At 66.1% G+C, this 113412-nt stretch carries 103 protein-coding genes (2 of these 103 only partly in view); 49 read left to right on the top strand and 54 right to left on the bottom strand.

Features of this window, described 5'->3' with window-relative positions; genetic code table 11:
• Positions 1–2400, top strand: the 3' portion of a protein-coding gene (locus IB255_RS04580) for a LuxR C-terminal-related transcriptional regulator (protein WP_081516233.1). It extends 144 nt beyond the left edge of the window; 2400 of the gene's 2544 nt are visible here — the last part of the coding sequence; its start codon lies beyond the left edge, outside the window; the stop codon is at positions 2398–2400.
• A gap of 10 nt (positions 2401–2410) precedes the next feature.
• Here the strand turns inward: IB255_RS04580 and IB255_RS04575 are convergent, their stop codons facing one another.
• Positions 2411–3220 (bottom strand): SirB1 family protein, encoded by an 810-nt coding sequence (locus IB255_RS04575; protein ID WP_081516232.1) that lies wholly within the window; start codon positions 3218–3220, stop codon positions 2411–2413.
• A gap of 155 nt (positions 3221–3375) precedes the next feature.
• Here IB255_RS04575 and IB255_RS04570 point away from each other — a divergent pair, with 155 nt between their 5' ends.
• Positions 3376–4395 (top strand): Glu/Leu/Phe/Val dehydrogenase family protein, encoded by a 1020-nt coding sequence (locus IB255_RS04570; RefSeq protein WP_192209832.1) that lies wholly within the window; start codon positions 3376–3378, stop codon positions 4393–4395.
• A gap of 17 nt (positions 4396–4412) precedes the next feature.
• Here IB255_RS04570 and IB255_RS04565 read toward each other — a convergent pair whose 3' ends face one another.
• The 9 genes from IB255_RS04565 to IB255_RS04525 form a co-directional block, all read right to left on the bottom strand.
• On the bottom strand, positions 4413–5261 hold the full coding sequence (locus IB255_RS04565; RefSeq protein ID WP_081516230.1) for a sulfotransferase family protein: 849 nt from the start codon (positions 5259–5261) through the stop codon (positions 4413–4415).
• 26 nt (positions 5262–5287) lie between these two features.
• Positions 5288–6400 carry a DegT/DnrJ/EryC1/StrS family aminotransferase gene (locus IB255_RS04560; RefSeq protein WP_081516229.1) on the bottom strand — a complete coding sequence of 371 codons (1113 nt, stop codon included), beginning with the start codon at positions 6398–6400 and terminating at the stop codon, positions 5288–5290.
• Positions 6401–6419: 19 nt separating this feature from the next.
• Entirely contained in the window at positions 6420–7328 is a 909-nt protein-coding gene (locus IB255_RS04555) for a Gfo/Idh/MocA family protein (protein ID WP_168190459.1), read from the bottom strand.
• Positions 7325–8764 carry a glycosyltransferase gene (locus tag IB255_RS04550; RefSeq protein ID WP_192209831.1) on the bottom strand — a complete coding sequence of 480 codons (1440 nt, stop codon included), beginning with the start codon at positions 8762–8764 and terminating at the stop codon, positions 7325–7327. Before IB255_RS04550 ends, IB255_RS04555 begins: the two co-directional genes overlap by 4 nt.
• The gene (locus IB255_RS04545; RefSeq protein WP_081516226.1) at positions 8757–9593 is read right to left on the bottom strand and encodes a 3-keto-5-aminohexanoate cleavage protein; all 837 of its coding nucleotides are present in this window, start codon (positions 9591–9593) and stop codon (positions 8757–8759) included. Before IB255_RS04545 ends, IB255_RS04550 begins: the two co-directional genes overlap by 8 nt.
• Before the next feature lie 7 nt (positions 9594–9600).
• On the bottom strand, positions 9601–10092 hold the full coding sequence (locus IB255_RS31040; RefSeq protein WP_081516225.1) for an acyltransferase: 492 nt from the start codon (positions 10090–10092) through the stop codon (positions 9601–9603).
• A gap of 4 nt (positions 10093–10096) precedes the next feature.
• Complete coding sequence (locus IB255_RS04535) at positions 10097–11461, bottom strand: ABC transporter ATP-binding protein (RefSeq protein ID WP_192209830.1); 1365 nt, start codon at positions 11459–11461, stop codon at positions 10097–10099.
• A 212-nt stretch (positions 11462–11673) separates the two neighbouring features.
• Positions 11674–11940 (bottom strand): YebG family protein, encoded by a 267-nt coding sequence (locus IB255_RS04530; protein WP_081516223.1) that lies wholly within the window; start codon positions 11938–11940, stop codon positions 11674–11676.
• Between the two features lie 269 nt (positions 11941–12209).
• The gene (locus tag IB255_RS04525; protein WP_151188210.1) at positions 12210–12491 is read right to left on the bottom strand and encodes a DUF3509 domain-containing protein; all 282 of its coding nucleotides are present in this window, start codon (positions 12489–12491) and stop codon (positions 12210–12212) included.
• Positions 12492–12660: 169 nt separating this feature from the next.
• Here IB255_RS04525 and IB255_RS04520 point away from each other — a divergent pair, with 169 nt between their 5' ends.
• The 7 genes from IB255_RS04520 (at position 12661) to IB255_RS04490 (ending at position 18107) form a co-directional block, all read left to right on the top strand.
• Positions 12661–13140 carry a phosphate-starvation-inducible protein PsiE gene (locus IB255_RS04520; RefSeq protein WP_081516221.1) on the top strand — a complete coding sequence of 160 codons (480 nt, stop codon included), beginning with the start codon at positions 12661–12663 and terminating at the stop codon, positions 13138–13140.
• Positions 13141–13225: 85 nt separating this feature from the next.
• Entirely contained in the window at positions 13226–14197 is a 972-nt protein-coding gene (locus IB255_RS04515) for an HlyD family secretion protein (RefSeq protein ID WP_081516220.1), read from the top strand.
• A complete protein-coding gene (locus IB255_RS04510; RefSeq protein ID WP_081516219.1) occupies positions 14179–15351 on the top strand; it encodes an ABC transporter permease in 1173 nt (390 codons plus the stop codon). The genes IB255_RS04515 and IB255_RS04510 overlap by 19 nt, the downstream gene beginning before the upstream one ends.
• 9 nt (positions 15352–15360) lie before the next feature.
• Positions 15361–16494: an ABC transporter permease gene (locus IB255_RS04505; RefSeq protein ID WP_192209829.1), complete on the top strand. Its 1134-nt coding sequence runs from the start codon at positions 15361–15363 to the stop codon at positions 16492–16494.
• 39 nt (positions 16495–16533) lie between these two features.
• Entirely contained in the window at positions 16534–16887 is a 354-nt protein-coding gene (locus tag IB255_RS04500) for a YceK/YidQ family lipoprotein (protein WP_225594704.1), read from the top strand.
• A 30-nt stretch (positions 16888–16917) separates the two neighbouring features.
• Positions 16918–17280 (top strand): YceK/YidQ family lipoprotein, encoded by a 363-nt coding sequence (locus IB255_RS04495; protein WP_081516216.1) that lies wholly within the window; start codon positions 16918–16920, stop codon positions 17278–17280.
• Between the two features lie 41 nt (positions 17281–17321).
• Entirely contained in the window at positions 17322–18107 is a 786-nt protein-coding gene (locus IB255_RS04490) for a 3-hydroxybutyrate dehydrogenase (protein WP_081516215.1), read from the top strand.
• A 334-nt stretch (positions 18108–18441) separates the two neighbouring features.
• Here IB255_RS04490 and IB255_RS04485 read toward each other — a convergent pair whose 3' ends face one another.
• Positions 18442–20472 (bottom strand): DEAD/DEAH box helicase, encoded by a 2031-nt coding sequence (locus IB255_RS04485; protein WP_139791481.1) that lies wholly within the window; start codon positions 20470–20472, stop codon positions 18442–18444.
• A 441-nt stretch (positions 20473–20913) separates the two neighbouring features.
• A complete protein-coding gene (locus IB255_RS04480; protein ID WP_081516213.1) occupies positions 20914–21801 on the bottom strand; it encodes a DMT family transporter in 888 nt (295 codons plus the stop codon).
• Between the two features lie 138 nt (positions 21802–21939).
• Between IB255_RS04480 and IB255_RS04475 the strand changes: the two genes are divergently transcribed.
• The 5 genes from IB255_RS04475 (at position 21940) to IB255_RS04455 (ending at position 26453) form a co-directional block, all read left to right on the top strand.
• Entirely contained in the window at positions 21940–23337 is a 1398-nt protein-coding gene (locus IB255_RS04475) for a PLP-dependent aminotransferase family protein (protein WP_192209827.1), read from the top strand.
• A gap of 296 nt (positions 23338–23633) precedes the next feature.
• Positions 23634–24221, top strand: a complete 588-nt coding sequence (locus IB255_RS04470; protein WP_081516211.1) for a hypothetical protein — start codon at positions 23634–23636, stop codon at positions 24219–24221.
• Positions 24222–24322: 101 nt separating this feature from the next.
• Positions 24323–24610, top strand: coding sequence for a DUF3649 domain-containing protein (locus tag IB255_RS04465; protein ID WP_081516210.1), 288 nt, complete (start codon positions 24323–24325; stop codon positions 24608–24610).
• On the top strand, positions 24607–26130 hold the full coding sequence (locus tag IB255_RS04460) for a PepSY-associated TM helix domain-containing protein (protein WP_081516209.1): 1524 nt from the start codon (positions 24607–24609) through the stop codon (positions 26128–26130). The genes IB255_RS04465 and IB255_RS04460 overlap by 4 nt, the downstream gene beginning before the upstream one ends.
• Positions 26130–26453, top strand: coding sequence for a DUF3325 domain-containing protein (locus tag IB255_RS04455; protein ID WP_192209826.1), 324 nt, complete (start codon positions 26130–26132; stop codon positions 26451–26453). Before IB255_RS04460 ends, IB255_RS04455 begins: the two co-directional genes overlap by 1 nt.
• A 103-nt stretch (positions 26454–26556) precedes the next feature.
• Here the strand turns inward: IB255_RS04455 and IB255_RS04450 are convergent, their stop codons facing one another.
• A complete protein-coding gene (locus IB255_RS04450; RefSeq protein ID WP_081516207.1) occupies positions 26557–27432 on the bottom strand; it encodes a helix-turn-helix domain-containing protein in 876 nt (291 codons plus the stop codon).
• Positions 27433–27569: 137 nt separating this feature from the next.
• Between IB255_RS04450 and IB255_RS04445 the strand changes: the two genes are divergently transcribed.
• The gene (locus tag IB255_RS04445; RefSeq protein ID WP_081516206.1) at positions 27570–28463 is read left to right on the top strand and encodes a DMT family transporter; all 894 of its coding nucleotides are present in this window, start codon (positions 27570–27572) and stop codon (positions 28461–28463) included.
• 102 nt (positions 28464–28565) lie between these two features.
• On the opposite strand, the gene IB255_RS04440 is transcribed toward IB255_RS04445, so the two are convergent.
• Together IB255_RS04440 and IB255_RS04435 are read right to left on the bottom strand one after the other, a co-directional pair.
• Positions 28566–29540, bottom strand: coding sequence for a 2-hydroxyacid dehydrogenase (locus tag IB255_RS04440; protein WP_081516205.1), 975 nt, complete (start codon positions 29538–29540; stop codon positions 28566–28568).
• 206 nt (positions 29541–29746) lie between these two features.
• A complete protein-coding gene (locus tag IB255_RS04435; RefSeq protein WP_081516204.1) occupies positions 29747–30682 on the bottom strand; it encodes a LysR family transcriptional regulator in 936 nt (311 codons plus the stop codon).
• Between the two features lie 309 nt (positions 30683–30991).
• On the opposite strand from IB255_RS04435, the gene IB255_RS04430 reads away from it, so the two are divergent.
• Genes IB255_RS04430 through IB255_RS04415 form a run of 4 tightly spaced genes read left to right on the top strand, consistent with a single transcriptional unit; the run spans position 30992 to position 35803 of the window.
• Entirely contained in the window at positions 30992–32485 is a 1494-nt protein-coding gene (locus tag IB255_RS04430) for an efflux transporter outer membrane subunit (RefSeq protein WP_081516203.1), read from the top strand.
• A gap of 1 nt (position 32486) precedes the next feature.
• A complete protein-coding gene (locus IB255_RS04425; RefSeq protein ID WP_081516202.1) occupies positions 32487–34688 on the top strand; it encodes an FUSC family protein in 2202 nt (733 codons plus the stop codon).
• Position 34689: 1 nt separating this feature from the next.
• Positions 34690–34890, top strand: a complete 201-nt coding sequence (locus tag IB255_RS04420) for a DUF1656 domain-containing protein (protein WP_081516439.1) — start codon at positions 34690–34692, stop codon at positions 34888–34890.
• A gap of 13 nt (positions 34891–34903) precedes the next feature.
• Entirely contained in the window at positions 34904–35803 is a 900-nt protein-coding gene (locus tag IB255_RS04415) for an HlyD family secretion protein (protein ID WP_081516201.1), read from the top strand.
• A 60-nt stretch (positions 35804–35863) separates the two neighbouring features.
• Here IB255_RS04415 and IB255_RS04410 read toward each other — a convergent pair whose 3' ends face one another.
• Positions 35864–37540, bottom strand: coding sequence for a SulP family inorganic anion transporter (locus IB255_RS04410; protein ID WP_318652745.1), 1677 nt, complete (start codon positions 37538–37540; stop codon positions 35864–35866).
• Between the two features lie 113 nt (positions 37541–37653).
• Positions 37654–37896, bottom strand: coding sequence for a hypothetical protein (locus tag IB255_RS04405; RefSeq protein WP_081516198.1), 243 nt, complete (start codon positions 37894–37896; stop codon positions 37654–37656).
• A 223-nt stretch (positions 37897–38119) separates the two neighbouring features.
• On the opposite strand from IB255_RS04405, the gene IB255_RS04400 reads away from it, so the two are divergent.
• Positions 38120–38653, top strand: a complete 534-nt coding sequence (locus tag IB255_RS04400; RefSeq protein ID WP_081516196.1) for a hypothetical protein — start codon at positions 38120–38122, stop codon at positions 38651–38653.
• Between the two features lie 117 nt (positions 38654–38770).
• Here IB255_RS04400 and IB255_RS04395 read toward each other — a convergent pair whose 3' ends face one another.
• From IB255_RS04395 to yaaA, 19 genes are all read right to left on the bottom strand, one after another.
• A complete protein-coding gene (locus IB255_RS04395) occupies positions 38771–39658 on the bottom strand; it encodes a TIGR01459 family HAD-type hydrolase (RefSeq protein WP_081516194.1) in 888 nt (295 codons plus the stop codon).
• A gap of 74 nt (positions 39659–39732) precedes the next feature.
• Positions 39733–40404, bottom strand: a complete 672-nt coding sequence (locus IB255_RS04390) for a tyrosine-protein phosphatase (RefSeq protein WP_081516192.1) — start codon at positions 40402–40404, stop codon at positions 39733–39735.
• Between the two features lie 85 nt (positions 40405–40489).
• Entirely contained in the window at positions 40490–40876 is a 387-nt protein-coding gene (locus IB255_RS04385) for a hypothetical protein (protein WP_081516190.1), read from the bottom strand.
• Positions 40876–41229, bottom strand: a complete 354-nt coding sequence (locus tag IB255_RS04380; RefSeq protein WP_081516188.1) for a hypothetical protein — start codon at positions 41227–41229, stop codon at positions 40876–40878. The genes IB255_RS04385 and IB255_RS04380 overlap by 1 nt, the downstream gene beginning before the upstream one ends.
• Positions 41226–42056 (bottom strand): SDR family oxidoreductase, encoded by an 831-nt coding sequence (locus tag IB255_RS04375; RefSeq protein WP_192209825.1) that lies wholly within the window; start codon positions 42054–42056, stop codon positions 41226–41228. The genes IB255_RS04380 and IB255_RS04375 overlap by 4 nt, the downstream gene beginning before the upstream one ends.
• A 60-nt stretch (positions 42057–42116) precedes the next feature.
• Positions 42117–42581 (bottom strand): multidrug transporter, encoded by a 465-nt coding sequence (locus IB255_RS04370; RefSeq protein ID WP_081516184.1) that lies wholly within the window; start codon positions 42579–42581, stop codon positions 42117–42119.
• A 251-nt stretch (positions 42582–42832) separates the two neighbouring features.
• Positions 42833–44275 (bottom strand): mannose-1-phosphate guanylyltransferase/mannose-6-phosphate isomerase, encoded by a 1443-nt coding sequence (locus tag IB255_RS04365; protein WP_081516182.1) that lies wholly within the window; start codon positions 44273–44275, stop codon positions 42833–42835.
• A 284-nt stretch (positions 44276–44559) separates the two neighbouring features.
• The gene (locus IB255_RS04360; RefSeq protein ID WP_081516438.1) at positions 44560–45210 is read right to left on the bottom strand and encodes an alginate O-acetyltransferase AlgF; all 651 of its coding nucleotides are present in this window, start codon (positions 45208–45210) and stop codon (positions 44560–44562) included.
• 95 nt (positions 45211–45305) lie between these two features.
• On the bottom strand, positions 45306–46502 hold the full coding sequence (locus IB255_RS04355) for an alginate O-acetyltransferase (RefSeq protein WP_081516180.1): 1197 nt from the start codon (positions 46500–46502) through the stop codon (positions 45306–45308).
• 11 nt (positions 46503–46513) lie between these two features.
• The gene (locus IB255_RS04350; RefSeq protein WP_081516178.1) at positions 46514–48076 is read right to left on the bottom strand and encodes an MBOAT family O-acyltransferase; all 1563 of its coding nucleotides are present in this window, start codon (positions 48074–48076) and stop codon (positions 46514–46516) included.
• 384 nt (positions 48077–48460) lie between these two features.
• Positions 48461–49576 carry a mannuronate-specific alginate lyase gene (locus IB255_RS04345; RefSeq protein ID WP_151189732.1) on the bottom strand — a complete coding sequence of 372 codons (1116 nt, stop codon included), beginning with the start codon at positions 49574–49576 and terminating at the stop codon, positions 48461–48463.
• 36 nt (positions 49577–49612) lie between these two features.
• Positions 49613–51025: an alginate O-acetyltransferase gene (locus IB255_RS04340; RefSeq protein ID WP_081516176.1), complete on the bottom strand. Its 1413-nt coding sequence runs from the start codon at positions 51023–51025 to the stop codon at positions 49613–49615.
• Between the two features lie 10 nt (positions 51026–51035).
• Entirely contained in the window at positions 51036–52703 is a 1668-nt protein-coding gene (gene algG / locus IB255_RS04335) for a mannuronan 5-epimerase AlgG (RefSeq protein WP_081516174.1), read from the bottom strand.
• A gap of 104 nt (positions 52704–52807) precedes the next feature.
• Positions 52808–54241, bottom strand: a complete 1434-nt coding sequence (locus tag IB255_RS04330) for an alginate export family protein (RefSeq protein ID WP_139791480.1) — start codon at positions 54239–54241, stop codon at positions 52808–52810.
• 101 nt (positions 54242–54342) lie between these two features.
• Positions 54343–55752 (bottom strand): alginate biosynthesis TPR repeat lipoprotein AlgK, encoded by a 1410-nt coding sequence (algK, locus tag IB255_RS04325; protein ID WP_081516170.1) that lies wholly within the window; start codon positions 55750–55752, stop codon positions 54343–54345.
• A 13-nt stretch (positions 55753–55765) separates the two neighbouring features.
• Positions 55766–56938 carry an alginate biosynthesis protein Alg44 gene (locus IB255_RS04320; protein ID WP_081516168.1) on the bottom strand — a complete coding sequence of 391 codons (1173 nt, stop codon included), beginning with the start codon at positions 56936–56938 and terminating at the stop codon, positions 55766–55768.
• A gap of 33 nt (positions 56939–56971) precedes the next feature.
• Positions 56972–58453: a mannuronan synthase gene (gene alg8 / locus IB255_RS04315; protein ID WP_081516166.1), complete on the bottom strand. Its 1482-nt coding sequence runs from the start codon at positions 58451–58453 to the stop codon at positions 56972–56974.
• A gap of 134 nt (positions 58454–58587) precedes the next feature.
• A complete protein-coding gene (gene algD, locus IB255_RS04310; RefSeq protein ID WP_081516164.1) occupies positions 58588–59898 on the bottom strand; it encodes a GDP-mannose 6-dehydrogenase in 1311 nt (436 codons plus the stop codon).
• Positions 59899–61087: 1189 nt separating this feature from the next.
• Positions 61088–61867, bottom strand: a complete 780-nt coding sequence (gene yaaA / locus IB255_RS04305; protein WP_081516162.1) for a peroxide stress protein YaaA — start codon at positions 61865–61867, stop codon at positions 61088–61090.
• A gap of 506 nt (positions 61868–62373) precedes the next feature.
• Between yaaA and IB255_RS04300 the strand changes: the two genes are divergently transcribed.
• The 10 genes from IB255_RS04300 to ubiT all read left to right on the top strand — a co-directional run bounded on the left by IB255_RS04300 (position 62374) and on the right by ubiT (position 71264).
• Positions 62374–63765 (top strand): PhoH family protein, encoded by a 1392-nt coding sequence (locus IB255_RS04300; RefSeq protein WP_017519020.1) that lies wholly within the window; start codon positions 62374–62376, stop codon positions 63763–63765.
• 275 nt (positions 63766–64040) lie between these two features.
• Positions 64041–64532 (top strand): cyclic pyranopterin monophosphate synthase MoaC, encoded by a 492-nt coding sequence (gene moaC, locus IB255_RS04295; RefSeq protein ID WP_081516160.1) that lies wholly within the window; start codon positions 64041–64043, stop codon positions 64530–64532.
• Entirely contained in the window at positions 64529–64777 is a 249-nt protein-coding gene (locus IB255_RS04290) for a MoaD/ThiS family protein (protein WP_045210719.1), read from the top strand. The genes moaC and IB255_RS04290 overlap by 4 nt, the downstream gene beginning before the upstream one ends.
• A gap of 4 nt (positions 64778–64781) precedes the next feature.
• On the top strand, positions 64782–65234 hold the full coding sequence (gene moaE / locus IB255_RS04285; protein WP_081516158.1) for a molybdopterin synthase catalytic subunit MoaE: 453 nt from the start codon (positions 64782–64784) through the stop codon (positions 65232–65234).
• 186 nt (positions 65235–65420) lie between these two features.
• Entirely contained in the window at positions 65421–66935 is a 1515-nt protein-coding gene (locus IB255_RS04280; RefSeq protein ID WP_081516157.1) for a C69 family dipeptidase, read from the top strand.
• Positions 66936–67058: 123 nt separating this feature from the next.
• Entirely contained in the window at positions 67059–67613 is a 555-nt protein-coding gene (gene moaB, locus IB255_RS04275; protein ID WP_081516155.1) for a molybdenum cofactor biosynthesis protein B, read from the top strand.
• Positions 67610–68845, top strand: a complete 1236-nt coding sequence (gene glp, locus IB255_RS04270) for a gephyrin-like molybdotransferase Glp (RefSeq protein WP_081516153.1) — start codon at positions 67610–67612, stop codon at positions 68843–68845. Before moaB ends, glp begins: the two co-directional genes overlap by 4 nt.
• A 55-nt stretch (positions 68846–68900) precedes the next feature.
• Positions 68901–69896, top strand: coding sequence for a ubiquinone anaerobic biosynthesis protein UbiU (gene ubiU / locus IB255_RS04265; protein ID WP_081516151.1), 996 nt, complete (start codon positions 68901–68903; stop codon positions 69894–69896).
• A 10-nt stretch (positions 69897–69906) separates the two neighbouring features.
• On the top strand, positions 69907–70797 hold the full coding sequence (locus IB255_RS04260; RefSeq protein ID WP_081516149.1) for a U32 family peptidase: 891 nt from the start codon (positions 69907–69909) through the stop codon (positions 70795–70797).
• Positions 70791–71264, top strand: coding sequence for a ubiquinone anaerobic biosynthesis accessory factor UbiT (ubiT, locus tag IB255_RS04255; protein ID WP_081516147.1), 474 nt, complete (start codon positions 70791–70793; stop codon positions 71262–71264). The genes IB255_RS04260 and ubiT overlap by 7 nt, the downstream gene beginning before the upstream one ends.
• Positions 71265–71391: 127 nt before the next feature.
• Here ubiT and IB255_RS04250 read toward each other — a convergent pair whose 3' ends face one another.
• The 3 genes from IB255_RS04250 to IB255_RS04240 form a co-directional block, all read right to left on the bottom strand.
• Positions 71392–71760 carry a putative zinc-binding protein gene (locus IB255_RS04250; protein ID WP_015478588.1) on the bottom strand — a complete coding sequence of 123 codons (369 nt, stop codon included), beginning with the start codon at positions 71758–71760 and terminating at the stop codon, positions 71392–71394.
• A 208-nt stretch (positions 71761–71968) separates the two neighbouring features.
• A complete protein-coding gene (gene narL / locus IB255_RS04245; RefSeq protein ID WP_081516145.1) occupies positions 71969–72622 on the bottom strand; it encodes a two-component system response regulator NarL in 654 nt (217 codons plus the stop codon).
• On the bottom strand, positions 72619–74481 hold the full coding sequence (locus tag IB255_RS04240; RefSeq protein ID WP_081516143.1) for a histidine kinase: 1863 nt from the start codon (positions 74479–74481) through the stop codon (positions 72619–72621). The genes narL and IB255_RS04240 overlap by 4 nt, the downstream gene beginning before the upstream one ends.
• A 173-nt stretch (positions 74482–74654) precedes the next feature.
• On the opposite strand from IB255_RS04240, the gene IB255_RS04235 reads away from it, so the two are divergent.
• From IB255_RS04235 to IB255_RS04195, 9 genes are all read left to right on the top strand, one after another.
• Positions 74655–75956, top strand: a complete 1302-nt coding sequence (locus IB255_RS04235; protein WP_081516141.1) for a nitrate/nitrite transporter — start codon at positions 74655–74657, stop codon at positions 75954–75956.
• Between the two features lie 12 nt (positions 75957–75968).
• Positions 75969–77372 (top strand): NarK family nitrate/nitrite MFS transporter, encoded by a 1404-nt coding sequence (locus tag IB255_RS04230; RefSeq protein WP_081516139.1) that lies wholly within the window; start codon positions 75969–75971, stop codon positions 77370–77372.
• 95 nt (positions 77373–77467) lie between these two features.
• Positions 77468–81247 (top strand): nitrate reductase subunit alpha, encoded by a 3780-nt coding sequence (locus tag IB255_RS04225; protein ID WP_081516138.1) that lies wholly within the window; start codon positions 77468–77470, stop codon positions 81245–81247.
• An 11-nt stretch (positions 81248–81258) separates the two neighbouring features.
• Positions 81259–82794: a nitrate reductase subunit beta gene (gene narH, locus IB255_RS04220; RefSeq protein WP_151188179.1), complete on the top strand. Its 1536-nt coding sequence runs from the start codon at positions 81259–81261 to the stop codon at positions 82792–82794.
• Between the two features lie 5 nt (positions 82795–82799).
• On the top strand, positions 82800–83540 hold the full coding sequence (narJ, locus tag IB255_RS04215) for a nitrate reductase molybdenum cofactor assembly chaperone (protein WP_151188178.1): 741 nt from the start codon (positions 82800–82802) through the stop codon (positions 83538–83540).
• A 2-nt stretch (positions 83541–83542) separates the two neighbouring features.
• On the top strand, positions 83543–84229 hold the full coding sequence (narI, locus tag IB255_RS04210; RefSeq protein WP_081516133.1) for a respiratory nitrate reductase subunit gamma: 687 nt from the start codon (positions 83543–83545) through the stop codon (positions 84227–84229).
• Positions 84230–84332: 103 nt separating this feature from the next.
• The gene (locus tag IB255_RS04205; RefSeq protein ID WP_192209824.1) at positions 84333–85151 is read left to right on the top strand and encodes a peptidylprolyl isomerase; all 819 of its coding nucleotides are present in this window, start codon (positions 84333–84335) and stop codon (positions 85149–85151) included.
• A gap of 116 nt (positions 85152–85267) precedes the next feature.
• Positions 85268–86254, top strand: coding sequence for a GTP 3',8-cyclase MoaA (gene moaA / locus IB255_RS04200; protein ID WP_151188176.1), 987 nt, complete (start codon positions 85268–85270; stop codon positions 86252–86254).
• 628 nt (positions 86255–86882) lie between these two features.
• Positions 86883–87659, top strand: a complete 777-nt coding sequence (locus tag IB255_RS04195; RefSeq protein ID WP_081516127.1) for an ABC transporter substrate-binding protein — start codon at positions 86883–86885, stop codon at positions 87657–87659.
• Between the two features lie 403 nt (positions 87660–88062).
• Here the strand turns inward: IB255_RS04195 and IB255_RS04190 are convergent, their stop codons facing one another.
• From IB255_RS04190 to IB255_RS04150, 9 genes are all read right to left on the bottom strand, one after another.
• Complete coding sequence (locus IB255_RS04190; protein WP_081516125.1) at positions 88063–88686, bottom strand: transcriptional regulator; 624 nt, start codon at positions 88684–88686, stop codon at positions 88063–88065.
• Positions 88687–88775: 89 nt separating this feature from the next.
• Positions 88776–89906: an NAD(P)/FAD-dependent oxidoreductase gene (locus IB255_RS04185; protein WP_081516123.1), complete on the bottom strand. Its 1131-nt coding sequence runs from the start codon at positions 89904–89906 to the stop codon at positions 88776–88778.
• 13 nt (positions 89907–89919) lie between these two features.
• Complete coding sequence (locus tag IB255_RS04180; protein WP_081516121.1) at positions 89920–90867, bottom strand: ornithine cyclodeaminase family protein; 948 nt, start codon at positions 90865–90867, stop codon at positions 89920–89922.
• A gap of 163 nt (positions 90868–91030) precedes the next feature.
• Positions 91031–92989 (bottom strand): methyl-accepting chemotaxis protein, encoded by a 1959-nt coding sequence (locus IB255_RS04175; RefSeq protein ID WP_081516119.1) that lies wholly within the window; start codon positions 92987–92989, stop codon positions 91031–91033.
• 289 nt (positions 92990–93278) lie between these two features.
• Positions 93279–94829 carry an ATP-dependent RNA helicase RhlB gene (gene rhlB / locus IB255_RS04170; RefSeq protein WP_081516436.1) on the bottom strand — a complete coding sequence of 517 codons (1551 nt, stop codon included), beginning with the start codon at positions 94827–94829 and terminating at the stop codon, positions 93279–93281.
• A 96-nt stretch (positions 94830–94925) separates the two neighbouring features.
• Positions 94926–96092: a dipeptidase gene (locus tag IB255_RS04165; RefSeq protein ID WP_192209823.1), complete on the bottom strand. Its 1167-nt coding sequence runs from the start codon at positions 96090–96092 to the stop codon at positions 94926–94928.
• Positions 96093–96168: 76 nt separating this feature from the next.
• On the bottom strand, positions 96169–97107 hold the full coding sequence (locus IB255_RS04160; RefSeq protein ID WP_081516115.1) for a GGDEF domain-containing protein: 939 nt from the start codon (positions 97105–97107) through the stop codon (positions 96169–96171).
• Between the two features lie 151 nt (positions 97108–97258).
• A complete protein-coding gene (locus IB255_RS04155) occupies positions 97259–99151 on the bottom strand; it encodes an acyl-CoA synthetase (protein ID WP_081516113.1) in 1893 nt (630 codons plus the stop codon).
• A 31-nt stretch (positions 99152–99182) separates the two neighbouring features.
• The gene (locus IB255_RS04150) at positions 99183–99836 is read right to left on the bottom strand and encodes an alpha/beta hydrolase (RefSeq protein WP_081516111.1); all 654 of its coding nucleotides are present in this window, start codon (positions 99834–99836) and stop codon (positions 99183–99185) included.
• A gap of 513 nt (positions 99837–100349) precedes the next feature.
• On the opposite strand from IB255_RS04150, the gene IB255_RS04145 reads away from it, so the two are divergent.
• The 5 genes from IB255_RS04145 to pcsA all read left to right on the top strand — a co-directional run bounded on the left by IB255_RS04145 (position 100350) and on the right by pcsA (position 105538).
• A complete protein-coding gene (locus IB255_RS04145) occupies positions 100350–101378 on the top strand; it encodes an amino acid ABC transporter substrate-binding protein (protein ID WP_081516109.1) in 1029 nt (342 codons plus the stop codon).
• Positions 101379–101494: 116 nt separating this feature from the next.
• On the top strand, positions 101495–102679 hold the full coding sequence (locus tag IB255_RS04140) for an amino acid ABC transporter permease (RefSeq protein WP_081516107.1): 1185 nt from the start codon (positions 101495–101497) through the stop codon (positions 102677–102679).
• Between the two features lie 10 nt (positions 102680–102689).
• A complete protein-coding gene (locus IB255_RS04135; protein ID WP_081516105.1) occupies positions 102690–103787 on the top strand; it encodes an amino acid ABC transporter permease in 1098 nt (365 codons plus the stop codon).
• 12 nt (positions 103788–103799) lie between these two features.
• Positions 103800–104576, top strand: a complete 777-nt coding sequence (locus IB255_RS04130) for an amino acid ABC transporter ATP-binding protein (RefSeq protein ID WP_024767156.1) — start codon at positions 103800–103802, stop codon at positions 104574–104576.
• A gap of 245 nt (positions 104577–104821) precedes the next feature.
• The gene (pcsA, locus tag IB255_RS04125; RefSeq protein ID WP_081516103.1) at positions 104822–105538 is read left to right on the top strand and encodes a phosphatidylcholine synthase; all 717 of its coding nucleotides are present in this window, start codon (positions 104822–104824) and stop codon (positions 105536–105538) included.
• Between the two features lie 132 nt (positions 105539–105670).
• Here the strand turns inward: pcsA and IB255_RS04120 are convergent, their stop codons facing one another.
• Positions 105671–106627 (bottom strand): GlxA family transcriptional regulator, encoded by a 957-nt coding sequence (locus IB255_RS04120; protein ID WP_081516435.1) that lies wholly within the window; start codon positions 106625–106627, stop codon positions 105671–105673.
• A gap of 123 nt (positions 106628–106750) precedes the next feature.
• Between IB255_RS04120 and IB255_RS04115 the strand changes: the two genes are divergently transcribed.
• The 4 genes from IB255_RS04115 (at position 106751) to IB255_RS04100 (ending at position 109309) form a co-directional block, all read left to right on the top strand.
• Positions 106751–107233: a nuclear transport factor 2 family protein gene (locus IB255_RS04115; protein ID WP_081516101.1), complete on the top strand. Its 483-nt coding sequence runs from the start codon at positions 106751–106753 to the stop codon at positions 107231–107233.
• A 73-nt stretch (positions 107234–107306) separates the two neighbouring features.
• On the top strand, positions 107307–108008 hold the full coding sequence (locus IB255_RS04110) for a glutathione S-transferase C-terminal domain-containing protein (protein ID WP_081516099.1): 702 nt from the start codon (positions 107307–107309) through the stop codon (positions 108006–108008).
• A complete protein-coding gene (locus IB255_RS04105) occupies positions 108005–108310 on the top strand; it encodes a GIY-YIG nuclease family protein (RefSeq protein ID WP_081516097.1) in 306 nt (101 codons plus the stop codon). The genes IB255_RS04110 and IB255_RS04105 overlap by 4 nt, the downstream gene beginning before the upstream one ends.
• A gap of 63 nt (positions 108311–108373) precedes the next feature.
• A complete protein-coding gene (locus tag IB255_RS04100) occupies positions 108374–109309 on the top strand; it encodes a glutathione S-transferase family protein (RefSeq protein WP_081516095.1) in 936 nt (311 codons plus the stop codon).
• Here IB255_RS04100 and IB255_RS04095 read toward each other — a convergent pair.
• A complete protein-coding gene (locus tag IB255_RS04095) occupies positions 109290–110216 on the bottom strand; it encodes a DUF4344 domain-containing metallopeptidase (RefSeq protein ID WP_225594648.1) in 927 nt (308 codons plus the stop codon). The genes IB255_RS04100 and IB255_RS04095 overlap by 20 nt on opposite strands.
• 185 nt (positions 110217–110401) lie before the next feature.
• On the opposite strand from IB255_RS04095, the gene IB255_RS04090 reads away from it, so the two are divergent.
• Positions 110402–111310 carry a hypothetical protein gene (locus tag IB255_RS04090; protein WP_081516093.1) on the top strand — a complete coding sequence of 303 codons (909 nt, stop codon included), beginning with the start codon at positions 110402–110404 and terminating at the stop codon, positions 111308–111310.
• A gap of 86 nt (positions 111311–111396) precedes the next feature.
• Here the strand turns inward: IB255_RS04090 and yejK are convergent, their stop codons facing one another.
• From yejK to IB255_RS04070, 4 genes are all read right to left on the bottom strand, one after another.
• A complete protein-coding gene (gene yejK, locus IB255_RS04085; protein ID WP_192209822.1) occupies positions 111397–112404 on the bottom strand; it encodes a nucleoid-associated protein YejK in 1008 nt (335 codons plus the stop codon).
• Positions 112405–112516: 112 nt separating this feature from the next.
• Complete coding sequence (locus tag IB255_RS04080) at positions 112517–112801, bottom strand: type II toxin-antitoxin system RelE/ParE family toxin (protein ID WP_081516089.1); 285 nt, start codon at positions 112799–112801, stop codon at positions 112517–112519.
• Positions 112791–113030, bottom strand: coding sequence for a CopG family ribbon-helix-helix protein (locus tag IB255_RS04075; protein WP_081516087.1), 240 nt, complete (start codon positions 113028–113030; stop codon positions 112791–112793). The genes IB255_RS04080 and IB255_RS04075 overlap by 11 nt, the downstream gene beginning before the upstream one ends.
• 117 nt (positions 113031–113147) lie before the next feature.
• Positions 113148–113412: the 3' portion of a TAXI family TRAP transporter solute-binding subunit gene (locus IB255_RS04070; protein WP_081516085.1), read on the bottom strand. The gene runs 1097 nt beyond the window's last position; 265 of the gene's 1362 nt are visible here — the last part of the coding sequence; its start codon lies off the right edge, out of view; the stop codon is at positions 113148–113150.

Raw genomic sequence — 113412 nt, 5'->3', positions numbered from 1 at the left:
TGCGGCAAGACGGTGCTGATGAGCGAGTGCGCGCGCCTGGCGCCAGCCGGCACCCGCGTGGTCTGGCTGGGCCTGGGCGGTCGAGCGCTCGAGCCCGAACAGTTCTGCGAACGCCTGGGCGAGGCGCTGGGCGTGCCCTGGTCGGGCGAAGCGGCCCTGGCGGCCTGGCTGGAAAACGCCAGCGAGCCGGTCTGGCTGATGCTCGACGACTATCCGCGCGCCCCCGATTCCGCCCTCGACGACTGCTTCGACCGTCTGCTCGCCGTGGCCTCGCCGCAGATCGGCTGGTGGCTGGCCAGCCGCCGTCGCCCAGCCTGCAACCTCACCCGCCTGCTGCTCGAAGGCGAGCTGCTGGAGCTGGCCGCCAGCACCCTGGCGCTGACCCAGTGCGAGCTTGATGCCTACCTGCAGACCGCCGGCCTGGAATGGCCGCAGGCCCAGCGCCAGGCCCTGCAGGACGCCACCCATGGCTGGTTCGCCGGTGTGCGCCTGCGCCTGCTCAGCCTGGGGGCCGAACCTATCGCGCCCTGCGCCACCCAGGTGGCCGAGACCGGCAACGGCCTGCTGCAGGACTACCTGCAGCGCGAAGTCCTCGCGAGCCTGCCGGCCGAGCTGGCGGAAACCCTCTGCGGCCTGGCGCAGATCGCCCGTTTCAACCGCGAACTCTGTGATTACCTGTTCGATGAGCCCGGTCTCGGCCTGGACGGCCTGCAAGCCTGGGGCGTGCTGATCGAGGCAGTGGACAATACCCAGCACTGGTTCCAGGTGGCGCCCATGGTGGCGTCGGCGCTGGCGAGCCTGTCGCGCTGGCCGGCGGCGACCCTGCACCGGCGCGCCTGCCAGTGGTTCACCCAGGGCGGGGAAATCCACTCGGCATTCGAGCATTCCCTGTACGCCGAGCAGCCGGACGTTTCCGCCAGCCTGCTGCAACGCCTCACCGAAGAGCAGCTGCTGCATGGGCGCAACGTCGAGCGTGTGCTGCAACTGCGCGAGTCGCTGCCCGAGGAACTGCTGTGCAGCACGCCACGCCTGCTCATCCTCAACGCCTGGACGCTGTTGTTCGTCGGCCGCCTGGATGATGTGGAAGCGCTGCTGACGGGCTTTGACCGCTTCCTGCCGATGCCCGGCGAACACCGTCAGCGCGCGCTGGTCGCCCAGTGGCAAGGGCTGAACGGCATGCTCACCCACGCGCGCGGCCTGCCCGGCTCCCGCGAGCAACTGCGCGAGGCCTTGCAGCACCTGCCGGAGGAAGCCTGGTCGCAGACGCTGATCTGCCTGTCCGCTCTGACCCAGCAGGCCCAGGCCGAAGGGCGCCTGGCCGAGGCCCGGCTGATCAACCGCGAAGCGCTGCGGCGCGCTCGCCTGCAAGGCAGCACCACCTTCGAAGCGCTGCTGGAGCTGGACCGCGCCCAGTGGCTGGAGCAGCGCGGCGAGCTGCAGCGCGCCGATGCGCTGCTGGCGCGGGTGCAGGAATACCTCGACGAGATGCGCATCACCTGCAATGCCATGGCCGGCCGCGTCGCGCTGCGTCGTGGCTGGCTATGCCTGCGCCAGGGGCGTGACGAAGAGGCCCGCGAGCTGTTCATCGCCGGCCTCAACGAAACTCGCCGCAGCCACGATCCGAGCTCGATCTACGGTTTTACCGGCATGGCCTGGCTCGATGCGCTGGACGGCGACACCGATGGCGCTTTCAGCCGCCTGCTGGAAGTCGAGCGGCTGATGCAACTGCAACACGTCCCCGAGCCCATCTATCGCGGCCCGCTGCTGCTCGCCAGCGGCGCGCTGAACCTGCGCCAGAACCGGGCGGGGCCGGCGCGGGAAGTCCTGCAGCGCGTGGCCTCGCGCTATCGCGCCGACCGCCTCAGCCCGCCCGCGGCGGCGCCTGACCAGATACTGCGGGTCGAACATCACCTGGCCCTGGCCGAACTCTATGACGGCGACGTTGACGCCGCCCTGCAGCGCCTGCTGGCGATGCTGCCGGACCTGCTGCGCCAGGGCCGCAACACCCTGGCCTGCGACGTCTGGCTGGCGCTGGCCGAAGCGCACTTCATCGCCGGCAGCCTGGACGAAGCGCGCAGCGCGCTGGATCAGGGGGTATCCCTGGCCCAGCGCTTCGGGCTGCTCTCGACGCTGCGCGACACCCAGCGCCGCCAGCCCGGCCTGTTCGGCCTGCGCCCGCATGCCGGCGAGATGGCACCGCACAACCTGCTGAGCCTGCGCGAACTCTCGGTGCTGGAGCTGATCGCCCGCGGCTGTTCCAACCTGGAAATCGGCGAGCGGCTGTACATCTCCCTGCACACGGTGAAGACCCACGCACGCCGGATCAACGGCAAGCTCGGCGTGGAGCGGCGCACCCAGGCGGTCGCGCGGGCAAAAGAGCTGGGCCTGCTGAAGGTCTGACCCGTGAATATCAGTGCAGCGCCTTGGGCGGCACGCTGATCTCGGCCAGGCGCTGGGCCAGGCGCATCTGCTCGGCGGCGTCGTCGCTGAGCAGCATGGCGCGCTCCAGGTCGTAGCGCTCCGCCTGCGGGCAATCCAGCACGTGGTAGAGGTCGGCGCGGGCGAGGTGATCGCTGGCGCTGGGCGGCCCCAATTCCAAAACGCGCTGGGCATCCTTGAGTGCCGCCAGCGGTTCCCCGGCGGCCAGGTGCAGCTGGCGCAGATTGCGCGACAGGCGCTGCAGCATGTCGGCGGCGCTGGCTGTGCGCAGGTGCTCGGCGGATAGCTCGGTGTTGATGCCCATCTGGCGCGCCAGCAGATCACGGCAGTCGCGGGTGTAGAGACGGCGGCCGGTGGCGGGGTCGAGCAGGTGGTCGGCACCGGGCACGCGCAGCAGGAAACGTCCGGGGAAGTTCACCCCGACCAGCGTGATGCCGTTGCGCCGAGCCATCTCCAGTGCGATCAGCGCCAGCGACAGTGGCTGGCCATGGCGGCGCTGCAGTACCTGGGGGAGCAGGGCGGCACGCGGGTGCAGCGGGTACTCGTCGTCCTCGGCGAAGCCCAGCTCGCTCAGCCGGCGCAGCAGGAACTGCGCGCGCTCGGCATCGCCGGTGCCCTGCGGCAGGGCCACCGCGACCTGGTGCGCGAGCGAGTCGAACCACCGCAGCGCCTGGTCCGGCGGCAGGTGCGGTTCGTGCTCGGCGGCGATCCACAGGGCCGCTTCGAACAGGGCGGGCGGGTCCTGGGCAAGACAGGCAAGGCAGGCTTGACGCGGGTCCATGGCGTTCTCCGGCTGACCCTGCGGTTGTAACCGGAGCGCCGGGCACTCGTCCAGTGGTGCAGTCGTCGCCCGTGAAGGTGTTGTGACAGGCGCTGCCTATACTGAAGAGGGTCCGCCTTCGGACCGCCGTCCACCCCCAGCAAGGGAGCGCCGCCATGTTCGACATGATGGAAGCCACCCGGCTCGAGTCGCTGCATCTCTTCCAGGACCCGGCCACGGGACTCAAGGCCATCATCGCCATCCACAACTCCCGCCTCGGCCCTGCGCTGGGTGGTTGCCGCTATTTGCCCTACCCCAGCGACGATGCCGCACTGCGCGATGCCGCGCGCCTGGCCCAGGGCATGAGCTACAAGGCGGCGCTGGCCGGCCTGCGCCAGGGCGGCGGCAAGGCGGTGATCCTGCGCGCCCCGCACGTCAACAACCGTGGCGAGCTGTTCGAGGCCTTCGGCCGCGCGATCGATTCCCTGGGTGGCGCGTACATCACGGCGGTGGACAGCGGTACTTCCAGTGCCGACATGGACTGCATCGCCCAGTTCACCCGCCACGTCACCAGCACCACCAGTGGCGGCGATCCGTCACCGCACACCGCCCTCGGCGTATTCGCCGGCATCCGCGCCAGTGCCCAGGCACGACTGGGTAGCGATGACCTGGACAGCCTGCGCGTGGCGATCCAGGGCCTGGGCAATGTGGGCTACGCGCTGGCCGAACACCTGTCGGCCGCGGGGGCTGAATTGCTGGTCAGCGATATCGACGCCGGCAAGGTACAGCTTGCCGTCGAGCAACTGGGCGCCCGGCCGGTGCCCAACGAAGCACTGCTCACGACGCCGTGCGACATCCTCGCTCCGTGCGGGCTGGGCGGTGTGCTGACATCGCATGTGGTCGGCCACCTGCGCTGTGCTGCCGTGGCCGGGGCGGCCAATAACCAGCTGTCGCACCCGGAGGTCGCTGACGAGCTGGAGGGAAGGGGCATCCTTTACGCGCCGGACTACGTGATCAACTCCGGCGGGCTGATCTACGTCGCGCTGCAACACCAGGGCGAGTCCCTGCCGACCATTACCGCGCACCTGTCACGCATCGCCGAACGCCTGACCGAGGTCTACGCCCACGCCCAGGCCGATCACCGTTCACCGGCGCGCATCGCCGATATGCTGGCCGAACGGATTCTCTACGGGTAGGCGGACCGAAACCGGGCTCAGTCGAACTCTGCCAGTAGCTCGCCGCCTGCTCGTTTGCAGGCGGCTTGTTGTGCAGGGCTGAGTTGGTGGCGCCAGACATCGAGGCGACTGGTGTCCGGCGGCAGGGTTGTACGCCACTGCTGGTGCAGGCGTTGCTCCTTGCTGACCAGTAGCTGGCCATCGCTTCGGATGCGAGCCTGATGTTCTTCCAGGCGCGAGGCCGAGCCAAGGTGGTAGTCGAGCATGGCCGGGTGGAAGTCCAGCTCGATGAACTCGCAGATGCGCCTGGTCTGTATTTCCGGCTCATTGAGCAACTGGTCATAGCGGACCTCGAGATAGGGCAGGCCCTGTCCCTGCTGACGGGCATCGCCAATCAGCTGAGCCCAGCGCGCTATCAGCAGTTCAGGCTCCCGGTCTGGAGCGAACCAGGTTTGTCCCCAGGATAGGGCGACGTCCCGGCCATCGCGCAGGATATGGATGAAGCGGGCTTCCGGCAGTTGCTCGGCGACAGTACGCATGCGTTGCAGATAAGACGGTGTCTTGTCTCCGAAACGTGGCTTTCCCAAGCGCGCGGCATAGAGCTTGTAGAACAGCCGCAGTACTTGCGGCAGGCCGGCCTGCGCTGGCAAGCAGGCTGCAGCATCGATGAAGTGATCCGCGTCCAGGGCGAAGTCTGCCCAGGCCGGAGCAGACTCCGGCAGCAAGGTCAACGCTCGGGCCAGTTCGGCGGCCGGAGCTGGGTTGCGCAACAGGGTTTCGTTGAGCAAAAAGCCGGTTTCCGGGGGAATCGCCAGCTGCGGGTGGGCGTCGAGAATGAAGCGCAGCAATGTCGTGCCCGAGCGTGGCACACCAACAATGATTGGCATGGGCCGGGAGTGTTGTGGTTGCCCACTCACCGCAATAACCCCTCGAGCAGTACATCGACGACGCGTTCCTGCGCCGTTTCTGTCAGGGTGGGGTAGAGCGGCAGGCACAGCACCTGACGAGAAGCCTGCTCTGCGTTGGGCAGGGCTTCATAGCGGCAACGGCGGGCGAAAGCAGGTTGCTGGTGGGCGGGCGTGGGATAGTGGACGGCCACCTGGATACCAGCCTTGAGCAGATGTTCGGCGAGGCGGTCACGCTCCTCGAGCCGCACGGCGTACTGCGCGAAGACCGAGCTGGCACCGGCCAGCATTCCCTGGCGCCGCAGGCTGTTGCCGGCTACGGCCAGCCCCAGGTCGTAGCGTCGCGCTATGGCCTGCCGGCGTGCCAGCTGTTCCGGCAGGCGTCCAAGGGCCACCAGCAGCGCACAGCACGACAAACCATCCAGCCGACCGTTGGTACCCACCGAGCTATGCAGATACTTGGCGGACTGGCCGTGATCGCGAGCCTCACGAATGCGCTGGGCGAGCTGCTCGTCCTGGGTGAACAGGGCCCCGCCCTCGCCGGCGCCGCCGAAGGGCTTGGTGGGGAAGAAACTGGTGCAGCCGATGTCGGCCAGGCCACCGCTGTGTCGGCCGTGAAGCGTCGCGCCGTAGCTCTGGGCGGCATCCTCGATGACTCGCAGGCCGTGCTGGCGGGCCAGCGCATTGAGTGAGTCGAAGTCGGCCGGCTGGCCGAACAGCGAGACGGCGATGATGGCCCGGGTGCGCGGGCCGATCAGACGAGCGCAGGACTCCACGTCGAGATTGAGCGTTTCGGCATGGATATCGGCCAGCACCGGTGTGGCGCCCTGCAGCAGGACAGCTTCGACCGGAGCGGCGAAGGTGAACGCCGGCACTATCACTTCGTCGCCGGGGCCGATGTCCAGGGCCATCAGCGCCAGTTGCAGGGCCATGGTCCCGGAGCTGCAGGTGAGGGCGTGGGCAACGCCACAGTCCGCCTGCAGGAGCCGCTGCAGCTCCTGCACTTCGGGCCCCATGATGAAATGCCCATGCTCGAACAGGCGGGCCACCCGCGCCAGAACCTCGTCCTTGAGCGGCTGCCAGTCGGCCACCAGGTCGATGAAGGGAACCGCAGTCGTCATTCGTTGCTCCGGGAATAAATCACAGTACGGCCTCGGCCATCTGGCAGCCGTTGCGGATGCGTTCGCCCAGCAGGACCGCTTCCAGGGCCTGGCTGCCCAGGGCGATGGGCGAGGGCTCGCCGCGCAGCGCCATGAGGAAGGCCTGCGCCTGGCGCGTCAGGGCGTCCGGTTCGTGGCTGGCGTAGCGTACGTCCAGGTCGATCACCCGGTTCGCCATGTCGCCCTCGTAAAGCCGCACCTGGCGCTGCCGGCGGTCGCTTTCGCGGCACGCAGTCAGGTTCACCCGGCGCCCATTGGCGTAGTTCAATTGGCAGCGGACGTGCGACAGCTGGCCGTCCTGCCGGCGCCATTCGAGCAGGCGGAGCTCTTCCTCGGGAGCCCCAAGGGTATCCAGCAGCCAGTCGAGGTCGTGGATCATCAGGTCCTGCACCACGTCGCTGTCGCTCTTGAGCGAGCGTTGAGGTGGGGGCGCGGCGCGTATCACTTCTACGCAGGGTGCGTGACCGGACAGCGCGCTGCGCGCCAGGTGCAGGGCGGGGTTGAAGCGCTCGCTGTGGCCTACGGCGAGGAGCGCACCACTGCGCCGGCTGGCGTCGACCAGTTGCCTGCAGCCGGCGAAAGTCAGCGCCAGGGGTTTTTCCACCAGGCAATGGATGCCGGCCTCGAGCAGGGGGAGGGCGCAGTCGACATGCTGGTCGCTGGGGGTGGCGATGATCGCCACGTCCACCCGGCCCACCAGTGCTTCGGCGCTGTCGAGACAGGTCATCGCCTGGGCCGTCGCCCAGGCGATCTGTTCGGGGGCGCAGTCCACCAGCGTTGTGAGCCGGACGTCAGGCAGGCGCTGCCAGGCGGCACAGTGCAGGCGGCCCATCTTGCCCAGGCCGACGATTGCGGCGCGCAGTGGCGCGTGCAGAGCAGCTGTGCTCATCCCTTGTGCAGCCAACGTCTGAGGCGCCGGTACGGGGCAAGGACGCGCCAGGTCCGCGAATCGAGGACTTCGGCGAGGTCGGCCTCGACCTTGCGCAGGTGCAGTTCTCGCTCGCATGCCAGTGTTTGCCAGCGTTGGCCATGCTGCTCCTGCACGGCCAATTGGCTCTCCAGCTGCTGGCCGTGCAGCTCTTGCTCCGTCAGCGACGCCTGCAGGTGCTCGGCGCGCCGCTCGCCCTCGTCCAGCAGCGACTGCAGATACTGGCAGTGCCGTTCCAGTGCGGCCCACTGGGTGTGGTGTCCGTCGAGTTGCTCGGTCAACTGGCGAACCTGGCCTTGTGCGTGGGCGAGGTCCCGCTCCGCCTGCGCAGCATGGTGCGCGGTCTGGTACTGCTTCTTGACGGTGGGCGCGAGCCAGCGCAGGTAGGCGGCTCCAGCCTGCAGCTGGGACTGCGGCGACGGGGCGTTGTCGCCCTCTGCAGAGTTCTCGATGAGCTGGGTATAGATCTGCAGCCAACGATCCACCACACGCTCCATGTCGGCGTCCTGGCGAATCCGGTCGCTGATCCGTCGTGCGTCCTGATTGTCGTAGCGGTTGATCTGCGCCAGCAGGGTCTCTTCGTCCAGCGGCAGGCGCTGCATGCTGCGTACGCCGAAGTTCAGGCAGCGCAGCTCGTCCAGGTTGTCGCTGTCCACCATGCCCGCCAGGCCCACCTGGTCGGCGACTATCACCGCGCAGCCGCTGGCCATGGCTTCGAGGGCTGCGCGAGCCTTGGCGAACACCAGGTCGTAGTTGCCCAGCACCTGCGCTGGTTCCTTGACCGAATTGCCCGAGCCAATGCCGACCACATCGACCTGCTCGATGCCTGCGCGATGGCAGGCGTTACGCATGGCTTCCAGGGTGGGCTGGCCTGCCGCGTAGTTGCTGAAGATCAGCGCGGAACGCGGTCGCTCGGGTAAGGCCGAACGCTGCTTGAAACGCTGCAGATCGACGAAGTTGTACAGCACTTCGCAGCGCTCCGGAGGAATCCCCGGCGTCGTCAGCAGACGCTCCAGGCACAGGTCGTCCACGGCCAGGTACCGCCCGATGGCAGGCAGCACAGGGGGAACTTCCTCCCAGGGCAACCAGCCGTGGCAGATGTACAGGGCCGGGACGCGGGGGAAGTGCAGCATCGCGGTGACCGCGTCCAGATGGTGCTGGCCGTGGATGACGTCAGGTGGAATATTCAGCGCATTCAGGTCGTCGATGACCGGAATGGTCGCCCGGCGCAGCTCTTCGGCGACTTCGCCCAGCTGCGAGCTGTAAGCCACCGGCAAGTGGCCGCGGCGCAGGAGCGCCAGCGCCAGGTCACGGACGTAGAGTTCGGATCCGGCGCGGTTGCCCAGGGTGTTGTTGGTGATGAGAACGCGCAACGGCTTGAAGGTCGCTTCAGACATGGCGCAGCCCCAGTGCCTGGCGAACTGCACGGGCTGTGGCCGGGCGCAGGTCGAAGTGAGAGGCGATGTCGACCAGGCGCTGGACCATCTGCGCGTTGCTTGCCAGCTCGCGGCGCTGCGGATCGAGCCACAGATAGTCTTCCAGGCCGGTTCGGACACCGTTGCCGTACAACAGGCCCTGGGTGTTCATCACCAGTTGGCTGGCTCCCACACCGCCTCCACACCACAGGGCGCCTTGCGGCAATTCGCTGAGCAGTAATGCCAGGGCGCCGGGTCTGGCCTGGGCGCCGGCAACGTTGCCGAGTATGAAGTTGAAGTACAGCGGAGGCTGGATCAGCCCGCGCTCGAGCAGGTAGTGGGCGTAATTGAGCATGCCGGCGTCGAACACTTCCAGCTCCGGCCGGATGCCCGCTTCGGCCATGCGTTCGGCCAGGCGCTGGATCATCTCGGGGCTGTTGACGCTGGCGCTGCGGCTGAAGTTCAGCGACGACAGGGTCAGGCTCGCCATGTCCGGTCGCAGGTCGCCGGTGAGCCCGAGCGGGTCGGCACGCTGCTCGAACTCGCCGAAATCGCGGCCACTCAGGGACACGCAGATGACGACGTCGGGATGCACCTCGCGGATGCCACCGATGATGCGGGCATAGACCTCACGGTGATAGGTCGGCCGACCCTGCTCATCGCGTGCATGCAGGTGCAGCATGTTGGCGCCCAGCGTGACGCAGCGGCACGCGTCGGCAACTATCTCTTCCACGCTCAGCGGCACATGGGGGCTCATTGCCCGTGTGGGGAGCATGCCGGTGGGGGCCAGATTGAGGATGAATCCTTCCATCGTCGTCTCAGTCGCGCTCGACGGTCACCCCGGCGCGGCTGCGCGCGGGGTTGCCGATCACCGTGGCGCCCGCCGGGACGTCCTTGGTGACGACGCTGCCGGCGCCTACGACGGCGTTCTCGCCGATGGTCACGCCCGGCAGGATGACGCTGCCGCCACCGATCCGTGCGCCCCGGCAGATGCGCGGGTAGACCATGGGGCCGCCCTTGAGCTTGTCGTTGAGGGTGACCACGTGCGGACCGATGAAGACATCGTCCTCGATCACGACGCCGCGAGTGATATGGCAGGCGGTCTGGATCGACACGCGTTCGCCGATGCGGCAGTCGCAGATGTTGCAGTGCGAACCGATGGTGACGCCGGCACCGATGCGCGCGCCGCTGTGGATCAGCGTCATCGAGCCGACCCGGCTCTGCGGGCCGATCTCGACGTTGTCCTGTACTTCGGTGAGTGGCGGGTTGTAGAAGCGGACTTCGGGGAAGCGCTGTTCGAGTTCATGCATGGCTTCAGGCGTTCTCGAGTTGGGTTTGGTCCTGCCATTGGCGGACGCTGACCTGGTTGGGCAGGTAGCTCTGGGTGTAGATCCAGCCACGATCGGCCGGCAGAACCTTGAAGGGCAGCGCCACCTCGACTATGTCGTGGAAGACTGCCTGGGCGTGCTTGTCGACGGGTTCGGTGATCGATAGGCGCAGACTGTAGTCGCCGTGCATCAGCGGCAGCCGGGTGCGGTATTCGATGCAGTGGATCTCGCCGGGCTGCATGGTCAGCAGGGGCTGCTCAGTGATGAGGAAGTCGGCGCCGATCACTGAGACCAGGTGGCGGTCGCGCACCTTGTAGTTGACCGATACCGCGGCGCTGCACAGGCACTCGACATGAATGCGGATGATCGCGGGAGCATCGAACTGGAACAGTTCGGACGGTTCGCCGGAGGCGTTGAGCAGCTCCACCAGGCGCACGCGGCTATCGCCGGTGCCCTGCCGCTTGTTGATCCAGCGCTGTTCGAAAGCCTGGCAGCGGGCGAGAAAGGCAGCGTTGGCGGCCTGGAAGGTCCGGGCCTCGGGCTCGGACAGTGCCGCCGGTTGCACCAGCACCTGGTTCTGGGTCTGGTGGATGTCGTGCAGGTAGAGATCGGTGACTTCGCCGCAGGGGCCTTCTGCCTTGATCCGTCCGGACTCCAGGTAGATGGCGCGGTTGCAGATGGCGCGGACGGTGCCGACGTCATGGCTGACCAGCAGCAGGCTGCCGCCAGCTGCCTGGAATTCGCGGAACCAGTGCATGCATTTTGCCTGGAATGCTGCATCGCCCACCGACAGCGCTTCGTCGACTATGAGCAGTTCCGGATCCGAGTGCGCGAGGACGGCGAAGGCCAGGCGAACATACATACCGCTGGAGTAGGTCTTCACCGGTTGGTCCGCGAAGTCGCCGATTTCGGCGAAGGCGATGATCGAAGGCAGTCGCTGTTCGATCTCCTGGCCACTCATGCCCAGCACGGCGGCATACAGGCGGACGTTCTCGACTCCGGTGAACTCGGGATTGAAGCCGACGCCCAGTTCGAGCATGGCGCAGACCCGCCCGCGCACCTGGACAGTGCCGCCGTCGGGGCTCAGCGTGCCGGCAATGAGTTGCAGCAAAGTCGATTTGCCCGAGCCGTTGCGTCCGATGATCGCCACGGCTTCACCTGCGTTCAACGTCAGGTCGATGCCGCGCAGGGCGTGGAATTCGTTGGCGCTGTTGCGTGGCCGGCCGCCAAGCCAGCGGGGCCAGGCATGGCTCAGGTCATCGAGGAAACGGTCGCTGGGCTTGGGATATTGCCGGAAACTCTTGCTCAGGGCTGAACAGCGGATGAGTTCGGCAGCGGGCGAATCGTGCATGGTCGGTCGTCCTGATCACGACCACGCGGCGGACATCTGCGCTCCGGCAAGGCCGGCGCGCCGATAGTTCCCGGTGCACGGTGCGTTAAGAATCTTATAGGAATTTTCTTAGCGCATTCTGGCATCAGCACAAGCACCCGGACAAGCTGCCTTCAAGTGCTGGCAGGCCCGCCAGTCGGGAGATGGGGAGGGCAGGCGGCTTGCTTGCCGGCTCATTCCTCGGCGGCAGGTTCGCTGAAGATATCGCTCAACGCATCGGGCTGGTTCTTGAAGGCGCGGGCGAAGGCGTCGCGGTTCCTGGCCATGAAGATACCGATCTCCTCGACCTGATCCTCCTTCAGCGAAGGCACCGCCTTCTGCAGCACGTCGGCCAGCGTTTCCGCCAGCTCCAGCATCTTGTCGTGCCGGTCGGCCTCTGCCTTATCCATGAACAGGCGCTCCGGATCGCGGCTGCTGCGGTACACCACTTCGACGGCCATTCATCACCTCTGTGCCTTCTCTTTGATTGGGGGGTTCGAAATAACTGTCTATTTATACAGTAAAATGATCGCGCGATGCTACTGCGGCTGTGCGAATCGTTGCCAGCAGCGTAGACGCAGGAAAGGGATGTGCTTGTAGAAGGCCGGTATTGGCGGCGGCCCAAAGCAGTGCGCGCGCCCCGTAGGCGCGCGCAACGCAGCCACGTGACTGGCGCAATGAATCGTAAGTCAGATGGCTCTGTAGGAAGGAATTCTTGCAGAGGGTGCCGTCAGGACGCGATCGGCAGGCCGTTGTCGCCGCGCGTCATGGCAGCCAGCAGCTGCGGCGCCGTGCCGCCTTGCTCGATGGCGATGCCGAAGCGGATGCTCTGGATGAAGCGCTGCAGCTGTTCCGGGTCCTGCAGCTGGGTGTTGCGGATCAGCCGGCGCGCGGCGACTCCTGCCTCGGTGGAGAGGGTCAGGACAATGCTGCCGTCGGGCCGTTCAAGGCTGAAATTGACGCGGTACTGGTCCTGGAAGGCGTCGGTCAGCGTCTGAAAGGGACTTTCCATCACTCGTTCCTGCCTGTTTTGTGGCATGCCCCTGAATGGACTCGGGGCGGGCCGAAAAAGTTCGCAGTCATATTCGCGCAGCCCATCTGTGCCATGACTGCGCAAGATCAATGGCGTAGCACTTGCAGGCTTCACGCCAACAAAGCCTTGTATTGCGGAGAACCGACGAATGAAACAGAACTGGGCCGAGCGCCTGAGCGAGCGGATGCACGGCTGTGCCGAATCCCTGGGTAACCTGCTGGTGGAAGGCTTCCACTACCTGGCGCTGTTCGCCATCGGCGGCACGGTCTTCTGGTCGGCGGCGGTGGCCTTCGGCGAGATGGTCGGCAAGGGGCACGCAAGCATCGACGACATCCTGCTGCTGTTCATCTACCTCGAGCTGGGCGCCATGGTCGGTATCTACTTCAAGACCAACCACATGCCGGTGCGCTTCCTGATCTATGTGGCGATGACCGCGCTGACCCGCCTGATGATCGCCGACATCCAGCACAACCACGTGCCCGACGACGGCATCATCCTGGTCTCGGTGGCCCTGTTGCTGCTGGCGCTGGCGATCCTGGTGGTGCGTTATGCCTCCTCGCGCTTCCCTTCGCCCAGCGGCAAGCTGCGCGGTGGCGAGCACGACCTGATCAGCGACGACGAGCGCTGATCGCCCGGCGGCTTTGATCCAGAGCCGCCGCTCGGCCGGCGGATGCACTACCATCGGTGCATCCGCTGCCTGAGAAGACCACTCCATGAAGGGATGGAAGCTGTTCGCACCCCTGCTGATCCTGGTGATCATCGCCGTTACCCTTTACCTGCGCCTGCACACCCAGCCGCTGCTGCTGCAGGGCGAGGCGGACGCCACCAACGTCATCGTCGCGTCCAAGGCCAAGGGCCGGGTCGAAGTGCTGCATGTGCGGCGCGGCGATGACGTGAAGCAGGGCCAGGTGCTTATATCCCTCAGCAGCCCGGAGCTGCAGGCCCAGCTGGACTCCTTGCGCGCCGCGCGCAACCAGGTGCAGGCGAACCTCGACGAATCCCTGCATGGCACCCGTGAGGAAACCCTGCGGGCCCTGCAGGCCAGTCTGTCCCAGGCGCAGGCCGAGCTGCGCAACGCCGACCTGGAGTACCAGCGCAACGAGGAACTGGCCGGCCGCGGTTTCGTTTCCCAGGCACAGCTGGACCTGTCCCGCCGTGGGCGCGACGTGGCGCGCAACCGCGTCGCCGAAGCCCAGGCCAATCTCGACCAGGGCAACCAGGGCGACCGCGAAGAGCGCCGCCGTGCGCTGGAGGCTGCCGTGCGCAGGGCCGACGCGCAGATACTCGAGCTGCAGGCGCAGACCGATGATCTCAACGTGGTCGCGCCGGTGGACGGCGAGGTCGGGCCGATCCCGGCGGAGCAGGGCGAACTGGTCAATGCCTACAGCCCGTTGCTGACGCTGGTGCGGCTATCTGACAGCTACTTCGTGTTCAACCTGCGCGAAGACATCCTCGCCGATGTGAAGAAGGGCGACGAAGTCTCCATCCGGGTGCCGGCGCTCAAGGGCGCTGAAGTGAAATCCCGGGTCGCGTACATTGCGCCGCTCGGCGACTTCGCCACCAAGCGCGCCACCCGCGCCACCGGTGATTTCGACCTGAAGACCTTCGAGGTACGCCTGTATCCGGACCAGCCGGTACAAGGCCTGCGCCCCGGCATGAGCGCGCTGTGGCAGTGGAAGCAGTAAGGCGCAACCTGCTGCGTTTCGCCCAGGCCTTCGGCAGCGAAACGCGGGTCGCCCTGCGCAGCTGGACCATCCACTGGCTCGGCTGGCTCTGGCCGTTGCTGCTGTTCGTGGTGATCAGCGGCGTGTACCAGGCGGGTACGCTGCTGGACATGCCGGTGGCCGTGGTCGATGCCGACCACAGCAGCCTGTCGCGGCGCATCGTCCGCGAGCTGGACGCCGGCTCCCACGCCAAAGTCGAGGTGCTCGGCGGCGGCCTGCAGGAGGGCCTGCGCCGCCTGCGCATGGCCGATGACTATGCGTTGCTCTACATCCCGCGCGACTTCGAGGCGGACGCGCTGTCCGGCCGCCAGCCGGTCGCCGAGCTGTACTACAACTCGCTGTTCTATTCCGCCGGCTTCTACTCGACCCAGGATTTCAGCGGTCTGATGAGTTCGGTCAACGCCGAGCTGCGCCCGCGCCTGGCCACCGGCATGGACCGCGCCGTACCGACGCTGGCCAGCATCAGCGTGTCCTATGAAAGCCTGTTCAATGCCAGCGGCAACTACATCTACTTCCAGCAGTTCGCCGCCATCGTGCACCTGCTGCAACTGTTCGTTATCGTCGCCACCGTGCATGTGCTGGCGCGCGAAGCGCCGGAGCTGCGCGCGTCCTCGCCGCACATATTGCGTGCCCAGGCCCTTGGCGCGCGGCTGCTGGGCAAGCTGGCGCCCTACACGTTGCTGTTCAGCACGCTGCTGATGGTCGAGCTGTTCCTGCTGGTGGAACTCAATGGCGCGCGGATCAACGGCAACCCCTGGTGGATGCTGGCGATCACCATCTGCTACGTGGCGGCAGCGCAGAGTGTCGGGCTGATGCTGTTCATCTTCACCGCCAACCGCTACAGCGCGTATTCCCTGATCGGCCTGCTGATCGGCGTGGCGCAGACCTATTCCGGCGTGCTGCTGCCGGAACTGGCGATGCCGCAGATCGCCCGTGTCATTTCCGAGGCCGAGCCGCTGACCCATACCCTGCACGGCCTGTTCGACCAGTTCCTGCGCAGGGCGCCGGCCGAGTCCGGGCTCTACACCTGCTGCAAGCTGCTGCTCTACCCGCTGATCGCCTACATGATCGCCAAGATGCGCCTGCGCCGGCGCCTCGACCTGAGCCCGGCGTAAGGAGCTGTCATGGAGAACTTCTGGAAGGTCTTCCGCGAATCCCTGAGCGGCATGCTCGGCAAGCCGCTGTGGCTGCTGATGGTGCTGTCCGTGGCGCTGACGACCTTGCCCTACGCCCACCGCACCATGGACGACCTGCCGGTGGCCGTGATCGACATGGACCACAGCGCGGTGTCTCGCGAACTGGTGCGTCAGCTGGATGCCGCGCCGAAGATCGCCACGGTCGGCTACGACCAGTTGCCCGAGGCCCAGCATGACCTGGCCTGGCGCAAGCTGTTCGCCATCGTGGTGATCCCGCTGGACTTCGAGAAGCGCGTGCTGCGCGGCGAGGCGGTGACCGTGCCGATCTTCGGCGACGCCACCAACCGCATGGCCAACGGGCAGATCCAGCAGGACATCAGCGCCACCTACACCGAGCTGTCGCTGCGCTATAACCGCGAACGGCTGATGCGCGGCGGCTTCTCCGAGGTGCAGGCGAATGTACTGCTGCAGCCGGCCATCGGCCAGCTGACCGATCTGTTCAACCCCGGCACCAGCTTCGCCGCCATCGTCCTGCCGGGGCTGGTGACGCTGATCCTGCAGCACAGCCTGCTGCTCTCCTGCACACGGGTGAACCTCAACCTGCGCGGCGGCACCCCGCGCTCGCTGCGCCAGCCGACCTCGACGCGCTTTGGCCGCTACGCCGCGCAATTGCTGATCTGGACGGTGCTGGCGATGCTCTTCTATGTGATCTGGCCGTGGATCATGGGATACCGGCAGACGGCCTCGTTCTTCATGCTGATGGGCCTGGTGCTGCCCTTCCTGCTGGCGGTGATCGCCATGAGCGAGTTCATCGCCGAACTGCTGCCCTCGGAAGAGGCGGTGTACCTGACCATGACCTTCATCACCCTGCCACTGTTCTACATGGCCGGCTTCACCTGGCCGCCCCAGGCCATGCCGCAGTGGGTACAGCTGCTGGCCGACGCGATCCCGTCTACCTGGGCGATCCGCGCCGTGGTGGAAATGAACCAGATGAACCTGCCACTTTCCGCCGTGGCCGACCGCATCCTCGTGCTCTTTGCCATGGCGGCGGCCTATGGGCTGCTGGGCACGCTGATCTACCAGTACCGCAACTGGCGCTGGGACCAGCTCAAGGGCTGGTAAGCTGTCGTTTCGCTATCGAGAAGGAGTTTCGATATGACGATGTTCCGTTCCTGGTTGCTGCTCGGCGCCGCGTTGCTCGGCGGATGCGGCTCCTACCACACTCTGCGCAGCGACGAGGTAGTGGACGCCAGCGACCTGAGACTCAAAGGGACCTATTGCGGCGCCATTCCGCGCGTGTATGGCGGCGTGGTATGGGATGCCTGCCAGCTGTACGGCGAGCCCCCGGCCGATACCGGCCATACGTCGGCCTCCACACCGGCCAACTACAGCTTCGGCCCGCCTATCCTGCCGGTGCTGGACATGGCCTTTTCCGGCGTGGTCGATACCCTGGCCTTGCCTTATACCCTGTATCGGCAGAACCGCGACGGCAGCATCGAGCTGCGCCGCGACTGAGCGGAATCCGAACTGCAAGGGAGATGAACGATGCTGAGTCGTCTGTTCGCAGTGCTGATAGTCAGCGCCGGAGTCAGCGGATGCGGGTCGGTCCGGACGCTGGACAGTGAAGCGAACGAGAGTGTGAGCGATCTGAAACTGGGCAGGACCTACTGCACCGAGATCCCCCGCATCTACAGTGGTATTGCCTACAACTTCTGCGCCCTGCACGGTGATCCGGGCGGTCGCTTTCAGCGCAGCGCGGGGCTTTCGCCGCCGCTTCCCGATGCTCCCCAGGGGCTCTACTGGCCGCTGTTCGATGGTCTGCTATCCGCTGCCACCGACACCCTGGCGCTACCTTATACGATCTACCGGCAGCATCGCGACGGCAGTATCGAGTTGACCCACGACTGACCCGTCTAGAGTGAGAGTTCCAACTTCTCGGGAGCTCTCTGATGAACGCATTGAACGGCAAGGTCGCGGTTGTCACCGGCGCGGCGAGCGGCATCGGCAAACAGATCGCCCTGACCCTGGCGCAGGCCGGTGCCGCAGTGGCGATCGCCGATCTGCAGCAGGACGCCGCCCAGCGCGTGGTCGCCGAGATCGAAGCCGCCGGTGGCAAGGCACTGGCGGTGGCCATGGACGTGACCGACGAGCTGGCTGTGGACCGCGGCATCGAGCGGGTAGTCGCCACCTTCGGCGGGCTCGACATCCTCGTCTCCAACGCTGGCATCCAGATCGTCAATCCGTTGCAGGACTACGCCTTCGCCGACTGGAAGAAGATGCTCGCCATCCACCTCGACGGCGCCTTCCTCACCACCCGCGCAGCGCTGCGCCACCTGTATCCGGCCGGTCGCGGCGGTGTGGTGATCTACATGGGCTCGGTGCACTCCCACGAAGCCTCGCCGCTCAAATCTGCCTACGTCACTGCCAAGCACGGTTTGCTCGGCTTGGCCCGTACCCTGGCCAAGGAAGGCGGGCCACACGGCGTGCGCTCCCATGTGGTATGCCCCGGTTTCGTGCGCACACCGCTGGTGGAGAAGCAGATTCCCGAACAGGCGAAGGAGCTGGGCATCAGCGAGGAAGCGGTGGTGAAACAGGTGATGCTCGGCGGGACGGTGGATGGCGAGTTCACCAGCGTGGAGGACGTGGCGCAGACGGTACTGTTCCTGGCCAGTTTCCCCTCGGCGGCGCTCACCGGACAGTCGGTTCTGGTCAGCCATGGTTGGGGAATGCGCTGAGCTGGAGGCGCAAGGACAATGACCCCGTCTCGTAAGGGGACGAGCGGGGTCATTGGGTCGACTTGCTTGCGCCGGCAAGAGCTCTGGTTCACCCGGGGCGTCTGCCTCTGCCGGGTCCGGGCTCGTTGCGTCGGAGCAGGTGTAGATTCCTACATGCCGGTGCTTGGCGATGTAGTGGATTTCCCCTTCGTGGTGTCAGGAGGTTCTTCACTGTAGGAGCTTTCCCGGAACGGTAATCGTGGGATTGGCCGGCATCTACGACCGAAGCGGGTTATGGGAGCGCGCCATGCGCGCGATCGCGGACATGGCCTGCTCCTACAGCACTCGTGCAGGATCAGACCGCCTTGGGCAGCGGCGCGAACAGCGCGTCGATGTCCGCGTCGTCCAGCTGCCAGTCGCTGCCCGAGCCGTCGAGGATGCCGGCGGCCAGTGCGGCCTTGTCGCGCTGCAGCAGCTGGATCTTCTCTTCCACCGTGCCACGGGCGATCAGCTTGTAGACGAACACCGGTTTGTCCTGGCCGATGCGGTACGCGCGGTCGCTGGCCTGGTTTTCGGCGGCCGGGTTCCACCAGGGGTCGTAGTGGATCACGGTGTCGGCGGCGGTGAGGTTCAGGCCTACGCCACCTGCCTTCAGGCTGATCAGGAACAGCGGCACGCGGCCTTCCTGGAAATCCTTCACCGGCGCGCGGCGGTCGCGGGTATCACCGGTGAGCAGGGCGTACTCCAGGTTGCGCTCGGCCAGCGCCTCGCCGATCAGTGCGAGCATCGAGGTGAACTGCGAGAACACCAGCACCCGGCGGCCTTCGGCGAGCAGTTCTTCGAGCATGTCGAGCAGGTAGACCAGCTTGCCCGAGGTCACCGCGCGCGCGGATTTGCCGGTGGGCGGCGGGGCTTCCTTGTTCACCAGGCGGATGTCGCAGCAGACCTGGCGCAGCTTGAGCAGCGCCTCGAGGATGATGATCCGGCTGCGCGCCAGGCCACGGCGGGCGATCTCATCGCGCACCTTGCGGTCCAGCGCCAGGCGCACGGTCTCGTAGAGATCGCGCTGTGCCTCGCTGAGCTCGATGTGCTGGATGAACTCGCTCTTGGGTGGCAGTTCCGAGGCCACCTGCTCCTTGGTGCGACGCAGCAGGAACGGGCGGATGCGCGCGGCCAGGTGTGCCAGACGGCCCTGGTCGCCGTGGCGCTCGATGGGGGTGCGGTAGTCCACGGCGAACTGCCGCGCATCACCCAGCCAGCCCGGCAGCAGGAAGTGGAACAGCGACCACAGCTCGCCCAGGTGATTCTCCAGCGGCGTGCCGGTCAGGCACAGCCGATGGCGCGCCCGCAGGTGGCGTGCGGCCTGGGCGGCCTTGGTGGTGGCGTTCTTGATGTTCTGTGCCTCGTCGAGGATCAGCAGGTGATACTCGTGCTGCGCCAGTTTCTCGGCATCGCGCGGTAACAGGGCGTAGGTGGTGAGGATCAGGTCGTGCTCGGCGATCTTCGCAAATGCCTTGCGCCGCCCGGCGCCATGCAGGGCGAGCACCCGCAGGTCGGGCGTGAAGCGCTCGGCCTCGTCCAGCCAGTTGGGAATGAGGCTGGTGGGCATGATCACCAGCGCCGGGCTGGTCAGGCGCCCGGCCTGCTTTTCCAGCAGCACGTGGGCGAGGGACTGCAGCGTCTTGCCCAGCCCCATGTCGTCGGCGAGGATGCCGCTGGCGTCGACTTCGCGCAGGGTCTGCATCCAGCTCAGGCCTTCGTGCTGGTAGCCGCGCAACTCGGCGTTGAGGCCGGCGGGAATCTGCGCCGGCTGGGCGCGGTAGTCGCGCAGGCGATGGGCGATCTCGCGCAGTTGCTCGCCGCCCTGCCAGGTCAGCGGCAGTTCTTCCAGCTCGGTCAGGCGCGCGGCGTCCGGCGCGCCCATGCGCAGGCGGCGTACCGGTGGCTGTTCCCCGATGTAGAACTCGGACAATGTGCCCAGCATCGGCTTGAGCTTGCCGAACGGCAGCGAGACGCGCAGCGGCCGGTCGGAGGCGGTCTGCCAGGTGTGCACAGGGTTGCGCCCGGCATCCAGGCGCAGCACCAGTTGTTCATCGTCGGAGTGGCGGGCAAGGGCGACTGGGTCGAGCAGCGCCGGCATGCGCCGGATCAGTTCGATCAGCGCCGGCAGCAGGCTGATGCGCCGGCCTTCCACCTCGATGCCCAGCTCCAGGTCGAACCACTGGCGGTCGTCGGTTTCCTCGATCTCGGCGTACCAGTTTTCCACCGGCGTGAGGTCGAAGACGAATTCGGGGCGGATATCGATTTCCCAGCCCTGTTCGCGCAGGTGCGGCAGGCCTTCGCGCATGAACTCCTGCCAGGCGCTGTCGTCGGGCAGTTCGAACATTTCCCCGGCACTGTCTTCCAGCGCATCGCTGCGGCGCATCGCCGGTTTGAAGCCCAGCTCGCGAAGGTCCAGGCGCCAGGCGTGTTCCAGTTCCAGCTCGCGGCTGACGCGGACGATCTGGTCATCGCGGAACACCCGGATTTCGCGACCGGAACGCGGCGTGACGCTGCCCGAGACCGGCATATCGCCATACAGGAACGCCAGCGCGGCGCGGTGCCGGGAGATGTTCTGCATGCGTCCGCTGCGCAGGTCGAAGCCGCTGTGCACGTGGCTGCCCAGGGTCAGCCGTGGCCGGGGCGCGAGTTCGTCGCGCTCCACGGCAGGCAGTGGAGATTCGGCGGGTGGCTTCATCCGAGTGTCCTTCCGGCAGTCCAGCCGAGTACGCAAACGCCCGATGATACCGCGATTTTTCTCGGGCGGGACGCGGAAGGAAACCGGCGGTCAGCGGGCGAAGCGTTTTGCCCCCGCAACGCACAGCACAACCGCGACGGTCGCGCCGGCCATCAGCGGGCTGATCTGCTCGTGCAGCAGCAGGCCGGCCAGCGCCAGGCCGAAGAACGGTTGCAGCAGCTGCAGCTGGCCGACCGCGGCGATGCCGCCGGTGGCCAGGCCGTGGTACCAGAAGAAGAAGCCGATGAGCATGCTGAACAGCGAGACGTAGCCGAGGCTGATCCAGGCCGGCCAGCTGGCGCCGGTGAAGGTTTCCGGCTGGGTGTACCAGGCCAGCGGCAGCATCAGCGGCAGGGACAGCACCAGCACCCAGCAGATCACCTGCCAGCTGCCCAGGTGGCGCGCGATGCGCCCGCCTTCGGCGTAGCCCAGGCCGCAGACCGCCACGGCGGCGAGCATCAGCAGGTCGCCGGTGAAGTTGCCCGCGCCGCTCTGCGACAGGGCGAAGCCGGCGACGACGGCGCTGCCCAGCAGCGAACAGATCCAGAACGCCGGCCGCGGCTGTTCACCGGCGCGCACCACGCCGAACAGCGCGGTGGCCAGCGGCAGCAGGCCGACGAAGACGATGGCGTGGGCCGAGTTGACGTGCTTGAGCGCCAGCGCGGTGAGCAGCGGAAAGCCCACCACCACGCCGCCGGCGACCACCAGCAGGGGGACCAGGTCCTTGCGCGCCGGCAGTTTCTGCCGCAGCACGATGAGGATCGCCGCCGCCAGCAGGCCAGCGATGCTGGCGCGGGCGAGGGTGAGAAAGGTCGGGTCGAAGTCGGCCACTGCTACCCGCGTCGCCGGCAGTGATCCGCTGAAGATGAGGACGCCGAGGAAGCCACTGAGCCAGCCGCCGAGGTGGCTGTTCGTGGCGAGAGTCTGGGTGTTGTTCATGGTGGGTCTTCCGGCAGGAGAGCGAGCCTGGAGGATGCGCGCGGAGCCGCCGGGCGGCCAGTGACAGAAGGGTACAATTTGCGCAAACTGTCCGTAAATTATCTCGGTACACCTTATCCGGGGGCAAGCGAGGGCGGCATGGGCAGACCAAAGAGCACGCGGGTCGATTCGGTGATGCAGCACGTGCGTGAACGCCTGGCCGCACGGGCGCTGGTGCCCGGTGAGCGGCTACCGTCGATTCGTCAGTTGGCCGAACAGCTGGAAGTGTCCAAGACCACCGTCGTGGAAGCCTATGACCGGCTGGCCGCCGACGGTGTGATCGCCGCGCGCCGGGGTTCCGGCTTCTATGTCGCCGGCCATGCGCCGCCGCTGTCCCTGGCGGATGTCGGTCCGGCGCTGGACCGCAGCATCGATCCGCTGTGGATTTCGAGACAGTCGCTGGAGGCCGCGGATACCTCGCTCAAGCCCGGCTGCGGCTGGCTGCCGCCGTCCTGGCTGCCGGAGGAGGAATTGCGCCGGGCGCTGCGGCAGATTGCCCGCGCGCCGCAATCGAGCCTGCTGGAATACGGCCGCCCCTACGGGCATTCCGGCCTGCGCGAGCAGCTCGCGCGCCGGCTGGCGGACTACGGCGTGCCGGTCGGAGCGCAACAGGTAGTGCTCACCGACAACGGCACCCAGGCCATCGACCTGGTTTGTCGCTTCCTGCTGGAACCGGGCGACTGCGTGCTGGTGGACGACCCCGGCTACTTCAACTTCCAGGCCCTGCTGCGCGCGCATCGCGTGCAGGTGGTGGGCGTGCCCTACACGCCGACCGGGCCTGACGTTGCTGCCATGGCGACCCTGCTGGAGCAGCACCGCCCGCGTCTGTACATCACCAACTCGGCCTTCCATAACCCTACCGGCGCGGTGCTTTCGCCACTGGTTGCCCATCGCCTGCTGAAGCTCGCCGAGGCCCATGACCTGCTGATCGTCGAGGACGACATCTTCGGCGACTTCGAACATGAGAGTGCGCCGCGCCTGTCGGCCTTCGACGGGCTGGAGCGGGTGATCCAGGTCGGCAGCTTCTCCAAGACACTGTCGGCTTCGGTGCGCTGCGGCTACATCGCCACCCAGCCGGAATGGTGCGAGCGGCTGGTGGACCTGAAGCTGGCGACCAGCTTCGGCAACAGCCCGTTCAGCGCGGAGATGCTCTACGAACTGCTGCGCAAGGGCAGCTATCGCCGCCACCTGGACAGCCTGCGCGGGCGCCTGGCCGATGCCATGGGCGAGACGCTGCTGCGTCTGCGCGCGCTGGATGTCCAGCCCTGGCTGGAACCGCGTGGCGGGGTGTTCGTCTGGGCCTGCCTGCCGGATGGGCTGGATGCCGCCGAAGTCTCGCGGGCGGCGCTGGCGGACAATCTGGTGCTGGCGCCCGGCAATGTCTTCAGCCTGAGCCAGAGTGCCGCCGGCTACCTGCGCTTCAACGTCGCCCAGTGCCTGTCGCCCCGTGTCTTCGAGGGGCTGGAGCGGGCCATGGGGCAAGCGCGCAGGCGCTGACAGAAATCGAGCTCAGAACTGGACGGGCATTCCTTTTCTGCCCGCGAATCCAGAGCGCTTCCCTCTCCGGAAGCCGGCAGAAAAGGCCGCGGGGCAGGGCAATAAGCCCTGGGCCGACTGAAAAGCCTGCGGAAAGCTGAACAGCTGTACAGCAGGATCTGAAAAATACCACCTCACGGTCGAAAAGGTACGGCGAACCACGAACAGGCCAAACCTCTAGGATTATCGATTCAGCACCTCAGGCTCGCGACAGGTGATTCGAGGTGAATCGTTGGATCAGAAGAAGAGGACGCTCTATGGCCGAACCGTGCCAGCTGTACCTGAATGTCGCCATCAGCCGCGCCAGGCTGGAAGATTTCCTGCGTCAGGAGGCAGGATCCGCTGCGCGTTTCGAGGACCTGGATGAATGGCTGGATCGCAATCCCCAGCACCGCGGCGGTTTGACCTGGAGGGAACTGTGCGAACTGGGGCAGGGAACGACGGCGGCGGGCTGGGTGGCTGGCTGGAGCCGGCACCTGCGCTCGCCGGCCTGGAATCATTACGATGACTGGACCCAGACCTGGAGCCTGGGCGTGCTGGAGTTCCGCGACAGCCGGGACTGGATAGTCGGCGTGCTCAACGTGCTGCGACGTGTAGCGGAGCACAAGGACCTGCCAGGCACGGACTACCTGCTGATCTATGAATATCTCTTTGGCAAGGGCTCGGTAGTGGCCGCTGTCGAACTGACCCCTGGCGCATCCCGAATCCTCCTCGAGCAACCGCCGCCTCGTGTCATGGCCGAAGCCGACATAGTGATGAGCAGGCTTATACGCGCCATGGATGTGACTGCAACCTATGCCGTTCAGCGAATTTCCGACACAGATACTCACAAAAGGCGTTGCTGAGTTCTTTTAATTGAGAATTAGTATCATATAATTCCGCTTTTCAATCGCGTGCCTGGGAACAGCCCGGGCCGCCTTGCCCGTATCCCGTCGAGACTTGCCGTATGACCGGAACCCAGGCTGGCGCCGTTGTCGCCCGCATCCTCAGCGCCGTGGTCGGCGGCTATGCCCTGGCCTATACCGCGACTGCCTTCCTCAGCGTCTACCTGCCGATGTCGAGGCCGGACCGCGTTTCGCTGTCGAGCCTCGCCTGCTTCATCGTCTGGGTCGCGGCGATCCTCTACGCCTTCGGCGCGAAGAGCCCGTGGCGTGCGGTCTGGCTCCCGGTGGCAGTGAGTGTCGTGCTTGGCGTCGCGGCCTTCCTGCCGAGTGGCTACGGAGTGCGTCCATGAGCCTGCGTCAATCGATGTCCGGCCTGCACACCTGGGCCGGGCTGCTGGTCAGCTGGATTCTCTTCGTCGTGCTGTTCTCCGGCACCGTCGCAGTGTTCGACAAGGAGCTCACCCGCTGGATGACCCCGCAGCTGCACAAGCTGGAGCAGGTCAAGGTGGGCGCCGACCAGGTGCGCGAGCTGATCGCCCTGCGCGCGCCCAAGGCCCATGGCTACTGGATGCACCCGCCCACTGAGCGCATGCCGTACTGGACGGCGGGCTGGGAGCCGGCGGACTTCAGTGAGTTCCAGTCCTTCCTGGTGGATGCCCAGAGTGGCGAGGTGCTGCCCAGGACGGTCGGTGGCAACTTCTTCCTCGAACTGCATTACGAACTGCACGGCGGAATCCTCGGCCTCTACGTGGTCGGCGTGGCCGGTGTATTCATGCTGGTGGCACTGGTCAGCGGGGTGATCGTCCACCGGCGCATCTTCAAGGACTTCTTTACCCTGCGCCCGAAAGCTGCCCGGCAGCGCGCGTGGCTGGATGCGCACAACGTGCTGGGCGTGCTCGGCCTGCCGTTCCATCTGCTGATGGCCTACACAGGCCTGGCGATCTTCATCACCTTCTATATGACCGCCGGCATCAAGGTGGCCTACAAGAACGACATGGAGCACTTCTTCCATGACGTGCAGGGCGCCTTCGATCGCGAGGCGCTGGGCAAGCCGGCCAAGGCGACCAAGTCCATCGACAACATGATCCTCAAGGCCCGCGAGGCCTGGGGCGATGACAGCCAGGTCGGCTGGATCAACATCGAGAACCCGGGCGATGCGGCGGCGATGGTGCAGATCCGCAAGGCGATCGACAAGAGCATGGTCAACGACCAGCGCACCGTGTCCTTCGACTCCGGCAGCGGCGCGCTGCTGCACGTGCAGAAGCCCTACAAGCCGGGCTACAAGACCTACGCCTGGCTGACCGGCCTGCACATGGCGCAGTTCGGCAACGAGCTGCTGCGGGTGATGTATTTCGTCCTCGGCCTGGTGGGCTGCGTAATGGTGTTCGGCGGCCTGCAGGTCTGGGTCAGCAAGCGTGAGGGGCGCGGCCACCGTGGCGTTGCGCTGGTGCGTACGCTCAACGGCGCGGTTTGCGGCGGTCTGCCGATCGCCTCCTTCGGCCTGCTGGCGGCATCGCGCCTGCTGCCGGCCGACCTGCTCCAGCGCACCCGCTGGGAAGCCACCGCCTTCGTGGTCATCTGGCTGCTGGCGCTGGCCCACGCGTTGCTGCGCCGTGGCAGTCGCTCCATGGCTCGCGAGCAGTTCGCCGCGCTGGCGGCGCTGGCGTTGCTGCTGCCGGTGCTGAGCCTGTTCGGCCCCGAACCAGGGCGGGTCACGACGCATGTCGCCAACGGCGACTGGATGATGGTCGGTATCGATCTCGGCCTGCTGCTGATCGGCGGTCTCTGCGCTTTCCTCGGCTGGCGACTGGGACAGGAGCGTGTTGAGCCGACTCGCGCACGCCGCGTCCGTAACGAGGAGTACGCCTGATGCTGCTGGTGTTCGGTCTCAACCTGCTGGCGCTGGCGGCGGCCTGCCTGTCGCTGTCCCGCCATCATCGCGATCTGTTCGGCAGTGCTCCATCGCCGTCCCGCGTGCGCCTGCTGCGGATCGTGGCGTTGGTGGATGGCGTGCTGGCGCTGGCCTATTCGATTCACCGTATGGGCATCGAACTGGGCATCGTCTACTGGGCATGCCTGCTGATGATCGCCTGTGCTGCGCTGGTCCTGCTGCTGGCCTGGCGTCCGCGCTGGGCTTTGCCGACGGCGGCGGCTATGCCGGTGATCGGTGGCGTGCTGGCGGTGCTGGGCTGACGCCGGACTTGCCGGCGTATTCGCTGATGAGCAGTGCAGGACTCAACCTGTAGGAGCGGGCCATGCCCGCGAACCCTGTACCGGCCGGTACACGACCGAATGCCTACTCCTCGAACGCCTGCCGGTATTCCCCCGGTGTCCCGCCTACCACCGATCTGAAGCGGTTGGCGAAGTGGCTGGCACTGGAGAACCCGCAGGCGAGGGCGACCTGGCTCAGCGGCTGGCGGGTGTCGCGCAGCAGGCGCTGCGCCAGGGCCACGCGGCGGGCCAGGACGTACTGGTGCGGTGGCATGCCGAAGCTTTCGCGGAACATCCGCGCAAAGTGGTATTCCGACAGTGCCGTCTGCATCGCCAGCTCGCCGAGGGACAGCGGCTGGTCCAGGCGCTGCTCGATGTAGTCGGCCACGCGCCGGCGCATGGTCGGCGCCAGACCGCCCTTGAGTTTCAAGCCTTCGCGCATGCCGACCTGGTTCAGCAGCAGGTGATCGATCAGGTCATGGGCCAGCGTACTGGTGCGAATGCGTTCGCCCGGCTCGTGCCAGTCGAGCTTCACCAGTTGGCGGAAGCGCGCGGCCTGCTGCGGGTCGTCGAGGAAGGTGCGTTCGTGCAGTTGCAGTTCACGCGGCTCGCGGTCGAGCAGGCGGATGCAGCCGAGCGAGAACTGTTCCTGGCCGATATAGAGGTGGGCCAGGCGGATGTCGCCGTTGACGATCCAGGCCGACTCGGCGCCGGCCGGCATCACGCAGAGCTTGTCGGGCGCCCCAGTGGTGCCGGGGGCACCACGACGGAAGGTGCCGGTGCCGTCGTTCAGGTAGCAGGACAGTGTGTGGTGGCTCGGCGCGTGGTAGTCGCGGGCGTCGTGGCTGTTGCTCCAGATCGCCGCGGACAGCCCGTCGCCCAGCTCCGCGCAACGCTCCAGGCGGGCGTTGGGCGAGGCGTTCATCGACTGGAAGACTTCGAGCTGCGAAATGGCTGACATGGATGTTCCTCTGTTGCCTTCACTCTACCCGCGCGGGCGCGCCTTGCCAGCCCGGTTGTCGCAATAAGCGCAAGAATCTGCAAGCCGGCGCCGGGGGCGGGCGGGAGACTGTTTCCGTAGGATTTTCGGAGACCGCCATGAACCTCTCGCTCTACCTGCTCACCGTGCTCATCTGGGGCACGACCTGGATCGCCATCAAGTTGCAGGTCGGCGTGGTCGCCATTCCTTTGTCCATCGCCTATCGCTTCAGCCTGGCGGCGCTGGTGCTGTTCGCCCTGCTGCTGGTTTCGCGCCGGTTGCAGCCGTTGGGACGGCGTGGGCAGGCAATCTGCTTCGCCCAGGGATTGTGCCTGTTCTGCGTGAATTTTCTGTGCTTCTACACCGCCAGCCAGTGGATCCCCAGCGGGCTGGTCGCCGTGGTGTTCTCCACCGCGACGCTGTGGAACGCGCTGAATGCCCGGGTTTTCTTCGGCCAGCGGATTGCGCCCAACGTCCTGGGCGGCGGCGCATTCGGTCTGGCAGGGTTGGCGCTGCTGTTCTGGCCGGAGCTGTCCGGGCATCAGGCCTCGCGGGAGACCTTCTACGGCCTGGGGTTGGCGCTGCTCGGCACGCTGTGTTTCTCGGCGGGTAACCTGCTGTCGAGCCTGCAGCAGAAAGCCGGGCTGCGGCCGCTGTCGACCAACGCCTGGGGCATGCTCTATGGCTCGCTGATCCTGCTGGTGATCTGTCTGGTGCAGGGTGTGCCACTGACTTTCGACAGCAGCCCGCAGTACGTCTGGTCGCTGCTGTACCTGGCGATCCCCGGCTCGGTGATCGGCTTCACCGCCTACCTGACGCTGGTCGGGCGCATGGGACCGGAGCGTGCGGCCTACTGCACCGTGCTGTTCCCGGTGGTGGCGCTGAACGTCTCGGCCTTCGCCGAGGGCTACCAGTGGAGCCTGCCGGCGCTGGCCGGGCTGGGGCTGGTGATGGTGGGTAACGTGCTGGTGTTCCGCAAGCCCAGGCCGGTGTTGCAGCCGGCGCGGGCGTGATGTTCCTCGTAGCTTCGTAGGGCGAACAACGCGCCAGCGTTATCCGCCGCCGAGGTGCCGGCGGATAACCTGTCCCAGGTTATGCGCCCTACGAAAAGCGCATCAGGCTTTCCAGGCCTGCGGATTGACCAGGTTCTTCGGCCGCTCACCGCGCAGGGCGGCTTCGAAGTTGTCCAGCGCGCACTCGGCCATGGCCTGGCGGGTTTCGTGGGTGGCCGAGCCGATATGCGGCAGGGTCACGGCGTTGGGCAAGGCGAACAGCGGCGACTCGGCCAGCGGTTCCTTCTCGTAGACATCCAGGCCGGCGGCGAGGATGCGCTTCTCCTGCAGCGCTTCCACCAGCGCGGCTTCGTCGATCACCTGGCCGCGGGCGATATTCACCAGGATGCCGGTGGGCTTCATCAGCTCCAGCTCACGCTTGCCGATCAGCTTGCGGGTCTTGTCCGACAGCGGTACCACCACACAGACGAAATCCGCCTCGCCCAGCAGTTCCTCGAAACCGCAGAAGCGCGCGCCGAACGCCTGTTCCAGCTCCGGCTTGCGGCTGTTGCCGTGGTAGAGGATGTCCATGTTGAAGCCGAAGTGGCCGCGACGGGCGATGGCCGCGCCGATGCGGCCCAGGCCGAGGATGCCGAGCTTCTTGCCGTGCACGTCGACGCCGAAGTGCTGGGCGTCCACGGTGCGCTTCCACTGCCCGGCCTTGGTCCAGGCGTCCAGCTCGGCGGTGCGCCGGGCGGCGGCCATGATCAGGGCGAAGCCCAGGTCGGCGGTGGTTTCGGTCAGCACGTCCGGGGTATTGGTCAGCGGGATACCGCGCTGGTTCAGGTAGTTCAGGTCGTAGTTGTCGTAGCCGACCGAAACGCTGGAGATGACCTCCAGCTGGGTGGCCTGGGCCAGTTGCTTCTCGCCCAGCGGGCGGCCGACGCCGATCATGCCGTGGGTGGTCGGCAGGGCGGCGGCCAGCTGCGCGTCGACATCGCCCTGCTTGGGGTCGAGCACGGTGACGTTGAACTGGCTGCGCAGGCGGTCGAGGTGTTCCGCGGCAAGGCGGCTGAAGACAAACACATTCTTTTTCATGGCTCTCGGACGGCAGGGAGGCGGAGGGGGCTTAACCCTACCATTGCCGAGCCAGAGCGGCGCAAGGCCTGCGTGCGCGCCGGGCGATTATCGAACGTGGGGTGGTGTGCGGCGGGGAAGAAGATGGGTTCGCGGGCAAGCTCACTGAACACCGGGGTAAGGAGTTACACAGTGAGCTTGCCCGCGAAACACGACGAAAAGGGTGGTCAGGGTCCCACATCGGCGAGCCCGGCGCCATCGGCCTGGAGCACACCGGGGAGATTTTCTCGCAGGTACGCGACCCAGGTCTTGATCTTTGCGTCCAGATACTGTCGCGACGGGTACAGCGCATAGACGTTGAGTATCTGCAGTTTGTAGTGCGGCAGCACGCGCACCAGCGAGCCGTCGCGCAGGCCGTCGATGGCCGAGTAGACGGGCAGGGCGCTGATGCCCATGCCCGAGCCGATGGCCTCGGTCATGGCATCGCCGACGTTCACCTGGAAGGGCGAGGGGCCGAGGGTGATCATTTCCTGGCCGTTGGGGCCGTCGAACAGCCACTTGTCCAGCGGCAGCACCGGGCTGATCAGGCGCAGGCAATCGTGGTCCATCAGCTCCGTCGGGGTTTTCGGCGTGCCGCGCCGGGCCAGGTAGTCGGGCGAGGCGCAGAGGATGCTGTAGGTCTCGCCGATACGCTGGGATACCAGGCCCGAGTCGGGCAGTTCGGAGGCAACCACGATGGCCACGTCAAACCCCTCGTCGAGCAGGTCCGGCACGCGGTTGGCCATGGTCAGCTCGAAGGTCACGTCCGGGTGCAACTGGCGGTAGTTGGCGATGGCGCGGATCACGTAGTGCTGGCCGATGCCGGTCATCGAGTGTACGCGCAGGCGGCCGGCGGGGCGGGCATGGGCGTCGCTGGCCTCGGCTTCGGCTTCCTCGACGTAGGCGAGAATCTGCTCGCAGCGCAGCAGGTAGCGCTGGCCAGCCTCGGTGAGGGCGATCCGCCGGGTGGTGCGGTTGAGCAGGCGGGTCCGCAGGTGGGACTCCAGATTGGCGACCGCGCGGGATACGTAGGCGGTGGTGGTGTTCAGCTGCTGTGCGGCGGCGGTGAAACTGCCGGTTTCCGCGACACAGGCGAACGCACGCATGGTCTGCAGTGTGTCCATTGGGGCCTCGTCAGTGGGGCGTCTGTCCCGGGTGGCGACGCAGTGAAGCGATACGTCGTCGCCGGCAGCATGTCCTTGATGGGTGGCAATGCGCGGAGCAGAGCGGGGGCGGCCTATTGTCACATGGATGGCGACACACATTGTTTCATTATCGGTAATAAACAATCACAAATCAGCCGGCTTATCCGTTCCCTTCCCCATCCCTAGAATTCAATCGCCGCCATTGGCTTTGCCGGCATCTCCACGCTTAAAAGCCCCACGCTGAAAAGCTAGACCACTTCCAGGACCTCCACCGTGTCGCGTCACCTCATGAAAGGACTGACGTTCGTCGGCTCCTTTGTCATTTTTTCAACAATCGCCGGATGTATCAGCACCAACGGCATCGCCCCGCAGGAACAACGCCTGGGCGACACCGAGCTGGCCACCGACGCCGCCATCGCGCACGCCAACCAGGAAGCTGGCTGGCCGGCCGAGCAGTGGTGGCGCGCCTATGGCGATCCGCAGTTGAATGCCTGGGTGCAGACCGCGCTGGAGGGCAGCCCGACCCTGGCCCAGGCCGAGGCGCGGGTGCGCATGGCCATGGCCATGGCCGGCATCGCCGAGTCCGCCGAGTCGCCGCAGATCGGTGTGGACGCTTCGCTGACCCGCCACCGCTGGCCGACCGACTATTTCTACGGCCCGGGCGATCTGGCCGACAGCACCACGTTCAACAACAACGCCGCCCTGGGCTTCAATTATTCGCTGGACCTCTGGGGCCGCGAGCGCAGCAACACCGAGCGCTACGTGAACATCGCCAAGATGACTGCCGCCGAGGCGCGCATGGCCCAGCTGGAGCTGGAGGGCAATATCGTCCGCGCCTACATCCAGCTGTCGCTGCAGTACGCCAAGCTGGACATCGGCAAGGCCATGCTGGCGCAGCAGCAGGGCATCCTGGCCCTGGCCCAGCGCCGCCTCGACGGTGGCATCGGCACGCACTTCGAAGTCAGCCAGGCGGAAGTCCCGCTGCCGGAAACCGAACGCAAGATCGAGGCGGTGGACGAGGAAATCCAGCTCACCCGCAACCAGATCGCTGCCCTGGCCGGCAAGGGCCCCGGCGCCGGTACCTCGATCCAGCGGCCGAGCCTGAAGCTCGCCGAAGGGCCGGGGCTGCCGAGCAAGCTGCCGATGGAATTGCTCGGCCACCGCCCGGACGTGGTCGCCAGCCGCTGGAAAGTCGCTGCGCAAGCCAAGGGTGTGGATGTCGCCCGCGCCGAGTTCTACCCCAACGTCGACCTGGTCGCGAGCATCGGCTACAGCGCCGTCGGTGGCGGCGTGCTGGAGTTCCTCAACGCCGAGAAATTCACCTACGGCGTCGGCCCGGCCATCTCCCTGCCGATCTTCGACGGCGGGCGTCGCCGTTCGCAGCTGAGCCAGGAATCCGCCGGCTATGATGCCGCCGTGGCGCAGTACAACCAGACCCTGGTCAACGCCCTCAAGGGCATCTCCGACCAGTTGATCCGCATGCACTCCATGGAGCTGCAGGAAGGCTTCGCCGCCAAGTCCGTGGCCTCGGCCCAGCGCACCTACGACATCGCCACCAAGGCCTATCGTGGCGGCCTGACCGACTACCTCAACGTGCTCAACGCGCAGACCCGGCTGTTCCAGCAGCAGTTGGTGGAGCAGCAGGTGCGCGCCGCGCGCCTGGCTACCCATGCCGGACTCGTCGTCGCCCTGGGCGGCGGCCTGATGGACAAGCAGGAAGGCCCGAAAGAGGCGAAGATGGTCCCCGAGACCGTCGACGTCCGCGCGGCCAGCGAGCGCTGAGATGGCCGGCGATTCCTTCAACGGCAGCACCGCCACCCGCCAGCTGGCGCCGCTGGACGCCCTGCGTCGGGCGCTGCTGGAGTGGGGCCGCAGTGACGGCGTCACCTGGGTGTACATCGCCAAGGTGCTGCTCGCCGCGCTGCTGACCCTGTGGCTGGCGATGCGCCTGGAACTGCCGCAGCCGAGCACGGCGACCATCACCGTGTTCATCGTCATGCAGCCGCAGAGCGGCCAGGTGTTCGCCAAGAGCTTCTACCGGATTCTCGGCAGCCTGGTCGGGCTGACCGTGATGGTCGCGCTGATCGCCATCTTCGCCCAGCAGCGCGAGCTGTTCCTGCTCGTCTCGGCGCTGTGGATCGGCCTGTGCACCGTCGGCGCTGCGCGCTACCGCGACTTCCGCTCCTACGCCTGCGTCCTCGCCGGCTACACCGCGACGCTGATCGGCCTGCCTGCCACCCTGCATCCGGAAGCCGCGTTCATGTCGGCCATCTGGCGTGTGCTGGAAATCAGCCTCGGCATCCTCTGTTCCATGGTGGTCAGCGCCACGCTGTTCCCGCAGACCTCCAGCACCGCCATGCGCAGTGCGCTGTACCAGCGTTTCGGCGCCTTCGCCGGCTTCGTCCTGGACAACCTCGGCGGCGGCGAGCGGCCGAAGTTCGAGGCCGCCAACGTGGCCTTCGCCTCCCAGGCCGTGGGCCTGGAAGCGCTGCGCAGCGTTACCCGTTTCGAAGACCCGCACATGCGTCTGCGTTCCGGCCGCCTGTCGCGCCTGAACAACGAGTTCATGGTCCTCACCACCCGCTATCACGCGCTGCACCAGTTGCTCTCGCGCCTGCGTGCGCAGGAAGCCGAGGCCGTGCTGCGTGCGCTGCAGCCGTGCCTGGACGAACTGGCCCAGGTGCTCGCCCCGTGGCGCGGCCAGTCGGTCACCGACCGCGACGCCGAGCGCCTCGCCGCCCAGCTGGAAAGCCACCGCACGCGGATGATGCAACGCATCCGCTCCGGTCGCGCGCAACTGCTGGATGAGCAGGACGATCCGTCCGCGCTGCTGGACTACAACACCGCCGGCGAGCTGCTCTACCGCCTGGCCGACGACCTCTACAACTACGCCCTGACCCACGCCTCCCTGGCCGCGCACAAGCACGAAAGGGAGAACTGGAAACACGGCTTCTCGCCCAAGGCCAACCTGGTTGCCTCGCTGGTGGCCGGCGGGCGCACCGCGCTGATGGTGCTGGTGTTCGGCATCTTCTGGATCGAGACCGCCTGGCCCAGCGGCAGCACCTTCGTGCTCAACGCCGCCGCCGTCGCCGCGCTGGTATCGGCCGCGCCGGACCCGGCGAAGATGGCCATGCAGATGGCCGTGGGCACCTTCTTCGCGGCCATCCTCGGCTTCTCGGAAACCTTCTTCGTGTTCCCGCACCTGGACGGCTTCCCGCTGCTGGCCTTCGCCCTGGCGCCGGTGTTCGCGGTGGGCGCGTTCTTCTCGATCAAGCCCAAGTACGCCGGCTACGGCCTGGGCCTGCTGGTGTTCTTCAGCTTCGGGGCAATTCCGGCAAACCTCACCGTCTACGATCCGGGCCGCATGCTCAACGAGTACATCGCCCTGGTGATCTCGCAGAGCCTGGCGGCCGTGGTCGCCGCGGTGATCATGCCGCCGACCAGCGCCTGGCTGTGGCGCCGCCTGGAGAAGGACCTGCGCCTGCGCGTGGTGGAAGCCATCAGCGGCAAGCTCGACGGCCTCGTCTCGTCCTTCGAGAGCGGCACCCGCGACCTGCTCAACCAGGCTTACGGCGTCGCCGCGCGCAGCCCGCTGATGCAACGCCGCCTGCTGCGCTGGACCTTCGTGGTGCTGGAGATCGGCCATTCGATCATCGAGTTGCGCGTCGAGCAGGAGAACCTGCCAGACGAGGCCTGCTACGCGCAATCGTCGCCCTGGCGGCAGTCGATTCGCGCCATGGGCCGCGCGCTGATCCGCCTGTTCGTCAAACCCGGGCAGGCCAATCGCGAGCGCGCCCTGGCCGCCGTCGAGCAGGCCATCGACTGCGTCAGGACCACCGACGAGCCTCGCGCCCCGGACTTCGAAAGCTCGCCGCTGCGCCGCGTGCTCAGCTACCTGCACTTCATCCGCAGCAGCCTGCTCGACCCGCAGTCGCCGCTGCGCGATGGCGAAACCTCTTCTGGAAGATCGACCCATGTTGCCTGACCTGCCCCGCGAGATCGCGTTCCACGGGGTCTACATGCCGACCCTGACCCTGATGTTCCTCGTTGCCGCGGTGATCTGCTGGGGCATCGACCGCATCTTCGCCTCCATCGGCCTGTACCGCTTCACCTGGCACCCGGCGCTGTTCCGCGTGTGCCTGTTCGCCTGCCTGTTCGGCGGCCTGTCTCTCACTATCTATAAGTAACGAGCGTGCACCCATGACTCTCAAATCCATCATCAGCCTGCTGGCGACCCTGATCATCCTGGCGGTCGCCGCGTTGATCGGCCGCGCCCTCTGGGTGAACTACATGGATACGCCCTGGACCCGCGACGGCCGGGTGCGCGCCGACATCATCAACGTCGCCGCCGACGTCTCCGGCGTGGTGGTCGACGTGCCGGTGCGCGACAACCAGCAGGTGAAGAAGGGCGACCTGCTGATGCAGATCGATCCGGACCACTACCAGATCGCCGTGAAGCAGGCCCAGGCCCTGGTCGACTCGCGCAAGGCCACCCTGCAGATGCGCCTGCTCAACGCCAAGCGCCGCCGCGCCATGGACGAGGAAGTCGTCTCCCGCGAGAGCCTGGACGACGCCAGCAACACCGCCGCTGCCTCCGAGGCCGACTACCAGCAGGCCCTGGCCGCGCTGGACGCCGCCAAGCTGAACCTGGAACGCACCCAGGTGCGGGCCTCGGTAGACGGCTACGTGACCAACCTCAACGTGCACCGTGGCGACTACGCCCGCGTGGGCGAGGCGAAGATGGCCGTGGTCGACGAGAACTCCTACTGGATCTACGGCTACTTCGAAGAGACCAAGCTGCCGCACATCCGCGTCGGTGACCCGGCCGAGCTGCAACTGATGAGCGGCGAGCGCCTGAAGGGCCATGTCGAGAGCATCGCCCGCGCCATCTACGACCGCGACAACCCGGAAAGCCGCGAGCTGGTGGCCGACGTCAATCCGACCTTCAACTGGGTGCGCCTGGCCCAGCGCGTGCCGGTGCGCATCCACATCGACGACGTGCCCGAAGGCGTCCTGCTGGCAGCGGGCATCACCGCCACGGTGATCGTCAACCCGCAGAGCCGCAACGCGGAACACTCCGACGGCGCGGCTGCGCAGTGATCTGAGTGGATGAATGAAAACGGGAGCCTCGGCTCCCGTTTTCGTTTCTTGGTGCCGCCTTTACACCACACCGGCCACGGCGCCCTGTTCCGAGACCCCGGCGACGGCCAGTGCCCGATGCAGGGTGGGCAGGATGTTCCGGTGGCCGATGATGCGCGCCACGTTGTGGCGCTTCATGTCGGCCCGCAGGAAGCGGTTGGCGCGGCCGAACACCAGGGTCACACCCTGTTTGCGCAGGCGCTCGCAGAGATCGGCCAGCGAACGTGCGGCGGAGTAGTCCAGCCCGGTGATGGCGCCGGCATCCACCACGAACCAGCGCAATCCGGCGGGTGCCCGCTCCACCAAGGCGATGACCTGCTGGGTGAAGAAGCTGTCATTGGCGTAGAACAGGTCGGCGCCGAAGCGATAGACGATCAGCCCAGGCGCCGTCTGCTTGCCGATCTGTACCGGCACCGGTAGCCAGCGTCCGTCGGCGTCCGGTTCCAGCATCAGGGTGTGCGGGCGGTAGCTGCGGCGTACGTGATGCGCCAGCGATAGGGTCATGGCCAGCAGGATGCCCTGCTCGACTCCTACCATCAGCACGGTGGCGGCCGTGAGCAGGGCCATGCGGAATTCCAGCGGGCTTTCCGTGCGCATGGCCAGCAGGGTCTTCAGGTCGATCAGGCCGATCGCGATGGTGAACACCACGGCGGCCAGCACGCAGTGCGGCAGGTACTGCAGCCACTGGCAGAGAAACAGCGCCACCAGGGCCACGATCAGGGCGAAGCTGAGTTGCGCCACCTGGCTGCGCGAGCCGCCCTGTTCGGCCATGGCTGTCTGGGTCGGGCTGCCGTTGACCACGAAGGTGCCGCTGAAGGCAGCTGCCGTGTTGGCGGCCGCCAGTCCGAGGATGTTGGCGTTCTCGTCGTCGCACTCGCTGTGGCGGTCGGCGTAGACGCGGGCGGCTGCTGAACTCTGGGCGACGATCATGATGAAGCAGGCGCCGGCGATCGGCAGCAGCTCCCGAACATCACGCCAGCCCAGCGCGGGCAGCGACAGGCTTGGCAGGCCTCCGGCAATCGGGCCGAGCACGCTGATACCGTGCCCGGCAAAGTCGAAGGCGGCGCTGGCGGCAATGCAGCCGACCATGGCCAGCAAGGGGAGCGGCCAGTTGGGCAGCCATTGCCTGGCCGCCAGCAGGAGCGCTACCAGTGAGACTGCGATGGCGGCGGTGGGGAGATGCGCCTGGCCGATATGGCCGGCAAGGAACACGGCTTTCTCGCCGGCCGTCGAGGCGGGCACGACGATACCCAGCATGTCACCGCCCATCGACAGCGCTACCTGTGCACCGACGCCGACCAGAAAGCCGGTCAGTGCCGTACGCGACAGGAAGTCGGCGAGAAAGCCCAGCCTGAGCAGCCGGGCGATCAGCAGCATGCCGGCGGTCAGCAGCGCGACAGTGCCGGCCAGGGCGATGTACTGCGGGCTGCCAACGGGTGCCAGGCTGGCGAGATGGCCGGAAAAGATAGTCGCGGTGGCCGAATCCGCCGCGACCACCAGATGCCGCGAGGAGCCTACGAAGGCGAAGGCCAGCAGCGGCAGCAGCGCGGTGTACAGCCCGGTGACTGCCGGCATCCCGGCGATGCGTGCGTATCCGAGTAGCTGGGGGATGTCCATCGCCGCCAGCGAGATACCGGCCAGCGCGTCGCGCAGCGCGCCTTTGCGGGTAATGGGGCGAATGCCCTGGAGGAGTTTCACGGGAGACGCCATGGTGCTCTACCTGGAGTTTGGTAGGGCATTCGAGCAATGGCGCCGGCTGGCGAACAGCGGGCGACTTCCCAAGGGCCTATCGGAGTCTTCGCGGCATTCCGTCAGGCGTCACCGCGCTGGCGGTTCTTGTAGCTGCCGCGAATGTTCATCGCCGCCAGGCACAGCTGCAGCAGCACCAGCGCATAGGCCTTGGCCGGAATTCCCCAGACGATCCACAGCGCGTTGCTGGCGAGGAACACCCAGAAACCGATCTTTCGCCGTTTGCGCTCGCGGGAGCCGACCAGCCAGGCGGCGAGGACGGTGACCAGCATGGCTGGCCATTGCAGCAGGTCGATCAGTGGCATTCGGGCACTCCCACAGGGCTGTGCTGCTTGAGACCTGTGGGACCGGACAAAGGTGCGAACAACCGGCCGGCTTTCCGGGACTGTTCGAATTGCGGTGCAGTAGTTCGTTCGAGCGATTGTCGACCCGATCTGGATCATTAGGCTGGACCGCGCGGTCTCGCTGTGCAGCTCGATACGGCAGTTGAAAATGACATAAGAACAAAGACTAAGGAGAGGCAAGGTCATGAGTGAGCAAACGCCACAAATCCGTCCCAAGGTTTTCTTCGATGCCGCCGTCCTGGTGGCCTGGGTGGTCGGTGTCGCGATCGTCGGGGTGATCCTGGGCTTCAAGGCGATCTGGGCGCCGTTCTTCTGCGCCATCCTGTTCAGCGTCTATAACAAGGACACCCAGCGCATACCCGGCATTCTCTGCGGGGCGGTGACCGGCGTCTGGCTGGCCTGGGGCATCGTCGTTGCCATCGGCCTGCTCAAGACGCTCATGGACCCGATCCTGGCGACGGGCATCGTCCTGTTCGTCGGTGTCTACATCATTTTCTGCGGCGGCCTGTTCGCGCCGTTGTTCATCAATCACAGCGCTTTTGTCTTCCTCACCGTCGCCCTGGCGACCCACCTGGCCGAGCCGCCGCTGGCAATCAGCGGGCTGATCGTGATCGGCGGCGGCATCCTGCTGGCGGGTGAGGTGGCGCTGCTCACTTTGCTTGCGCGACTCGGCGCCAAGCCCAAGGTTTCCGCGCTGCCCACCTCGGCCATCGACTGACTTCCCACCTCGGCCGGTTCCGCCTGAGTCCAACGGGCGGAATCGGTCACGAGCAATTTCGGTGGCAGGGGCGGTGGGGCCCGCAGTCGATGTTCGTGCCCCGGTCAGGGCAGGCCGTCAGACCAGCCCCGGCGCAGCAAAGTGCGGACGAACCGGGTAGCCATCGAGCAGCGCGTTGGTTTTCTCCGGGTCCAGTTCGCCGTTGAAGGGCACGCCCAGCGCCTGGCGATGGATGCCGGTGGACGCCAGCCACAGCGTATCGATGCGTGCGGCCAGCGCGCCGGGCACGTCGGTCACCAGCGAATCGCCGACGAACAGGATGTGCTTCGCGCCGCGCGCTTCCAGCTGCCGCTGGGCGATGCGGAAGGCTGACGGATCGGGTTTGCCGTACCAGTGGACGCTGCCACCTTCCTCGGCGAAGGCTTCGGCCAGGCGACCGGCGCCGAACACCGTCTGGCCGCCGGACACCACCACGCGGTCCGGGTTGGCGCAAAGGAAGGGTTTGTCGGTGGCGCCGCGCAACGGGGCGAAGCGCTCCTCCAGTTCGTGCTGCGGGAAGCTGCCGACGCCGAGGATCAGCGAGGCGGCGTGGATGTCGTCGCAGAAGCGCTCGCGGATCTCCGCCGGCCAGGTGGTCAGCGCGTCGCCGACGCCAACGGTGTAGATGCCGCCGCGCTGGAATTCCCGCTCATGGGTGAAGGCGTCGATGGCCAACTGGCCGGAGGTGGTGATGCCGGCGAACAGCTCGCGGGAGACGCCCAGGCGCACCAGGGTGTCGGCCATTTCCGGGACGCTGCGCGAAGCATTGCTGAGGAACCACACCGGTTTGCCTTCGGCGGCGCGGCGGGCGAGCCAGTCGAGGGCGCCGGGGAAAACGTCGACGCCGTCGATCAGCACGCCCCAGAGGTCGAGCAGGAAGCCGTCGTAGTCGGCGCAGAAGGCATCCAGGCCGGCGTGGTCGATGTAGCGGGTGTGGGTGACGGCACTGAAGCGGGAGGTGGTCATGGCTTGCCTGTAAAACGGTGGGAGTGCGCCCACGTTAGCGCACTCTCGCCATGACGGTGTGACAGATAAGCCGATCAGTGCGCCGGGTGCGGCGGACGGTCCTCGCCGAAGGTGTCCGCCAGCCAGCCCTTGAGCTGGCAACCGGCGAAGGCCGAGGTGCTGCACTCGCCGCTGGCCAGGGCCTGTTGCAGCTTGCCGATATCGGCCTTCTGTACGTAGGCGATGGCGTCCGTCATGTCGTCTTCGGCGCCGTAGCCGCCCTGGACCATCTCCTTGAGCGCGTCTTCCTTGCTCCAGTCCTGGATCACCGTGCGGTACATGGCGGCGAACAGGCCGGTACGGTCACGTCCGTGCTTGCAGTGCATCAGCACCGGGCCGTTCTGTTCGGCCTGTTGCAGGATACGCAGGACCTCCAGCACGTCGGCGTCGTCGACGCGGTCAGCGTGGGTCGGGAAGCTGACTGCCTGCATGTCGTGCTGGCCGATCCATTCGCGATCATCGTCCTTGATGAAGCTCACCACGGTCTTCACCTGCAGGCGCTGCAGCTCGGGCAGGTCGGCGCTGCTGGGCAGGGCGCTGCGGTAGAGGGTTGGCGACATCTGGTAGAGGTTGAACGACTTGTCCACCGGCCGGGCCCAGTCGGCCTGCGTCTCGCCAGCGGCCAGGGCAAGCGGGCTGATGCCCAGCATTGCAGTGCTCAGCAGGGCGGCGGCGATGGCGCCACGAAAAATCGAAGGCAGGGACATGGGGACTCCTCTAAGGTCCGCGTCACCTTAGGGAGGGGCCGGTTGTGCCCGGATGAAAAGCAGGTGAAGAAAGCGTGAAGCCTGCTCAGCGTCGTTCGGCGGGCAGGAAGCGCACCAGCACGCCGGGGCGGAAGAACCACCAGACGCACAGCGGATAGCACAGGTAGTTCAGCGCATAGATCAGCAGCGCCGCCGGGCTGGGTGTGTTCTTCCACGCCGCCATGCCGACGAGGATGGCGTAGAGCACTGCCAACCCACTGCCGTACAGCGCGGTCAGCCGCCAGCGCTCGCCGGTCTGCGCCAGCCGCTTGTGCCGGCGGGCGAACCAGAAGGCCATGGCGGCAGCGATCACCGCAGCCACCAGCAAGGTCGCCGGCACACCACCAACCCGCAGCAGCCCGCGCGCCACGACGTTGAGGAAGAAGGCGGCGAAGATGCCGGCAAGGGCGAGGTAGCGAATCGGGTAAGTCATCAGAACCCCTTCAGCCAGTAGGCACCGGCGAATAGAAGCGCGCTGCTGGCCATCAGCGCGATGGCGAAGGCGCGGCCATCGGCGAGATCCGCCATCAGGCCCTGCCACAGGCGACTCGAGGTGGCGGCGGCGCTCATCACCTCGCGATTGCGCAGCAGGCCGGCACTGTCGTTGGCGCCCTTGAACATCAGCGCGGCCAGCGCGCAACAGGCGAAGCCGACGTAGATCGTGGTTTCACATAGGGCCCCTGTGCTCAGTTCGCCCCGGTAGGCCGTCACGCCAATGGCCACGGCCAGTTGCAGCACAAGGAACGGCAGGAGGATGCGGGCGATGCGGAAGAGGAAGTGCTTCATAGCGAGCCGTCGAGGCCGAAGCGCTTCTTCAGCACCTTGTCCAGCAGGCCGGTGGGCAGCCAGCGCGAGAGCAGCGGCAGGGCCCGGCTGCCGTTGCCGATGCGCAGCAGGCGCGGGCGCGGGGAATTCTGCGCGGCGGCCAGCAGTTCGCGGGCGAAGTCGCTGGCCGGCGTGGGTTTGTCCTGGGAGGCCGCGGCGCGCGCCTGGATGAATTGGCGCAACGGCCACCAGGCGGAGTTTTCGCTGACCACCGCGGCCATCTCGCGGCTGGCGTTGGCGCCGAAGTTGGAGGCGATGGCGCCGGGCTGCACTTCCATCACCTCGATGCCGAAGGGCGCCAGCTCCAGGCGCAGAGCGTCGTTGAGCGCGTGCACCGCCGCCTTCGATGCGCAGTAGGCACCGGCGAAGGGCGTGACCAGCACACCGGACACACTGCCGATATTCACCACCAGCCCGCGCCGCGCCCGCAGCGCCGGGAACAGTGCGCGGGTGACGCCGACCACGGCGAACACGTTGGTTTCGAACTGCCGGCGGATCGCCTGGCTGCCGCCGTCCAGCAGCGGGCCCATGGCGCCGTAGCCGGCGTTGTTGATCAGCACATCGAGGCCGCCGGTTTCGCGCTGCAGCAGCTCGGCGAGTCGCTCGACGGCGGGCTCGTCGTTGACGTCCAGCAGCACGCCACGCAATCCCGCCTGGCCGAGTGCGGCGACGTCTTCATCGCGGCGGGCGGTAGCCCAGACCTGGTAGCCGGCGGCCTGGAAAGCATCGGCGAGGGCGCGGCCGATACCGCTGGAGCATCCGGTGATGAGGGCGACGGGTTGGGGCATGGTCTGGCAGTCCTTGTCTGTGGGCGGGACTACCGTACCGGAATGTGCGGGGCAGGTGAATCAGTTACCGAAGCGGCCGCTCACCCGCTCGGCGCGGAACTCCAGGGTGCTGGCGCGGTAGCCGGGGCGCAGGGGCGGCAGCGGCAGGCAGTCGCTCCAGCTGTCGCCGGCGAGCAGCGCGCCGGGGCCACGGTAGCGCGGGGCTTCGTAGAGGTTTTCGGCAAGGTCGGTGGTGTCGCCGGGGCGGTAGGCGGCAACTTTCCAGCGCAGCTCCAGCAGCGGGCGCGAGGCGCCGTTCTTCAGGCTGACGGCCAGCGGGCGGCCGGGCAGGCACTGCTCGGGCTGGTAGGCGATGCGCAGTTCCAGGTGCTGGAGCTGGCGGGTGTCGCTGTTGTCCTGCCAGATGGCGATGGCGATCACCGAGGCCAGCCCGACCAGCCCGGCGCCGGAGATCGGCAGGGCGCGTGAGGGGTAGCGGATCAGCAGGATGATCCAGGTGACGATCAGCAGGATGCCGTACAGCATGGAGCGCTCCGCGCGGGGTATCGAGCATTACCTTAGCAGGCGGCGGGGTGGGGCGGGTTGATGTAGTGCGGCTCTAGTAGGAGCGAGCTTGCTCGCGAACCTGCCCAGCCGTCGAGGTATCGGCGGATAACCCGTTCCGGGTTATGCGCCCTACGCAGGTACCTCGGCAGGCGCCCATAAAAAAGCCCCCGCACCGAAAGGTGCGGGGGCATTGGCGCTGATGGGGGGAAGCGCCGGATCCTCGCGTGGAATCAGCGCACGACGGCGCGCAGCTCCACGTTCTCGGTCGTACGGCCGTAGACGTCTTCCAGACGCTCGATGTCGTCTTCGCCCAGGTAGCTGCCCGATTGCACTTCGATGATCTCCAGCGGGATCTTGCCGGGGTTGGCCAGGCGGTGGACCGAGGCGATCGGGATGTAGGTGGACTGGTTCTCGGTGAGCAGGAAGGTGTTGTCGTCACAGGTCACCTGGGCGGTGCCGGAGACGACGATCCAGTGCTCGGCGCGGTGGTGGTGCATCTGCAGCGACAGGCGCGCGCCCGGCTTGACGGTGATGTGCTTGACCTGGAAGCGGCCGCCCATGTCCACCGAGTCGTAGGAGCCCCACGGACGGTAGACCTGGCAGTGGTTCTGGGTCTCGCTGCGGCCGGCGGCGTCGAGCTGGTTGACCACCTTCTTGACGTCCTGCACGCGGTCCTTGTGGGCGATCATCATGGCGTCCTTGGTTTCGACCACCACGATGTCTTCCAGGCCGACCACCGAGACCAGCTTGCCGTTGCCGTGCACCAGGCAGTTGTGGCTGTCGTGCACTACCACGTCGCCCATCGTGACGTTGCCGTCGGCGTCCTTGTCGTGGACTTCCCAGATCGACGACCAGCTGCCCACGTCGTTCCATCCGGCGGCCAGGGGCACCACGCAGGCGCGGCGGGTCTTTTCCATCACGGCGTAGTCGATGGAGTTGTCCGGGCAGCACTCGAAGGTGGCGGCGTCGATGTTGATCAGGTCGCCGTCGTGCTGGCTGCGCTCGAGGGCGAGCAGGCAGGTGTCGTAGATGTCGGCGTCGTGTTTCTTCAGTTCTTCCAGGAAGCGGCTGGCGCGGAACAGGAACATGCCGCTGTTCCAGAAGTAGCCGCCTTCCTCGACGAACTGCTGGGCACGGGCCTCATCGGGTTTCTCGACGAAGCGCTCGACGCGGATGACGCCGTCCGGCAGGCCGCGCTCGTCGCCGGACTTGATGTAGCCGTAGCCGGTTTCCGGACGATCGGCGGGGACGCCGAAGAGCACCATCTCGCCTTTTTCGGCGGCGTTGGTGGCCAGTGCCAGGGCGCGCTGGAAGGCGCGCTGGTCTTCGATCACATGGTCGGCCGGGAGGATCAGCAGCAGTTCGTCACGGCCTTCGGCCATGAGCTTCATGGCGGCGATGGCGACCGCCGGGGCGGTGTTGCGGCCGAAAGGTTCGAGGAGGATCGACTGGGTTTTCAGGTCCAGCGCTTCGAGCTGCTCCTGGACGATGAAACGGTGTTCCTGGTTGCTCACCACCACCGGCGGCTCCATGCCTTCGAACACCAGGCGCTCCAGGGTCTGCTGGAACAGGGTGTGCTCGCCGGTCAGGGCCAGGAACTGCTTGGGATACTGTTTGCGCGAAAGAGGCCAGAGTCGCGAGCCGCTGCCACCGGAAAGGATTACTGGGATCATCGGTTTTCTCCTAAAGCGTTTGCGTTCTGTTGGCCGGACCACGTCATGCGGGCCGGCGTGCGGTTTGGGTGACCTCTCCTGTGCTTGCCGTCGTTGCGGCGCACGGGTTCTTCTGCCGGTGCTGGGCCGGTCTTGTTGTTCTGGGTGGAGCGGGGCGCGTCAGTTGCCGGTGCGCCCCAGGACCCTCCCCGAGGGAAGGGCAGGCAGTTCGTGCCGGCGGAAGGTGTGGCGCCTCGTCCGCACTCCGGATGGGAGTGGCAGTGCAGCATCCGCCGGCGCATGGATCAGTCCGCCTTGACCGGGCGCTTGACCCACACCGGGTTCAGCTTGCCGCTGTCGCCGGTGACGTAGAGGCAGACCACTTCGCCGCGCTCGAGGGTGACGGGCTTGAGGTCGCTGACCTTCTTCGCGCCGTCGAACAGCGCCAGGTTCACTTTCACCGGGTTGATCTCGCGGTCGCCGTGGCTTTGCGGGGCGACGTTGCTGACCACTTCGGTCTTGCCGTCGGCGGTCTTCAGGGTGAGGGCCTTGCCGCTGAGGTTCTGTACGCGGACGAGGGCCTTCTGCTTGTTCTTGAACGGCGGCTCGGGCACCAGGCGCGGCTGGCCGCCGGGCTGGCTGACGAGGGTGTAGTAGGCGTCCGGGTCGAGTTTCACCGGCAGGCTCTGGGTACCGACCTTGGCGGTGTAGTTGCCCGGCGGAAGGAACTTGAAGTCGCTGGAGCCCAGCGGCGAGATGTCGTTGAGGGTGGCGTTGCCGACGCTGACGGACAGCTCGCCGCTGCCGGCGTTGTAGGCCCGCACGAAGGTGGAGCCCTTGGGAGCCTGCGGGCCGTACAGCGCGCCTTCACCGCCGGCGAAGGCGCCGAAGGATGCGGCGCCCAGGGCCAGTGCGAGGGCGGACGACTTCAGGGTGCGAATGCTCAGTCGGTTCATGCTCAGTCGGTTCATGGGGTGTACCTCCGTCTACTTTCTCTTGTGGGCACGGGTGGTGCCCCGTTCAGCGCTCGGTGCGCCGTGGGTTCGTTGGATCAGTGTGCTGCGGCCTGGTTGGATGCCAGGCGTTCGTCGCGGCTGCCCGCTGCCCGCAATTGCGCCACCCAGTCCGGGTTGAACTGGCTCAGGTCGCTGTGCATCGGCAGGTAGCGTTCGGGGAATTCCCAGACCAGCAGTTGCGCCGGCTTCTGCTTGAAGCCTTCGTCCTGCAGGAGTTCGAGCATCGGTTCCAGGGGGCCCTTGCCCTCCTTGGCGTAGTTGATGACATCCGCCGAGAGCGCCTGCTTGAGGGCGCCGGCGAAGTTCCAGCGCGCATTGGCGCTGTAGCTGGTGCCGACCAGGGCGACCTGCGGCTGGGCGCTGTCGCCGAAGAGGTCGCCGCCGCCGCTGTCGCTGGAGTCGGCAGAGCCGGCGGTTTCCTCGGCCGGGTGGGTCTGGCGCTGCTGCAACTGGTCTTCTTCAGGCAGCAGGTTGGTGAACAGCGGGTCCAGGGGCAGGAAGGTCAGCAGGTCGCCCTTGTGCGCTCCGCTCTTGCCGGCCTCGGTGACGAAGCTCTGGGTCGGCAGGTCGGCACCCTGGCCGGCGCGGATGCTTTCGCCCAGGCGCTGGGCCACGGCTTCGGCGCCCAGCGGGGTCCAGTGGGTGTCGGTGCGCAGGAAGACCTGACCGTTGTCCTTGGCCTTTTCCATCGTCTCCAGCAGCTCGGGCGCGGCCATGCCGGCCTGGCGGGCGCGCTGCAGGAAGTCTTCGTAGAGCGAGGCGTGCAGGGCAGCCGGCTGTTCCTTGCCGACGTACTCGGGATACAGACGGGTCTTGGCCGGGATGATCGCCAGCACCAGCTTCACGCCACGGCGCTCCAGCTCCTGCTGCACGCCGCGCACCAGCGCCCAGTTGTCTTCCAGTTGCTGCTGGGTGGGCGCGGGCTTGAACTCTTCATCGGTGAACAGCCAGCCGTCCTTGCCGATCACCACGCCGGGGCGGCCTTCGTCGAAGACGGTGTAGTCCAATGCGGCCCAGAGGTTGGTGCCCAGGCGCTTGATGGGGAATTCGTCGTCGTAGTGGCCTTCGAAGGCGTGGGCCAGCTTGCCGTTGAGTACTGTGGTGCCCTCGGCGGCGGAGAAGCTGGGGAAGGCCTTCAGCGACCAGCCGGCGAGGCCCAGCAGCATCCCGCCGAAGGCGGCGATGTAGGCGTACTGGAGGGGCCTGGCGATTCTCTTGGTTTCTACTGACATGATTGCCTCGCTCAGAACTGGAAGTAGAGGAACGGCGAGTAGCTCTGCGCCGAGAGCTTGAGCACCGAGGCGGCGAACAGCAGGAGCAGGGCGATGCGGGTGGCCAGTACCGGCAGCTGGGTCATCCAGTGCTGCTGGTAGACGGCGGCGCCGCTGGGCGAGTAGGCGATCGCCGCCGGGTCCTGCTGGGCCATGGCCGGAGTGCGCGGCTGGGCGCTGGCCGGGCCGTCGGCGTCGACCTGTTCGGTCTTCGCGGCGGCCTTGGGCGCCTTGCTCTGCATCGGCTGGTTGTAGAACTGGCGCAGGCCGAAGAAGGCGAGCACGAGGTAGGCGATCACCAGGGTGCCGACCTGCAGGCCGGTGAGGCTGGCGCGGTTGAGCTCGGAGAGCTTCCAGTCGCCGAAGCTGAACATGGCTTCGTACATGCGCCAGGCCACGTGCAGGTTCTCGGCGCGGAAGATCACCCAGCCGACGATCACCAGCAGGAAGGTGAACACCCACTTCAGCGGATTGAGCACGCGCGGCGCGGCGTTCACGCCCAGGGCACGTTCGATGGCCAGCCACACGCCATGCCAGGCGCCCCAGATGATGTAGGTGACGTTGGCGCCATGCCACAGGCCGCCCAGCAGCATGGTGAGGATCAGGTTGCGGTAGGTCTGGAAGGTGGTGCCGCGGTTACCGCCCAGGCTGATGTACAGGTAGTCGCGCAGCCAGGTGGACAGGCTGATGTGCCAGCGCCGCCAGAACTCGGTGATGGATTGGCTGATGTAGGGCTGGTTGAAGTTCTCCATGAAGCGGAAGCCCATCATCAGGCCGAGGCCGATGGCCATGTCGCTGTAGCCGGAGAAGTCGAAGTACAGCTGCGCGGTGTAGGCCAGCGCGCCGAGCCAGGCATCGCCGGTGGTCGGGTCCTGCAGGGCGAAGCAGTGGTCGGCCACCGCGGCCAGGGTGTCGGCGATGAACACCTTCTTGACGAAGCCCTGCATGAAGCGGGTGCAGCCTTCGGCGAACTTGTCGACGGTGTGGGTGCGGTGGTTGAACTGGTCGACCAGGTCTTTGAAGCGCAGCACGGGGCCGGCGATCAGGTGCGGGAAGATCGCCACGAACGCCGCGAAGTCGATCAGGTTGTGCGTGGCCGGGGTGTCGCCGCGGTACACGTCGATGATGTAGCTGATCGATTCGAAGGTGTAGAAGCTGATGCCGATGGGCAGCAGGATGTGGGTCAGCACGAAGGGCTGCATGCCGAACGAGGTGATGATCTCGTTGAGGCTTTCCACGCCGAAGTTGGCGTACTTGAAGTAGCCCAGCACACACAGGTCGACCACCACGCCGAGCAGCAGCCAGCGCTGGGCAGCCTTGGTCCGGACACCGGCGGCGCCGATGCGCAGGCCGATCCAGTAGTTGAAGACGGTCACGCCGGCGAACAGCAGGAGGAAGTCCACCCGCCACCAGGCGTAGAAGATGTAGCTGGCGACCAGCAACAGGAGGTTCCGGTAGCGGTTCCCGCTCAGGTAGTACAGGCCGAGGAAGACCGGCAGGAACAGGAACAGGAACACGTTGGAAGAAAAGACCATTCCGCGTCTCTCTCTGGAGCTTCAAACCTTGAGTGGCTCCGGACCTTCCGGCGTCTTCGCGACGCCCTGAGGAAAGGCCGGGGCAACCCGCCAATTCCTCCCCATGTGGTGCTCAATCTGTTACGCCCGCCCGCGTCTTTATTGCGTGGGTCGGGTGGTGTTGCCGTTGCTTCGGAGCGAGGGCTTGCCCTCACCCCAGCCCTCTCCCAGAGGGAGAGGGGGCCGTCCGGTGTTGTCGGATGGCTCGGTGTTGCCGCTCTGCTCTGGTAGGGCGAATAACGCGAAGCGTTATCCGCCGTGGTTTCGTGCCAGATCCTTCGGCGGATAACCGCAAGCGGTTATGCGCCCTACGGGAGTTCCGCTTTCAAGGAGACGAGCGCTGCTTCAGCTCCCCGCCCCCTGACGGTTGAAAACCTTGGTCACTTCACCCCCCAGGCGGAAGCTGTTGAACGGCTCCATCTTCTTCTTCCAGTCCTGGGTCTTCGGCGCGCAGCTGTAGAGCGCGCAGTAGGGTTCCAGCCAGGCGAACTTGCTGTTCTCCTTCAGGTCGCCCATGTCCTGGTCGTTGCCGGTCTTCTCGTCGAATGCGTCCTGGTCGTCCACGCCTTGCATCACGCGGTTGGCCAGGCGCTGCAGGGCGCCGTTGTTTTCCTGGCGCAGGTCGACGCCGTTCACCTGGGCGAAGGCGGCGATCATGGTCAGCGGCGGCAGCGAGTAGTTGTGGTACGACAGGGCACGCTGGCGGCGCTTGAGTTCGTTGGGCAGGTAGCCGTCGTTGTCCACCTGGTTGGCGGCGACCTTGAACTCCTGCACGGACCAGTCGAACAGGTCGCGGCGGTTGGTCACCACGGCGGTGGACATCACCGACCAGGCGGCCCAGTAGGAGTGGTTGTTGATCTTCTTCAGCGGCAGGTCGCTCCAGTCGCGCACCACCTGGCTGCCCAGGGTGCTGAACCAGTTCTCGATCTCCTTCGACTGCTCGGCGTAGGAGGCCAGCGGGCGGCTGCTGGAGAACTTCAGGCGCATGTAGGAGGACGACAGGCTGCCCAGTGCCCATTTGCGCATGGACTTGCCGGTGTGGTTGTAGTCGCTGCTTTCCAATGCATTCGCCCGTGCCCAAGAGCCCAGCCAGCTCATCGCGCAGTCCAGGTCGCCCTTGTTGCCGCTGCGCATGTACTGGGTGATGAGCTTGGTGGCGCCGCGCTCCATGTCGGTGATGTCCTTGATCTGGCTGCGGAACTCTTTCTCCGCATCCGCATTCAGGGTGGAGCGTGCCGAGTCCGAGCCCTTGTACTTGCTGGTGAACTGCAGGCTGCCGGTGTACGGCGTCGGCGCGGTGGGGCAGCGGTCGGCGTCCTTCTTGCTGCCCTTGTCGCCGACGGCGGAGAAGTAGCCCGGTGGCGGCATCAGGTCGGCCGCGTAGGTGGCGCTCTCGCCACCGAACAGGGCGCCGAGCACGGCGATGGTCAGGCCGATGCGGGCGACCACGGGGGTCTTGATCTTGCGTAGGCTGGGCATGGAATTCACTCCCTCGCGTCAGTTGGCGGCCACGTCGGCCGACTTGGCTTTGGGCGTCTGACAGAGCTTGGCCTCGACTTCCAGGCCCGCCGGCATGTCGTCCGGCGCCTCGATCTCCAGGGAGAGGAACTGCTGGTTCGACCAGTCCTCGTCGTTGCGCAGTTCGAAGACGTAGCGTCCGCCGGTATCCACGGCCTTGGACTGCTCGATCTTCAGTTGCTCGCGACGACCGTTCATGTACCAGATGGTGTTCTTGAGTTCGTGCACGCCGGGGTCGGAGTAGGTGACGTCGGCGGTGTAGCTGCCCGAGCGGATCGGCAGGGCGCCGCTGTTGAGCAGCACCTCGTTGCTGCCCGCGTGCAGCTTGACCTTGCGGCTGATCGCCGGCTTGCCGTCGGCGCAGCCGTTGTCCACCAGCGGCATGGCCTGGCGGTAGAAACTCTTCTGCGCCATGTCGTAGTGGGTGGCGAATTCCCAGATGAGGATCTTCGGCGGCTTGTCGTGGAATTCCTTGCTGGTCATGTAGGCCAGCAGGGAGCTGTCGAAGCCGCCGCCGGACACGGCGTTGTTGAGGATGTCGACCTTGCCGTACTGCTCCAGGAAGCCGGCGAAGTTGTAGGCCGGGCCGCTGTTGGAGGTGCCCACCAGCGCGACCTGGGCATCGCCGCCTTCACCGAACAGGTCGCCGCCGCCGGAGTCGCCCACCGGCTCGGTCTCGAAGCGGTCGACGTACTGGGGCGCGTAGCTGCTGCCGCACAGTTGCGCGGCGGCCTTGTGGAAGGTGCCCAGCTTGGACAGCAGGCCGACGCGCTTGCTCTCGAATTCCTTCTTGGGAATGTCGTTGTAGGCGGGGATTTCCTTCAGGGTCTCGGCGACGATCTTCGCGCTGCGCATGGCGCCGTACGGGGTCCAGTGGTGGTCGCCCTTGAAGTAGTACGGGTGCTCTTCCTTCTCGTCGAACAGCGGCGAGAAGTCCGGGGTGTAGATGCCGGCCTTGCGGAACTGGGCGATGGTCGCCTGGTAGTTCTGCCTGGCCAGGTCAAAGTTGAAGCTGGCCTTCTCCTGCGGGTTGAGCTTCTCGCGGTTCACCAGGCCACGGGTGGGCTGGTAGACGACGACCAGGTCGATGCCCTTGCGCTTGAGTTCGTCGCGCAGTTGCTTGAGCTCGCGCCAGCCTTCGGCGCTGGTGCCGAAGTCGGTGCGCAGGTCGTAGGTGGTACGGAACAGCCAGTCTTCCTGGGCCGGCACCAGGTGGGTGAAGAAGCCCAGGTACTTGGTGTTGTACGCCGCGTTGTTGGCGGCAGTGGGGCACAGCCCGGCAGCCGGCTGCGCGGAGTAGCTCGGCGCGTCGGCGGCGCTGGCCTGGTGGGCGAGCAGCAGGGCGGCGGTGAGGCCCGACAGGCGCAGCAGGTTGATGGTCAGTTTGTTCATGTGTCGGTCCTCAATTCTGCAGTTCGGCCTGGCTTTCGACGGGGTCGATCAGCACCGCGCGTTGCTGGCGCACCAGCAGGTCCAGGATCTGGTCCTGCTTCTCGCCGAGCACGCCGTTGAAGGAGATGCCGGAGGACTTGGTCGGGCCGAGCATGGCCACCTTGTAGAGCTCCAGCGACAGCGGTGAATCCACCGACAGCGGGCCCGAGCCGTTGCCGGCCAGCTTGCCGCCGACCACGATCAGCGAGACCTTGGTGTCGAAGGGGTCGAGGTCGATGTTGCGGTCGGTGTCGGACAGGTCCTTGATGTGGCCGTAGACGCCGATCAGCTTGTTGCCGGCCGCGAGGTTCTCGTACAGGCGGATGTTCACGCTGTTACGGATGCGGATGCCGTGGCGCAGGTTGGCCAGCACCTGGTTGCCGTAGATGAGGTTGTCGCCCGACTCGTAGAGGGTGATGCCGTCGGAGTGGTTGCGGTACACCTCGTTGTAGGCCACCAGGTTGCGCTCGGAATTACGGTCGAGGACGATCCCGGAGAGGTGGTTGTCGTAGGTCTTGTTGTGGATGATCCAGCTGTCGTTGACCTCACGGGAAACGATGATGCCGTGCTTCTTCTTGGTCCCGTAGACGGTGTTCTCGGCAATGATCAGGCGATGCGAACGGTCATGCGGGTCGATGCCGTAGACGATGTTGTTCTTGTAGGTGTTGCCGCGTACCACCAGGTCGTCGGCCTCGTAGCAGTAGAAGCCGTACCAGGCGTCCTCGAAGGTCGAGCCGATGACCCAGCCTTTGGGGCGCGGGCGCTTCATGGTCTTGTCCATGCCCGGGCTGTACTGCGAGATGGAAATGCCGTAGGCCTTGGAGGCGTTGTAACCGAAGCTGGTGAAGTGGCTGTTCACCAGGTAGGCCTCGGCGCCGCCCCAGGAGATCAGGAAGGGGCGGAACTCGTTGGGTGTCTTGTACCAGGCCGGTTCCTTCTTCGCCTCGTTCCACGCGGTGACCTTGGTGTCACGCACGAACAGCTTGCCGTCGTTGACCAGGAACGCGCCGCGGTCCTGGGACAGGCGCAGTTCCTTGACCTTGCCGTCGATCTCCAGGGTCGCGCCCTGGCTGACGACGATGGGCAGGCGGGCGATGTAGACGCCCGGTTCGACCTGCTCCAGCGCGGTCTTGGGCAGCTTGCCGGCCAGCTCCGCGAGGTTGACGTAGCCGCCGTCGATGAAGATTGCCTGGGGCATCTGGCGCTGGCGCTTCACCCACTCGGCGAGACGGTTCTTGCCGCCGGTGAATTCCTTCAGCGGCTGCTGCTGGACCATGCGCTGGACCTGCGCCTTGCCGCGCTTGTTGCGCTCGATCTTCTTCTCCACCGCCTCGGCGGTGTAGCCGGTGAGGTCGGGCAGCTTGGGCGGCTCCAGGTGCAGCGGCTCGCTGGGAGCGGCGGTCACGGTGTAGTTGCCGGACTCCTTCAGCGTCTGGGTATGGCCGGGCTCGCTGCTTGCCTGTTCTTCCGGGGCCTTCTCACCCTCGGTGGTCTTGCCGGCTTCGGCTTTCTTCGCGTGGGTGGCGCTGGCTTGGGCCTTGGCCGCGGGCTGCGCCGCCCAGGCCGGTGCGCCGGCGCTGAGCAGGCCGCCGAGCAGCAATGCGGTCAGCGGCAGGGCGTGTATCGGGTGGCGGTTCATGGCCGTGTCTCCTTGCGCGCGGACCTCCACCGGATACCCGGCCGCGCCGCGGGGGCGGTGCAAGGCAAGTCTGGGAGTCGGGTGGAGGGTCATCGCTACAGTCCTCAGAAGCGCCAGATCACGTCGACGAAGGCGTGGTGCATGGTCGAGTCGACGTGGCTGCCGTAGGCGTCGCCGGGCTTGAATACGCCGCCGCGGAAGCGGATCAGCGCCGACGGCTCGTCGATCGCCTGGCTCATGGAAGCCGGCAGCAGGCCCTGCTTGAAGTACTTGGTGACGACCAGATCGACTTCCTGGCCGACGTCCTTGGAGTTGTTGACCATCGGCGCGCTGATGCCGCTGTTGCCGATGTCCGAGTCGCCGTCCACGCGCCAGAACTTGTGGTACACGAGGCTGGCGTCGTAGTCGTCGCGCAGCTGCCAGGCGCCGAACAGGGTGGCGTCCTGGAGGTTGGAGAGCTCGCCGCGGAAGGCCTCACCGAAGCGGTGCACGCGCGAGCGGGTGCCGGTGAAGTTGGAGCGGTTGCTCTCAAGGCCGGTCTGCTGGAACTGGTCTTCGCCATCCTTGCCGCCGCCGCTGCCACGGGCGTAGCCGATACCGGTCTTCCACTGCTCGTCGATGTTCCAGCGCAGGCCGAGGTCGACGCCGTAGGCGTTGACGTCGCCGCTCTGCTTGCCGGTGGCGATGCGGTCGTCACCCACGGTGGTGCTGGTCAGGCGGTCGCGGTTGCCGGTCAGCCAGGTGGCGCTCGCCCAGTAGTTGAGCGGCATCTGCGAGCGGTAGTTGTAGCCGTCGCCGTTGGCCTCGATGCCGACCCAGGTGAGGTCGCCGGTGTAGGTCTTGTCGAGGGAATCGACTTCTTCGCCCGGGTCCTTCAGGTGGCCGCTGTCGTCGGCGTGGTGCAGGCGCAGGCCGACCCAGTGGTTGGGCAGCCATTGCGTGGAGATGTCGCCGAAGAAGTGGGTGCGGTCCTTGTCTTCGGGGGCCAGCTCGGTGAGGTCGGTGCGGTACTCGGAGAAGCGCTGGGCGACGCCGGCGTGGGCGCGCAGCAGGGTGGTGTCGAAGGTCCAGTTCAGCGCTTCGATGTTGGTGTCCTGCCACATTCCGCTGTCATCGCGCAGGCGCTGGCGGCCGAAGCGCAGGTGCTCGCCCGGATACTGGGTGAGGCCGGCGTAGTCGACCCAGAACTCGCGCAGGGCCAGGTAGCTGTCGTCGCGCTCGCGGCCGTCGTCCTGGTTGTCGGAGTCGTTGGAGGCGCTGTTGTCCTCCTGCAGGGTATCGGTCTGGATGGTGTCGGTGGCGGTCACCGCCTGGCCCATGGTGTAGGCGCTCCAGTCGCCCCACTGGCCGAAGGCCCAGGGGCGCACGTCCAGGCCGAGGCCATTGAGGTCGCCGCCGTGGGCGGTGCCCAGGTCACGGTCGTCCTCGGATTCGGCGGTCACCTTGATGTCGATGCCGAAGTTCTTCGGTGGCTCTTCTGCCGCATGGGCGAGGCTGCCGAACAGGGTGCCGGCGAGGCTCAGGCCGACGCCGAGCATGGCGGGGAACAGGCGGGCGCGGCGGACAGCGGAAGCCAGAGCGCGCGGCTGAACTCCATCGACGAGAGCAAACAGCGGGGTGGTCATCGGGTCGGTGCGCTTCATAGATTTTCTTGTTCCTGGTTGTTCTGCAGAAGGCTGACGGTGGCTTGCCAGTTGGCGCCGCGAGCCTGTTCTTCACGCTTGAGCAACTGCTGGGCCGCACTGCGGTCGGCCGGCTGGATCTGCGGTTCGATCTGCGCCATCAGGTCGCTGGCGGTGGGCACCTGCTGGCGCTGCGCGAGCTCGCCGAAGACGTAGGCGTTGACCAGGTTCGGGCGAATGCCGCGACCCTGCGAATAGAGCTGGGCGAGGGCCATGTCGGCGCTGGCCTGGCCGGCGCGGGCGGCGATGATGAGGTGGTCCACGGCCTTCTGCGGGTAGACCTGGCCGAGGAAGCCACGGCGGTAGATCTGGCCCAGGTAGTAGTGCGCCTGGGGTTCGGTGGCGGCGGCCTTGAGCAGGTGCTGCTCGGCCTTCTGCGGCTCCTGCGGGGCCCACTTGCCGTCGTAGTAGAGGCGTCCGAGCAGCAGCTCGGCGCGCGGCTGGGCGGCGTCCTGGGCTTTCTTCAGGTAGTCGAGCATCTGGTCGAGGTCGCCCAGGTCGGGGTTGTCGTACTGCAGCTTGGCGAGGCTGACCCAGGCGGCCGGGTAGGTCGGCGCGATCTCGGTGAGCAATGCCTGCGCGGCCTGCGGGTCGGCGGTGCCGATATTCGGATCGGCCAGCACGCCAGCCACCGATTCGACGCGCTCGGACGGCACGCGGCCGGCCTTCCAGCCTGCCTTGAGCGCTTCGAGGTGGGCCTTCTGCTTATCCGCATTGCCCTGCTTCTGGTACACGGTGGCCAGTTCCATCCAGCACACGTCCATGCGGTTCAGCCAGCGCTGGCAGACCTGCTCGACTTCGCTGAGGTGCTGGTCGTAGGTGCCCTGGGTGCGGTACAGGATGATCTGCGCCAGGTCCGCCTGCGGCAGACCCTGGGCGCGCCACTGGTCGATGCGCTGCTGCGGGTTCACGTTCGGCCAGGCCTGCGGGTACTGCAGGTAGAGGACGATCAGCGGAACCAGCGCGCTGTCCTCGCCTTCGTCGAAGGCGCGGGTCAGCAGCTGCTCGGCTTCGCGGTGCTCGGCGTCGGTGCCGCCGGGTTTGGCCGCCAGCCATTTGCCCAGGCGGGCGCGGGCGCGCGGGGAGCTCTCGGCTGCTTCGCGGTAGAGCTTCTCGGCGCGGGCCTGTTCATCGGGGTCGCCGGTGGCGGCCTGCATGTCGGCCAGTCCGACCTGTGCGTCGGCGTAACCCATGGTGGCCAGAGCCTGGAAGTTGGCCTGGGCGGTGGCGATGTCACCGCGGTCCAGGGCCTCCTGGGCCAGGCGCTGGTCAGGCAGGCCGGCGCAACCGGCCGCTGCAGCGATGGCCAGCGCCAATCCAATGTGTCGGCCGAGGTGCGGGGCGTGTCGCAGGACAGGTCGATTCATGCGGGCGGTCCTCTTAGCGGGCGGTGGCCAGGGCCATCGCCTTGTTCAGCAGGGTGCGGCCCGGCAGGCCGCCGATGCTGACTTCAGTCGGGCGGCCAGCCATCTGGCTGTCGAGCGGCTGGTCGGGAGTGATCTGCACACGGATTTCCGAGGACAGGTCTCCGTCCACCGGCGCGGTGCGCAGGATGCGGCCGCCGCGCACTTCGCTGTCGCCGGCGACCTGGAAGTTCACGTGGGTGCCGGGCGAGAGCTCGGCGGCGTTGCGGTAGGGGAAGCGCGCTTCGACGGTGGCCAGGCTGTCGCGCGGGGTCAGGGTGAAAATCACGTCGCCCTTGTTGGCGAACTGGCCGTTGGCGACGCGCTGCTCGACCACGCGGCAGTCGCACGGGCTGGTCAGGGTGCCCTTCATCTGGTGGCCGAAGAGCTTCTCGATGTTGCTCGGGTTGAGCTGTTCCTCGGTCAGGTTGCCCTTGAGCAGGTCCAGCAGGTTGGCGGAGAAGGAGGCGATCGGCGCGCCCTTGGCGACCTCCGCGCCCGGCTCCACCAGGCTTTCCACGGTGCCCTCGCGGGGCATGGTGATCTGCTGATTGGCGACGCTGACCACGCCCGAGTCGGCATGGGTGACGAAGTACAGGTTGTAGATCTGGTTGAGGATCACCGCGAAGGCGCCGACGCCGACCACGAAGATCGCGGTGCTCACGGTGACCGCGCGGAAGCGGCCGAAGAAGCCCATGCCGCCGGAGCCTGCACCATGCTTGCGGGCCTTGGTGAAGTTCTCGCGCTGCAGGGTGTTGAGCATGTCGCCCACGCTCACCACTTCACCGGCCAGGTAGGAGGTGATCAGGTAGCGCAGGGCGGCGATTTCGCGCGGCTTCAGGTGCTGGAATTCGCAACCGACGCGGGCGCTTTCGCGGTCATAGGAGCGCACCTGGAATTCCACTTCCAGGGAGAAGCTGATGCTGTCGATCTGGAACAGCAGCTTGCCCTTGTGCAGGTCGCCGACCTGCACCGGGGTGTTGTTGGCGGAAGTGAACGCGAAGCCGCCGGCGGACAGGTCCAGCAGGCGCGCATCGACGCCTTCGCGGTGGGATCCGATGTAGCGGATACGGGCGGGCAGCTTGACCCGGGCGTGCTGGCGCTGGGCTTCGGATTCATGCACGACATTGACGTTGACGGCGGTATTCATGAGGTCGAGTCCTGTTCGTAGATAGAAGTCGGGTCAGACGATGGTCAGCAGTACGGCGACGAAAACGCTGGCCGCGGAAAAGGTCATGGCTCGCGAGGACCAGGTGTTGAACCAGCGCTGGAAGCTGGCCAGGCCGCGGTCGAGCTTGGTGTTCTGGCGGGTCCACGACTGCTGGTCGAGGCGGAAGAACACGTAGATCTTCACCAGGGCACCGACGATCTGGTTGTAATAGAGGATCGCGGGATAGGCCGGCCCGATGTGGTGGCCCGACAGCGACAGCAGCAGGGTCAGGACGAAGCGGGTGATGCCGATCCACAGCAGGTAGATGAGCAGGAAGGCGATGCTGTACTTGATGCTGGCGATGATCGCGGCGACCAGACCGAGCAGGCAGGTCCACATCGACAGGCGCTGGTCGAACAGCACCACGCTGGTGAACCACCCCAGGCGTTGCGGACCCAGGGCCAGGGCGCGGGAGTTCTGCCGCAGGTTGTTGCCGTACCAGCGGAACATCAGCTTGCGGCTCGCCTTGATGAAGCTTTTCTCCGGCGGGTGCTCGACCGTGTTGATCGCCGCGTCCGGCACGTAGAAGGTGTCATAGCCCAGGCGCATCAGGCTGTACCAGCTGGACTTGTCGTCACCGGTGAGGAACTGGAAGCGACCCAGGCGCCAGTGGTCCAGGTGATCGCTTTCCACGTCGGTGATGAAGTCCGGGTCGGTGACCACGGCGGCGCGGAACACCGACATGCGCCCGGTCATGGTCAGCACGCGCTTGGACAGGGCCATGGAGCACATGTTGATGTGGCGCTGGGCGAAGCGCAGCTTGTGCCACTCGCTCATCACGTAGCTGCCCTGCACTTCGCAGAATTCGTTGGTGGTCAGGCCGCCGACGTTGGGGAAGAGCTTGAACCAGGGCACGGTCTTGCGTACCACGCCGGGCTCCAGCACGGTGTCGCCATCGATCACCGCGACCACCGCGTCTTCGTCCGGCAGGTGGCGGGAGATGGCGCGGAAGCCGTGGGCCAGGCCGTCACGCTTGCCGGTGCCGGGGATGCGCACGAAGTCGAGTTCGACGTGCTCCGGCGGGTTGAGCTTCTGCCACTGCTGCTTGATCAGCACCTCATCGGACATCTCGACGATGGAGCACACCACGGTGGTGGGGTAGCCGCAGGCAATGGCTTCTTCGATGACCGAGCGATAGACCATCGAGGTGGTCAGCGCATCGATACGGAAACTGGTGACCATCAGGTACACGTGGGACGGGTCTGCCGCTTCGCCGAGCTTGCGCATCCTGCGGCGGTAGTGCGGGTAGACCACGTAGAGGAACAGCATGCCGCGCAGGAAGTGCAGGCCGCCCATGGAATAGCGCCAGATGCCGACCGCGCCGATGAGCAGCAGGAAGTCCTTGGATTCGGCGTCGAATACGGTCGGCGGCACGAGCAGCGCCAGCAGCATCAGCAGGCCGAGAAAGACCAGCCAGCCGGTGGCCTCACCGATTATTCGTTTGTAGGTTTCCATCGTCGAAATCCGTCTGTCGCTTCTGGGGAAGTGGGGCTCTTGTAGGAGCGAACTTGTTCGCGAACCCGCTTGGCACGGTGGTGCGGCGGAGAGCGTTCGCGAGCAAGCTCGCTCCTACGAAGAGCTGATGGCGCTTACCAGCAGATGCCTTCGGCGCGCTCGTCTGTGACGCTCGGCATGAAGCCGATCAGGTCGACGACCTTCTTGCCTTCGGGCGCCTGCTTCACCACATCGACGAACAGCTCGTCACCGTTGCCCAGGACCAGGACGTCGGAGGACTTCACGACGGCGTCGAGGTCCGAGACCAGCAGCGAGGAGACATGCGGGATCTTCGATTCGATGTACTCCTTGTTCGCGCCATGGACGCGGGCGTACTCGACGTTGCGGTCGAAGATCTGCAGCTCGTAGCCCTTGCCGATGAGCATCTCGGCCAGTTCCACCAGCGGGCTTTCGCGCAGGTCGTCGGTGCCGGACTTGAACGACAGGCCGAGCAGGCCGACCTTGCGGCTGCCGTGGGCGGCGATGATGTCGAAGGCCTTCTGCACCTGGTGCTGGTTGCTGCGCATGATCGAGCCAAGCATCGGGTGCTCGATGTCCAGCTGGCTGGCGCGGTAGGTGAGGGCGCGCACGTCCTTGGGCAGGCAGGAGCCGCCGAAGGCGAAGCCGGGTTTCATGTAGTAGCGCGACAGGTTCAGCTTGCGGTCCTGGCAGATCACGTCCATCACTTCGCGGCCGTCGACGCCGACGGCCTTGGCGATGTTGCCGATCTCGTTGGCGAAGGTGACCTTGGCGGCGTGCCAGACGTTGCAGGTGTACTTGATCATCTCGGCGACCTCGATGGTCTTGCGGATGATCGGCGCGTCCAGCTCGCGGTAGATCTCTTCCAGCAGGTCGCCGGTCTGGGCGTCCAGCTCACCGATGACGGTCATGGGCGGGAAGTCGTAGTCCTTGATCGCGGTGGATTCGCGCAGGAATTCCGGGTTGGTGCCCACGCCGAAGTCGGCGCCGGCTTTCTTGCCCGAGCAGTCCTCGATGATCGGGATCACCACGTTGTTCACGGTGCCCGGCAGCACGGTGCTGCGCACGACCACGGTGTGGCGCTCTTTCTTCTCGCGGATGGCGTAGCCGATCTCGCGGCAGACGGACTCGATGTAGCCCAGGTCCAGGTCGCCGTTCTTCTTGCTCGGGGTGCCGACGCAGATGAACGACACGTCGGTGTCCAGTACGGCCTTCTTGAAGTCGGTGGTGCCCGACAGGCGACCGGTGCGGATGCCCTGCTGCAGCAGAGGCTCCAGGCCCGGCTCGACGATGGGCGACTTCCCGTTGTTGATCAGATCGATCTTGGTGGTGGACACATCCACCCCAACGACTTCATGGCCCCGTGCGGACAGGCAGCCGGCACATACTGCGCCAACATACCCAAGACCAAAGATGCTGATACGCATCGCATTCACCTCTTCAATGGTCGAACTGTTTAAAGTTGCCCGGTAGGGCGATTTTTAAAAGGGTGCAAGAACCCCCGGAGTTCACTGTTGAAGTGTTCTCCGTACTTCCTTCCAGGCAGGCATGGGAATCGATTGCTAAACTTTCGAGCACAGTCTTGGCGCAAACTTTGGATGTTTGCCCTGTTATGTTTCAGGCAGATTGCAAAGTTGGTGCAATGTCTGCCTGGCGTGCTCCAGTCTGGTTAGATGATTGCCTCGTCATCTGAAAAGTTCAGTTATTTCATTGGGTTGCGTTTCAAGGGTGAATCGACAAGAGCTGATCGAAATAACCTTGGAAGCAAAACTCCAATTTCCATCGGGGCATTTCTGTTTCGCCAACGATGGTCGTTGCGCAAATAGGATTTATCCGAAATGCGGTTAGTTCCTTCCGCCCATCCCGTCCCTGAAAGAATGTGAAATATCCAATTGATATCACCTGATGCTGCGCTAATGGCAAAACACAGGTCATTTTCGTCAATGCAAAGTGCAAGGTCGGGGAAAGTTCCATTGAAATTTTCGTTAAAAACGACCGTGTATCGTCGTCAAGACATTCGTTCAGCTGCCGTTCAGCTTTCTCTATTGCAAAGTGCAATCGTGAAATGCATGTCATGGCCAAAGGCTGTTAATGGCCAATGGATTACAACGGAGAGGGCGAATCAGGACGATTTCCATCCTTCCGACCGGTCCGGGCGGTCGAAAAATTTTCTCACGATTAATCCTGAAGCAGACGAACGGTCATTTTGCCCCTTTTACCAGTGTGGTCTTCAGGGGGTGTTTTGGGCAGGAAACGTACAGATCCGCCACCCGTGACCGGGCAGTTCCATGGTCAATGGCTTACAGGCCACTTGGAATCAGCGATTATTTTCGGGGTGAAACAGAGGCGAAGCGGTGCGGCTAATCGCCCCCTGTAGGAGCGGGCCGCGCCCGCGAACCGTCGGCAGGGCTGGCGGTTGCACCAGCTTCGGTCTTGCAGGGGCTTTCGTAGGAGCGAGCTTGCTTGCGAACCGCCCAACGCCGGACGTCCCGGCAGGAGGAGTGGGGCGCCTGGCCCATGCCCGCAACCGCACCCATGGGGCGTTCCCGCAGGTTCTGCGCGGAAACGAAAACGGGAGCCCTCAGGGCTCCCGTTTGGTGCAGCAGAAAAGGCGCTTCAGTCTTCGGCGTGGTCGCGCAGGAACACCAGCTGGTCGGCCTTGGAGTGCTCGGCGCTGTAGGCGTAGCCCGCGTAGTTGAAGTCCTTCAGGCCCTCGGGGTTGGTCAGGCGCTCCTTGATCACGTAGCGCGCCATCATCCCGCGGGCCTTCTTGGCGTAGAAGCTGATGATCTTGTACTGGCCGTTCTTCAGGTCCTTGAACTCGGTGTCGATCACCCGTGCGTTCAGGGCCTTGCGTTTCACCGCGCCGAAGTACTCGTTCGAGGCCAGGTTCAGCAGTACGTCGTCGCCCTGCTCGGCCAGGGATTCGTTCAGCCAGGCGCTGATGCGCTCGCCCCAGAAGGCATAGAGGTCCTTGCCACGGGCGTTGGCCAGCTTGGTGCCCATTTCCAGGCGGTAGGGCTGCATCAGGTCCAGCGGGCGCAGTACGCCGTAGAGGCCGGAGAGCATGCGCAGGTGGCGCTGGGCGAAATCGAAGTCGTCTTCGCCAAAATCCTCGGCCTGCATGCCGGTATACACGTCACCCTTGAAGGCCAGCAGTGCCTGCTTGGCGTTGGCGGGGGTAAAGTCCGGGTGCCAGCTGCCGAAGCGCGCGGCGTTGAGGCCGGCCAGCTTGTCCGACAGGTGCATCAGCTCGGCGATCTGCGCCGGGGCCAGTTCCCGCAGGATGCCGATCAGCTCCTGGGCGTCGTCCAGGTGCTCGGGCAGGGTAAAGCGCTGCGTCACCGGTGCGGTGTCGTAGTCCAGGGTCTTGGCGGGCGAAATCACCATCAGCATCGTGCGGTCTCCTACAAGCGAGCGGCGATTGTAAGGAGTCGCGGGCGTTGGCTCCACCTATGGGGACGATTAGCGTCGGGCCAGTGGCGGAGGCGACCTCTATATAGGCAGGCGAGGAAGCGGTGGCAGTCGGCGGCGAGTGCCGGGGTAGACGCGGCGTGCAGGGCTAAGGGACTGATCCGGCGAAAAAAGCGGAGGGCGTTACGAGGGGTAGGACTCCTAAAACTAGCGCTGTCCGGAGCCCCCGCCAAGGTATTTCGTCGTACGACGAAAAAAACTTTCGTAGGAAGGAAAAAGACTTTTTATCGTCATGTTTTTTCCTGTATTTGTTGAGTCGTAGACCGCCGAACCCTGCAGACAGGTGGCGGCCCCGGCCCGGCCAGTCCCTTGTATGCAGTGCTCTCGACTCCTGCCGATCCCAGGAACCCGAGAGCCGGTGGCTCACCGCACGGCGGAGCGCTGTAAAGGCATTCCGTCGTAACGCTCCTACAAGAGGTGACCTGCGTATGGATGACCACGGACGCTCCCGCCCCACCCAGCCCACCCTGTACGTCCTCGACACCAACGTCCTGATCCACGATCCCAACGCCTTGCTGAACTTCCAGGAGCACCACGTCGCGATTCCGATGACGGTGCTGGAGGAACTGGACAAGCTCAAGACCGGAAAACACACCGTGGCCGCGGAATGCCGCCAGGCAATCCGCCTGATCGATTCGGTGCTGGGCGAGGCCTCGCCCGAGCAGGTAGAGGATGGTGTGCCCATCCAGCGCGGCAAGAGCGGGCCGTGCGGCAGCCTGTCGATCCTCATGAGCAAGCGCGCCGAGCCGATCACCTGGCTGCCCGAGCACCTCAACGACAACAAGATCATCAACCAGCTGGTGGAGCTGAAGAGTCGCCATAGCAGCAAGCGCGTGGTGCTGGTCACCAAGGACATCAACATGCGCCTGAAGGCGCGTGCCTGCGGGGTATTCGCCGAGGATTACCACACCGACCAGCTGGTCGATGACATCAACCTGCTGTCGCGTGGTTATCACTCGCTGAGCGGATCGTTCTGGGACCGCGTCAGCAAGGTGGAGACCCGCCAGGACCGCGGTCGCACCTGGCACCGCGTGCAACTCACCGACAACCTGCCGGCGGTGCACATCAACGAGTTCATCGTCGATGAGCAGGGTTTCGTCGGCTGGATCAAGGGCATCGACCAGGACGAGCTGACCATCCTCGACCTGCACCAGGAACCGCTGCTGCACCAGGAAGCCTGGGGCCTGCGTCCGCGTGACGTGTACCAGTCCCTGGCGCTGTACGCGCTGCTGGACCCGGACATCCACCTGGTCAACCTGTCCGGCGCCGCTGGCTCGGGCAAGACCATCCTCGCCCTGGCTGCCGCCATCGAACAGACCATGGTCACCAAACGCTACAAGCGCATCATCGCCACCCGCAGCGTACAGGGCCTGGACGAGGACATCGGCTTCCTGCCCGGCACCGAGGCGGAGAAGATGGAGCCCTGGCTCGGCGCGATCACCGACAACCTCGAAGCGCTGCATTCGGATGATGAGTGCACCCATGGCAGCGTCGACTACATCCTCAGCAAGGTACCGCTGCAGTTCAAATCGCTGAACTACATCCGTGGCCGCAGCTTCCAGCAGAGCCTGATCCTGATCGACGAGTGCCAGAACCTCACCCCGCACCAGATGAAGACCATCATCACCCGCGCGGGCAACGGTTCGAAGGTGGTCTGCCTGGGCAACCTGGCGCAGATCGATACCCCCTACCTGTCGGCCACCAGCTCCGGCCTGACCTACCTGACCGAACGCTTCAAGGACTTCCCCCACGGCGTGCACGTGACCCTGCAAGGGGTGCCGCGCTCGGTGCTGGCGGAATTCGCCGAAGCCCACATGTAAGGCAACCAAGGCCCGCCGTCCGGCGGGCCTTTTCTTTCTGTTCGAGGCTGTTCGCGAGCGAGGACTGGGCGTTCCCCTCGGTTCTACAGGTCCGGACGCTTGCGCTCCTCGCAGGAGCGAGCCTGGTGGCGAACCCGCCCAGCGCTGGTGCCGGCGACCATCCCGCTCATACCTCTTCTTGTATACAATCCTCCCCCCAACGCGCCGCCCTCCGCTCCGCAGGCCGCGTCCACCGGGAGTACACTGTTCCCCTGATTCACCGGAGAGTTCCCACCGTGCTGACCCATCTCGATTCCCAGGGCCGCGCCAACATGGTCGATGTCACCGAAAAAGCGGTGACGTCCCGTGAGGCCGTGGCCGAAGCCCGGGTGCGCATGCTCCCGTCCACCCTGCAGCTGATCCAGGACGGCGGCCATCCCAAGGGCGACGTGTTCGCCGTGGCGCGCATTGCCGGTATCCAGGCGGCGAAGAAGACCCACGACCTGATCCCGCTGTGCCACCCGTTGCTGCTGACCAGCGTGAAGGTCGAGCTGGCCGCCGAGGGTGAAGACACCGTGCACATCGTCGCCCGTTGCAAACTGGCCGGGCAGACCGGTGTGGAGATGGAAGCGCTGACCGCCGCCAGCGTCGCCGCGCTGACCATCTACGACATGTGCAAGGCCGTGGACCGTGGCATGACCATCGACAGCGTGCGCGTGCTGGAGAAGCTCGGCGGCAAGAGCGGTCATTACGTTGCTACAGAAAGCGTTGCGGGAGACACCCCATGATCCGCGTGCAGTACTTCGCCCGCTACCGTGAAGCCCTCGGCCTGGATGGCGAGCAGCTGAACTGGAGCCAGTCCCTGGCCAGCCTGGACGACCTGCGGCGCCTGCTGCTGGAGCGCGGTGGCGCCTGGGATGTGCTCGGCGAGCAGAACCTGATGTGCGCGCGCAACCAGGAGCTGTGCTCCCTGGACGAGCCCCTCGCCGATGGCGACGAGGTGGCGTTCTTCCCCACCGTTACCGGAGGCTGAGCCCATGGCGATCCGCGTCCAGCCGGCGGTGTTCGATCCGGGCGCCGAACTCAATGCGATGCACGCCGCCAACGTCGGCGTCGGCGCGGTGGTCGGCTTCGTCGGCTACGTGCGTGATTTCAACGACGGCCGCGAGGTGGGCGGCATGTTCCTCGAGCACTACGCCGGCATGACCGAAAAGGCGCTGGCGAAGATCGAAGTCGAGGCCAATGAGCGCTGGCCGCTGCTGCGCCTGGAAATCCTCCACCGCATCGGCCGCCTGGAACCGGGCGAGCCTATCGTCTTCGTCGGCGCCGCCAGTGCGCACCGCCAGGCCGCGTTCGACGCCTGCAATTTCGTCATGGACTACCTGAAGACCCGCGCGCCGTTCTGGAAGAAGGAAGACACCACCGACGGCCCGCGCTGGGTCGAAGGGCGCTGCAGCGACAAGGCCGCTGCCGAGCGCTGGAAGGGCTGAGTCCTTTCGTCGCGCCTGCGTCCCTGCGGGGGCGCATTCGCGGAGCTTGTCTATGCTCAGGGGCGATGCCAGGGAGGTGTCGTTGCGCTACGCCAAGGACGCGTTCCTCGCCATGTTGTACATCTCCTGGCTCCGCCGCCGTGCCTGCCTTGGCCGCGCGGCGAATCGCAAGCCGAGGAGATTTCCATGACCAAGCCCAACTTTGCGCTCAAGACCCTCGCCGCCGCCCTGCTGGCGGGCGGCTTCTGCCAGGGCGCGCTGGCCTGCACCACCATCATCGCCGGGCGCAACGCCACCGCCGACGGCTCCGTGCTGGTCGCGCGGCTGGAGGACTACACCTACAACAACCACGCCAAGCGCTTCGTCGTGGTGCCGCCGCAGACCTACAAGGACGGCGACAAACTCAGCTTCGACAACGGTGTCAGCGTGCCCGCGCCCAAGGCAGGCCTGCGCTACACCGCCATGCGCGACTGGAACGGCGATCAGCGTGGCGCCCTTGGCCCGTGGAGTGAGTTCGGCGCCAACGAGGCAGGCGTGATCCTCTCCGCCACCAACAGTACCGAGCCCAATGACAAGGCAGCCAAGGCCGACCCGCTGGTGGCGGACGAGGGCGGGGTGATCGAGGCCATTCTGCCGGACCTGATCCTGCCCCAGGCGAAGACCGCCCGCGAAGGCGTGGAGCTGTTGGGCAAGTACGTCGAGACCCTCGGCGCCGGGGAAACCAACGGTATCCAGATCGCCGACGACAAGGAGGCCTGGCTGTTCGAGATCGGCTCCGGGCACCACTGGATCGCCGTGCGCGTGCCGGACGACGGGTACGTGGTCATGGCCAACGGCATGCGTGTGCACGACGCCGACCTCAACGACAAGGCCAATGTCCTGAGCAGTGCAGGCATCGCCGAGTTCGCCGAGAAGCACCAGTTGCTGGACAAGGTCGACCCGGCGAAATTCAACTTCGCCAAGGCCTTCGGCATCGTCGGCGACGCCTACAACGTCGACCGTGAATGGCTGGTGCAGAGCAAGCTGGAGCCGGGCCGCAAGCAGGACATCCGCCAGCAGCAGTATCCCTTCTATACCAAGCCGGAGAAGCCCATCAGCGTCGAGCAGGTGGCGGCCATCCTGCGTATCGACAACTACGCCGGCACCCCGCTGGACGGCAAGAAGCCGGCCGGTGACCAGAAGCAGCGGCCAATCGCCATGGAGCGCAACGTCGAGGCGCACATCCTGCAGGTCCGTCCGCAGATGCCCAAGGGCTTGCAGGTGCTGTCCTGGCAGTCCCTGGGCAACGTGCGCGACGGCCTGCTGCTGCCGTATTACCTGGAAAGCCTGCGCAACACGCCGCGGGTGTTCCAGCAGGGCAGCGACGACTTCGACGAACACTCGGCCTGGTGGACCTTCCGCAGCCTGACCTCCCTGGCCCATGCCAACGACAAGCAGTACATGCCACTGCTGCACGGCTGGCGCGATCGTCTGGAAGGCAGCCTGCGCGCTGCGCAACCGGCGCAGGACGACATGCTCAAGACCCTTGCGCAGAAGGACGGTGAAGTCGCCCGCGCCGCCGCCGAACGCTTCAGCAACGGCACCGCGCTGTGGGCCCTGGACCAGGCCGGCGTACTGCGCGCCAACATCCTCACCGACCTGACCAAGTCCACCGAGCAGAATTACAGCGCTGAGGAGCTGGAGAAGATCAAGCACCTCTAGTGCGCTGACGGCAGGTACTGCCCCGCTCGCGCCGGGGCAGTACCTCCTAGGAGGAATGGGCGGTAGAAGGGAAGGGGCGCAGGCTGGCGCCAGCCCTTTTTGCTCCGAATCGGAGAGCCCCTCATGAGCCATCTCAGCACCCCGGAATTCCTGCCGCTGGAGATCGCTGTCCTCACCGTCAGCGATACCCGCAGCCTGCACAACGACACTTCCGGCCAGGCCCTGGTGACCTCGCTGCAACGCGCCGGCCATGCCCTCGCCGAACGCCAGCTGGTGATCGACGACATCTACCAGATCCGCGCCGTGGTTTCGGCCTGGATCGCCGACCCCAAGGTCCAGGTCGGCCTGATCACCGGCGGCACCGGCTTCACCGCCCGCGACAATACCCCGCAAGCCGTCGCTCCGTTGCTCGAGCGCACCGTGGATGGCTTCGGTGAGCTGTTCCGGCAGATTTCCCGCGAGGAAATCGGCACCTCCACCATCCAGTCCCGCGCCATCGCCGGCATCACCAACGGCACGCTGATCTGCTGCCTGCCCGGTTCCACCGGCGCCTGCCTCACCGCCTGGGAGAAGATCCTCCTGCAACAGCTCGACAGCCGCACCAAGCCGTGCAATTTCGTCCCTCATCTCAAGCGCCTGCCCGAGCGCCCGGTTCTGGCCTGCGGTACACGCTCGTGAGCGCCTGCGGCTGTTCCGGCACCGGTCTGCGTCCGGTGGACGAGGCCATCGCCGCGCTGATGGACTTCGTTCCGCTGGCGCCGCCGACCGTGCGCGTCGACCTTGAAAGCGCCCTGGGCCGCATCCTTGCCGAGGACATCCACTCACCTATCGACCTGCCCCTGTGGGACAACAGCGCGATGGACGGCTACGCCCTGCGCAGCGCCGACATGGGGCCGGCAGGCGCACGGTTGCGAATCGCCGGCTACATCGCCGCCGGCGATGCCGCCCAGGTCGAACTGCAACCTGGCCAGGCCATGCGCATCTTCACCGGCGCGCCGTTGCCGCCGGGGGCGGACAGCGTGATCGCCCAGGAAGACTGTGAGGTCGATGGTGACTGGTTGCAGGTGCCCGTGGTCGGGCATGGCAGCCATGTGCGTCGCCGCGGTGAAGAGCTGTGCGAAGGCGATGCCTTGCTCAGTGCCGGGAAGAAACTGCGCGCCCAGGACCTCGGCCTGCTCGCCAGTGTCGGCCTGGACCGCGTCAGCGTCTATCGCCCGCTGCGTGTCTGTCTGCTGAGCAGCGGCGACGAGCTGCGCGAGCCCGGTGAGCCCCTGGCTCCGGGGCAGATCTACAACGCCAACCGCTTCAGCGTCGGCGCGTTGCTGCGCGGGTGGGGCATCGAAGTCCACGACTACGGCGTGCTCGCCGACACCCTGGCGGCCAGCCGCGATGCGCTGAGCCTCGCCGCGTCCGAATGGGACGTGCTGATTACCAGTGGCGGCGTGTCGGTGGGCGACCGCGACTACCTCAAGCAGGCGATTCGCGAACTGGGCGAGCTGCACCTGTGGAAGCTGAAGATGCAGCCGGGCAAGCCGCTGGCGTTCGGCAGCATCGCCGGCAAGCCGTGGATCGGCCTGCCGGGCAACCCGGCCGCCGCGCTGGTGACTGCACTGGTGGTGGCGCGGCCGTTCCTCTGGCGTGCCCAGGGGCGCAGCTCGGCCGATACCTTGCCGGTGACGCTGCCGGCGGGGTTCGACTGGCCCACGGCCAACTCGCGCCGCCAGTACCTGCGTGCGCGTCTGGAACTGGACAGCAGCGGCGTCGCTCGCATCTGCCTGCATCCGCAGCAGGGCTCGGCCATGCTGCGCGCGGCGAGCTGGGCCGATGGCCTGGCGGTGGTGGAGGCCGGGCGCACCCTGCACGCCGGCGAGCCGCTGCCCTTCCTGTCTTTCAGCGAACTCGGCGCCTGACGCCGTTCCCGGCTGCCGGCGGGGGCCGGCGGCCACCGCAATGCCCGGGGGAAGCATGCAACTGGTCTGTCCGGCGGGGAGTCTGCCCGCCCTGAAATCGGCCCTGCGCGAGGGCGCCGACGCGATCTACGTCGGCTTTCGCGATGACACCAACGCCCGGCACTTTGCCGGCCTCAACCTCGATGACCGCCAGCTGCGCCAGGGTGTGGAGCTTATCCACAGCGCCGGCAAGCAGATGTATGTGGCGGTCAACACCTATCCCGGCGCGGCCGGCTGGGCCCGCTGGCAACGCGCGGTGGACCACGCCGCCGATCTCGGCGTGGATGCACTGATCGCCGCCGATTGCGCGGTGCTCGGCTACGCCGCCAGGCGCCATCCGAAGCTCGCGCTGCACCTCTCGGTGCAGGGCTCGGCCACCAACGTGGCGGCGCTGGCGTTCTATCACGAGCGCTACGGTATCCGCCGCGCCGTGCTGCCGCGCGTGCTTTCGCTGGCGCAGGTGCGCCAGGTGGCGGCGAACAGCCCGGTGCCCATCGAAGTCTTCGCCTTCGGCAGCCTGTGCATCATGGCCGAGGGGCGCTGCCACCTGTCGTCCTATGTCACCGGCGAGTCGCCCAACCTCTGTGGCGTCTGTTCGCCGGCCAAGGCGGTGCGCTGGAGCGAGGAGCCCGAGGGCCTGACCTCGCGCCTCAATGACGTGCTGATCGACCGTTACGCGCCGGATGAGCCGGCAGGCTACCCGACCCTGTGCAAGGGCCGCTTCGTGGTCAATGGCGAGCGCTTTCATGCCCTGGAAGAACCCACCAGCCTGAACACCATCGACCTGATCCCGCAGCTGGCGGAAATCGGCGTGGCGGCAGTGAAGATCGAAGGCCGGCAACGCAGCCCGGCCTATGTCGAGCAGGTCACCCGCGTCTGGCGTCAGGCGCTGGATGCGTGGCAGCGCGCACCCGAGAACTACCGCGCGCTGACGCAGTGGCAGGACGCCCTGGACAAGCTTTCCGAAGGCCACCAGACGACCCTGGGCGCCTACCATCGCTCCTGGCAGTGAGGACCTCGTGATGAAACTCAGCCTGGGACCGGTGCTGTTCTACTGGGACCGCCGGACACTCCTGGATTTTTATGCGCAGATGGCCGAACAGCCGCTGGACGCCATCTACATCGGCGAGACCGTCTGCTCCAAGCGCCGCGCCATGTCGCTGGACAACTGGCTGGGCCTGGGGCGCGAGCTGCAGCAGCAGAGCGGGGCGCAGATACTCATCTCGGGCCTCGCGCTGATCGAGGCGGCCTCCGAGCTGTCGTCGTTGCGTCGCCTCTGCGCCAATGGCGAGCTGCAGGTCGAAGCCAGTGACATGGGCGCGGTGCAGATTCTCGGCACTCTGGGCGTCGAATTCGTCGGTGGCCCGGCGCTCAACGTCTACAACGGCTACACGCTGGCTGAGCTGCACGCCGCCGGCTTGCGCCGCTGGGTGCCGCCGGTGGAATGCTCCGGCGAGCAGATCCACGCGGTGATCGAGCAGGCGCGCGAGCTGGGCATCCACGACGTGGAGACCGAGGTGTTCGCCTACGGTCATCTGCCGCTGGCCTACTCGGCACGTTGCTTCACCGCCCGGGCGGAGAACCGGCCCAAGGACGACTGCCAGTTCTGCTGCATGAACTACCCCGAAGGCATGTCGATGCTCAGTCAGGAAGGCATGCCGTTGTTCACCCTCAATGGCATCCAGACCATGTCCGGCGAGGCCAGCAACCTGCTGGCGGACTACGCCTCGCTGCGTGATTGCGGCGCCGACCTGCTGCGCCTGAGCCCGCGTGCGGAAGGCATGGTGGAGGTCGTGCAGGCCTTCGACCGCGTGCGCAAGGGCGCGACGCCGCCCCTGGCGGTGGAGGGTTGCAACGGATACTGGCATGGCCGTCCGGGCATGTTGCGCAGCGATGAGGTGAACCTGTGCTGACACTCGAAACAGGTGCCCTGCGCGCCGCCGACCGCCTGCTGCCACTGGCCGCGCGCGTCCCTTCGGGGCTGCAGCGCGCGGTGCTGCAGCGAGCCGCCAATCGCCTGTTCGCCGAGCCGCTGGCGGACGGTGCCTTCGACATCCTCGACGGCCACTGGCTGCGCCTGGAAGTGAGCGATCTCGGTCTGGCCTGGAGCTTCACCCACGACCGTAACGGCCTGCGCTTCGCCGATGCCTGCTCGCCCAGCGTGACCATCCGTGGCAGCTGGCGCGATTTCCTGCTGCTGGCGGGGCGGCAGGAGGACCCGGACACGCTGTTCTTCCGCCGCCGTCTGGTGATCGAGGGCGATACCGAGCTGGGCCTGGCGGTGAAGAACCTGATCGACAGCCTCGATCCGGACAGCCTGCCGGCGTGGCTGTGGAGCGCCATGCGCCGCGCCAGCCGGGTGGTGCAGGAGAACGCCTGAGTCGCTCACCCTCTGCGATACCCATGCTGTTTTGGTGCGCCAATCGATGGGTATCGCTTCGCTCCACGCCATCCTACGCTGGAGCCGTCCTTCGGTTTTGAGCCGGGTCTGGGCGACTGACTAAGGTTCAGGCCGGGACGCGTACGAGGAACTGCAGTTCCTCGTAGAGCATCTCGAAGTCCTGCACCGGTGCGTCCTGGCCGTAGCGTTTCTTCAGGCCGTACTCGGTCAGGGTGATCTCGTGCTCGGCCTTCACCCCGTGGCGCGCCAGGCAGTTCTGCACGCAGTGCAGGTGGCAGCCATCCACGGCGATGATCGGCCGGCCGGAGCAGGCCTTCTTCACCAGTGCCGGCACGTCGCCGCCGACTCCCGCGATGCAGGACATCTCCGCCAGGCCGTCACGGTCCAGGCGCAGGGCGAGGTCGTTGGCCAGCTGCGCGAGGTTCGAGCAGCCGGAACAGGAATAGACGAGGGGCAGGTGCGGCGAGGGCGGCATGGGGACCTCCAGGGTGAGTCCCGCAGTGTCCTGCCGCGACGCCTTGTCGCGACATGATCTGAATCAAGTCGGCGAGTGGACTACTACCTGGTAGGTAGGGCGAATAAAGCGGAACGCTTTATTTGCCGTCGCAGGCAGTTGGCGGATAACGCCTGGGGCGTTATCCGCCCTACGTACGGGATCAGCTTTGCGTAGGGGGGGAGTGCGGTCAGACGAGGTGGTTCTCCACCGCCCACACCGCCGCCTCGACGCGCGAGCGCATGCCCAGCTTGTGCAGCACGCGCTTGACGTGGACCTTCACCGTGCCTTCGGTGATGTCGAGTTTTCGCGCGATCATCTTGTTGCTGTAGCCGTGGGCGAGCTGGCGGAGGATCTGCCGCTCGCGATCGGTGAGCTCCTCGATACCCTTGGGGCGGTCGTCGCCGCGCAGGGCCTGGGCCAGTACCTGGGTCAGCTGCGGGCTGATGGTGAGCTGGCCGGTGGCGGCCTGGCGGATGTGCTCGAGCAGGCGCTCGGGCTCCATGTCCTTGAGCAGGTAGCCGTCGGCGCCGGCGCGCAGCACGTTGATCACGTCGTTGCGGTCGTCGGAGACGGTGAACACCACGATGCGCGCATCTTCGCCGTTCTCGCGCATGGCGCGCAGGGTATCCAGGCCGGTCATGCCCTTCATGTTGAGGTCGAGCAGGATCATGTCCGGTTCCAGCTCCGCGGCCATGCGCAGCGCTTCCTCACCGCTGCCGGCTTCGCCCACCACCTGCAGGTCCTCTTCGAACTCCAGCAACTGGACGACGCCCTTGCGCATCATCGGGTGGTCGTCGACGAGCAGGATGCGTGCGCGGTCATCGGTGGGGGTGGCCGTCATGGGTGGGTCTCCGGGTATTGCGACAGGGGTTTGTGGGCGAAGCGCACGCTGACGCGGGTGCCCTGAGGCTCGCGCGGGGCGATGTTGAAGGTGGCTTCCAGGGTCTGACTGCGCTCCCGCATGATGCTAAGCCCATAGTGCCCATTGCGGCTCTGCGCTGGGTCAAAGCCCACGCCATCATCGTCCACGGTAATGCATACCTGGTCCTCGGCATCCTCGAAGAGGGTGACCTTCGCCTGCTTCGCCTGGGCGTGACGCACCACGTTGGACAGCGCCTCGCGGACGATCTGCAGGATGTGGATTTCCTCGTTGGGGTTGAGCGGAATGTGCGCCAGGCGGTTGTCCAGTTCGATGGCCAGGCCTCCGCGTTCGCCGAACTCCTCCACGGTCTTCACCAGCGCCGCCTCCAGGCTGGACTGCTCCAGGCTCAGGCGGAAGGTGGTGAGCAGCTCGCGCAGCTGGCGGTAGGCGCTGTTGAGGCCCTCGCGCAGCTCGTCGAGGGTCTCGTCGATCTTCTCCACCGGCACGTCGCGCTTGAGCAGGGTGGCCAGGCGGCTGACCTGGATCTTCAGGTAGGACAGCGACTGCGCCAGCGAGTCGTGCAGTTCGCGGGCGATGGTGCTGCGCTCGGCAAACAGCGCCAGACGGTTCTCCTGTTCCTGCTGCAACGACAGGGCGAAGGTGCGCGCGATGTTGTCGCAGAAGCCTTCGACGAACTGCTGTTGCCAGTCTTCCAGGTGGCCGTCGGGGGTCTCGATGAACAGCTCGCCGAAGCGGTGCTCGCCGATGGACAGCGGCTGCATCAGCAGCGGATTGATGCCGCGGATCGGATTGTTGCAGTGGTCGGCCTGGGCGCGGCACTCGCCGCAGTTGCCCTGCAGGCAGAAACTGCCGGTGATGCCGTCGGTGGTCAGCGAGGAGTAGGCACGTTCGACGCCGTCCTTGTTCAGGCACAGCGTCACCTTGCCGGCCTGCAGAACACGTTCGAGCTGGTTCAGCAGCGGCTGCAGCGAGCGCTCGTCGTACGGGTCCTGGCCCAGGCGGCGGGCGCTGTCGTAGAGCAGCTCCAGGCGCTGGTGGCTGTTGGACAGGTCGCGGGTCTTGTCCTCCACTCGCGCTTCCAGTTCGCGGTAGCTGGCCTGCAGTTCCGCGGCCATCTGGTTGAAGCGCTCGCCAAGCTGGCTCAGCTCGTCTTCGCCGCTGCTGCTGACGCGCGCGTCGAGGTCGCCTTCGCCCAGGCGGCGCGCGGTGGTGGTCAGTTCGCGCAGCGGGCCGACCACATGGTAGCTCAGGTCGTAGAGGCTGATGAACACCACCAGCAGGCTGAGGAACAGGCACAGGCCCTGCACCGTACTGAGCATCTGCGAGCGGTACTCGGCATTGCGCTGCAGGGTGCCGACGAAGCCGTCGATGTGCCCGACGAAGGTGTCCAGCGTGGCCAGGGCCGGGGCTTCGGAGAGGTCGAGGTTCTGCAGTTCTTCGCGCAACCGGTCGTGCTGCTGGCGGATCGGCGCGTCGGCATCGGAGCGGCGCAACAGGCGGGTGATCTCGTCGTTGTCCAGGCGCGCGGCGAGGGTCGATTGCAGGGCCTGGCGGTTGATCGGCGACGGGTCCAGCGCCAGGCGGTAGGTGAGCATCCGCAGCGAGCCGGCCTGGTTGATCACCGCCGCATCCTGGTGCGAATAGTCGGCGAACAGCAGGGCGCTGAACATCCCGGCCAGGGCCAGTGATACCAGCAGCGTGAGGTAGCAGCCGAAGCGCACGACGATGGATTTGCGCAGGGAAGGGCGCCCGGCGGGGGGACTACCCACAAAGAGTCGGTCGTGGCCGGCAGGGTCGGCAGTGCGTGCCGTATTCATAAGAAATGCCTTTTAAAACAATGAGTTAAGCATTCATTTCAGTGATACCCACAAGGAGGTAGCGGCGCGCATCTGCTCACGAATCGCCGTTTGGCTCATTGATGGCGATCAAGAGAAGGCGGCTAGTCCTTACCTAACGTGCGGGCAAAGGCTGTCAGGAAGTGAGCTTAGCCATGTTGTCCCACCGTCAGAAACAGTACTCCGTGCTCGGCATGAGCACACTGGCGTTCGCCGTGAACTTCGCGGTCTGGACGATGTTTTCGATCATCGGTATCCGCATCAAGGAAGAGCTGGGCCTGTCCGAGGCACAGTTCGGCCTGATGGTGGCGCTGCCGATTCTTACCGGTTCGCTGGTGCGCCTGCCGCTGGGCTTGATCACCGACCGCTTCGGCGGGCGCATCGTGTTCTTCATCCACATGCTGCTGGTGGCCATCCCGATCTACGGCCTGGCCTTCGCCACCCTCTACTGGCACTACCTGGTGCTGGGCCTGTTCGTCGGCCTGGCCGGTGGCTCCTTCGCCGTGGGCATCGCCTACACCTCCTCGTGGTTCGAGAAGGAACGCCAGGGCACCGCCATGGGCATCTTCGGCGCCGGCAACGCCGGTGCGGCGATCACCAACCTCGTGGCGCCGATGATCGTGGTCGCCTTCGGCTGGCGCATGGTCCCGCAGATCTACTCGGTGGCCATGCTGGTGACCGCGCTGCTGTTCTGGTTCTGCACCTGGACCGACCCCGCCCACACCAAGGGCGGCGACGCCGACCCGAGCCGTCCGCGCCCGACCCTGGCCAAGCAACTGGCACCGCTGGGCGAGCTGCGCGTGTGGCGCTTCGGCCTGTACTACTTCTTCGTCTTCGGCGGCTTCGTCGCCCTGGCCCTGTGGCTGCCCAAGTACTACATCGCCGAATACGGCCTGGACCTGCGCACCGCCTCCTTCATCACCATGCTGTTCACCCTGCCGTCTGGCCTGATCCGCGCCCTGGGCGGCTGGTTCAGCGACAACTACGGCGCCCGTGCGGTGAACTGGGGCGTGTTCTGGATCTGCCTGGTCTGCCTGTTCTTCCTATCGTACCCGCCGACCACCATGACCATTCACGGCATCAAGGGCGACGTCAGCCTCGGCATCGGCCTGAACGTCTGGCTGTTCACCTTCCTGGTGTTCGTCGTGGGCATCGCCCAGGGCTTCGGCAAGGCCAGCGTGTACCGGATCATCCACGACTACTACCCGCAGAACATGGGCACCGTCGGCGGCATGGTCGGGGTCATCGGCGGCCTCGGCGGCTTCTGCCTGCCCATCCTGTTCGGCTACGCCGCCGACCACATCGGCGTGCGCTCCTCCTGCTTCATGTTGCTGTTCGGCCTGACCGTGATCTGCATGGTCTGGATGCACTACGCGATCAAACAGCAGCAACGCCTCGATGGCCAGGCTCACGCGGCCGACGTCGACGCCACTCCCATTCCTTCTCGTCAATCCTGAGGTAGTGCCGTCATGGGCATGATCAACTCCCAACTCAAAGCCGCCAGCGGTCCGCTGCTGATCGACTGGCGCCCCGAGGACTCCGAGTTCTGGGCGCGCAGCGGCAAGCGCATCGCCGCGCGCAACCTGTGGATCTCGATCCCCGCGCTGCTGCTTGCCTTCGCCGTCTGGATGATCTGGAGCACCGTCACCGTGCGCCTGAACGCCGCCGGTTTCAGCTTCAGCAACGACCAGCTGTTCATGCTCGCCGCGCTGCCATCGATCTCCGGCGCCACCCTGCGGGTGTTCTACTCCTTCATGGTGCCGGTGTTCGGCGGCCGCCGCTGGACTGCGCTGTCCACCGCCTCGCTGCTGATCCCCTGCCTGTGGCTGGGCTTCGCCGTGCAGGACCCGACCACCCCGTACTGGGTGTTCGCGACCATTGCCCTGCTGTGCGGTTTCGGCGGCGGCAACTTCGCCTCGAGCATGTCCAACATCAGTTTCTTCTACCCGAAGAACTCCCAGGGCACTGCCCTGGGCCTGAACGCCGGCCTGGGCAACCTGGGCGTCTCGGTGATGCAGTTCGCCGTACCGCTGGCCGTGGCCGGTGGCCTGTTCGGTGCCTTCGGTGGTGAGCCGCAGGAGCTGTCCGACGGTGGTCGCCTGTTCCTGCAGAACGCTGGCTGGATCTGGGTGCCCTTCATCGCCGTGGTGGCCGTGGCCGCCTGGTTCGGCATGAACGACATCGCTGATGCCAAGGCGTCCGTCCGCGACCAGGCGGTGATCTTCAAGCGCAAGCACAACTGGCTGATGTGCTGGCTGTACGTGGCCACCTTCGGCTCGTTCATCGGCTTCTCCGCCGGCTTCGCCATGCTCAGCAAGACCCAGTTCCCGGACATCAACCCGCTGCAGTACGCCTTCCTCGGCCCGCTGGTCGGCGCCCTGAGCCGGCCGCTGGGCGGCTGGCTGGCGGACAAGTTCGGTGGCGCGCGCATCACCCTGTGGAACTACGTGGCAATGGTCGCCGGGGTGTTCGCGGTGATCAGCTTCCTGCCGGGCGCCAACGGTGCGGGCAGCTTCTTTGGCTTCCTCGGCTCCTTCATCGGGCTGTTCTTCTTCGCCGGCATCGGCAACGGCAGCACCTTCCGCATGATCCCGGTGATCTTCCGCAACGAGTGGGCCGCGCGCCTGAAGCAGGGCAGCTGCACCGAGGCTCAGGCAGCCAAGAGCGCCAGCATGGAATCAGCGGCGGTGATCGGTTTCTCCGCTGCCATCGGCGCCTTCGGCGGCTTCTTCATTCCCAAGGCTTTCGGCACTTCGCTGGCCATGACCGGCAGCGCCGAGGGCGCCCTCTATGTGTTCGTCGCGTACTACGTGAGCTGCATCGTCGCCACCTGGTGGTGGTATGCGCGCAAGGGGGCCGAGAGCCCCTGCTGATTGCCGTGGCGGGCGCGCCTGCGCCCGCCGCCAAACCGTTCCGCGAGCTTGATTAGCGTTTGAACGCCCGGCGCAGACCGGGTGAGGAGATACAGATGAGTTACCTACTCGACCGCCTGCAATTCTTCAAGAAGAAGCAGGGTGAATTCGCCGATGGTCATGGCGAGGTCACCAACGAAAGCCGTGCCTGGGAAAACAGCTACCGGCAGCGTTGGCAGCACGACAAGATCGTTCGCTCTACCCACGGGGTGAACTGCACCGGCTCGTGCTCCTGGAAGATCTACGTGAAGAATGGCCTGATCACCTGGGAAACCCAGCAGACCGACTACCCGCGTACCCGCCCGGACCTGCCCAACCACGAGCCGCGCGGTTGCCCCCGTGGCGCCAGCTACTCCTGGTACATGTACAGCGCCAACCGCCTGAAGTACCCCAAGGTGCGCAAGCCGCTGCTCAAGCTCTGGCGTGAAGCCCGCGCCACCCACAACGACCCGGTGGACGCCTGGGCCAGCATCGTCGAAGACAAGGCCAAGGCCAAGAGCTACAAGAGCGAGCGCGGTCTGGGCGGTTTCATCCGTTCGAGCTGGAGCGAAGTCACCGAGATCATCGCCGCCGCCAACGTCTACACCGCCAAGGTCTACGGCCCGGACCGCGTGGTCGGCTTCTCGCCGATCCCGGCCATGTCCATGGTCAGCTACGCCGCCGGCGCCCGCTACCTGTCGCTGATCGGCGGCGTGTGCCTGTCCTTCTACGACTGGTACTGCGACCTGCCGCCGGCCAGCCCGCAAATCTGGGGCGAGCAGACCGACGTGCCGGAGTCGGCCGACTGGTACAACTCCAGCTACATCATCGCCTGGGGTTCCAACGTCCCGCAGACCCGCACCCCCGACGCGCACTTCTTCACCGAAGTCCGCTACAAGGGCACCAAGACCGTGGCCGTCACCCCGGACTACTCCGAAGTGGCCAAGCTCACCGACCTCTGGCTCAACCCCAAGCAGGGTACCGACGCTGCACTGGGTATGGCTTTTGGTCACGTCATCCTCAAGGAATTCCACCTCGAGAAACCCAGCGCCTACTTCGTCGACTACTGCCGCCAGTACACCGACATGCCGATGCTGGTGCTGCTCGAACCGCACACCGACGGCGTGCTCAAGCCGACCCGCTACCTGCGCGCGGCGGACCTGGCGAACAACCTCGGCCAGGACAACAACCCCGAGTGGAAGACCATCGGCCTGGACGAAATCTCCGGCGAGCTGGTTTCGCCCACCGGCGCCATCGGCTATCGCTGGGGTGAGTCGGGCAAGTGGAACATCGAGGAAACCGAAGGCGGCGAGAAGCGTGAAACCCGTCTGGCCCTGACCCTCATCGACGGCCCGGAAAAAGCCTGCGACGTGGGCTTCCCATACTTCGCCGGCCAGGAGCACCCGCACTTCAAGGGCGTGGAAAACGACGAGGTGCTGGTGCGCCGCGTACCCTTCCGCGAAGTGACCGGTGCCGAGGGCCAGACCCTGCGCGTCGCCACCGTGTACGACCTGCAGATGGCCAACTACAGCGTCGACCGTGGCCTGGGTGGCCGCAACGTCGCCGCCTCCTACACCGACGCCGACGTGCCCTACACCCCGGCCTGGCAGGCCCGCATCACCGGTGTTCCGGCTGCCCGCGCCATCCAGGTGGCCCGCGAGTTCGCCGACAGCGCCGACAAGACCCACGGCAAGGCCATGGTCATCATCGGCGCCGCGATGAACCACTGGTACCACATGGACATGAACTACCGCGCGGTCATCAACATGCTGATGATGTGCGGCTGCATCGGCCAGAGCGGTGGCGGCTGGGCGCACTACGTGGGTCAGGAGAAACTCCGTCCGCAGACCGGCTGGGTCCCGCTGGCCTTCGGCACCGACTGGAGCCGTCCGCCGCGCCAGATGAACGGCACCAGCTTCTTCTACCTGCACAGCTCGCAGTGGCGCCACGAGAAGATCTCGATGCACGAGGTGCTCTCGCCGCTGGCCGACACCAAGCAGTTCCCCGAGCACGCGCTGGACTACAACATCCGCGCCGAACGTATGGGCTGGCTGCCGTCCGCCCCGCAACTCAACCGCAACCCGCTGCATATCGCCGCTGACGCCGAACGCGCCGGCATCCCGGTGCAGGACTATGTGGTGCGCGAACTCAAGGCCGGCAACCTGCGCGTAGCCAGCGAGCAGCCGGACGATCCGCAGAACTTCCCGCGCAACATGTTCATCTGGCGCTCCAACCTGCTCGGCTCCTCGGGCAAGGGCCACGAGTACATGCTCAAGTACCTGCTGGGCGCGAAGAACGGCGTGATGAACGCCGACCTCGGCAAGGACGGCGGTCCCTGCCCGGGCGAAGTCGACTGGGTCGACGAAGGCGCCGAAGGCAAGCTGGACCTGGTCACCACCCTGGACTTCCGCATGTCCTCCACCTGCATGTACTCGGACATCGTCCTGCCGACCGCGACCTGGTACGAGAAGGACGACCTCAACACCTCCGACATGCACCCCTTCATCCACCCGCTGTCGGCCGCCACCGACCCGGCCTGGGAAGCCAAGAGCGACTGGGAGATCTACAAGGCGATTGCCAAGAAGTTCTCCGAGGTTTCCGTCGGCCACCTGGGCGTGGAGAAGGACCTGGTGACCGTGCCGCTGCTGCACGACACCGCCAACGAACTCGCGCAACCGTTCGGCGGCAGCGACTGGAAGAAGGGCGAGTGCGAACCGGTTCCCGGCCGCACCATGCCGACCCTGCACGTGGTCGAGCGTGACTACCCCAACACCTACAAGAAGTTCACCTCCCTCGGCCCGCTGCTGGACAAGCTCGGCAACGGCGGCAAGGGCATCGGCTGGAACACCGACAAGGAAATCAAGCTGCTTGGCGAGCTGAACCACAAGGTCACCGAGACCGGCATCAGCGAAGGCCGTCCGCGCATCGAGAGCGCCATCGACGCCGCCGAGGTGATCCTCGCCCTGGCGCCGGAAACCAACGGCCAGGTCGCGGTGAAGGCCTGGGAGGCCCTGTCGGTCTTCACCGGCCGCGAGCACGCCCACCTGGCGCTGCCCAAGGAAGAAGAGAAGATCCGCTTCCGCGATGTCCAGGCGCAGCCGCGCAAGATCATCTCCAGCCCCACCTGGTCGGGCCTGGAAGATGAGCACGTGAGCTACAACGCCGGCTACACCAACGTCCACGAGATGATCCCGTGGCGCACCATCACCGGTCGCCAGCAGTTCTACCAGGATCACCCCTGGATGCAGGCCTTCGGCGAAGGCTTCGTCAGCTACCGGCCGCCGGTCAACACCCGCAGCACCGACAAGCTCTTCAACAAGAAGCCCAACGGCCACGCCGAGATCACCCTGAACTGGATCACCCCGCACCAGAAGTGGGGCATCCACTCCACCTACAGCGACAACCTGCTGATGCTCACCCTGTCGCGTGGTGGCCCGATCATCTGGATGAGCGAGCACGACGCGAAAAGCGTAGGCATCGAGGACAACGACTGGGTCGAGGTCTTCAACGCCAACGGTGCCGCGACCTGCCGCGCCGTGGTCAGCCAGCGCGTGAAGGACGGCATGGTGATGATGTACCACGCCCAGGAACGCATCGTGAACCTGCCGGGCAGCGAAACCACCGGCACCCGCGGCGGCCACCACAACTCGGTGACCCGCGTGGTCCTCAAGCCCACCCACATGATCGGCGGCTATGCCCAGCAGGCGTGGGGCTTCAACTACTACGGCACCGTCGGCTGCAACCGCGACGAGTTCGTCGTGGTGCGCAAGATGAACAAGGTCGACTGGCTCGACGAGCCGGAGCAGGGCGGACTGGGCGGTGACGCTCTGCCGCAACCGCTGCCCCAGGACATTTGAGGATTACTGCCATGAAAATTCGTTCGCAAGTCGGCATGGTGCTGAACCTCGACAAATGCATCGGTTGCCACACCTGCTCCATCACCTGCAAGAACGTCTGGACCAGCCGCGAAGGCGTCGAGTACGCCTGGTTCAACAACGTCGAAACCAAGCCCGGCATCGGTTACCCGAAAGAGTGGGAGAACCAGGAGAAGTGGAAGGGCGGCTGGAAGCGTAACGCCGACGGCTCCATCGTTCCGCGCATCGGCGGCAAGTTCCGCGTGCTGGCGAACATCTTCGCCAACCCGGACCTGCCGGAAATCGATGACTACTACGAGCCCTTCGACTTCGACTACCAGCACCTGCACACCGCGCCCAAGGCGCAGCACCAGCCGGTCGCCCGTCCGCGCTCGCTGGTTTCCGGCCAGCGCATGCAGAAGATCGAGTGGGGCCCCAACTGGGAGGAAATCCTCGGTACCGAGTTCGCCAAGCGCCGCAAGGACAAGAACTTCGACCAGGTCCAGGCGGACATCTACGGTGAGTACGAAAACACCTTCATGATGTACCTGCCGCGCCTTTGCGAGCACTGCCTGAACCCGGCGTGCGTGGCCTCCTGCCCGAGCGGTGCGATCTACAAGCGCGAGGAAGACGGCATCGTCCTGATCGACCAGGACAAGTGCCGCGGCTGGCGCATGTGCATCAGCGGCTGCCCGTACAAGAAGATCTACTTCAACTGGAAGAGCGGCAAATCCGAGAAGTGCATCTTCTGCTACCCGCGCATCGAGGCCGGCCAGCCGACCGTCTGCTCGGAAACCTGCGTGGGCCGCATCCGCTACCTCGGCGTGCTGCTGTATGACGCCGACCGCATCCACGAAGTGGCCACCTGCGAGAACGAGCGCGAGCTGTACCAGAAGCAGCTGGAGATCTTCCTCGATCCGTTCGACCCGAAAGTGATCGAGCAGGCCCGCAAGGACGGCGTACCGGACAGCGTCATCGAGTCCGCACAGAAATCGCCGGTGTACAAGCTGGCCATGGACTGGAAGCTGGCCCTGCCGCTGCACCCGGAATACCGCACGCTGCCGATGGTCTGGTACGTGCCGCCGCTGTCGCCGATCCAGAACGCCGCCTCCGAAGGCCACATCGGCAACGATGGCGTGATCCCGGACGTCGAGTCCCTGCGCATTCCCGTGCAGTACCTGGCCAACCTGCTGACCGCTGGCGACACCGCCCCGGTGCTGCTGGCCCTCAAGCGCCTGCTGGCCATGCGTGCCTACAAGCGCTCCGAGCACGTGGAAGGCAAGCAGGACCTGGAAGTGCTGAAGAAGGTCGGCCTGACCGTGAACCAGGTGGAAGAGATGTATCGCTACCTGGCGATCGCCAACTACGAAGACCGCTTCGTCATCCCCACTGCGCACCGTGAAGAGGCGCTGTCGGATGCCTTCGCCGAGCGTTCGGGTTGTGGCTTCAGCTTCGGCAACGGTTGCTCCAGCAACTCCGGCGTGAACCTGTTTGGCGGCAAGGCCGTGGACAAGCGCAACGTCATCCAGACCGTGCAGATACAGGAGTGATCGATATGGACACTCATAGCCAACTGCTCAAGCTCAGCGCGCTGATGCTGGATTACCCGCGCGTCGAACTGCGCGAGGAAAGCCTGGCGCTGCATGCCCTGATCCGCACCTGCGACCTCTCGGAAAAGCAGCGCGACGGCCTCGCCGCGCTGCTCAACGAGCTGTGCAAGGGCGACATCCTCGACGTCCAGGCCCGTTACGACGGGCTGTTCGAGCGCGGTCGCTCGGTCTCCCTGCTGCTGTTCGAACACGTGCACGGCGAAAGCCGTGACCGTGGCCAGGCGATGGTCGACCTGATGGACCGCTACACCCAGGCGGGCCTGGTCATCGACGTCAACGAGCTGCCGGACTACCTGCCGCTGTACCTGGAGTTCCTCGCCCTGCAGGACGCCGAGTCGGCCCGTGTGGGCCTCGCCGAAGTCGCCCACATCCTCGCGCTGATCGCCCTGCGCCTGGAAGAGCGCGGCAGCAGCTACGCGGCGATCTTCAACAGCCTGCTGGAGCTGTCCGGCGAGCAGCCCGACCTCGGCGCGCTCAAGCGCGACCGTGAGCAGGAAGTGCGCGACGACAGCCTGGAAGCCATCGACAAGGCCTGGGAGGAAACCCCGGTGAGCTTTACCGAGCCCGCCGTCGGTTGCCCGTCCACCAGCGCCCGGCGGATTTCCTCCGCCGCAGAACAACCCATGCAGTGGGTCGCCCAGCCGGTGCCGCAGATGCAGTACCGGGCGGCCAGAGAAGGAGTCTGAACATGTCCCTCGATCTTCTAGCGTTCGGGATCTATCCCTACGTCGCGCTCGCTATCTGCCTGATCGGCAGCTGGGCGCGCTTCGACCTCTCGCAATACACCTGGAAAGCCGGCTCCAGCCAGATGCTGAGCAAGAAGGGCATGCGCGTTTACAGCAACCTGTTCCACGTCGGTGTGCTGTTCATCCTCGCCGGTCACTTCGTTGGCCTGCTGACCCCTCACTCGGTCTACGAGCACCTGATCAGCACCGAGCAGAAGCAACTGCTGGCGATGGTATCCGGCGGCTTTTTCGGCATCCTCTGCTTCATCGGCCTGACCGGCCTGATCCTGCGCCGCCTGACCAATGACCGTGTACGCGCCACCGGCAACGCGTCGGACCTGATGATCCTGCTGGTGCTCTATGTCCAGCTGATCCTCGGCCTGTCCACCATCGTCGCCTCCACCCATCACCTGGATGGTTCGGTGATGGTCATGCTGGCCAACTGGGCACAGTCCATCGTCACCTTCCAGCCGCTGGCCGCCGCCGAAGCGATCGCGCCGGTCTCGCTGGTCTACAAGCTGCACGTGACCCTCGGCCTGACCCTGTTCGTACTGTTCCCCTTCACCCGTCTGGTGCACATCGTCAGCGCCCCGGTGTGGTACTTCGGCCGCCGCTACCAGGTGGTCCGCACCAAGCGTCGCGCAGCGTGATGAAGCGGCGGATGACGCTGGCGCGCCGTCCGCCCCACCTGAAGCTCTTCCCCCTCTCCCTTCAGGGAGAGGGCAGGGGAGAGGGTTACCGGAGGTAAGCGAAATGAGTTGCTCCCACTACGAAGCCAAGGTCGAACACGTCGACCTGCCTGCCATCTCCGTCAACGGCGTCGCCATCGCCGAGGACGAACTGGCCCGCGAGCTGCAGTACCATCCCGCGTCCAGCCACGCCGAGGCGCTGTACTCCGCCTGCCGTGCGCTGGTGGTTCGCCAGTTGCTGGTGCAGCGCGCTGACGCGCTGGGTCTGGCGGCCGACGCGGAAGAGGGCGAGGCCCCGGAAGAAGCGCGCATCCGCGCCCTGATCGACCGTGAAGTCGGCGTGCCCGAAGCCGACGAGGCCAGCTGCCGCCAATGGTACGAAGCCAACCCCACCCGCCTGACCGCGCCCTGGCGCATGCGCCTGCGCCATGTGCTGCTGGGCTGCGCGCCGGACGACCTGGAAGGCCGCGCCAAGGCCCGCGAACAGGCCGAGGAGCTGCTGGCCGAACTGCGTGAACACCCCGAGCGTTTCGCCGAGAAGGCGATGCGCTTCTCCGACTGCCCGTCCAAGGACGACGGCGGTGACCTGGGCTGGATCGAACCGGGACAGACCGTCCCCGAGTTCGAGAAACGCCTGCTGCAACAGCAACCCGGCCTGCTCGGCCATCCGCTGGAAAGTCGCTACGGCCTGCATGTGGTCGAGCTGATCGAGCGCGATGGTGGCGAGCCGCTGGACTTCACCGAAGCGCGCCCGCGCATCGCCGCCTACCTGCGCGCCCAGGTGCTGCAGCGTGCGGTCAGCCAGTACATCAGTGTGCTGGCCGGCGAAGCGCAGATCGACGGCTTCGTCTTCGACGGGGCGGAGTCGCCGCTGGTGCAGTGAACCGGTTCCGGGCCCCTCTCTCCCAATTCCTCCCCCAGAGGAGAGAGGGGCTTCGGGAACGGCCATGAATTTCGGCCTTCACCGTGGATAGTGAAGGCCGGCCGGAGTGAAACACCATGTCCGAATGGATCGACGGCCAGGGTCGCAAGATCGACTACCTGCGCCTGTCCGTAACCGACCGCTGCGACTTTCGCTGCGTCTACTGCATGTCGGAGAACATGCGCTTCCTGCCGCGTCAGCAGGTGCTCACCCTGGAAGAGATCGAACGGGTAGCGCGCCTCTTCGTCGAGCGCGGCGTGAAGAAGCTGCGCCTCACCGGCGGCGAACCGCTGGTGCGCCCCGGCATCGTCCATCTCTGTGAACGCCTCGCGGCGTTGCCCGGCCTGCGCGAACTGTGCATGACCAGCAACGGCTCGCAGCTCAGCAAACTGGCCGGTGATCTGCATGCTGCCGGCCTGACCCGCCTGAACATCAGTCTCGATACCCTCGATGCGCAACGCTTCGCCGCCATCACCCGCACCGGGCGCCTGGAGCAGGTGCTGCGTGGCATAGACGCCGCCCAGCAAGCCGGGTTCGAGCACATCAAGCTGAACTGCGTGGTGATGAAGGGGCGCAACGCCGACGAAGTGCCGGCACTGGTGGATTACGCCATCGCCCACGGACTGGACATCAGCTTCATCGAGGAGATGCCGCTGGGCCAGGTCGGCCGCGAGCGCGAGGAGAGCTTCTGCTCCAGCGACGAGGTCCGCGCGTTGATCGCCGAGCAGCACGAGCTGCTGGATAGCGCCGAACACAGTGGCGGTCCGGCGCGCTACGTGCGCCTGGCGCAGCATCCGGGCACGCGCATCGGCTTCATTTCGCCGCACTCGCACAACTTCTGCTCCACCTGCAATCGCCTGCGCCTGACTGCCGAAGGCCGGCTGCTGCTGTGCCTGGGCCACGAGAATTCCCTGGACCTGCGCGGGCTGCTGCGCCGCCATCCGCTGCACGACGAACCCATCCTCGAAGCCCTGCGCGGCGCCCTGCAGCGCAAGCCGGCGCGCCACGAATTCACCGTCGGCGATGTGCAGGTGCTGCGCTTCATGAACCTCAGCGGCGGCTGAAACCGACCTCCCTCGGCGGGCCTCGCGCCCGCCTCTTGCCTTGCGTTCCTAAACATCCCCCGGAGCGAATAAACGACTCCGAGCGCCCACTTGTAGGAGCGGGCCACGCCCGCGATCGCGCGCATGGCGCGCTCCTACAGGTCGGTTGCGGGTTTCTTGGGCACAAAAATAGTCAGGCATAAAAAAGCCCCTGCGACATGAGCGTATCGCGGGGGCTTCGGGCATCTGCCAAATGTATAACCGTGGAAGCTACGGTAAATCATGCGAAAGAATCGTTTCGAATCCTCCTCGGATCGCTTCGGAACGCCTCCAGACTAAGGCGCGAGCCCGGTACGCGACATTCCTCCGAAGGAGTAGCGCAGGGCGCGCAAAGGGGAGTGTGCCGTGCGGTCGCAGGGCGATTGACGTTGTGTACTTTTTAGTCCAGATTGGATTTTAAGTTTACGCGCGCCCGCGCGTGGACGGAGCAGAACAAGCCAGAACAAGAAGTCGTTCGCCTGGGTCAGGGCAAGGCAATGCCGCCGCAACCTCCCGCGTTGCGCCCCTGGACGAACCCAGACATGCCGTACTCACTGCCAGGACGTACCGGCCGGCGCTCGCCCCGGCGACCACACAACGGAGTTCATCGATGAATCGCAAAGCCCTGCTGGGCGGCCTGATGCTGGCCGCCTTCGCCACCTTCTCACACGCCGACGACAAGCCGCTGCGCATCGGCATCGAAGCCGCCTACCCGCCCTTCGCCTACAAGACCCCGGAAGGCGGCATCGCCGGCTTCGACTACGACATCGGCAATGCGCTGTGCGAAGAGATGAAGCGCAAGTGCCAGTGGGTCGAGCAGGAATACGACGGCCTGATCCCCTCGTTGAAAGTGCGCAAGATCGACGCCGCACTGTCCTCCATCACCATCACCGAAGAGCGCAAGCACTCGGTGGACTTCACCCACAAGTACTACTTCACCCCGGGCCGCCTGGTGATGAAGGAAGGCTCGCAGCTGGACGAGCAGTTCAGCCAGCTCAAGGGCAAGAACATCGGCGTGCAGCGCGGCTCCACGGCTGACCGCTTCGCCACCGAAGTACTGGGCAAGGCCGGCGCCAACGTGGTGCGCTACACCAGCCAGGACGAGATCTACCTGGACCTGCTGGCGGGCCGCCTGGACGGTACCTTCGCCGACTCCATCCCACTGGAGATCGGTTTCCTGGAAACCCCGCGCGGCAAGGGCTTCGCCTTCATCGGGCCGGAGTTCAAGGACCCGAAATACTTCGGCGAGGGCGCTGGTATTGCAGTGCGCAAGGGCAACACCGAGCTGGTCGGCCAGCTCAACGCCGCCATCGACGCGCTGCGCGCCAATGGCAAGTACAAGGCCATCGAGGGCAAGTACTTCAAGAGCGATATCTACGGCGATTGATCCTCCGCCGAGTCATGGAAAAGGCCGCCTTCGGGCGGCCTTTTTCGTTGCGCCGGCGCCTTCCTGTAGGAGCGGGCCATGCCCGCGATCCGAGCGGCCACCCATGTCCACCTCACGGCGGAGCACAAACGTAGGATGGTGTGGAGCGAAGCGATACCCATCATTTCCCGTGCACCGTCAGCATGGGTATCGCTGTGCTCCACACCATCCTACGAAAGCGTCGCCAGCGACGTCCCCTGTATGAGCGGGCCATTCCCGCGATCCGTCGGCAGAGCCGACGTTTCAGGCGGGTTCACATCATGGCGGGGAATACCGAAAGCGACTGGCAGGCGCGCCCCATGGGCCCCATCGCGGGCATGGGCTAGGCGCCCCCGCCCGTCCTGCAGGTTGAGAGGCAAGCCGCTCAGACCTCCTCCTTCAACTCCTTCAGGTGCTTGTACACCGTCGCGCGGCCCATGTTCAGGACGTTGGCCACGTAGTTCGCCGCGCTCTTGCCCTTGAACGCGCCCTCGGCATGCAGCGCCAGGACCAGTTCGCGCTTGTGGTCGCGGCTGAGGGTGGAGAGGCTCAGCTGGCGCTGCTGCAGCCAGCCGTGCAGGAAGGTGTTGATGCGCTCCTGCCAGTCGTCGCGGAACAGCGCGTCCGGTTGCGGGATGACCTTGCTGGAGGAGAGGAACAGGTCGAGCGCCGCCTTGGCGGTCTCGAACAGGGTGATGTTGAGGTTGATGCACAACACCGCCAGGGGTTCGCCCTTGCCGTCGCGCAGCACGGTGCTGATGGAGCGGATCTTCTGGCCGTCCCAGTTGAGCTTCTCGTAGGGACCGATGTTGCGCTCCTCGCTACCGCCTTCGAGCATGTCTTCCAGCGCCGAGTCGTCGCCGATCTCGCGTTTGGAGATGTTGTTCGCCAGGTAGGCCACGCGCTGGTTGCGCAGGTCGTGGATGACCACTTCGGCGTGGGGGAAGAACAGCGCGGCGATGGCGTCGGCGATGGCCTTGTAGTTGTCCAGCGGATCGGCGGCGGTCATGGGCAAGGCTCTCGGGGCGATTAGGCGGGCGATGGCACGGGCGCTGGCGAGTGTGCCGCAAGCGCCCGCAGGCTGTCACGAACGACGGCTCACTCGGCCAGCAGGCGCGCCGGGGACAGCATTTCGGCGGTGAGGCCATGGCGGGTGAGGTGCTCGGGCAGGGCCTCGCGGCGGATCAGCGCGGCGCTGGCCTCGCCCATCGCCGCCGAGGTCTGGATGCCATAGCCGCCTTGCCCTGCGACCCAGTACAGGCCGGGTGTGGCCGGGTCATAGCCGGACACCAGGTCGCCATCGGCGAAGAACGAACGCAGGCCCGCCCAGGTGTGGCTCGGGCGGCGGATGCTGAGGGTGGTGTGCTCCTCGATCTGGTAGATGCCCAGGGCGATGTCCAGCTCTTCGGGCTGCACGTCGTGGGGCTCCACAGGATCGGCGTTGGCCGGCGAGCCGAGCAGCATGCCGGCATCGGGCTTGAAGTAGAAGGATTCATCCAGGCTCACCAGCACCGGCCAGGCGTGGCTGTCGACACCCTCCGGCGGGCTGAACAGGAAGGCGGCGCGACGCTTGGGCGTGAGGCCCAGGGGAGTGGCGCCGGCCAGTTCGGCGATCTTGTCGGACCAGCTGCCAGCGGCGTTGACCAGCACCGGCGCTCGGTAGGTCTGCTGTGCGCAGCGTACTTCCCAGGCGTCGTCGATGCGACTGATCTCCAGGGCTTCGCTGTCCAGCTGCACGCTGCCGCCGTTGCGGCGGATGCCGCGCAGATAGCCCTGCAGCAGGCCGTCGGTGTCGATATCGGCGGCGCTGGGGTCGAGCATCGCACCGTGGACTTTCTCGCGGCGCAGCACCGGGACGATGGCGCAGGCTTCGTCGGCATCCAGCAGGCGCATTTCCGGCACGCTGTCGCGGGCGCTGGCGAACTGGCGCTGGAGCTCTTCCGGGTTGCCTTCGAAGTCCACGGTCATCTCCCCGCGCGGGGTGAGGATTGGGTGTTCGGCGAAGCCCTCGGGCGGGTTGTCGAAGAAGGCGCGGCTGGCGGCGGTGAGGGCGCGCACCTGCCGCGTGCCATAGGCGACGGTGTAGAGCGCTGCCGAGCGGCCGGTGGAGTGGTAGCCGGCGTGGGACTCGCGCTCCAGCACGGCGACCTTGCCGTGACGGGAGAGGAAATAACCGGTGGAGGCGCCGGCGATGCCGCCGCCAATGATGAGGAAGTCGACTTCGATCATGTTCGTCTCCGGCTCAGGCGTTCTTGTGTTGCAGATGGTAGAGCGCATTGGCCAGGGCGACGTCTTCCAGGCCCAGGCCGATGGAGCGGAAGAAGGCGTGGCGCTGGTAGTCCGGTTTGCCGGCCTGGCCGCTGACCAGTTCCGGCAGGTCGCCATGGATGGCACCGTCCCAGCCGTGCTCGTCGCGGGCCAGGCGCATCTCGCCGGCGGACGCCGGGGTGGTGGCGCGGTAGTCGCAGTACACGTCCATCTGCGCCAGCGACTGCGGTGGCACTTCGTGGGCGCGGGCGACGTTGGTGCTGATGGAGGTGATCAGCGCCGGCTTGGTCAGGATCGCCGGATCGAGCACCGGGGTGCCGGAGGAGGTGCACAGCAGCACCACGTCGGCGTCGGCCACGGCGGCTTCGACACTGGTGGCCGGTTCGGCGCGGGAATCGATGGCGCCGAACTGGGCCAGCACGCCGGCGCTCAGGTTCGGCGAGTAGACGCGGATGCTCTGCCAGTCACGCAGGCCGGCCGCGTAGCGCAGGTGTGCACGGGCGACCGGGCCGCTGCCGACGATGGCCAGACGCCTGGCGTCCGGGCGGGCCAGCTCCTGCACCGCCAGGGCGGTGGTGGCGGCGGTGCGCGCGGTGGTCAGGCTGCCGGCGTCGCACAGCAGCAGCGGCTGGCCGCTGTCCATGGACATCAGCAGGCTCCATGCGGTGACCAGCGACTTGGGCTGGCGCACGATGTACGGCGATGTCTTCACGCCGTAGACCTTCTGCGAGGCCAGCACGCCCAGGTAGTTGATGAAGTCGCCACCGCCGTTGGGGAACTCCACCAGTTGCTGTGCCGGCTGCACGGCGCTGCCAGCGGCCAGCTCGACGAACATGTCGCGCATCGCCTGGAGCACGTCGACCTGTGCCAGCAGGCGTTCGGCGTCAGCCTGGTAGAGGGTGAAAGGCGTGGCGGCGGACATGGTGAGACTCCAGGTGTGGATTTATTTTTCCATTCTGGACTCGATTGTCTTGATCGGCAAGGGTAGGTGGTCGGGTGGTGTATGCGTTTTCGCGGGGCTCAAACCGGTAGTGCTGGCCTGTAGGAGCGCCCCATGGGCCCGCTCCTACAGGGAATGACGCAACTTACAGCTTGAACTGCGCCACCAGTTCTTCCTGGCTGCCGGCCACGCGGCGCAGGTGCTCGCCGCAGTCGCGGGTGTGCGCGGCGGTCTTGCGGTTTTCCACGGTCATGTCGCTCAGGCGGTGCATGTGCTGGTTCACTTCCTGGGTCGTGGCGGCCTGCTGTTCGGCGGCGGCGGCGATCTGGAAGGCCATGGCATGCACGCCCTGCAGCGAATCATCCAGCGCGCCGAGGGCTTCCAGCACGGCCTGGGTGTCCTGCTCCAGGGTATGGGCCTGTTCGCTGGCGCCGCTCATGCTCGACTGCGCCTGGACGGAGGAGTCGCCCAGGCTGCCGACGATGGCGACGATCTCGTCGGTAGCGCTGCGGGTGCGCTGGGCCAGGCTGCGCACCTCGTCGGCGACCACGGCGAACCCCCGACCCGCCTCACCGGCGCGGGCGGCTTCGATGGCGGCGTTGAGGGCAAGCAGGTTGGTCTGTTCGGCGATGGAGCGGATCACGTCCAGCACCGAGCCGATCTGCTGGCTCTCGCCGGCCAGGGTCTGCACCACGCCATCGGCCTGGCGCAGGCCGACCAGCAGTTGGTCCTGGCGGCCAATCATGTGTTGCAGGGTGCCCTGCATGGCGACGAAGGCCTGTCGCGCGGCGGCGCTGCCGTCTGCACTGCGGCTGGCGCTGCCGGCGATTTCCTGCACGGTGGCGGCCATCTGGTCGACGGCACTGACCACCATTTCCAGCGCTTCCTGCTGCTGGTCGAGGTGATGGCTGGTGCGCCCGGCGGCGTCGAGGATGTCGCCGCTGGCGTCACCCACGGCCTCGCTGGCCTGGCGCAGACGCTCGACCACCTGGCGCCAGGCCGTGGTCATCTCGCGCAGGGCCTGCATCAGGCCGCTGCTGGCGCTGGCGTCGTCGCTCAGGCGCAGCTCGCCGCTGGCCAGGCGCTGGGCCAGGGCGGCCATGCTGGCCGGCTCGCCACCCAGCGGGCGCATCACGCTGCGGCTGACCAGCCAGGTGCCGGCGGCGACGCCGAGCAGGGTCAGCACGCCGAGCACGAGGATCTGCCACATCAGCTTGCGCACCGGGGCGAAGGCCTGGTCCTGGTCCATTTCCGCCACCAGCGCCCAGTGCAGGCCGTCCAGGTTCAGCGGGACGAAGGACTTGAGCGCCGGCTCGTTGCTCAGGCCCGTCTCGGAAAGACGACCCTGCTCGCCGGCCAGGGCTTTCTCGATGGCCTGGCCGGGCAGGGCGGTGGGGCTTTCCTTGTCGCGGCGTACGTGGTGATCGGCAAAGCGCACCGAGTCCGAGCGCAGGCTGCCGTCGCCGCCAACCAGGTAGGTCTCGCCGTCGTCGCCCAGGCCCTGGCGGTTCTGCATCACTTCGTTGATCGAGGCGAGCGGCAGTTCCAGTACCAGCAGCAGTTGCAGCTTGCCATTGTCCTTGATCGGCGCGGCCAGCCATTGCACCGGCTGCTGGTCGTTGGGCGCCTGCTCCAGGTCGCTGATGCTGGCCTTGCCGCTGTCCAGCGCCTTGCGGATGAACTGGCCGAACGGCGTGTCGCGCCACTGCGGATCGCCGATGTTCTGCTGGTAGTCGACGCCACGGCCGAGGCTGAACACCACCTTGCCGTCGCCGGCCACCAGACGCAGTTCGCGGTAGCCGAAGGTCTTGATGAAGTTCTCGAACACCGGGCGGTCGTAGTTGGCGGTGGTCACCAGGGACTCGCTGTCCAGACCCGCGTAGTTGCTGCCCAGGTTGGTGGCGAGGCTGCTGAGCTGGTCGTTACGGGCCTTCCAGGCGTCCATCAGCTGCCGCTGCTTGATGCTGGCGACCGCCTCCAGGGCGTTCAGGCTTTGTTCTTCGAGGGCACGGCTGGCCTGGAGATAGACCACGATGGCCATCACCAGCACGGGGATCAGGCCGACCGAGAGGAAACTCAGTGCAAGTTTGGCGCGCAAGGGCATGGGAGGATTCCGACGAGTTCTTGGAATTGTTCTCGCGTGCTTTGCAAGAAGCGTGCGAATTTTTTTACGTCTGTAAATAAAACTGAGCAGAAACGGCCGGGGGCAGGCCTATTGCGCGGGTAATGGCGCGTGGCCATTGTTTGCGGGGGGATGCCGTACGGTCGTCCCAGCGGGTCCGGCAGGAGGAATGGCAGGCTCTAGGAAGGGGAATTCGTCACCCGCGGTAACGCCGGTGGAAACAAAAAAGGCGAAGCCATGTGGCTTCGCCTTCTTCTGGTGCAACAAGCGATCAGTGCTTGCGCGGTACCGGCTTGAGCAGCTCGGTGGGCGGCATTTCGCAGTTGATCTTGCGGCCCAGCAGTTCCTCGATCGGCGGCAGGGCGAAGGCATCGTCCTCGCCAGCGAAGCTGATGGAGGTGCCGGTGCTGCCGGCGCGACCGGTACGGCCGATGCGGTGCACGTAGTCGTCCGGGTCTTCGGGCAGGGTGAAGTTGATCACGTGGCTGATGCCGTCGACGTGGATGCCGCGGCCGGCGACGTCGGTGGCGACCAGGACGCGGATCTTGCCTTCACGGAAGCCTTCCAGGACCTTGATGCGCTTGTGCTGCGGCACGTCGCCGGACATCTGGGCGGCGCTGATGCCGTCCTTGGTCAGGCGTTCCTCGATGCGACGCACCTCGTCCTTGCGGTTGGCGAAGACCATCACGCGGGTCCAGTCGTTCTGCGCGATCAGGTTGTACAGCAGCTTGTACTTGTCGCTGCCGGCAACGGCATAGACGTGCTGCTCGACGGTATCGCTGGCGACGTTTTCCGGCTCGATCTCGACGATGGCCGGGTCGACGGTCCACTGCTTGGCCAGGTTCATCACGTCGTCGGTGAAGGTGGCGGAGAACAGCAGGGTCTGGCGCTCGCCCTTGTACGGGGTCTGGCGGATGATCTGGCGGACCTGCGGGATGAAGCCCATGTCGAGCATGCGGTCGGCTTCGTCCAGCACCATCACCTCGACCATGTCCAGGTGCACCTCGCCGCGCTGGTTGAAGTCCAGCAGGCGGCCGGGGGTGGCGACCAGGATGTCGCAGAAGCGCGATTCCAGGGTCTTGAGCTGCTTGTCGAAGTCCATGCCGCCGACGAAGCTCATGACATTCAGGCCGGTGTACTTGGCCAGGCCGAGGGCGTCGTTGGCGATCTGCACCACCAGCTCGCGGGTCGGCGCGATGATCAGCGCACGCGGCTCGCCCATGTAGCGCTCTTTGGGCGGCGGGGTCTGCAGCAGCTGGGTGATGATCGAGATGAGGAACGCGGCGGTCTTGCCGGTGCCGGTCTGGGCGCGGCCGATGGCGTCCTGGCCACGCAGGGTGAAGCCCAGTACCTGTGCCTGGATCGGCGTGCAGTATGGGAAGCCCAGGTCATGGATGGCGTGCATCAGGCGCGGGTCGAGGTTGAAGTCGTGGAAGCGCGTCTTGCCTTCGGCCGGCTCGACCACGAAGTCTTCCAGCTTCCAGTTGTCCACCACCGGCGGGCGCGGCTTGCGCTCGCGGCGCGGTTTCGGCTCGCGGGGCTTGTCGGCACCCTCGGCCTTGGCATGCTCGTGCTTCGGCGCGTGCTCGCGTTTTTCGCCGCGTTCGCCTTTGTCGGAACGCTCGGCGCGGGGTTTGTCGCTCTTCGGACCGCGGGCCGGCTTCTCGCCGTTGTCGCCTTCGGGGCGCGGATTGCGCGGTTTGCGCGGACGCTTTTCGCCGCTCGGGGCGGGCTGGGAGGCAGCGGGTGCGGGGGCTGCCGGCGTGGTGACGGGCTGCTCGCCATCACCCTTGCTGAAGATTTTCTTGAGTGCTTTGAGCACGTTGGTCTCGTACTGGTTAAGGAATGAACGGCCGCCAGTGTAATGCAAGATGCCCGCAGGGCGAAGTGCCACGGGCATTCTGCCTATTGACTTGGGCTACGGAAGGTTCTCCAGCAGCAGCCGGCGGACGTTTCCGCCCATGATGGCGGCGATGTCCTGGTCGCTGAAGCCGGCTTTCGCCAGGCCCTGGGTCAGTTGCGCGAGGCCGGTGGTGTCGAAGGGCGCATTCACCGCGCCGTCGAAGTCCGAACCCAGCGCCACGTGCTCGACGCCTACCTTGTCGGCGGCGTAGCGCATGGCCTTGACGATGGCCTCCACCGAGGTTTCGCAGACCGCGCCGTCCCAGTAACCGATGCCGATCACCCCACCCGTGTTGGCGATGCCGCGCAGGTGGGCGTCGGTCAGGTTGCGCGGGCCGGGGCAGGTGCCGGCGACGCCGGTGTGGGAAACGATCACCGGGCGCCTGGCAATGGCCAGCACGTCGTCGATCAATGGACGCGAGGCGTGGGCCAGGTCGATCAGCATTTTCCTGTCTTCCAGGCGCGGAATGACTTCGCGGCCGAAAGCGGTCAGGCCGCCTTTCTTCAGGCCGTGGGCGGAGCCGCCGACTTCGTTGTCGAAGAAATGGGTCAGCCCCATGATGCGGAAGCCCGCGTCGTACATGCGGTCGATGTTCCCGAGCTTGCCTTCGAGCGGGTGCAGGCCTTCGGTGGCGAGCACGGCGGCGAGCTGCTTCGGGTCTTTCTGCCAGGCCGCGAGGTAGCGGGTGAGGTCGTCGCGGCTGCGCACCAGGGTGAGCTTGCCCTGGCTGTCGGCGGCGGCCTTGTCCAGCAGTTCGCCCTGGTAGAGCGCGCGTTCGAGCAGGCTGTTCCAGGTGCGTGCCGGCCAGCGCTGGGCAATGACCAGCGGGGTGATGTTGTCGCTGTCGGCGCTGTTGCTTTCGTAGTTCAGGCCGCGCGGGGTCTTGGTGACGGTGGAGAACACTTGCAGGCCGACATGACCTTCGAGCAGACGTGGCAGGTCGGTGTGGCCGTGGTCGTGGCGGTCCAGCAGGTTGCGGTCCCAGAGCAGGGCGTCGTCGTGCAGGTCGGCGACGAACAGGGTCTGGTGCAGCGCCTGGGCCTGCGGCGAGGCGGGGTAGGGCGGCGGGCTGGCCACGGTGTTCATCTTGCGGTCCATGTAGCCCGGCAGGTTGAAGAAGATCCCCAGGCCAACGGCCAGCAGGACGAGCAGGACGAGCAGGATGATCAGCAGTTTGCGCATGTCAGCTTCCCAGCTTTGTTATTGGTTTTCTTGCTGGGGCGCAATCTAACAGAAGGGCAGGTGAAGGGAAGCGGCCTCAGCCGCAGAGGCAGTTGCGGCCCTTCTGCTTGGCCTGGTAGAGGGCGCCGTCTGCCCGCAGGATCAGGCTCGGCAGGTTTTCCTGGATGTCCATCTCGGCCAGCCCCAGGGACACGGTGACGCCGGGCAGTACGCCCACCGGCGAGTAGAAGGAGGCGACCTGCTCCAGGCTCTGACGCAGGCGATTGCCGATGCGCCGGGCCTCATCGATGGCGATTTCCGGCAGTAGGATGACGAACTCCTCGCCGCCATAGCGCGCCATGCTGTCCTTGGGCCGCAGCTGGCTGCGCAGTGTATGGGCGACCAGGCACAGCGCGTAGTCGCCGGCCAGGTGGCCGTGCTCGTCGTTGTAGTTCTTGAAGTGGTCGACATCGAGCATGAGCATGCACATGGGTTGCTCGTTGAAGGCACAGCGCGTGCTCTCGCGGTCGTAGATGTGCTCCAGCCAGCGCCGGTTGAACAGCCCGGTGAGGGTGTCGATGTTGGCGTTCTGCTCGGTGTCGAGAATGATCCGGTTGCCTTCGCGCACCCGCTCGCAAAGCACCGAGAGAAGGTTCTGCATCACCTGCGGGGAGTGCTCGAACAGGCCGATCAGCGCTTCGCGGTGCAGACGCAGGACGGTGGTCGGTTCGCTGGCGACGACATAGGCCGAAGGATGGTCGCTGTCGATGAAACTGATCTCGCCGGCGCAGTCACCCGGATGCAGGGTGCTCACCGGCTGGTTGTCCAGCGACCCCAGGTACACCGTCAGGTGCCCGGAGAGGACCATATAAAGGAAGTGATTGCGGTTGAAGGGCGACAGCAGGATTTCGCCGCGCTCCAGTTCGCAGGCGCGGAAATCCTTGAGCAGCTGCTGCAGGTTGGCCGCGGCCACGTTCTGGAACAGGCGCAAGTGCTGGAGTTGGCGGATGTCCTCTTTCCACTGCGCGGCTTTCATGGCGCGGCGGACGTCGGGTAGCGGCTGATGATGTGCACGACTGACTCTCCCTGTAGTCCTCTTCGCACATTGAGCCATCAGTATTAGTCAGATTTGACTACTGGCAATTCGCATCCAGACCCGGCCGACCGGCGGTCGGCCGGGTGTTTCATCAGTGTTCCAGCAGCTCCACGTGCACCGCGTAACCGCCCAGACGGTCGGCCAGGGCGGCGCGTGAGTCTAGGTCGAGGTCGCCAACGAAAAGACGCGCTTTCTGACCAAAGCGGTCATCGGCAATCACCTCGATTCGCGGTGCCGGGGACAGGTGCCGGGTCTCGTCCTCGAGCACGCGACGAATGGCATCCAGGCGCAGTGCCGGCTTGAAGGTCTTGCCCACCGCGGTGACCGGGATGGCGTCCAGCAGCCAGACGTCCTTGGGTACTGCGGCGCGCTCGGGCACGTGCTGCGCGGCGTGTTCCAGCAGTTCCGCTTCGCTCGCCTGCATGCCCGGCTTGAGCTGGATGTACACCACCGGCAGCTCGCCGGCCTTCAGGCACGGCTTGCCCACGGCGGCGGCCATGGCCACGGCGGGGTGGCGGTGCAGGGCTTCCTCGATCATCTGCGGGTCGATGTTGTGCCCGCCCCGGATGATCAGGTCCTTGCTGCGGCCGGTGAGCCAGATGTAGCCGTCGGCGTCGATGCGGCCCAGGTCGCCGGTGTTGAACCAGTCGCCGTCGACCCAGATGTCCTTGTTCTTGCTGGCCTGCAGGTAGCCCTTGAAGACGGTGGGGCCGCGCAGGCAGATGTTGCCGATCTCGTCCACGGCCGCGTCGCGCAGGTACTGGCCGTCGCCGTCGAGGACCACCGATTTCAGCTCGCAGTAGGGCAGGCGCAGGCCGATGGAGCCGGGCCGACGCTCGCCGCCGCGCGGGTTGCAGCTGGTGCCGCAGGTGCCTTCGGTCATGCCGTAGCCTTCGATGACCTTCAGGCCGGTCTTCGCCTCGAACTGGCGGATCAGCTCCACCGGCATGGGCGCAGCGCCGCACAGGGCGAAGCGCAGGCTGGAGAGGTCGCGACCCTCGCTGGGCACCTGGAGCAGGGCGGCGTAGATGGTCGGCACGCCGCTGAAGCTGGTGACCTTGTAGCGCTCCACCAGCTTCCAGAAGTCCTGGATCAGCGTCGGGTTGCGATAGCCCTGGGTACCGGCGAGCAGTACCTCGCCGCCGCGCATGAAGGGCGCAAGGCCGGTGACCATCACGCCGTTGACGTGGAACAGCGGCAGGCCGCAGAGCAGCACGTCGTTGCCGTCGTAGTCGGAGTTCAGGCCCATGATCTCGGCCATCGCCACTTCGTTGAAATGGCTGTGCGGCGCAAGCTTGGGCGTGCCGGTGGTGCCGCCGGTGTGGAAGTAGGAAGCGACTTCGTCCGGGCCGATCACACGGCCGCTTTCCAGGTGGTCCGCCGGGCACTGGGCGAGCAGTTCGTCGAAGTCCAGCACGCCTTCGGGCAGCGCGTCGCGAGCGGCCTTGATCGCCGAGCGCTGTGGCTCGGGCAGCAGGTTGGCGATGTCGACGGTGACGATGGCGTTCAATTCCGGCAGGTGCTCGCGCAGGCCGGCGACCTTGTTCCAGAGATCGGTGCCCGGGAAGGGCGCCAGCGTCACCAGCACGCGCGAATCGGCGGCGCGCACCAGTTCGGCGATGTGCTCGGGATCGAGCAACGGGTTGATCGCGTTGACGATCCCCGCCGCTTCGCCGCCCCAGATCACGTAGTGGGTCTGCGGCAGGTTGGGAAGCAGGAACGACACCGCGGTGCCCGGCCGCACGCCAAGGCGATGGAAGGCATTCGCCGCCTGGGTGACGCGGGCGAACAGCTGCTCGTAGCTGACCTTGACCGGTTCCTCCGCCGCCGAACCCTGCAGCAGGAAGCTCAGGGCGGTGGACGGGCCATACTGCTGCGCCGAACGGCGTAGCAGTTCATAGGTGTTGGGCGGCAGGTCGCGGTCTTGCAGGGGGACCTGTTCCAGGGCTTCGACGTCACGCAGGCTGCTGATCGGGGCGTTCATGCTTCTTCTTGTTCTCCGCAGGGTCAGGGGATCACAGGCGCTCCCGCAGCCAGGCGCCGATATCGCCAAGTTCCTCATTGCTCACTTCGTGGCTCATCGGGTAGGTGCGCCACTGGGCGGGCACCTCGTTGGCCTGCAGGAAGTCGTAGGCGGCGCGGCCCATGGCCGGCGTCACCACGTCATCGAAAGTGCCATGCAGGCAGAGGGCGGACAGTTGTCTTTTTGTAGCGGGCAGCTTTATGTCGTCACTGAATGTCGGGCCATAGGTGGAGAGGGCCATGACCCCGCCCAGTTCGCCGTCCCAGCGCAGGTAGCCGGTGTGCAGCACCACCGCGCCGCCCTGGGAGAAGCCGGCAAGGATGATGCGTCCGGGCGCAATGCCCTGGTCGATCTGCCCCTGGATCAGCGCGATCACGCTGTCGGCCGAGGCTTCCAGCTGCGCGTCGTCGATGGCGCGGGCCGGGGCCATGGCGAGGATGTCGTACCAGCTGGGCGCGGGCATGCCGTTGAACACGGTGACCGGGCGGGTCGGCGCCTGGGGCAGGATGAAGCGTGTCGAGGTGAAGCTGCGCTGCAGCATCTGTGCTACCGGCTCGAAGTCGTAACGGTCGGCGCCCAGGCCGTGCAACCAAATGACGCAGGAGTCGGCGCTCTGGCTGGGTTCGAGGATCAGGGGCTGGGTCATGGAGGCTCCAGGATGGGGCAGGCGCTCTAGGAAGGGGCGCTGCGTGGGAAAAAGGGAGGAGGGGCGATGCAAGAAGATGTCGCATGGCCATAACTTGTGGGACTTGACTGCACGAATTTGCACGAACGTTCCTAGGCTGGTACGCCCCTTGCTATCGCTACTGGCAGGCTGTGCGGCCCCACTTCCGGTAACACTCTACCGACCCCATCCGGAAAGCTGTACCGGAAGTGGCGCCGCGACAACCTTGGGCTGCTTCAGGGCCCGCCGCGCCGGCTGCGGTCAACAGCCGGCGCGGCGGGCCTTCGCCTTCACGCAATGATCCCTTGATGACCCGTTCCAGCGTGCAAGACCTGCGCGCTCGAAGGTGTGTTCGCGGCCTGGCGAAGGAAATTTCGCAAGCCGTCTAGACTCACTTTCAGGTCTCCATCCCGTTTGTTGTCTTGCTGGTGCCTCACGAGGGTACGGCGGTGGAACCGGGACTCCAAAACACTAAAAAAGCAACGGAGAAGATCGATGAAGATGGTGAAATCCACCCTGGCAGTGCTGACCACCGCCGCCGTGTTCGGCATCAGCGGCCTCGCGCATGCCGGCGCCACCCTGGATGCAGTGAAGAAGAAAGGCTACGTGCAGTGCGGTATCAGTGACGGTCTTCCCGGCTTCTCGTATGCCGACGCCAAGGGCCAGTACAAGGGCATCGACGTGGATGTCTGCCGCGCCGTGGCGGCGGCCGTGTTCGGCGACTCGACCAAGGTCAAGTACAGCCCGCTGACGGCCAAGGAGCGCTTCACCGCGCTGCAGTCCGGCGAGATCGACATCCTCTCGCGCAATACCACCTGGACCAGCTCCCGCGACAGCGCGATGGGCCTGAACTTCGTCGGCGTGACCTACTACGACGGCCAGGGCTTCCTGGTGAACAAGAAGCTCGGCGTCTCCAGCGCCAAGGAACTCGACGGCGCCACCGTGTGCATCCAGGCCGGCACCACCACCGAGCTCAACCTGTCCGACTATTTCCGCTCCAACAACCTCAAGTACACCCCCATCACCTACGACACCTCCGACGAGAGCGCCAAGTCGCTGGAGTCCGGCCGTTGCGACGTGCTGACCTCCGACCAGTCGCAGCTCTATGCCCAGCGCATCAAGCTGGCGGCGCCGGATGACTACGTGGTGCTGCCCGAAGTGATCTCCAAGGAGCCCCTCGGCCCGGCCGTGCGCCAGGGTGACGAGGAGTGGTTCGACATCGCCCGCTGGACGCTCTTCGCGATGCTCAACGCCGAGGAACTGGGTATCAACTCGAAGAACGTCGAGGAACAGGCCAAGAGCACCAAGAACCCGGACGTCGCGCGCCTGCTCGGTGCCGAGGGTGATTACGGCAAGGACCTCAAGCTGCCCAAGGACTGGGCGGTACAGATCGTCAAGCAAGTGGGTAACTACGGCGAGATCTTCGACCGCAACGTCGGTGACGGCAGCGACCTGAAGATCAAGCGTGGCCTCAACGCCCAGTGGAACAAGGGTGGTCTGCAGTACGCACCGCCGGTGCGCTGACCTGACCCGCTCCGGCGCCCGGAGTGTGGGCGCCGGACTGTTTCGAACGACGTGAAGCCTCCGGGTGGTCACGGGCTTGGCCCGTGGTCGCCCGGCGCGCTTCCGAGAGGGCTTACATGCAGAATTCCGTCAAGGCCCAGCGTCCGCGGGGGGTATCGCTCAACGATCCCGTCGTGCGCGGCTGGGCATTCCAGGTCATCGCCGTCATCTTCGTCGTGGCGGTCGGCTGGTTCCTCTTCGACAACACCCAGACCAACCTCGCCCACCGCGGCATCCAGTCTGGTTTCGGCTTCCTCGACCACAGCGCCGGCTTCGGCATCTCCCAGCACCTGATCGACTACAGCGAAAGCGACACCTACGGACGGGTGTTCATGGTCGGCCTGCTGAACACGCTGCTGGTCACGGTGATAGGCATCGTCTTCGCCACCATCCTTGGCTTCATCCTCGGCGTGGCGCGGTTGTCGCCCAACTGGCTGATCCGCAAGCTGGCGACCCTGTACATCGAGACCTTCCGCAACATCCCGCCGCTGCTGCAGATCTTCTTCTGGTACTTCGCCGTGCTCGGCCCGCTGCCGAACCCGCGGCAGAGCATCAGCTTCGGCGACCTGTTCTTCATCAACAACCGCGGCCTGCAGATGCCCGCGCCGATCGCCGCCGACGGCCTCGGCCCGTTCATCGTCGCGGTGATCCTGGCCATCGTCGGCTGGGCGGTGATCTGGAAGTGGGCCAAGGCCCGTCGCCATGCCACTGGCAAGGCCTTCCCGGTGTTCCTCAGTGGCCTGGCTTTGCTGGTCGTGCTGCCGGGGCTGGTGTCGCTGGTGGCCGGCGCGCCGTTCCACTGGGACATGCCGGTGCTGCAGGGCTTCAACTTCCGTGGCGGCTGGGTGGTGATCCCGGAGCTGGTGTCCATCGTGCTCGCGCTGTCGGTCTACACCGCCGCCTTCATCGGCGAGACGGTGCGCGCCGGCATCCAGGCGGTGAGCCACGGCCAGACCGAGGCCGCCGGCTCCCTGGGCCTGCGCCCGGGGCAGACGCTGCGCCTGGTAGTCATCCCGCAGGCGCTGCGGGTGATCATTCCGCCGCTGACCAGCCAGTACCTGAACCTGGCGAAGAACTCCTCGCTGGCCGCCGCCATCGGCTACCCGGACATGGTCTCGCTGTTCGCCGGCACGGTGCTCAACCAGACCGGCCAGGCTATCGAGACCATGGCCATCACCATGAGCGTGTACCTGGCCATCAGCATCAGCATTTCGCTGCTGATGAACTGGTACAACAAGCACATCGCGCTGGTCGAGCGGTAAGGGGATATCCATGACAACTCATACCTTCAAGCCCGACCTGCCGCCCCCCGCGCGCAGCGTCGGCGTGCTCGCCTGGCTGCGCGGCAACCTGTTCTCCAGCTGGTTCAACACCCTGCTGACGCTGGTCGGCCTCTACCTGGTCTGGCTGATCCTGCCGCCGCTGCTGGAGTGGGCGATCATCAAGGCCGACTGGACCGGCGCCACGCGCGCCGACTGCTCCCGCGAAGGCGCCTGCTGGGTGTTCATCGGTTCACGCTTCGGCCAGTTCATGTACGGCTTCTACCCCGAGGAACTGCGCTGGCGCGTGGACCTCACCGTGCTGTTCGTGGTGTTCGGCGCGGCGCCGCTGTTCCTCAAGCGCTTTGCGTACAAGGTGAAGTACGGCCTGGGCTTCCTCGTGGCGCTGCCGATCGTGGCCTACTGGCTGCTGCACGGCGGCTTCCTCGGCCTGGAAAGCGTGCCGACCAGCGCCTGGGGCGGGCTGATGCTCACCGTGGTGATCGCTGCGGTCGGCATCTGCGGGGCGATGCCGCTGGGCATCCTGCTGGCACTCGGGCGGCGTTCGAAGATGCCGGCGATCAAGGTCATCTGCGTCACCACCATCGAGTTCTGGCGCGGTGTGCCGCTGATCACCGTGCTGTTCATGTCCTCGGTGATGCTGCCGCTGTTCCTGCCCGAGGGGATGAACCTGGACAAGCTGCTGCGCGCGATGGTGATGGTGGTGCTGTTCGAGGCCGCGTACATCGCCGAGGTGGTGCGCGGCGGCATGCAGGCCATTCCGAAAGGTCAGTACGAAGCCGCGGCCGCCATGGGCCTGGGCTACTGGCGGACCATGGGTCTGGTGATCCTGCCGCAGGCGCTCAAGCTGGTGATCCCCGGCATCGTCAACACCTTCATCGCGCTGTTCAAGGACACGAGCCTGGTGATCATCATCGGCCTGTTCGACTTCCTCAACAGCATCAAGCGCGCCACCGCGGACCCGGCCTGGCTGGGCATGGCCACCGAAGGCTATGTGTTCGCCGCGGTCGTCTACTGGATTTTCTGTTTCGGCATGTCCCGCTACTCCATGCACCTGGAGCACAAGCTGGACACGGGCCACAAGCGTTAGGAGCGATTCATCATGTCTGAAGCCACCAACAAGACCGCACAGCCGGCCATCGGCGATCACGTGATGATCACCATGAAGGGTGTGAACAAGTGGTACGGCCAGTTCCACGTGCTCAAGGACATCAACCTGGAGGTCAAGCAGGGCGAGCGCATCGTGCTCTGCGGGCCGTCCGGCTCGGGCAAGTCCACCACCATCCGCTGCATCAACCGCCTGGAGGAACACCAGCAGGGCAGCATCGTGGTCGATGGCACCGAGCTGACCAACGACCTCAAGCAGATCGAGGCGATCCGCAGCGAAGTCGGCATGGTGTTCCAGCACTTCAACCTGTTCCCCCACCTGACCGTGCTGCAGAACTGCATCCTGGCGCCCATGTGGGTGCGCAAGATGCCCAAGCGCCAGGCCGAGGAAGTCGCCATGCATTACCTGGAGCGCGTGCGCATCCCGGAGCAGGCCAACAAGTTCCCCGGCCAGCTCTCCGGCGGTCAGCAGCAGCGGGTGGCGATCGCCCGCGCGTTGTGCATGAAGCCGAAGATCATGCTGTTCGACGAACCCACCTCGGCGCTCGATCCGGAAATGGTCAAGGAAGTGCTCGACACCATGATCGGCCTGGCGCAGAGCGGCATGACCATGCTCTGCGTGACCCACGAGATGGGCTTTGCGCGCACCGTGGCGAACCGGGTGATCTTCATGGACAAGGGCGAGATCGTCGAGCAGGCGCCGCCGGACCAGTTCTTCGACAACCCGCAGTCGGACCGCACCAAGCTGTTCCTCAGCCAGATCCTGCACTGATATCCGAACCTGCCCCTCTCCTTGGGGAGAGGGGCAGGTGATCGCTTGCAACGCTCGTCTCCCCCGATGGCAAGCCAGCGCCGCAACGGCGTATGCTGCCGATTCCACCGCAACAAGGTGCGCATCGGGAAAACCGGCTGAACTCGGCCGCCCCATCGGTGTTCCCATGTGCAGTGGTTTGCCAGGGATGGGCTACCGTTTCAGGTAGCTCCCCTGCATCCGCCGTCCAAAGGAAGAGAGCCGACGTGAACCTGATCCTATCGCCATTGAACCTCAGCAAAGCCAAGGCCTGGGGCGCCCACGCGGTGACCTCCAGCGGTGTCATCCTCGCGCTGCTCGCGCTTCTCGCGCTGGTCGACAACAAGCCGCAGGCCTGCCTGCTGTGGCTGGGTGCGGCCTTGCTGGTGGACGGCCTGGACGGCACCCTGGCGCGCAAGTTCGACGTCAAGGCGGTGCTGCCGCACTTCGATGGCTCCACCCTGGACCTGGTGATCGACTACCTCACCTACGTCTTCATCCCCGCGATCTTCATATACCGCTACGTGCCGCTGCCGGTGCACACCGAACTGCTGGCGGTGGGGGTGATCCTGGTGTCCTCGCTGTTCTGCTTCTGCAACGTCAACATGAAGAGCAAGGACAACTACTTTGTCGGCTTCCCGGCCGCCTGGAACGTGGTGGCGGTGTACTTCTTCGTGCTCGACCTGAACCCCTGGGTGAGCTTCGTCACCGTGCTGGTGCTGGCCGCGCTGACCCTGACCCGCATGAAGTTCCTGCACCCCTTCCGCGTACGCCAGTTCATGCCGCTGAACATCGCCGTGACCTTCGTCTGGATGCTCAGCAGCGCGCTGCTGATCCTCCAGCACCCGGTGGACCAGCCCTGGCTGCTCGGCCTGTGGTTCGTGGCTTCGGCCTACTTCGTCGGTGTCTGCGTGTGGCGCACGGCGATGGAGTGGTTCAGCTGACCGAGCCGGATTTGCGGTTTGCTTCCACGTAGGATGGTGTGGAGCGAAGCGATACCCATCGATACCCATGCATCCAGCAGCATGGGTATCTCAAGCTCCACCCTTCCTACGTTCCTGCACCTCTCAGACGTCTTACGCCTGCCGCCCCATCAGCCGCTGCCGGAAAGCCCCCGGCGTCTCCCCGCACACCTGCTTGAACAGGCGCGCGAAGCTTGCCCGGTCTGCATAGCCGACATCGCTGGCGATGCGCTCCAGCGAACGCCCCGGATCACCCAGTGCCTCCTGCGCCGAGGCGATGCGCAGGCGTTGCACGTAATCGTTCGGCGACATCCCGACCTGCTCGCGGAAGCGCCGCAACAGCGTGCGTGTGGAGCAGTGCACGCGCTGCGCCAGGCTGGCGAGGTCGAAGGGCTGCGCGTAGTTGTCTTCCAGCCAGGCCAGCAGTGGCTCCAGTGGCGAGCCGGCGGGCAGCGGGTCGGGCAGCAGCGGGGTGAAGCGCCGCTGGCGGCCGCGTCCGTGCTCGAACACCAGGGTCGCCGCCGCGCGACGCGCGAGTGCCGCGCCGGCATGGCGCTCGATCAGGTACAGGCACAGGTCCAGCCCGGCTTGCGCGCCGCCGGAGCAGAGCCGGCCATGGTCGTCGGTGCACAGGGCGTCAATGTCCAGCCGCACCTGGGGATAACGTTCGCGGAACGCCGCCTCCAGCGCCCAGTGCGTGGTGGCGCGGCGGTCGTCCAGCACGCCGGCTTCGGCCAGCAGGAAGGCGCTGCTGCACAGGCTGCCCAGCTGTACGCTGGCGGGGGCGCGGCGCAACCAGTCCAGCAGCGGTTGATTGGCGGCGAAGGTCGCGTCGATGTCGGCGCCGGTGGCGGGAATCAGCAGCAGGTCGCAGCGCGCGGCGAGGTCGAGCCCGCCTTCCACTTCCACACGGCCGAAGGGCAGCGCCACTGGGCCGCCGTCGGTGCTGACCCGCAGCACCTCGAAGCGTCGTTCGCCGGCCAGACGGTTGGCGAGGTGAAAACTGTCCATGGCCAGGCCAAGGCTGGAACACAGGGTTTGCGGGCAGACGAACAGGGCTATCCTGAACATGGCGTCTCGCTTTGCTCTGTCGATGGAAGTGGCGCTATTGATCATAATGTTGTCGATATTGCCAATCGTGTCCAGTCGATCCATCCCCGATACTGCGTCATCTCTCCTGACACGAGCTCCACCATGGCCCACCCCAACGCCCAGCTGATCGAACGTTTCTACCAGGCCTTCCAGCGTCGTGACGGCGAGGCCATGGCCGCCTGCTACAGCGCCGACGTGCAGTTCAGCGACCCGGTCTTCACCGACCTGCGCGGCGCCGAGGCCGGTGACATGTGGCGCATGCTCACCGCCCGCGCCCAGGATTTCTCTTTGACCTACGAGGGCGTCGAGGCCGATGAGACGCGCGGTTCGGCACGCTGGGTGGCGTCCTACACCTTTACCCAGACTGGTCGGAAAGTGATCAATCACATCCGGGCACATTTCCACTTCCGCGACGGATTGATCTGTCAGCACGTGGACAGCTTCGATCTGTGGAAATGGTCCCGCCAGGCCCTCGGCGCCAAGGGGGCCCTGCTGGGCTGGGCGCCGCCGGTGCAAGGTGCGATCCGTGCCCAGGCCGCCAAAGGCCTGGCGGCGTACCGCGCACAACGGGTGGGGAAGGCCTGATCGCGGGCTTTCGGGCTCGCCCGTGGCGGCGGGATAGGCTTAAATGACAGGCGACTGAGAGCCGGACGCCGCCATGATCACACTTTTCCAGTTCCCGCCCGCCTTCAACGTACCCAACGTCAGCCCCTTCTGCCTGAAGCTGGAGACCTTCCTGCGCCTCGCCGGGCTGGAGTACCAGATCAAGCATGTGATGGACCCGCGCAAGGGGCCCAAGGGCAAGCTGCCGTTCATTACGCTGGATGGAAAACCCATCGCCGACACGGCGATCATCATGCGTACCCTGCAGCAGTACTACGAATTCGACCTCGACGCCGGCCTCGATGCCCGTGGTCGTGGCTGGGCGGTGTCGATCACCCGTCTGTGCGACGAGCACCTGGTGCCGCTGCTGGTGTACTTCCGCTGGCTCGACGAGCAGGGCTTCCGCCAGGTGAAGGACGTGATGTTCCGCGGCGTGCCCGGGCCGCTGCGGCCGGTGGTGGGGGCGATGCTGCAACGCAAGATTCGCGGCGACCTCAAGGGCCGCGGCCTGCTGCGCCACAGCCGCGAGGAACTGCTGGGCTTCGCCCGTGACGACCTCGAAGCCCTGGACGGCATGCTCGGCGACCTGCCGTACTTCGGCGGCGCCCAGCCGTGCAGCGCCGATGCGGCGACCTACGGCGTGCTGGCCAACCTGATCCTCAGCACCCTGGAAACCCCGCTCAACGACATGGCGCGCAGCTACGAGCGCCTGGTCGCCTACTGCGACCGCATGCAGGCGCGGGTCTGGGCGTCGTGACCGCCGCCGAACCCAAACCCTGGTTCGTTTACCTGGTGCGCGCCGAGAACGGCGCGCTGTACTGCGGCATCAGCGACGACGCGCAACGGCGCTTCGAAACCCATCGTACCGGCAAGGGCGCGCGCTTCTTCCATTCCAGCCCGGCCCAGGCGCTGGTCTATGTCGAGGCCTGCGCCGGCAAGGGCGACGCCCTGCGCCGCGAGCGCGCGATCAAGGCGCTGACCAAGCAGGCCAAGGAGCGCCTGGTGCTGGCCAATCCCTTCACCATCAGCGCCGTGGATGTCGTCCTATCCGAGGGATGAGGTAGGAGTCGTCCTACGTAAGGGTTAAGCTGCCGGACCACCTTCCGGCCGCTGGAGCCCCCCATGTCCGAGCTGATCCTGCACCACTACCCGACTTCGCCCTTCGCCGAAAAGGCGCGTCTGATGCTGGGCTTCAAGCAGCTGTCCTGGCGCTCGGTGACCATCCCGCCGCTGATGCCCAAGCCGGACCTCATGGCCCTCACCGGTGGCTACCGCAAGACCCCGGTGCTGCAGGTCGGCGCCGACATCTACTGCGACACCGCGCTGATCGCCCGCCGCCTGGAGCAGGAAAAGGCCGTGCCGGCGCTGTTCCCCGAAGGCCACGAATTCACCTCGGCCAGCTTCGCCCTGTGGGCCGACTCGGTAATCTTCCAGCATGCCGTCAGCCTGGTGTTCCAGCCCGAATCCATCGCCATGCGCTTCGGCAAGCTGCCGCCGCAGTTCCTCCAGGCCTTCGTCGCCGACCGCAGCCAGCTGTTCAGCGGCGGCACCGCCAGCAAGCTGCCGGCCGAGCAGGCTAAGCACCAGTGGCCTGCCTTCATGGCCCGCGTCGAGGAGCAACTGGCCCGCGAGGAGGGCGACTTCCTGTTCGGCGAGCCCTCCATCGCCGATTTCGCCCTGGCGCACTGCCTGTGGTTCCTCAAAGGCACGCCGGTCACCGCGCCGCTGGTGGACGATTACCCGTCGGTCGCTGCCTGGCTCGGCCGCGTCCTGGGCTTCGGCCACGGTGCCGCCAGCGAGATGAGCGCCGAGCAAGCCATCGCCGTGGCTCGAGACAGCCAGCCGGCGGCACTGCCGGAAGAGGCCTTCGTCGATCCCAACGGCTTCAAGGCTGGCCAGCGCGTGGTAATCGCTGCCACCGACTACGGCTGTGACCCGGTGGAAGGCGAGCTGCTGCACGCCGGGCTGGAAAGCCTGATCCTGCGCCGCGAAGACCCGCGCGCCGGGACCGTCCACGTGCACTTCCCGCGTATCGGCTTCAGCATCCGCCCGGCCTGAGTCCTGCCGGGCCGGGGCACTGCCGCGTCACCGGCGTACGCAGGCGCGGCAGGTTTTCGGCCATTTCGCGGAAGTGCTGCAGGCGCTCGTAGCAGAGCGCCATTTCCCCGCTGTTGCTGTTGTACCAGGCGTCCGGTGCGCCGCAGCTGACCAGCCGCAGGTTCAGCGGGCGCGGCGGGTGAAACAGGCGGAAGACCTCGTTGACCATCAGCTGCAGGTGATCGCCGTCGCGCAGCAGGGCGATCAGCGGCCCGGCTTGCTCCGGGTTCATCGAAGGCGGGTCCCAGCTCAGGCGCCAGGCCGCGTGGTGCTGGATCGAGGACGTACGCCGGGTGTGCCGGATCCATTCGAACGCCTTGCTCGCCTGGCGGAACTCCCGGTCGCAGTAGACCGCCCGCTCATAGGGCAGGCCGGTGAGCGACGGCAGCCAGTCCAGCCGCGCCATGTCGCTGCCGTAGAGCAGGCAGGCGATGTTGTAGTAGCGCTGCTCGTCCAGCGGGTGACTGTCCCAGGCCAGCACCTGGTCCGGCGGCGGCTTGGGCGTCTGCCACTCCAGTCGCCAGTAATCGGCGATGTCCAGCAGGCGTGCGTCCACCTCGTCGCGCGGCAACCGGGCGTAGAGGTGGAACAGCAGGATGAAGCCGAGCTGGTCCGCCGCATCCTCCTCACGCCCGAGCACCGGCAGGTCGTACTCGGCAATCAGTACATGCCCCATCTCGTGCATCACGCTGAACTCGGCGTTGGCCAGCACGAAGCGTGCGACGTTGGGCGTCAGTGACGGGGGCGTCGGGTCGGCGAACAGGAGACGGGTGCAGAGCAGCAACAGCAGCGTCCAGTACGAGCAGTGCAACCGGGGATGCCCGGAGAGCGGAGACGCAGCGGCAGTGAAATCAGGCAAGGCGGACATGGCGACCACCGCGAGCGAGAGGCGCCTGATCTGACTCTAGCAGCCATACTGCGCGGGCTGCGGGGCGCTTTGTCGGAAGACTGTGCGATGGTCGCTTGAGGCGTCTGGCGCGGGCGTCTATCGTCCAACCCTCCTTGCACGACACCCATTGAACAACACCCAATGCACGAGAAAGGACGCCGCGCATGCACGCCTACGATATCGAACTGCTGAAATATTCCACGCCCGCCGCCGGGGAGGAACTCCAGGGCTGGTGCTTCGGCCTGCCGCCGGGCATCACGCCCGCGCAATGGCCGCTGGACCCGGATACCGGCTACCCGCTGATGCACGGCTTCACCCTGCGCCTGCCCGAGGATTATCGGGTGCACGGGCCGGAGATCGTCGCGCTGAGCTTCTTCTCGCTGTCGCCGGACCAGAACGACGGCGGCCCCAGCACGGTGGACGGCATCGCCGAGCAGATTCTTTCGCCAGACGATCAGCCTCCGGCCGATCCGCACCTGCTGCCGTTCTGGCAAGCCGGCCGTGCCAGCCACCCGCGCCTGCACCGCATGGAGGACATCCTCGGCGGCTCCTACGCCGTGATCCTGCTGACCGAAGCCGAATTCAACGGCGCCGCGTGCCTGCCGCCGCAACTGCCCGCGGGCAATCCACTGCTGGCGCAGACGGTCGCGCCACAATGGCTGGTGTCGGGTTCGGCGAGCACCTTCGACACCACCATGAAGGAAGGCGACTACCTGTTCGGCCTGTTCGGCGGCATTCCCCAGCCGGGGCTGGAGACGCGGTACCTGCTGCGCTGGACCCCGCGCGCCAGCGACCCCAATGCCGGGATCAAGCCCGACGAGTACGGCGAGACGGACTACCAGCAGTTCTACTACTGGGAGAACGACGACATTCATCGCGACAACTACCGCGAGCACGCCTGGAGCCTGGGCCACCAGCCCAACCACATCGGCGGCACCATGCGCCCGGTGCAGGGCATGCCGGACATCAGCGCCTACTACATCGGTTTCGAGGAATACCTGGGTGGCTACAACTTCGGCACCGGTAACGCGCAGCTGGATTTCCGCGACATGAAGATCGACTGGGCCTGCTGAGGGGGCCCGCTCCTACAGGACAGAACATTTGCCGTGACCACAAAAAAGCCCATCGCGAGATGGGCTTTTTCGTCAGCGCACGGACCTCAGTCCTTGCGGCGCTTGAGCTGGTCCTGCAACTGGGTCGGCAGGCCGCGGATGATCAGCATGTCGCGGGCCTCGTCGTACTCCACTTTGCTGCCCAGCAGGTGCGCCTCGAAGCTGATCGACAGCCCCTCGGCGCGGCCGGTGAAACGGCGGAACTGGTTGAGGGTGCGCTTGTCCGCCGGGATCTCCGGCGACAGGCCGTAGTCCTTGTTGCGGATGTAGTCGTAGAAGGCGCGCGGCGCCTGGTCGTCCATCAGCTCGGAGAGCGCGTCCAGGGCCATCGGCTCGCCGATCTTGGCCTGGCTGGTGGCGTAGTCCACCAGCACGTCGGTCTTCTCGCGGGCCTGTTCTTCGGGCAGGTCTTCGCTCTCCACGAAGTCGCTGAAGGCCTTGAGCAGGGTGCGGGTTTCGCTCGGGCCGTCGACGCCCTCGGTGCAACCGATGAAGTCGCGGAAGTAGTCGGAGACCTTCTTGCCGCCCTTGCCCTTGATGAACGAGATGTACTGCTTGGACGTCTTGTTGTTCTGCCACTCCGAGATATTGATCCGCGCGGCCATATGCAGCTGGCCCAGGTCCAGGTGGCGCGACGGGGTCACTTCCAGAGCGTCAGTCACCGCCACGCCTTCGCTGTGGTGCAGCAGGGCGATGGACAGGTAGTCGGTCATGCCCTGCTGGTAATGGCAGAACAGCACGTGGCCGCCGGTGGAGAGGTTGGATTCTTCCATCAGCGTCTTCAGGTGTTCCACCGCCTGCTTGGAGAAGACGACGAAGTCCTTGCCGTTGTCCAGGTACTCGCTCAGCCAGCCGCTGAACGGGTAGGCGCCGGACTCGCCCTGGAACAGGCCCCAGGCCTTGTTCGGCTTGGCGTTGTAGCTCTCGTTGAGGTCGGCCATCAGGTTCTCGATGGCCTGGGAGTCGCCCAGCTCGGCGTCGCGCGCGTGCAGCGTCGCGGGGTTGCCGTCGGGCTTCTTGTCGATCAGGTGGACGATGGCGTGACGAATCGGCATGGCGGACCCGGATGTTCAGTGCCGGCGGCGCCGCACGCATCGAAGCGGCGGCGGGGCGGGCGGATTGGAAAACGCCAGAGTTTACCCGACCCGGCGCCGGGATGCGCGACGCTTACCAGCGGACCGGTGGCAGGCGGCGGATATGAAAGATGCGCAGCACCTGCAAGCGGCCTCCGCGAATACGGTAGGGGATCAGGTAGGGATGGCTGCTCATCGCCCATTCGCGCGTGCCAGGCACGCGGCCCTCCCGGCCGGCGGCAGGATTGGCGGCGAGCAAAGCGACGTCGGTCAGCACGGCGCTGACGAAGGCCCGCGCCGCTGCGGGGTTGTCCTGGGCGATATAGCTGGCTTCAGTATCGAGGTTGCGCAGGGCATTGCGCAGCCACTCAATCCGCATCGCGCGCCCACTTGTTGAGGATGGCCTTCACCTCGGCGTCGCTGGCGAAGTCACCAACATCCGCCTCCGCTATCGCCTGCTGGATTTCGCCGATCTGCCAGGATTCGCGGTTCAGGTATTCCTCCAGCGCCTGGGCGGCGAGGAAGTTCTTGCTGCGGCCCGTGGCCTCGGCCAGCTTGGCGAGGGTTTCGGACTGATCGTCCGACAGGCGCAGGGACATGATGGGCATGGAGCACCTCATGTGTAGTGGCTTGGGGTGTAGTGGCTTGCACTACAAGATACTACAACCTACTACAGGTGCTGCATGCGTCCGTCGGCTGCAGTGGATTCCGAAATCGCCATCGGCTCAATCCGCCGGCACCAAGCCTTCGTCGCGTTCACGGCGATTGCGGCGCAGCTGTCGCAGGCGGCGGATTACATAGTTCAGGTGCAGGTGCAGCTCGTACAGCTCGTTGTAGTAGGAGAGCGGCACCTCGACCTTGGCCAGTTCGGCCTCCAGCTGCTCCAGGCGTTCGATCTCGGTGCTCAGCTCGGCGCTGCCGGTGCGCTCGTCCAGGCGCCGGTCGATCTCGCGCAGGTAGCGGTACCAGCGGTAGATGCGCGCACGGATG

The organism is Pseudomonas sp. PDM22 (assembly GCF_014851965.1).
Taxonomy (GTDB): domain Bacteria; phylum Pseudomonadota; class Gammaproteobacteria; order Pseudomonadales; family Pseudomonadaceae; genus Pseudomonas.
The sequence above is the reverse complement of the archived record's forward strand: the minus strand, read 5'-3'. Positions and strand labels throughout refer to the sequence as shown.

Excerpts from the sequence above, each read along its gene's own strand:
- IB255_RS04575 (WP_081516232.1), bottom strand. The coding sequence starts at position 3,220 with ATGGACCCGCGTCAAGCCTGCCTTGCCTGTCTTGCCCAGGACCCGCCC.
- IB255_RS04570 (WP_192209832.1), top strand. The coding sequence starts at position 3,376 with ATGTTCGACATGATGGAAGCCACCCGGCTCGAGTCGCTGCATCTCTTC.
- IB255_RS04565 (WP_081516230.1), bottom strand. The coding sequence starts at position 5,261 with ATGCCAATCATTGTTGGTGTGCCACGCTCGGGCACGACATTGCTGCGC.
- IB255_RS04560 (WP_081516229.1), bottom strand. The coding sequence starts at position 6,400 with ATGACGACTGCGGTTCCCTTCATCGACCTGGTGGCCGACTGGCAGCCG.
- IB255_RS04555 (WP_168190459.1), bottom strand. The coding sequence starts at position 7,328 with ATGAGCACAGCTGCTCTGCACGCGCCACTGCGCGCCGCAATCGTCGGC.
- IB255_RS04550 (WP_192209831.1), bottom strand. The coding sequence starts at position 8,764 with ATGTCTGAAGCGACCTTCAAGCCGTTGCGCGTTCTCATCACCAACAAC.
- IB255_RS04545 (WP_081516226.1), bottom strand. The coding sequence starts at position 9,593 with ATGGAAGGATTCATCCTCAATCTGGCCCCCACCGGCATGCTCCCCACA.
- IB255_RS31040 (WP_081516225.1), bottom strand. The coding sequence starts at position 10,092 with ATGCATGAACTCGAACAGCGCTTCCCCGAAGTCCGCTTCTACAACCCG.
- IB255_RS04535 (WP_192209830.1), bottom strand. The coding sequence starts at position 11,461 with ATGCACGATTCGCCCGCTGCCGAACTCATCCGCTGTTCAGCCCTGAGC.
- IB255_RS04530 (WP_081516223.1), bottom strand. The coding sequence starts at position 11,940 with ATGGCCGTCGAAGTGGTGTACCGCAGCAGCCGCGATCCGGAGCGCCTG.
- IB255_RS04525 (WP_151188210.1), bottom strand. The coding sequence starts at position 12,491 with ATGGAAAGTCCCTTTCAGACGCTGACCGACGCCTTCCAGGACCAGTAC.
- IB255_RS04520 (WP_081516221.1), top strand. The coding sequence starts at position 12,661 with ATGAAACAGAACTGGGCCGAGCGCCTGAGCGAGCGGATGCACGGCTGT.
- IB255_RS04515 (WP_081516220.1), top strand. The coding sequence starts at position 13,226 with ATGAAGGGATGGAAGCTGTTCGCACCCCTGCTGATCCTGGTGATCATC.
- IB255_RS04505 (WP_192209829.1), top strand. The coding sequence starts at position 15,361 with ATGGAGAACTTCTGGAAGGTCTTCCGCGAATCCCTGAGCGGCATGCTC.
- IB255_RS04500 (WP_225594704.1), top strand. The coding sequence starts at position 16,534 with ATGTTCCGTTCCTGGTTGCTGCTCGGCGCCGCGTTGCTCGGCGGATGC.
- IB255_RS04495 (WP_081516216.1), top strand. The coding sequence starts at position 16,918 with ATGCTGAGTCGTCTGTTCGCAGTGCTGATAGTCAGCGCCGGAGTCAGC.
- IB255_RS04490 (WP_081516215.1), top strand. The coding sequence starts at position 17,322 with ATGAACGCATTGAACGGCAAGGTCGCGGTTGTCACCGGCGCGGCGAGC.
- IB255_RS04485 (WP_139791481.1), bottom strand. The coding sequence starts at position 20,472 with ATGTTCGAACTGCCCGACGACAGCGCCTGGCAGGAGTTCATGCGCGAA.
- IB255_RS04480 (WP_081516213.1), bottom strand. The coding sequence starts at position 21,801 with ATGAACAACACCCAGACTCTCGCCACGAACAGCCACCTCGGCGGCTGG.
- IB255_RS04475 (WP_192209827.1), top strand. The coding sequence starts at position 21,940 with ATGGGCAGACCAAAGAGCACGCGGGTCGATTCGGTGATGCAGCACGTG.
- IB255_RS04470 (WP_081516211.1), top strand. The coding sequence starts at position 23,634 with ATGGCCGAACCGTGCCAGCTGTACCTGAATGTCGCCATCAGCCGCGCC.
- IB255_RS04465 (WP_081516210.1), top strand. The coding sequence starts at position 24,323 with ATGACCGGAACCCAGGCTGGCGCCGTTGTCGCCCGCATCCTCAGCGCC.
- IB255_RS04460 (WP_081516209.1), top strand. The coding sequence starts at position 24,607 with ATGAGCCTGCGTCAATCGATGTCCGGCCTGCACACCTGGGCCGGGCTG.
- IB255_RS04455 (WP_192209826.1), top strand. The coding sequence starts at position 26,130 with ATGCTGCTGGTGTTCGGTCTCAACCTGCTGGCGCTGGCGGCGGCCTGC.
- IB255_RS04450 (WP_081516207.1), bottom strand. The coding sequence starts at position 27,432 with ATGTCAGCCATTTCGCAGCTCGAAGTCTTCCAGTCGATGAACGCCTCG.
- IB255_RS04445 (WP_081516206.1), top strand. The coding sequence starts at position 27,570 with ATGAACCTCTCGCTCTACCTGCTCACCGTGCTCATCTGGGGCACGACC.
- IB255_RS04440 (WP_081516205.1), bottom strand. The coding sequence starts at position 29,540 with ATGAAAAAGAATGTGTTTGTCTTCAGCCGCCTTGCCGCGGAACACCTC.
- IB255_RS04435 (WP_081516204.1), bottom strand. The coding sequence starts at position 30,682 with ATGGACACACTGCAGACCATGCGTGCGTTCGCCTGTGTCGCGGAAACC.
- IB255_RS04430 (WP_081516203.1), top strand. The coding sequence starts at position 30,992 with ATGAAAGGACTGACGTTCGTCGGCTCCTTTGTCATTTTTTCAACAATC.
- IB255_RS04425 (WP_081516202.1), top strand. The coding sequence starts at position 32,487 with ATGGCCGGCGATTCCTTCAACGGCAGCACCGCCACCCGCCAGCTGGCG.
- IB255_RS04415 (WP_081516201.1), top strand. The coding sequence starts at position 34,904 with ATGACTCTCAAATCCATCATCAGCCTGCTGGCGACCCTGATCATCCTG.
- IB255_RS04405 (WP_081516198.1), bottom strand. The coding sequence starts at position 37,896 with ATGCCACTGATCGACCTGCTGCAATGGCCAGCCATGCTGGTCACCGTC.
- IB255_RS04400 (WP_081516196.1), top strand. The coding sequence starts at position 38,120 with ATGAGTGAGCAAACGCCACAAATCCGTCCCAAGGTTTTCTTCGATGCC.
- IB255_RS04395 (WP_081516194.1), bottom strand. The coding sequence starts at position 39,658 with ATGACCACCTCCCGCTTCAGTGCCGTCACCCACACCCGCTACATCGAC.
- IB255_RS04390 (WP_081516192.1), bottom strand. The coding sequence starts at position 40,404 with ATGTCCCTGCCTTCGATTTTTCGTGGCGCCATCGCCGCCGCCCTGCTG.
- IB255_RS04385 (WP_081516190.1), bottom strand. The coding sequence starts at position 40,876 with ATGACTTACCCGATTCGCTACCTCGCCCTTGCCGGCATCTTCGCCGCC.
- IB255_RS04380 (WP_081516188.1), bottom strand. The coding sequence starts at position 41,229 with ATGAAGCACTTCCTCTTCCGCATCGCCCGCATCCTCCTGCCGTTCCTT.
- IB255_RS04375 (WP_192209825.1), bottom strand. The coding sequence starts at position 42,056 with ATGCCCCAACCCGTCGCCCTCATCACCGGATGCTCCAGCGGTATCGGC.
- IB255_RS04370 (WP_081516184.1), bottom strand. The coding sequence starts at position 42,581 with ATGCTGTACGGCATCCTGCTGATCGTCACCTGGATCATCCTGCTGATC.
- IB255_RS04365 (WP_081516182.1), bottom strand. The coding sequence starts at position 44,275 with ATGATCCCAGTAATCCTTTCCGGTGGCAGCGGCTCGCGACTCTGGCCT.
- IB255_RS04360 (WP_081516438.1), bottom strand. The coding sequence starts at position 45,210 with ATGAACCGACTGAGCATTCGCACCCTGAAGTCGTCCGCCCTCGCACTG.
- IB255_RS04355 (WP_081516180.1), bottom strand. The coding sequence starts at position 46,502 with ATGTCAGTAGAAACCAAGAGAATCGCCAGGCCCCTCCAGTACGCCTAC.
- IB255_RS04350 (WP_081516178.1), bottom strand. The coding sequence starts at position 48,076 with ATGGTCTTTTCTTCCAACGTGTTCCTGTTCCTGTTCCTGCCGGTCTTC.
- IB255_RS04340 (WP_081516176.1), bottom strand. The coding sequence starts at position 51,025 with ATGAACAAACTGACCATCAACCTGCTGCGCCTGTCGGGCCTCACCGCC.
- algG (WP_081516174.1), bottom strand. The coding sequence starts at position 52,703 with ATGAACCGCCACCCGATACACGCCCTGCCGCTGACCGCATTGCTGCTC.
- IB255_RS04330 (WP_139791480.1), bottom strand. The coding sequence starts at position 54,241 with ATGCTCGGCGTCGGCCTGAGCCTCGCCGGCACCCTGTTCGGCAGCCTC.
- algK (WP_081516170.1), bottom strand. The coding sequence starts at position 55,752 with ATGAATCGACCTGTCCTGCGACACGCCCCGCACCTCGGCCGACACATT.
- IB255_RS04320 (WP_081516168.1), bottom strand. The coding sequence starts at position 56,938 with ATGAATACCGCCGTCAACGTCAATGTCGTGCATGAATCCGAAGCCCAG.
- alg8 (WP_081516166.1), bottom strand. The coding sequence starts at position 58,453 with ATGGAAACCTACAAACGAATAATCGGTGAGGCCACCGGCTGGCTGGTC.
- algD (WP_081516164.1), bottom strand. The coding sequence starts at position 59,898 with ATGCGTATCAGCATCTTTGGTCTTGGGTATGTTGGCGCAGTATGTGCC.
- yaaA (WP_081516162.1), bottom strand. The coding sequence starts at position 61,867 with ATGCTGATGGTGATTTCGCCCGCCAAGACCCTGGACTACGACACCGCA.
- IB255_RS04300 (WP_017519020.1), top strand. The coding sequence starts at position 62,374 with ATGGATGACCACGGACGCTCCCGCCCCACCCAGCCCACCCTGTACGTC.
- IB255_RS04290 (WP_045210719.1), top strand. The coding sequence starts at position 64,529 with ATGATCCGCGTGCAGTACTTCGCCCGCTACCGTGAAGCCCTCGGCCTG.
- moaE (WP_081516158.1), top strand. The coding sequence starts at position 64,782 with ATGGCGATCCGCGTCCAGCCGGCGGTGTTCGATCCGGGCGCCGAACTC.
- IB255_RS04280 (WP_081516157.1), top strand. The coding sequence starts at position 65,421 with ATGACCAAGCCCAACTTTGCGCTCAAGACCCTCGCCGCCGCCCTGCTG.
- moaB (WP_081516155.1), top strand. The coding sequence starts at position 67,059 with ATGAGCCATCTCAGCACCCCGGAATTCCTGCCGCTGGAGATCGCTGTC.
- ubiU (WP_081516151.1), top strand. The coding sequence starts at position 68,901 with ATGCAACTGGTCTGTCCGGCGGGGAGTCTGCCCGCCCTGAAATCGGCC.
- IB255_RS04260 (WP_081516149.1), top strand. The coding sequence starts at position 69,907 with ATGAAACTCAGCCTGGGACCGGTGCTGTTCTACTGGGACCGCCGGACA.
- IB255_RS04250 (WP_015478588.1), bottom strand. The coding sequence starts at position 71,760 with ATGCCGCCCTCGCCGCACCTGCCCCTCGTCTATTCCTGTTCCGGCTGC.
- narL (WP_081516145.1), bottom strand. The coding sequence starts at position 72,622 with ATGACGGCCACCCCCACCGATGACCGCGCACGCATCCTGCTCGTCGAC.
- IB255_RS04240 (WP_081516143.1), bottom strand. The coding sequence starts at position 74,481 with ATGAATACGGCACGCACTGCCGACCCTGCCGGCCACGACCGACTCTTT.
- IB255_RS04235 (WP_081516141.1), top strand. The coding sequence starts at position 74,655 with ATGTTGTCCCACCGTCAGAAACAGTACTCCGTGCTCGGCATGAGCACA.
- IB255_RS04230 (WP_081516139.1), top strand. The coding sequence starts at position 75,969 with ATGGGCATGATCAACTCCCAACTCAAAGCCGCCAGCGGTCCGCTGCTG.
- IB255_RS04225 (WP_081516138.1), top strand. The coding sequence starts at position 77,468 with ATGAGTTACCTACTCGACCGCCTGCAATTCTTCAAGAAGAAGCAGGGT.
- narH (WP_151188179.1), top strand. The coding sequence starts at position 81,259 with ATGAAAATTCGTTCGCAAGTCGGCATGGTGCTGAACCTCGACAAATGC.
- narJ (WP_151188178.1), top strand. The coding sequence starts at position 82,800 with ATGGACACTCATAGCCAACTGCTCAAGCTCAGCGCGCTGATGCTGGAT.
- narI (WP_081516133.1), top strand. The coding sequence starts at position 83,543 with ATGTCCCTCGATCTTCTAGCGTTCGGGATCTATCCCTACGTCGCGCTC.
- IB255_RS04205 (WP_192209824.1), top strand. The coding sequence starts at position 84,333 with ATGAGTTGCTCCCACTACGAAGCCAAGGTCGAACACGTCGACCTGCCT.
- moaA (WP_151188176.1), top strand. The coding sequence starts at position 85,268 with ATGTCCGAATGGATCGACGGCCAGGGTCGCAAGATCGACTACCTGCGC.
- IB255_RS04195 (WP_081516127.1), top strand. The coding sequence starts at position 86,883 with ATGAATCGCAAAGCCCTGCTGGGCGGCCTGATGCTGGCCGCCTTCGCC.
- IB255_RS04190 (WP_081516125.1), bottom strand. The coding sequence starts at position 88,686 with ATGACCGCCGCCGATCCGCTGGACAACTACAAGGCCATCGCCGACGCC.
- IB255_RS04185 (WP_081516123.1), bottom strand. The coding sequence starts at position 89,906 with ATGATCGAAGTCGACTTCCTCATCATTGGCGGCGGCATCGCCGGCGCC.
- IB255_RS04180 (WP_081516121.1), bottom strand. The coding sequence starts at position 90,867 with ATGTCCGCCGCCACGCCTTTCACCCTCTACCAGGCTGACGCCGAACGC.
- IB255_RS04175 (WP_081516119.1), bottom strand. The coding sequence starts at position 92,989 with ATGCCCTTGCGCGCCAAACTTGCACTGAGTTTCCTCTCGGTCGGCCTG.
- IB255_RS04165 (WP_192209823.1), bottom strand. The coding sequence starts at position 96,092 with ATGCGCAAACTGCTGATCATCCTGCTCGTCCTGCTCGTCCTGCTGGCC.
- IB255_RS04160 (WP_081516115.1), bottom strand. The coding sequence starts at position 97,107 with ATGAAAGCCGCGCAGTGGAAAGAGGACATCCGCCAACTCCAGCACTTG.
- IB255_RS04155 (WP_081516113.1), bottom strand. The coding sequence starts at position 99,151 with ATGAACGCCCCGATCAGCAGCCTGCGTGACGTCGAAGCCCTGGAACAG.
- IB255_RS04150 (WP_081516111.1), bottom strand. The coding sequence starts at position 99,836 with ATGACCCAGCCCCTGATCCTCGAACCCAGCCAGAGCGCCGACTCCTGC.
- IB255_RS04145 (WP_081516109.1), top strand. The coding sequence starts at position 100,350 with ATGAAGATGGTGAAATCCACCCTGGCAGTGCTGACCACCGCCGCCGTG.
- IB255_RS04140 (WP_081516107.1), top strand. The coding sequence starts at position 101,495 with ATGCAGAATTCCGTCAAGGCCCAGCGTCCGCGGGGGGTATCGCTCAAC.
- IB255_RS04135 (WP_081516105.1), top strand. The coding sequence starts at position 102,690 with ATGACAACTCATACCTTCAAGCCCGACCTGCCGCCCCCCGCGCGCAGC.
- IB255_RS04130 (WP_024767156.1), top strand. The coding sequence starts at position 103,800 with ATGTCTGAAGCCACCAACAAGACCGCACAGCCGGCCATCGGCGATCAC.
- IB255_RS04120 (WP_081516435.1), bottom strand. The coding sequence starts at position 106,627 with ATGTTCAGGATAGCCCTGTTCGTCTGCCCGCAAACCCTGTGTTCCAGC.
- IB255_RS04115 (WP_081516101.1), top strand. The coding sequence starts at position 106,751 with ATGGCCCACCCCAACGCCCAGCTGATCGAACGTTTCTACCAGGCCTTC.
- IB255_RS04110 (WP_081516099.1), top strand. The coding sequence starts at position 107,307 with ATGATCACACTTTTCCAGTTCCCGCCCGCCTTCAACGTACCCAACGTC.
- IB255_RS04100 (WP_081516095.1), top strand. The coding sequence starts at position 108,374 with ATGTCCGAGCTGATCCTGCACCACTACCCGACTTCGCCCTTCGCCGAA.
- IB255_RS04095 (WP_225594648.1), bottom strand. The coding sequence starts at position 110,216 with ATGTCCGCCTTGCCTGATTTCACTGCCGCTGCGTCTCCGCTCTCCGGG.
- IB255_RS04090 (WP_081516093.1), top strand. The coding sequence starts at position 110,402 with ATGCACGCCTACGATATCGAACTGCTGAAATATTCCACGCCCGCCGCC.
- yejK (WP_192209822.1), bottom strand. The coding sequence starts at position 112,404 with ATGCCGATTCGTCACGCCATCGTCCACCTGATCGACAAGAAGCCCGAC.
- IB255_RS04080 (WP_081516089.1), bottom strand. The coding sequence starts at position 112,801 with ATGCGGATTGAGTGGCTGCGCAATGCCCTGCGCAACCTCGATACTGAA.
- IB255_RS04075 (WP_081516087.1), bottom strand. The coding sequence starts at position 113,030 with ATGCCCATCATGTCCCTGCGCCTGTCGGACGATCAGTCCGAAACCCTC.